The sequence below is a fragment of the Brucella pseudogrignonensis genome, from assembly GCF_032190615.1.
Lineage (GTDB): Bacteria > Pseudomonadota > Alphaproteobacteria > Rhizobiales > Rhizobiaceae > Brucella > Brucella pseudogrignonensis_B.
The window spans coordinates 115344-230686 of record NZ_JAVLAT010000003.1 but is presented as its reverse complement, the minus strand read 5'-3'; the positions used below and the strand labels follow the sequence as shown (position 1 = coordinate 230686).

Here is a 115343-nt window from a genome sequence, read left to right as displayed (position 1 = left end):
TAAAACTAAAAATGAATAGTGAAATACATTTTATCCTATCAATATATTACATGGCTGGTGGTAGCGCTGCACCATTTAATTTATTTGCTTCGTTGGGGCCAGTTGCCAACTGAAACCCGAGTAGTTTGGTTACACATATATTCTTAGATGAAAACGCAAAGTTCCATAATTTACATTATCTGATTTTAACTTGTAGCCGGGGTGGGTTCTAGTTTGAAGTGCGACTTGCAAATGATAACAATGAGTTATCCAATGCAAGGAACCTGTCATGGACCGCATTTATTCGCATATTGATTTGGATGAACGCCGCAGAATAGCGCGCTGGCGCACTGCAAAGCTTTCCGTTGACGTTATTGCTGAGAAGCTTGGAAGGCAACGCTCGACCATTTTTCGTGAACTTAAGCGCAACCGGTTTACCGATGATGAGATCAAGGATTTAGACGGCTATTACTGTACAATTGCTGATCAGAAATGCCGCGAGCGTCGCTCGAAGCACCGCAAGCTCATCCGGTATGATGAGCTACGGCAGTCCGTCATCCAGCACATCAGCGATGGATGGTCACCGCAACAGATTGCCGGGAGAATGCGGCTGGAGCGGCATCCCATCTCTGTCAGTCATGAAACAATCTATCAGTTTGTGTATTCCACCGACGGTCGAAAAGAAGAGCTTTGGAAATATCTGCCGGAACGTCGCGCCAAACGACGCCCACGTCATGCCCGGCGTCATCATGGACGCCGCTTTCCCCCAGAACTGAGCATCTTACATCGCCCGGACGTGGTTGCCCGACGTAAGCAGTTTGGCCATTGGGAATGCGATCTTATTCAGTTTCGTAAGAAGTTCGGTAAGGCCAATGTGACGTCTCTGGTTGAGCGGGTGAGCCGCTTTACGGTTTTGTAGCGCAACAATGATCGTCAGTCTCGGCCGGTGATGGATGGGGTGATTAGGGTACTCCAACCCCTGCCCCAATTGGCCCGCAGATCGATTACGTTTGATCGTGGCACTCAGTTTACACAATGGTCCTATCTGCAGAATGGGATAGGGTCGCAAACTTGGTTCTGAGACCCCCAGCCTCCCTAGCAGAAAGGCACTGTTGAGAACACCAACAGACGCACAAGACGCTGGCTTCCCCGAGACCTTGATCCGCTCACCCTCAATGATCAAGACCTCGCATTTATCTGTCATCGCCTCGACAATACACCGCGCAAATGTTTAGGGTACAAAACACCTGCAGAAGTCTTTCAGCAGAAACTCTTCGCAAACAGACATCGTTTTGCGTAAACTCAAACCGAAAAGTCGCGCTTCAGCATGACCTCACAACTACACTCGAGCAGTTTATCAAAGAAGCCGATGACTACATTCGGTTGTACAACGAAAAGCGGATCAAGATATCACTTTGCGCACGAAGCCCAATCGAATATCGAAACAGTCTTGGCATTGTTACGTAAAACCAGTCCAACTTTTTATCCGCACCCCCACTGTAGACATGCGTTAGAACATTCAAGATAACCATAGGTGAACTACGTATTTATTTTCGCAGCTTTTTACTGTCCATTAGTGCAGAGTAAAGGCCCGCGGAAACAATTATCAAGCCACCAACTATCATATGGAACGTGGGGACTTCACTGAGAAGAACATATCCAAAGAAAATCGCGAAAACCATGGACGTGTACTCAAACGGCGCGACGGTTGCTGCCTCCGCATAACGGTAAGATTCAGTCATGCAAAGTTGCGCGATACCACCGCATAGCCCGCAGCCGATTAAAAGTAAGAACTGTTGCGTGGTCAGAGCTGTCCACCCAAAAGGAATGGTTGCCATCGAAAGCCCGGTCATCATCAAAGAAAACCATATGATGATCGATGAGCTTTTTTCTGTCCGAACAAGATCACGGACCAGCAGAAGTGCGACCGCTGTGAGAGCCGCACTTGCCAGTGCAGCAGCAACACCCAGCGCTTGCTTCATTTCCAAAGCTTGACCATTGCTCAACATCGTTAGTTTTGGCCAGGAAATAATGACAATTCCCAGAAATCCCACGATTATAGATATCCATCGATAGCGCTCAACGATCTGATGAAGAAAAAGCGTTGAGAAGATGACGATCAAAAGTGGTTGCGCATATCCAAGTGTAACCGCTTCTGGCAATGGCAAAGCCATAAGAGCATAAAATGCGGTGAATGTTGCCAGAACACCGACAATGCCCCTGATGAGATGTCCCATCGGGCGTCTGGTATAAAGGCTTCCCGCAACCTGTCCTCGCCACGCGAGATAGCATACGATTAGCACGAAAGCGAAGAATGAGCGGAAGAATACCACTTGTCCCAGCGCTACCGTACCTGCCAGCTTGATAAAGCTGGACATGATGACAAGCGACATCACAGAAAAAATCTTAAAAGCGATTGCGATCAACGGTCGATCGCGCCTTAGAGGGACAGCACTTTCAAATGCAGATTTTTGTTGCTGACCGTCCATTTCAATCCGATTTCCGTTTGGTGCTAAATGCATGAAAATTTGAAACATGCTGTTGTGTATGCAAAAGAACAAATCTGCTTATCAAGCAGATTTGTTCTCAAATAATCGAATGACTGATTTCGCGCTCTTGTGGCGGGGCAAGCATGACATCAATCTTTCCGATGAAGATATGTGATGGTTGCGGGGATCAATGTCATCGTTGAGGCTCATGAACATCCGACTTGAAAGTTCGTGGTTCTCTCCTCCCGCGATGAAAATTGAAATCACTGTTTCATACAATGCACCTATGGAGGCGAACAATCCGCCGGTAATGATTGATGGCTCGATATGCAGCATTGTCACTATCATGCAAACTGTAAATCTGTTCACGCCAAACTACGTGCAACATCTTGCTGCGTCATGTCGTGTGATGGCCGATCGCTAAGATACGAGTTCCGAAGCTTAGCTTCGGGGCTGATTGTGCTCCTTTTTAATCTTTCAGACAGATTCTGCGAACAGGAAGGCGAACGCAATTAATGAAATTTACATGCAGAGTTAAGTTGCGCCTTATAGACCCTTGGTTTTGAGCACAATCCTTTGGACACGCGTTCTTCCCGATTGTTGCCTTAACCGCCCGGCGTGCTAAACATTCGCAACACTTAGCGTAAGGCCGACCTTAATGCTCACATCAGATGACCTGATCTTTTTCTGTAACATTGCGCGCGCGAACTCTCTTGCGGAGGCCGCCAGAAACATGAACGTGACAGCACCGGCGGTCACACAGCGATTGCGGGCACTGGAAACCAGACTTGGCGTCAGGTTGCTGGAAAGATCATCGAGCGGCATCAATCTCACGGATGAAGGCAGGCTGATCCTTGATGAAGGGCCAAAAATTCTCAGCTCAGTGGAAGCATTGTCTGAACAACTGTCTGATCGAATTAAAACAGTCTCTGGTCACCTTCAGGTAGCAGCGTCCTATGGTTTTGGCAGGCGCTATGTAGCACCGATCGTTGATCAGTTTTCACGGGCATTTCCATCGGTGCCTGTCACACTGCATCTCTCAGAAAAGCCAGCGAGAATGCTTGATGATAATTGGGACATTATCATCCACATTGGAGAATTGGGCGCACAGGGACGGTTAATGACAACACTGGCACCGAATAAACGGCTGCTGGTCGCCTCTCCTCAGTATCTTGCAACTGCACCTGCGTTGACCTCTCCGCGTGAACTGTCAGCTCATCGATGTTTGGCGTTGCGTGAGAATGACGAAGACGTAACTTTGTGGCGGTTCTCAAACGCATCGAATGATTATTTAACGATCCGCATAGACCCGTCTATGTGTACAAATGATGGCGAAGTACTGCGTGATTGGGCCTTATACGGACAGGGAATTGCGGTTCGTTCAGAGTGGGATGTCGCGCCGCATCTGGCTGATGGAACGTTGGTGCATGTACTCCCAGAATGGGAGCTGCCCAACACAGATATTGTTGTGTTCCTCAACTCTCGTCAATACCGCTCGCGTAGGGTTGACGAGATGCTTAAAATGCTTCGCAGGGGCCTCAAGCCAACGCCGTGGAGCAGCCGGGAATCCTCAGTGCCTTAAGACGGTGCGTTTACCGCCATGTCGCATAATGATGAGCAGCGTGACGCAGCAGATCAGCGGCTCATTTCAGATACTATTTCCATCAGGCTGATGGGTCTTCGCCTCGTCAGAAGATCCGTAGCCAAGGATAGCCTTCGTCTCAAGATATTCTTCCAGGCCAAAAATACCGTATTCGCGACCGTTTCCGGATTGCTTGTAGCCACCAAACGGAGCCATACCATCCCACTGTGGATAATTGATATGTACCTGCCCTGCCCGGATCCTTCTCGCGACGGAGCGTGCCCGCTCAAGCGACGATGACTGGACCTGAGCACCGAGACCATAGATCGTATCATTCGCAATCTCTACGGCTTCTTCTTCAGTATCATATGGAATTATACATAAGACCGGCCCAAAAATTTCCTCCTGAGCAATGGTCATAGTGTTACGGACATTCGAGAAAACAGTCGGACGGATATAAAATCCCTTACCGACGTTATCCGGCCGTCCCGGCCCACCCGTCACTAATTCGGCACCTTCGCTAATGCCAATCTCGATATAGCGCTGTACATTTTCAAACTGGTTCTTGTTGGCAACAGGTCCAAGATCTGTCTGTGGGTTTGAGGGATCGCCAACCTTGAGCTTTTCCACTGTTTGCAGAGCAAGTTGCTCGACTTCCTTTAAGCGGTTGCGGGGTACGAGCATGCGGGTAGGTGCGCTGCATGACTGTCCGACATTGCGGAAGCCTGCCAGCAATCCTGCTGGTACGGCTTTTTCAAAATCGGCGTCTTCCAGCAGCACATTGGGGGATTTCCCGCCCAGTTCCTGTGTCACACGCTTGACAGTTGTAGCAGCCGCCCTCGCCACAGCCGCACCGGCTCTGGTGGACCCTGTAATCGAGATCAGATCAATATCAGGGTGTGAGGAAAGAGCTTCGCCGACGATCTCACCTTTGCCAAATATCATATTGAACACGCCAGCCGGAACACCTGCGTCATGCAGAATATCGGCAAAGAGTTTGGCACTATACGGCGAAAACTCGCTGGGCTTCAGGATCATCGTGCAGCCTGCGGCCAGCGCCGGCCCAACCTTTGCGGTAATTTGATAGAGAGGCCAGTTCCAGGGCGTAATCAGAGCACAGACACCGATAGCTTCGCGCTGAATTGCAGTGGAATCTTTGCTGCTCAAAAAGACGTAAGCTTTCAAAGCTTCAGCCGCACAACGAATATGTGCCAGACCTGCGGGGAGCTGACGCTGATGTGCGAAGGTCCGAGCACAACCCATTTCTCGTGTAATCGCATCTGCAAGCTCACCAGATCTTTCCTCGATAAGGTCACCTATTCGGGTCAGGAGCTCAGCACGGTATTCAACGCTGGTCTGTGAAAATGATGCAAAGGCGCCTCGCGCTGCGGAAACGGCCTGATCGACATCCGTTGTATTCCCCAACGGGATCGACCCGATCGCTTGTTCATTTGCCGGGTTTATGACCGAAACCTTTTCCCGCGATGTCGCATCACACCATTCGCCGTTGATATAAAAACTCGTTAGGTTAAGATCGGTCATTACTATTGCCTACTGCCTAAATGTTAATTGCCGCTCGGGAAACACCAGTATGCTTGTGCACAGCCATGATCGCAATTAAAGCTGACTACACGTCGAATTAAGTTTCAACTTATCGAAAAAAACAACATTTCCGATCTGTAATCGGATTCAAAAGGGGCAGTTCATGCCGCCTGCCATGTTCTGTAACCTGAAAGATCCTGTCTGAACATGAGATATTAAGGTTCAAGTTAATTAACGCTGTAACATTCATTAATTGTCCTGCGATCTATCTCTGATGATGATGATACAACTCATTATCAGGATTTTAGCATGCTTACTCTGAACACCGACGCAAAGGTCTCTGACGCTCCAGCGACAACAACCCTTAACCAATTGCCGACGCCCAGCCTCGTTCTGGATGCTCTGAAGGTGGACCGCAATTTGAAGCGCCTGAAAGATCGGGCAGAGCAGCTCGGCGTTACGTTGCGTCCGCATCTCAAGACAGCCAAAAGCATCGAAATTGCGCGTAAAGCGATGCCGACACCGAGCGGCCCCGCCACCGTATCAACACTGAAAGAAGCGCGCCTTTTTGCAGAGGGTGGCGTCAAAGATATTGTTTACGCAGTTGGGATCACCCCAGCGAAACTCGAAGAAGTCGTTGCACTGTCACGTGATAACACAGTCATCACTGTCATCCTTGACAATATGGATCAGGCCCGCGCCGTGGCTGAAGCATCGCGGAAAGCTGGATTTCCTATTCCGGCACTGATTGAAATTGACTGCGACGGCCACAGAAGCGGCGTTTTGCCTGAAGATGCGGACACTCTGGTTGCCATTGGTCAGGCTCTCGTGGACGGCGGCGCGGCGTTGCGCGGCGTTATCACCCATGCCGGAGAGAGCTACAGCGCCCGCAGCGCCGAGGCACTTGAACAAGCTGCTGAAGGAGAACGGCTGGCTGTTGTTAACGCGGCCGCTATCCTTCGCTCGGAAGGTCTGCCGTGCCCGATTGTCAGTGTCGGTTCCACGCCAACAGCTCATTTTGCAAAAGACCTTACCGGCGTCACTGAACTACGCGCTGGCGTCTATATGTTCTTTGATCTCGTCATGCGCGGTATCGGCGTTTGCGAGACGGATGACATTGCCTTGTCTGTTTTGACCACCGTGATTGGCCACCAGAAAGAAAAGAACTGGCTGCTGGTTGATGCGGGATGGATGGCAATGTCACGGGATCGTGGCACCGCAAAACAACCCGTAGATTGTGGCTATGGCCTTGTATGCGACCTTGAAGGAAATCTCATCCCTGACTTTGTTCTGATGGATGCCAATCAGGAACACGGAATTATTTCCATACGACCGGGAAGCGATGCAAAACTCCCTGACCTGAAACTAGGGGACCGGCTTCGTATTCTGCCAAATCATGCCTGTGCCACGGGAGCTCAGCACGACAAGTATTACGTCGTTGAAGGTCGCAGCGAGGAGGTCACTGCCATTATTCCTCGCTTCTCAGGCTGGTGATAGACATGTCAGTTATTATTGAAACCAAGAATGCGCCTGCTCCTGCCGGTCATTACGCGCAGGCAATCAGCAATAACGGAACAGTCTGGATCTCCGGGCAATTGCCAATTCGTCCCGATGGATCGCATTGCGAAAGTGCGGACTTCGAAGTGCAGGCACATCAGGCCGTGTCCAATCTTCTCGCCATTCTGGAAGCTGCTGGCGGATCGCCATCTCATCTCGTGAAAGTCACTGCTTATATCACCGGAGTGGAGAACTGGCCTGTTTTCAATCGCGTTTACGCGGGGCTTATGGGAAGCGCATGTCCGGCGAGAGCAATTGTACCGGTGCCTGAACTGCACTATGGCTTCAAGGTGGAAGTTGAGGGATGCGCGGTTATTCCAGAAAACCAGCAGAACGCGCAATTGCCTTAGGCCGGGAATCCATCGAATGAGTGGATCCTGAACCTGATTGATAAAGCCGTTGCGGCTTTATTGAGAAAATTCGGTAAAAGAGGCTTTGAATGTCACTGTTAATTAGGATTGACCCGGATCCGAAAACCGAACCGGTCCTCAGAGATCCCCTGCCCGAGCGTCTGATTTCGAAGTCGCCAAAGCTCAAATCATGGGAACAGGACATATCCCGTGAAGACATCAGTACGGGGATATTTGAGGCAACGCCCGGCGTTACCCACTCCATCAAAGGTGAAGCGTTCGAATTCTGCCATATCATTTCGGGAGAAATTGAACTCACCCCCGATGGTGGCCAACATGTGCGCTTTAAAGCCGGCGACTCTTTCGTAATGAAGCCGGGCTTCACGGGCGTATGGAACACGATCGAAACTGTCCGTAAGATCTACGTCGCAGTAAAATGAATTGCCGATACGACCCGGGTGAATTGGTTTCCTCTGGGTTGGCAGTTTTAGGTGAGCGATCACAGCTCTCCCCAGAAAGAAAATTTTATGCCAGCTCCACTTTGGACTATTAACTCCTGCGAAACACTCCCTGAAGAAGCTGATGTCGTCGTGATTGGCGCTGGCATTGTTGGCACTTCTGCTGCTTACTTTCTCGCCAAGCGCGGTTTGAAGGTGGCTCTTGTCGAAAAAGGCCGTGTCGGTTCAGAACAGTCCAGTCGCAACTGGGGCTGGTGCCGTCAACAAAATCGCGACATGAGAGAACTTCCCTTATCAACAAAAAGCCTTGAATTATGGGAAGCAATCTCTCAGGATCTCAATGTCGATCTGGGCTTCAAGCGAAGCGGTCTCCTTTATCTCTCCAATAACGAAGAAGAAATCGCAGCCTGGGCGCGCTGGCGCGACCTTGCCAAAGAGCAGGGTGTTACCACTCAGGTTTTAAGTAGCCGAGAAGCGACGCAGCATGGTATAAAGACGGGCAGGCGCTGGAAAGGTGGGGTGTTCTCTCAGTCTGATGGGATTGCTGACCCTGCCCGCGCCGCACCGCTTATCGCCAGCGGCATAAGAAAATATGGCGGCACGATCCATCAATTCTGTGCTGCAAGAGGGCTCGAAATAGAGAGCAATCGCGTCACTGGTGTTGTAACCGAGTTGGGTACTATCAAAACCAAACGAGTTGTGCTGGCAGCGGGCGCCTGGGCTTCTGTTTTCTGCAAGCAGATCGGCATCAATTTTCCGCAGGTCGCTGTCAGATCTTCAGTGCTATCTCTGATGCCATCTCAGCAGGACATGCCTGATGCTATTCATACCTCGGAAATATCGATTACTCTGAGAGGTGATGGCGGCAGAACGCTGGCTATCTCAGGATCAGGCAATGTTGATCCCACCATGGCAATGCTCCGCTATGCGATTAACTTCGTACCGATGTTTACAAAACGCTGGCATGTCTTATCTCCGGGCAATCTCAGCGCATGGAGACTCGGTCACGAGTATCGCAGAAAATGGGCGCTTGATAAGCCTACACCGATGGAACTCACCCGCGTTCTGGATCCCAAACCATCCGCTGCGAGTATCGAAGAAACACTGATGCGTGCACGCCGGTTATTCCCGTCTCTGACAACGGTACCCGTACAGACAGCATGGGCCGGATTCATCGACAGCACACCAGACGGCATTCCGGTTATCGATTCAACAGTCGGCCCCGAGGGCTTTGTGCTCGCTGCCGGTTTCTCAGGTCACGGCTTTGGTATCGGACCAGGTGCAGGACATCTCATTGCCGAGATCGTCGGCGGCGATGAACCGAGTCTCGAGTACAAGCAATATAGATTAGCCCGACTTCAGCGCAGCGTATGGGGTAAAGTTTCTGACTTCTGAAAAAGTTTACTTCACTCGTGGCGGTTAATCACTTCATATATTGATGCTGAAACTTTCAAGCAAACAAGGAACAGACTTTAGAGCCTGTTCCAAAAAGGCACGAGCAATCTCAAGTACGTATGATTTGATTGGTTTTCTTGCGGGCGTTTTCTTATAACTATATTCAAATCCTGCCGATAGCTGCAAAATATTATTGCTGATGGTCGATATGTAGGATCGCAGGTCAAAGGCAGCTGGAAAAGGTGAGAGAGTTACCTACAAGTCGTTAAACGATCCGATCATGCTGATGGTTGCGACCTTTTGTTAGGCCTATGTGAGTTCGAGCAAAGATTTACATGGCTGAAACGCCGTACCAGACTGGCTGACGATTTCAAGGAGACCGTCGTATCTTCTGAAGACTGCAAATATCTCAAACATACACGAACTTATCCGACGTATAGCAATTACGGATATGGTTATGTTCGTTATGATTCAGGCCCTAGAATTCGGCGACTTTGCCCCATACGCTTCGGTTAAGCCGGTCTGGATTATAAGGTTTCGGATCTACAATTGGCTCGCGGCCTAAAATAACGTCGGCAATCATATGTCCAGCACCCGGCCCTATGCCGAAACCATGCCCGCTGAAGCCTGCGGCCAAAATGAATCCCGGAACTGTTTCAATCTCACCAATAGCAGGTACGCCGTCCGGCGTGCTATCGATATAACCGGCCCAGCGATTGGCAATCGGTATTCTGGCAAGCTCTGGCAGCAGATCACGCGCTCTTTTATATGTAAGACTGATCTGCCCCTCATCCGGTTTCGGGTTGAGGATGCGATTTCGTTCCATCGGCGTGATCTCATCAAGCGACCATTTGCTCAGCGTTTCGTGGCCAGAACACCAACCCTGAATACCACCCGGTGCAAGGCTTCTCCAGCGACGCGTGAACATTGGGATGAATTCACGGCTGAAACGCAATTGCTGCGGTGTCACATCCACACGCGCCTTACCGCTGATCGCAAGCGTATAACCGCCATCATGGCGTCGCGTCAGCGATACCTGCGAGGTATGCAATGCATCTGGCAACCCAACAGCACCCGGCGCGACGGATAAGATTGATGCCCGGACCGCAGCCTGGGGAAAACGAATGCCCAGTTGATTGCAGAAGGACGATGCCCAGGCACCGCCCGCCATCACGACTGTTTTGGCCTGAATAGTACCTGCTTCAGTCACAACGCCGCTGACACGTCCGCCGCTGAGTTCAATGCCGCGTGCAGCACAATTCTGATGCACAGTTCCGCCAGCGGCCATAATGCCACGCGCCACAATAGGAACGGCTCGAGATGGATCAGCGATACCGTCGGTCGGCGAGAAAACGCCGCCTTCCCATGCCCGGCCGGTGGCTTTGCCGCGCTCGGCAGCTTCTGAGGCGCTGAGCATATGTGTGGTGACACCAACAGATTTTGCAAAATCACGCCAGCGCGCCCAGCCCGCTATCTCTGCCTCGTCCTGTGACAGATAAAGCAAACCGCAGCGCCTGAAACCCGGATCTTCTCCGGTCTGTTCTGCGATCTTATCCCAGAGATCGAGGCTTTTGGTTGCCATAGGAAGTTCGCGCGCATCGCGGTTCTGCTGGCGGCACCAACCCCAGTTGCGGCTTGATTGTTCGGCAGCAATACGACCTTTTTCAACGAGCGCAACTTTCGCACCACTGCGCGCCAAATAATAGGCGGTAAATACACCGACTACGCCGCCGCCAATAACAACGACGTCAGCCTCTTTCGGCAAAGTCGGGCTGGTTTCGATGTGCAATAGCGGTGCAGACATATGCAAGACTCCAGTGTTTCGTATATCCTAATCCTGTCACCGCCAAGGCGTGCGTCGGAGTTTGCATTTACACAGAATTTCGTATGGTTTGCCCCAGCATCGGCAGGTGATTATTTCGTGTAAACGAAGTCTGCTTCGCACGATAACTGAATATGGAAAACGGCAGGCCGAACGATTGCGACAAGAAGCGAAAAGGATAATAATCCGAATTCAGAATACCGAATGAATGGTTTTACCTATGAAGCTCGACAAAATTGACATCAGAATTTTATCCGAAATGCAGAAGAACGGGCGGATAACCAATGTCGAACTTGCCGAGCTCGTCAATCTGTCACCCAGCCCGTGCTTGATGCGGGTGAAAAAACTTCAGTCCGAAGGCTATATCACCGGATATTCTGCGCAGATTAACGTCTCGAAACTCGGCCAGACGCTTACGGTTTTTACCGAAATCACGCTCAAAAATCATCGACAGATCGATTTTGCGCGTTTTCTCGCCACTGTTGAAAAGATTGATTCCGTTATTGAATGCCACCTCGTATCAGGCGGTTACGATTATTTGATGAAATTCGTTACCGCTGGAATCGTCGAGTATCAAACGATAATGGAACGTCTGATTGATATGGATGTAGGCATTGATAAATATTTCAGCTTTGTTGTGCTCAAATCACCGATTGTAAAAGCACATCTGCCACTCGACGTGATGTTCACGGAACAACAGAGCTAGAGCAGATAGCGGAAAAGTGGGAGGCAACTCCCACTTTTCGGGCTGCATTATAGAAACTCAGCTTCTGGTGAACTCGCGAACCAGTTTAGGGTCCTGTTTCAGACCATCAAGCCAGCCAGTATCGAGCTTTGGCACGGAAGAGAACAAAAGCCGCGAGTAAGGGTGGCTAGCGGCGGCGCCCATCATATCAGGACTGAGTTGCTCAACCTTCTTGCCCGCATACATAACAACAACTTCATCACAGATCGCGCGAACCGTAGAGAGATCGTGACTGATGAAGAGATACGATAGCGATAACTCGCGTTGCAGTTCTTTCAACAGGTCGATAATAGCCGCCGCGACAACTGTATCCAGTGCCGATGTGATCTCATCACAGATAATCATCTTAGGGTCAGCAGCCAAAGCCCGCGCTAAATTGATGCGCTGTTTCTGCCCGCCGGAAAGCTCGCCCGGTCTGCGGTAGCGCATGTTGCGCGGTATTCGCACCATATCGAGCAGTTGATCGACTCTCGTTTCGCGGCTCTTTTTGTCCATGCCATGATAGAATGAAAGCGGACGTGTCAGAATTTCGGCAATTGATTTGGTTGGATTGAGAGCCGTATCGGCGAATTGGAATACAATTTGCAATTCACGCAATTGATCACGACTGCGACGACGCAAATCGCTTGGCATCTCCTTGCCTTCAAACACGATCTTACCACTTGCGGCAGGTAGAATCCCGGCAATGACACGCGCAAGCGTGGACTTGCCACAGCCAGATTCTCCGATGATCCCGAGATTCTGCCCGCGCGCGAGTTCGAGGCTAACATGATCGACTGCGATCATAGTCGGCACGCCGGATTTACCGACCATACCATACCCAGCCATAACTTTATCCACGACTAGCAAGGGGGTAGGCTTTTCTGCCACTGCGGCTTCAGGTCTTGCATGAAGCAAAGGCTCGAAGGCCGCTAAAAGTTCTTTGGTGTAGGGATGTTGGGGGCTATGCAATATCTCGTGCGTAGTACTAACTTCCTGAATTTTACCGCCCTTAAGCACGACGATACGATCCGCAATCTGCGCAACAACGGCCAGATCATGCGAGACATAAACGCCTGCGATATGCTTCTTTTTCATCACGGATTTGAAAGCGCGAAGCACTTCAATCTGGGTCGTTACATCCAGAGCAGTTGTTGGCTCATCAAAGATAACAAGCTTTGGATCACCAATAAGAGCCATCGCTGCTGAAAGGCGCTGCAACTGCCCTCCAGAAACCTGATGCGGATAGCGATCGCCGATTGTCTCTGGATTAGGCAAAGCTAGTGCTTTGAACAGCTCAACCGCCTTCTTGCGGGCGTCATCTTTCGACATCAGCTTATGGATCTTGGTTACTTCAATAACCTGATCCATAATGCGATGCGCTGGATTAAAGGATGCCGCCGCACTTTGCGGCACATAAGAGACTTCTGTGCCGCGCTTCTTTGAGCGTTTACGCTCTGATAAAGTGACAATATCCTGACCGCCAACAGCAATGCTACCGTCCACAATACGGCAGCCGGGGCGCGTATAGCCCATCAAAGTCAATGCAATGGTTGTCTTGCCAGAACCGCTTTCGCCAATCAGTGCGACGATTTCGCCTTCTGCTATTTGAAAACTGACATCACGGATGATCTCGACGTTACGACCGGAGTCAGTCTTGGCATCCACGCGAAGATTTTTAATCTCAACAAGATTGCTCATTCATTCGCTCCTGTCGCGGATCTTCTGCGGTAGATTATCGATCAGCAAATTGACGCTGATGGTGAGGCTGGCAATGGCAATCGACGGAAACACAACAGCAGGCGCTGCAAAAGACAATCCACCGATGTTTTCTTTAACCAGTGCACCCCAATCAGCATAGGGCGGCTGAACGCCAAGACCGAGAAACGACATGCTCGATAACAACAACACGATAAACACAAAACGCAGACCAAAATCAGCCAATACAGGCCCGATAATACCGGGCAGAATTTCTGAGCGGATAAGGTAGCCAATTTTCTCACCGCGTGCGCGGGCAACCGTCACATAATCCATCGTATTGATATTAATCGCCAATGCGCGCGCAAAACGATAGCTGCCCGGCGTATATATAACCGCCATGGTGATAATCAGGATCGGGATAGATGAACCAACGCCTGCCACGATCACAAGCGCCAGAATTTTGCTTGGGATGGATGTTAGGGCATCAAGAAAACGGCTGAGTGCTGAGTCAAACCAACCACCAATGACAGCTGCGGTCATGCCAAGTGTCACGCCAAAAAAGCAGGCCAGAAACACGGCAGCAAGCGAAATACCGACTGTGAAACGCGCACCATAGATAATGCGTGAAAGCATATCACGACCAAGGTAATCTGTCCCCAGCGGAAACTGCGCGCTCATTGGGCCGAAGAAGTCGAAATCGACAATCTCGCCAATTGGATGCGGCGCGATCCACGGTGCAAAGATTGCAACAACTGCCCATCCAAAAATAATCAGGAAGGATACAGCGCCAACCAGATTAACCCGATAGCCGAAACGCGGGGACCTTGCTTTTCGCTGATTTGAAACGGAAGCAGTCATGATTATCGCAGCCTCGGGTTAGAAACAATAGCAATCAAATCCGCTATCGTGATGAGCAGAAGATAGCCAAAGCAGAAGATCATCGCGCAGGTCTGGATCAGGGGCAGATCGCGCGTTGCAACTGCATCAAGCATGAGCTTGGCTATGCCGGGATAATTGAAGATAGTTTCCACGATGATCACGCCACCCAGCAGATAAGACAGCGAGAGCGCAACCGCATTGACGATGGGGCCAAGTGCGTTGGGGAGCGCATGAATAACAACCATTCGGCTGCGTGAAGCACCTTTGAGCAATGCCATTTCAACATAGGGCGTGTTGAGCGTCTCAAGAACGGCTGCACGTGTCATGCGGATCATCTGTGCTGAAATCACAAAGCTCAGCGTGATAACCGGCATGGCAAAAACCTTGAGAAGCCCCCAGAATGATGTGACTTCATTGGCCATTGAAAGCGCTGGTAACCAGCCAAGATAGACCGCAAACACGATTACTGCGATGGTTGCGACCATAAACTCTGGCACAGAGATGACCGAAATCGTGATGATCGAAACAACGCGATCATAGATCGTTCCGCGCATGATTGCGGCGGTAATGCCGAGAAACAAGGCAATCGGCACTGAAATTGCAGCCGTCACACCCGCAAGCTTCAACGAATTGGCGAGACGGTTGCCGATCAAATCAGAAATCGGGACATTGTTGACGTAGGAAACGCCAAGATCACCGCGCAGCAGGTTTCCAAGCCAATATAGAAAGCGCAGGAAAGCGGGCTGATCGAGGTTCATCGCATGACGAAGACCCGCAACGGCCTCTGGCGTCGCCGCCTGCCCTAGAAGAATTTCAGCCACATCACCCGGAAGCATCGCTGTTGCAAAGAAAATAGTAAACGCAACAATCAGAAGCGTAACAGCAGCAACGACGAGGCGTTTGGCAATGAGATTCAGCAGAGGCGACTTCATGGTCATGCGCAGCCCAATAGTTGGGGGAAACGATCAGTTCGGGCAAAAGCGATGTTTTGCCCGAACCCGAAAAGCGAGGTTACCTGACGAAAGGTCAGGCTTCCAGCCATGCATGTTCGGCAAATGTATAGCCCATCATGCCGCCAAGCGGATTTGGCTCAAGGCCATTCAACTTCGGCGAAATCGCATCAACATTGGACATGAAAACCGGAATGACCGTTCCGGCCTCATTGGAAACCATGGCCTGCATATCGCCATAGATTGCCTTACGCTTCGCTTCATCAAGCGAACCACGGGCTTCGAGCAACATAGAGTCGAATTTCTCCGACTTGTACTGGCTTTCATTCCATGGAGCATCAGTCTTATAGAGCAGCGAGAACAGAATATCCGGTGTCGGACGGGCATTGATGTTGCCGTAATGGACCGGATCTTTCAGCCAATGGTTTGACCAGTAGCCATCCGACGGTACACGATCAATGGTGATCTTCTGGCCGATTGTCGAAGCTGCCTGCTGGAGAACCATAGCATAGTCAAGCGATGATGATGCGGCTTCTGCAGCTGTGATGCGGATTTCTTGATTAAGCATACCGGCTTTTTCAAGCAACGACTTTGCGCGTTCAGGATCAAACTCGCGCTGCTTAAGCTCTGCATTATAATATTTGCTGGTCGCTGGAACGGGATGATCATTCGCAATTTCAGCAAGACCGCGCAGTACGGATTTCTGAATGACTTCGCGATTGGTCAGATATTTCAGTGCTTCAGCCACGCCCGCCTTATCGCCCGGCGTCAAATCAAGACGGACGTTAAGATTGGTATAGGTGCCGAGCTTCGAGATAAAGAGTTTTGCAGCTGGATTATTTTCAAGCACGCGCAGCGAACGTGGATTGAGGTTCGCACCAAGATGAATATCGCCGGAAAGAACGGCGTTCATACGCGCGCTTTCGTCAGAGATTGCAAAAAACTCAAACGAGTCGAGATGTGGGCCGTTGTTCTTCCAGTAGTTCTCGTTACGCGCAGCCATTGAGCGCACGCCTGGCTGGAACTCCTTACAAACAAATGGACCTGTGCCATTGCCCTTGGAGAAATCCGTCGTGCCATCAGCAACGATCATGAAATGATGCAGTGCCAGAATGGTTGGCAAATCAGCATTCGCATCTTGAAGCGTGATCTCAACGGTTGTGTCATCAACCTTCTTCACACCCGTGATCTGCTTGGCAATCGCATTGACTTTGGAGCCAACAGCTGGGTCGAGGTGGCGATTAATCGAGAAGACAACGTCATCGGCAGTCAGCGACTTGCCGTCATGGAAGGTAACACCCTTGCGCAGCTTGACTGTCCAGACCTTCGCATCCGAACTATCAACGCTTTCGGCCAGTTCCATCTCAGTTTCACCCTGACCATTAAGGAATGTCAGGCGGTTATAGAATGCGCAACAGCGAACATAATCGGTCGCATTCGAAGCCTTCGCGGGATCAAGCGTATCAGCAGTGGAGGCGCTGAAACCAGCAGCCTTGATGAAACCACCCTTAACAGGGGTTGCAGCATATGCAGCGGTTGCACGACCCAAAATCGTTGAACCCGCAGCAACCGCTACACCACCCATAAGCAACATCTGCAATAATTCGCGCCGGGTTGCCCCGCGACGAATTGCATTTTCAATCATCCGGTCGTCGGAAGAAGTCCAGTTGGTTATCTTCTCGCTCATGGCAGTTCCCCTTGTTAAAGTTGCATCTGGTGCGCCGGTTTATAGTCACCGGTTTCACCTTGGGTTCATTGCGGTTTTAGAATTACAGTCGTTAACAACACCTCGTTGCAATGTGAGTTAAAAAGGCTTTGAGGAGAGCGAATTGACCCAGCATGTGGCGGGTGATTATTCGATAATCTCAACTCAATCCCGTGGCTTTGCCCTTTATCCTCACCTTTGGCAGCTCTGACAGTGTGTTACAGAGATGCGCGTAAATTGCGCTGAATTGGTGAAGAGCAGCAGCATAATATTGCGAATCTCATAAACTTACGAAATTCTTGCTCGCAATTGAGCTGCTGCCCGTCAAACTCATCCCTTCATTGCCGCGCGCACGTCTTCATCAGCAAGCGTCTGATCAAGCGTTATGCGCGTGCGTTCGATGATTGCATCAATATCTTCGTCGGTGCAGCAAAGCGGCGGCGCATAACCAAGAACGCCATTTGCAAAAGCTCGGATGACGAGGCCATTGTCCCAGGCACGATCAAAAATGCGGTGTGCCGGATCAGCAGCAGCTGGAAGTGGCGTTTTCTTTTCCTTGTCAGTCACAAGCTCTATCGCAGCCAGCATACCGCGACCGCGAACATCACCAACCAACGGATGATCTGCCAAACCATGCAAACCAGCCATCAGACGCTGACCAGCCTTGCGGCCATTTTCAAGCAAGCCACCTTCATAAAGACGCAGACATTCTAGGCCGACTGCCGCACTGACCGGGTGTGCCGAATAGGTATAACCATGGCCGACGGCCGATTTGCCAGCGCCATCTGCAATGGTGTTATAGACATGTTCGGACATGAACACGGCACCCATCGGCACATAGCCCGATGTCAGACCCTTAGCAGTCGTTATGAAATCGGGCACGACATCATCTTCCGAACAAGCGAAAAGCGGCCCTGTACGGCCAAAGCCAGTAATTACTTCGTCGGCAATGAACAGAACATCATATTCCTTGCAAAGCGCATGCATTGCCTTGAGCCAGCCGGTTGGCGGAACCAACACGCCACCCGAGCCCTGAATGGGTTCAACATAAAATGCCGCAACGCGCTCCGCACCAAGCTCTTCGATCTTAGCGCGAAGTGCTGCCACGGATGCATCAATGATTGCCTGCGGATCAGTGCCAACCGGATTACGATAGGCATAATGCGATGGAATTTTATGCTGCCAGTCATATGGCACACCAAAGCCCGCATGAAATGCCGGAAGTGCAGTCAGACCGGAACCCGCGGTCGAAGATCCATGATAGCCATATTCAACCGAGATAAACTGGTCTTTCTGCGGCGTGCCCTTCGCATGGTAATAATAGCGAATGAAGCGGATTGTGCTGTCGATCGCGTCCGAACCGCCGAGCGTGAAATAGACGTGGTTGAGATCACCCGGCGCACGATCTGCCAGTTCAGCAGCCAAACGAATGGCTGGCTCAGAACCAAGACCGAAATAGCCAGTTGCGTAGGGAAGCTCTTGCAGCTGCTTTGTCGCGGCTTCAACGATGCTATCCTGGCCATAGCCAACATTCACACACCAAAGACCGGCAAAACCGTCAAGCAGCTTATGGCCCGATGCATCGGTCACAGTCGCGCCCTTGGCCGACTTCAGAACGCGGACGCCAGCGGCTTCGTGACTGCGGAACGATGAGACCGGATGCACCAGATGGGCGCGATCAAGTTCGATCAGCGAATTGCTCAGCATAATATTCTCCAAATCAACCTAGTGCCTGATTTACAAGCGCATATGTGCGGTATTCAGTACCGCTTTGTTCTTCAACTGACCCAACGGCGCGGCGCATCGGTATTCCGCCACCAACATGAACCAGCCCGCGTTCAGTCAGCCAATCGGCAAGACCTGTCGCTATGTTCGTATCCACGCGGACGAATTCACCCGTATGTTTTGAAAGTAGAAAGTCGATCAGCGCACGCGCATCATCGCCGTTCTTCGCAACAACTGGGCCGATAACAAGACCTCTACCAAAGGGACGAATTCCTGCAAATGCCTCGACTTCATCATCCTTACGGATGACAGCGAACTGCGCGCTTTCCTTCAACAACTGCATAATGTTCGAGCGATTATGGCCAGTTGCAGTACTATCCATCTCGACCAGACGCGAAAAGTCATCGCTGTCCGCCCAGGAAACATTGCCTGGTGCATCGACCTTAGCGGCCAAACCCTGATGCTGAATGATTTCGCCATTGACCACAAAGCCAAGCTTCTCATAGAGCGGCAAACCGTCCTGCGTTGCGACAAGCAAACAAGTGCGTCCGTCAGCAGCATCAAGTGCCGCCTGCATCAGCTTGCGACCAAGCCCACGTCCGCGCATCGCCTCATCGACAATAACCATATTGACGGTTGCAACATCATCGCCCAATGGCGTGGACATTGCGGTACCAACGACGCTTCCGTCTTCAAGGGCTACGACACCATTGCTGAGTGCGAGCACAAAGGCCCAGTCTTCGCGACGATGTGGCCAGCCTGCCTGTTGAGACAAAGCAACTGCACCATCAAGATGATCTGTAGTCATCGTTTCAAGAGTGATTGGCGATGCGGTCATGACTGTTTCCGAGCATGGTTATTCATAGACTCAGATTAGAATGAGGTTCGCAGCAGTTCATCCCGACCAGCATCCATATCCTGATGGTTTTCACTGTCCTTTGATAGCGCTGCCGCATCTTATGCCGCGAGTTACGGCGAACTACTCCTCAAACCACCGGTCCAAGCCTACTCGAAGGCCACCCTGACGAAACTCTCTGCCAAAGCCTCGCTGAGATACGGAACAATCTGCTTCGCACAGATAGCAATGCAGTGATTAGTCTATTTGCGGCTCATTATGATGTATGACAACGGCACAGCAGTGCCTGCACGCCTTGGAAGGATCAAATCATGGCCCAATTCAGACCAAAATACATTACCTTCGATTGCTACGGCACACTGACCAATTTTCAGATGGCGGAAGCCGCACGCGATCTTTACGGCGAACAGCTCAATGAAGGTCAGATGCAGCAGTTCATCAAAAATTTTGCTGCTTATCGCCTTGATGAAATCCTCGGCGACTGGAAGCCTTATAATGAAGTCGTTCACAATGCGATTGAACGCACCTGCAAGAAGAACAATGTAACCTTCAAGGCAGAAGATGCGCGCACCGTCTATGAACGTGTACCAACCTGGGGGCCACATGCAGATGTGCCAGCAGGTCTTTCCAAGGTTGCAAAGGAAATCCCGCTCGTCATTCTTTCAAATGCCATGAACGAGCAGATCCACCACAATGTCGAGAAGCTCGGCGCGCCATTTCATGCCGTTTATACAGCACAGCAGGCACAGGCATACAAGCCGCGCTTCAAGGCATTTGAATATATGCTCGACCAGCTCAACGCCAATCCGGAAGATATTCTGCATGTCTCGTCGTCGTTCCGCTATGACCTGATGTCGGCACATGATCTTGGTATCAAGAACAAGGTCTGGGTCAATCGCGGTCACGAACCTGCAAATCCTTATTACGGCTATACCGAAATCAAGGATATTTCCGGTCTGGCCGGTGTCGTTGGACTGTAAATAAGGCTTAGCAAGATGCAATTTAAACCCTACTGGCACGATACCACACCGCCTTTCACTGCTGGCAAAAAGAGCTCGCCGGAAGGACATTATGATGTTGCTATTATTGGTGGTGGGTTCACCGGCCTTTCGGCTGCATTGCATCTTGCCAAAGCGGGCAGCCGCGTCGCAGTGTTTGAAACGGGGCTTGTCGGCTCCGGCGCTTCGGGACGCAATGGCGGCCATCTTAACAATGGCCTCGCGCACAGCTTTATCGCGGCAAAACAACACCTTGGCGCAGACCGCGCCAAGGCTCTCTACAAAGCCTTTGACGATTCCGTCGATACAATCGAACGCATTGTTGCCGAAGAAAATATTGATTGCTCGTTCCGTCGTGCTGGTAAGCTGAAACTGGCTTCAAAGCCCGCACATTTTGAGGGTCTTGCGCGCAATTTTGAAGCCATCCATGCAGAAGTTGATCCAGACACAGCGTTGCTGCGCGCAGATCAGCTTTCAGGAGAAGTCGGTTCCAATGATTTTCATGGTGCCATGCTTTCCAGGAAAAGCGCCATGATGCATATGGGGCGCTATGTGACTGGCTTGGCTGCGGCAGCGGCGCGTCATGGTGCTTTCATTTTTGAAAACACCACTGTTCAGCAGCGCAAAAAGCTCGGCAACCAGCACCAGATCGTTACATCACGCGGCACAGTAACTGCGGATAATGTCATTCTAGCAACTGGCGCCTACACAACTGACAGCTTTTCCTATTTCCGCAAGCGTATCATTCCGGTCGGTAGTTTCATCATTGCCACACGTCCACTGACGCAAAGCGAAATTGCCGCTACCATGCCCGGCAATCGCACCTATGTAACGTCAATGAACATCGGCAATTATTTCCGGCTGGCACCGGATAATCGCATGATTTTCGGTGGTCGCGCACGCTTCTCAACCACATCGGATCAGCGTTCGGACAGCAAAAGTGGAGCAATCTTACGCGCAAACCTCGTCAAAATGTTCCCACATCTTGCCAAAGTCGAAATCGACTATTGCTGGGGTGGTCTCGTCGATATGACTCAGGACCGCTATCCGCGCGCAGGCTTTGCCGATGGTGTCTGGTATGCGATGGGCTTTTCCGGTCATGGCGCACAAATGTCAACGCAGATGGGTATCTATCTGGCAGACGCAATCCTTGGACTCGGCGACCACAATCCGATTTCCGACCTCGAATGGCCAACAATTCCCGGCTACTCCGGCAAGCCATGGTTTCTGCCGATGGTGGGCTTTTATTATAAAATGCTCGACAAGTTTCAGTAAAGAAAAAGGGCGGTTTAACCGCCCTTTTTCATTCTCATAATCCGCCAACATGCAGCGTTTTGATTTCCAGATATTCATCAATACCGAGTTTTGAACCCTCACGGCCAAGCCCGGACTGTTTAACACCGCCAAAAGGCGCAACTTCGGTTGAAATCAGACCCGTGTTAAGCCCAACCATGCCGAATTCCAGCGCTTCAGCCACACGCCATGAGCGTTTCAGGTTCTCCGTAAAAAAATAAGCAGCAAGACCAAACGGCGTTCCATTCGCAATCGCAATCGCTTCCTCTTCCGTTTCAAAGCGGAAAAGCGGCGCAACAGGTCCAAAGGTTTCTTCCGATGCAAGCAACATATCGGTTGTGGCATCACCCAGCACAATTGGACGTGCATATTGACGGCCTTCTGGGATGCTTTCGGATTGTGCAAGAATTTTTGCACCATGTGTCAGTGCATCACTCACATGCCGTTCGATTTTTTCAATCGCCGCATGATTGATCATCGGGCCGATAGCAACGCCGTCTTCAGTACCAACGCCGACCTTCATTTTTGCAACGCGGGCCGAAAGCTTAGCTGCGAAATCATTGTAAATGCCGGACTGCACCAGAATACGGTTGGAACAAACGCAGGTTTGTCCACCATTGCGGAATTTTGATGCTATTGCGCCTTCGACCGCCTGATCCAGATCAGCATCGTCAAACACGATGAATGGTGCATTGCCGCCAAGTTCTAAACTCAGACGCTTGATGCTATCAGCAGCGCCCTTCATCAAAAGCGAACCAACACGCGTAGAGCCCGTAAAAGAAATCTTGCGCACGGTTTCATTTGCCATCAGTTCATTACCGATTTCACTCGGCATGCCGGTGACAATATTGATAACGCCAGCTGGTATCCCTGCCCGTTCTGCAAGTACGCCAAGTGCGAGTGCCGAAAATGGCGTAAACTCCGAAGGCTTAATGACGACCGTGCAGCCTGCCGCAAGCGCCGGAGCTACCTTACGCGTGATCATCGCATTCGGAAAATTCCACGGCGTGATGATAGCACAAACACCAACGGCTTCTTTGAGCACGAGAATACGACGATCTGCGGTTGGCGAGGGAATGCTGCCACCATCGATACGGCGCGCTTCTTCGGCGAACCATTTAACAAACGATGCACCGTAGCGGATTTCACTCAATGCCTCATTGAGTGGCTTGCCCTGCTCCAGTGTCAGCAGAAGAGCGAGATCCTGCTCATGCTCGACCATCAATGCAAACCAGCGTTCAAGAAGCACTGCACGCTCAGCGTGCGTTTTCTTTTTCCATGGTTTGAAAGCCTCCGCTGCGGCATCAATTGCCGCGCGGGTTTCCTTGTCACTCATATCCGGGATCGTACCCAAAGTGCTGAGGCTTGCAGGATTAGTAACATCAACCGTGGCGCCCGACGCGGCATCCTGCCAGACGCCACCAATGAGACCCTGTTGGCGGAAAAGTGACTGATCTTTTAACGTATGCATGACGACCTCTTATGCCAAAGCTGAAAGCACCGCCTGCGTGATCGCATCCGTCTTGTCTTTGCCCGCAACGGTTCCGATACCCTGAGCCGTCGCTGTTTCAATTGCCGTGATCACATCTTTTGCGGCCTGATGCTCTCCAAGATGCTCAAGCATCATCGCGCCCGACCATATCGCTGCAATTGGATTGGCAATGCCAAGATGGGCAATATCAGGCGCAGAGCCATGAACCGGCTCAAACATCGAAGGTGCTGAACGATCAGGATTGATGTTGGCAGACGCCGCATAACCTAGGCCACCCTGAATAGCAGCACCCAAGTCGGTCAGAATATCGCCAAAAAGATTTGAAGCCACGATCACGTCAAGGCTTTCCGGTGCCATAACCATACGGGCCGCCATTGCATCAATATGATAGTGTGAAACCTCGACATCGGGATATTCTTTGGCGACATCCTTCGTCACTTCGTCCCAGAAGACCATCGAATATTTCTGAGCATTGGATTTCGTCACCGAAGCCAGCTTCTTGCGGCGAGCGCGTGCTTGCTCAAAGCCAAAGCGGATAATACGCTCCACGCCCGTGCGTGTGAAAATCGCAGTTTCGACAGCAACCTCGTCCTTGGTACCAAAATGTACACGCCCACCAGCGCCAGAATATTCACCTTCCGTATTCTCACGAATACAAAGAATATCAAAGCCTTCAGAGCGAAGCGGGCCAGTTACACCCGGCAACAGGCGATGCGGGCGGATATTGGCATATTGTACAAAAGCTTTGCGGATCGGCAACAGCAGACCATGCAGCGAGACGGAATCCGGGACTTCCGCAGGCCAGCCAACGGCTCCAAGATAAATCGCATCGAACTTACGCAGCGTCTCGATACCGTCTGCTGGCATCATTGCGCCAGTCTCATGATAATATTCGCAGGACCACGGGAAGCTGGTGCCTTCCAACGCAAATCCATTGCGCTTTGCAGCTGCTTGCAAAACCTGCCATGTCGCATCGGTTACGCTTTTACCAATGCCATCACCCGGAATGAGTGCAATCGAATAGGCTGTCATTTTCGTTCCCTTATAAATCTATGAGTACGCTTTTAGTTTTGCGGTTCGCAAGATAGGCGTCACGTCCGAGATCTTTGCCAATACCAGAGCTTTTATAGCCGCCAGTCGGAAGGATATGGTCCCGCGAACGACCATAGCGATTGACCCAGATCGTGCCTGCCTGCAAAGCCTTGGTGACACGGAGCGCACGAGACAAATCTCGGGTGAAAAGACCTGCTGCCAGCCCATAGATCGGATGATCAGCAAGAGCTAATGCCTCGTCTTCGTCTTTGAATGTCTGAAGTGTCAGCACAGGCCCGAAGATTTCTTCGGTCACAGCGGGCGAGTTTTCATCGACACCGCGAAGCAAAGTTGGCTCGTAAAAATAGCCGTCACGATCCATTCGCTTGCCGCCCACAACACTTTGTGCGCCAAGGCTGACAGCCTTCTGCACAATCTCATCAATACGACAAATCTGACGTTCCGAGATAATCGGAGAATATTGGGTATTATCGTCCCATGTCACGCCCGGCTTGATATTCGCCATATGACGCGCAATCGCATCGCTCAATGCATCCGCAATTTCTTCTGAAACAATCAGGCGCGAACCCGCGACACAGGCCTGTCCGGCATTACTGAGAATACCACGCGTGATGGCAGAAGCAGCCAGTTCCAGATCGGCATCTGCAAACACCACCTGTGGGCTTTTTCCACCAAGTTCCAGCGTCATTGGCTTAATACCAGTACGGGCGATATTTTCCATAATCGCCGCACCTGCTGCCGTTGATCCCGTGAAGCTCACTTTGGAAATATCGGGATGGCCGGTAATGGCATTGCCTGTGGTTGGACCGTCACCGAGAACGATGTTAATGAGCCCTGCGGGGATGCCAGCTTTTACTGCGAGTTCAGCGATATAAAGCGTGGTAAACGGCGTTATTTCAGATGGCTTGAGGACAACAGCATTGCCCGCTGCAAGCGCCGGTCCAAGCTTCCAGCCAGCCATCGAGATCGGGAAATTCCACGGTGTAATCGCACCAATCACACCATAAGGCTCGCTCAAGGTCATGCCGAATGTGCTGGCGCTGGTTGGCACAACTTCACTGCCTTCCTTGTCGGCAAATTCTGCAAAGAAGCGGATTTGCTCGGCAGTGACCGCGATGTCGCCTTCGATAAGATGGGCGATTGGGCGCGTTGATGAAACCGCTTCCATGCGCGCCAGCGTCAGCGCTTCCTGCTCGATCAGATCGGCCCAACGATGCATGGCATTAAGCCGCTCACGCGGACGACTATCCGCCCAGCCACTGGTTTTCAAAGTGGCCTTGGCATTCGCTACGGCACGATCAACCAGAGCAATATCAGCAATTGGACAATCGCCATAGGCTTTACCGTCCGATGGCCGGTGCATTTCCATTGCGCCGGTGGCTTCCACACGCTCCCCACCAATATAATGGTAAAAGGGGAGTTTGAGTGTTTCCGGATCGAAGCTTAATGTCATGGCGCACCTCGCACTTTCTATAATGAAAGATTAGAGCCACACGCGCCGCATTATTGATTAAGAATAACCCGCCTGACGGTTTTGAATCGCGTCAGACGGGTTTAAAGCGGCGGATTATTCTGGATACGAAATGCTTATTCGTAAACGCAGAGATAAATCTTGCGGACCGTTTCAATCGTACGCCATACCCCCACGAAGCCAGGCTTCATGACAAAGCTGTCGCCTGCACGATAAGTCTTGGTTTCGCCGCCCTTCTCTTCAATTTCGACGAGGCCAGACAGGATGTGGCAAAACTCTAATGTTGTGCCCTTGATAGAATGAGTTTCGCCCGGTGTTGCTTCCCAAACGCCTGTCAGAACCTTGTCGTTCTTCGACGCATCCTGCGCCCAAGTCTTAAATGACGGCGTGCCAGAGATCAGGCGGTCTTCAGTCGGCAGCGCTTCTTTCGGCGCGAAATCTGGATTTGGATCGATAGTAATCAACAGTGACATGATAGTTCCCTTCGTTTAATAGCCAAGTTTGCGATCGATCAGGCCGATCAGTTCTTTTCCAGCTAAATGACGCTGAATGTTTTCAATGACGGATTGCGCAGCCGTATGCGGCTGTGTGACTGATGCAATATGCGGTGTGATTACCACATTCGGGTGCGACCAAAGCGGGTGCCCGGATGGAAGCGGTTCAGGATTGGTCACATCAAGCATAGCCGCGGCAAGATGGCCGCTATCGAGTGCCTCAATCAGTGCATTTTGATCAAGCTGCGGTCCGCGCCCCGTATGCAACAAGCGTGCGCCTTTCGGGAGCAAAGCAAACAAGTCAGCATTCAGAATGCCGCGCGTTTCATCGGTTAGCGGCAGCAGGCAAATCAAAATATCTGTTTGGCGTAGGAAGCTCGCAAACTGGTCTTCGCCATAAAAGCAAGCAACGCCTTCAATGTCTTTCTGGCTGCGGCTCCAACCTGAAAGCGGAAACTGAAACGGCTTGAGACGTTCGATCGCCGCCTGCGCCAGCATACCCAGCCCTAAAAAGCCAATTCGTCGTTCTGATGCCTGCGGCGTAGGAATTGCTTGCCATGTTTGCGCCTGCTGTTGTTGGCGATAGGCAATTGCTTCACGATGCAATGTCAGCACACCAAGCGCCACATATTCCTGCATCATGCGAATGATGCCGTCTTCGACCATCCGCACGAGCTTCACATGCTCAGGCACACTGCCGGGCTTGAACTGATCAACACCCGCGCCAATGGAGAAAAGAATTTCCAGATTGCGATAGCGCGCAATATCGTCTGGTGCGACCCAGCTTATCAGATAGCGGACATTATCAGGATCAATCTCATCGCCAACCTGAAAAAACTCAATGTCAGGCAGTGCTTTTGAAAATGCCTCGCGGAAAACGGCACCACGGATTGCATCAGAATTGAAAAGAAACGCCATGATTGCTTCCGATTAAGAGGTGAGGCGCGCGGCAAGATTTTCGATCATCTTCTGGCACGCATGCAGCTCATTGATTTCGATATACTCGTTGGGGCGATGGGCGCGGCTGATATCGCCCGGACCGCAGATGATTGCATCAATGCCTGCTTGCTGGAACAAACCCGCTTCCGTGCCGTAGCTTACCGCAGCAAGCGTATCCTGTCCTGTCAACTCGACCATCAACTGAGAAAGTGCGCTATCATCTGGCAAAGAAAGTGCCGGATAAGCGCTTAGTTCATGCCAAAGCACCTCAAACCCGCTATCTCGCAAAGCAAAGAGTTCTGCTTTCACTGGCTCCAGCAATTCAGTTGGCGATATGCCGGAAATGGCACGCACCTCAATATCGGCGGCGCAACGATCTGGAATGATATTAACCGCCTGTCCGCCAGCGATGACACCAAACTGCAACGACGAATAAGGCGGCTCAAAATTCTCGTCGAACGGCCCTTTCTCCAGCGACTGCCCATATGCAGCCGACTTCGCAATAACATTTGCCATCGCATGAACCGCATTCAACCCAAGATCTGGCCGCGATGAATGGCCCGGACGTCCAATGACTTCCAACCGTGCGGCAGCTTTGCCTTTATGCGCTCGCACAGCCTGCATGCGGCTTGGCTCACCGATAATGGCACCCAGCGGCTTGGCACAAAGATCAGGAAGCGCTGCAAGTAAATGCGGCACACCACGACAGCCCGCTTCTTCATCATAAGAAAAAGCCAGCTGTACAGGCTTTTCCAACGAACGAGAGGCGAGCATCGGCAGGGCAGCAAGCGCACAAGCCAGAAAACCCTTCATGTCCGTCGTGCCGCGCCCATAAAGTCTATTGCCGTCTTTATGCAGCTTAAAGGGATCAGTCGTCCATTCAGACTCACCGGCGGGAACCACATCCGTATGACCAGACAGAATATAGCCCGGCACATCACGGGGGCCGATGGTAATAAAAAGATTTGCTCTGTCACCTTCGGGTCCGGGCAAAACCGATACGTCAGCACCCGCAGACTTTGCGTAAGAACTGATCCAACCAACAATCGCATCATTGGGCGTGCCAACAACCGATGGAAAGCCGATCAAAGCTGCAAGGATTTCTTCGACGTTCATCAATACCACATTCAAAATCAGAGCTTCGGATTTCTATCAGAATATGGTGTTGGGGCAGTGTTCCGTGCCGAATATACTATCGCTTCAAACAAAGATTGCGAATAGCGGCAATCAAGCAGCTAATTATGCGGAGGCATTTATGGAATGATGTGGCAAAATACGCCTGCCTAAAGCATTGCATTGCGCGGCAGGATCAAAAACACTGTGTCTTGAGGACTGAATGTCCGCAAGTCAAGCTTGGGCAGCGGGTAGGGATCGGATTAGCTGATATGCAAAAATCAGTACGGCTGAAATCTTTTGAATTGATCGCACATGACATAGCAGATGTGGATAAGAGCCTGCTTCATGGTCTTTCGATGGGTGTTCGCTGGCCGCATCGCCCCAATGACTGGGATCTCATGTTGAAAACCGGGCAAGGTTTGGTCGCTATTGACGGAATCGGTCGGGTATTCGGTAGCGCTATGTGGTTTCCTTACGGTGACGATTTCGCAACTATTGGTATGGTCATCACCTCCCCTCGCACACAAGCACAAGGCAACGGTCGCTGGTTGATGGAACAGGTGATGGAACGATGCAAAGGTCGCAACCTCAGCCTCAATGCAACCCAAGCCGCGTATAACCTTTACCTGTCGCTTGGCTTTAGCGATGAGGCAACAGTTTATCAGCATCAGGGAGAAGTTGGGCTTGAACTTCCGGCTATACCTGCGCCCAATGGAGAACTTGTAGCCCTTTCAGCAGACGAACTCGAAAAGGTCTCCGAGATCGACTGCAAAGCCTTTGGCACAAACCGCATGCATTTGCTTCAACTCATCTCTGACACGGCTGAAATCTATGGGCTGGAGAGGGATGGACAAATCGTCGGCTATTCCTTTTGCCGCGAGTTTGGACGCGGGAAGGTGCTCGGCCCCATTGTCGCAAGCAATGACGAAGACGCCATTCAATTGGCCGCCGTTCACTTGGAAAATCTCAAAGGCAAGTTTGCTCGCGTTGATACGCGTGAGAAAACCGGCGCATTCGCCGACTTCTTAGAGCAATGTCGCCTCGGCGTGTACAGCACGGTAACAACCATGTCGAAGGGCAAACTGTTTTTGAACAGAGAGGCACACAAGCCATGGGTTTACGGGTTGTCGGCACATGGCTGGGGCTGATTTTCCTTTCAGCTAGGACTGACCAGACTGTAAGACCTCTTCAAGCCCCAGCGATGGATACATTGCTGTAATAGCACTCATATCATCCATCAACTCGGCGATGAGCCAGTCCCGAACCTGAGGCACGATAGGGCGAACAGGTTTGTCACGCAGACGAACCAGATGGCATTTGCGATGCGTTGGTAATAGCCGATTTTGGGCTGGGATTAATGCATTTGTCCGCAGCCAGTGTGCAACGACATTTAACCAACCAATCGCCACCCCCTGCCCCAGCAATGCGGCCTGCACAACAATAGCATAGTCAGAGAAAAGCATTTCATCGTGAGCTGCACGACCGCGTGCAGGCAGAAAAAAATCCGGCCAATTCGGCTGTGCTTCACTCAAATTGATAAGCGTTGTCGCAGGCTGATCAAGGACCGAAGCTGCCTCATCATGCTCTCTTTGATAGGTCGGACTACAAATCGGCACAAGAATTTCGGGCATAACGAAAGTGGCTTCATGATTATCATCGCCACCTTCTACAAATCTCATGCCAAGATCTACATCGTTCACTGGGCCAGCCAGTGGTCCCATGATGAGCTCGAACCGAAGATCAACGCCGGGAAACGTCTTCTTAAAAGCTGCCATGCGCGGCATCACCCAATGCGTTGTGAAGCCGGTAGAAAGCGAGAGCGTTACCGTCTGAACACCCTGTTTGCGGTCGCTAATTTCTCTCAATGCCTGTTCAATGCCAGCGAAGCCTCGGTCAATCGCATCGTGCAAAATCTTACCGTACTCGGTCAGCGTGACGCCACTCGTCGTACGGATGAAAAGCTGCACATCCAGATGCTCTTCAAGTCGCCCGATCATCCGACTGATAGCGGCAGGCGTCACATTCAGCTCCTGTGCCGCTTTAGAAAAATTCCCATGCCGTGCTGCTGCCTCTAATGTGAAAAGGCCATTCATAGAAGGAAGAGCGCGTCGCAAAATTGTCATTACATTTTGTAACATCGCCTCAAGCTTTTTTCAATTGCGCCTGTCGCAGTTATTTGTTCTCCTACTAATCAAGAAAGGAGAAAATCCTTCATTGTCGTCAGGGGAACAAAGCATTTGTAAGCGCTTAGTGCCGAAGCAGTTATGCGCAAAACTGATGTTTAGCTCTTCCATTGAATTCAGCAGATCGAGCCTGACCAATATTTGATCAGTCGATAAAATATTTAGTGGAATCAAATGACTGAAACCAAAAAATCGTCAAGTGTTGGAGTTTCCATCCGTTCAGCGACAAAGACCTATGGAGCTTTCTGCGCACTTGATTCAATCAGTCTTGATGTGGCGCCCGGTGAATTCGTCTCAATTCTGGGGCCATCCGGTTCTGGTAAAACAACATTTCTTGGAATTCTTGGCGGATTTGTTCAGCCCACATCCGGTTCCATTTGGTTGGGTGATCGCGATATTACATTGGATCCACCGCACAAACGCGACATCGGCATCGTCTTTCAGAACTATGCCCTGTTTCCACACATGAACGTTGCCGACAATATCACCTTTCCATTGCGTGCGCGGCGGATGCCCAAATCTGACTGGCCAGAAAAACTGCGCGATGCGCTGGCAATGGTAGAGTTGACAGGACTTGAAGGCCGCAAAATTGATGAATTGTCAGGTGGCCAACGACAGCGTGTCGCTCTTGCCCGCGCAATGATCTTTGAGCCGCGCCTCATTCTGATGGATGAGCCGCTTTCAGCGCTCGACAAGCAGCTGCGTGAAAACATGCAGATTGAGCTCAAACAACTGCATCGCAAGCTTGGTGCAACGATTGTTTATGTCACGCATGACCAGCGCGAAGCTCTCACCATGAGTGACCGCGTTGCGATCATGAACAAGGGCAAAATCGTACAGATCGACACGCCGGAAATGCTGCACGATCGGCCAATAAATTCGTTCGTTGCCAGCTTTATCGGTGAAGCTACGCTTCTGCCCATCACTAGAAATGGTGACAATAGTGTCAGCCTTGCAGGCACAATACTGCGTTCAGCTTACCCGATTCCGCAAGGCGATAAACTCTATCTCGCACTGCATTCCGAAAAGCTGACTGTCAACGATCAAACCGGAAACGATCATGTAAATCGTCTGCGCGGCACAGTCATTGATGCGCTTTATCAGGGCGAAAGCATCCGCGTTTTCATGCAGTTACCATCTGGTGAAAAACTGAGTTTCCGCCTGCCCACCAATCACGCAGGTCGCGCGCAATTGCGCGCCACCGGCGAAGAAATCGAAATTGCACTTCACCCGGAAGACACGGTGATTGTGCCGCAAGCCAACTAACGATCAAGCATTAGTATTACGAGGAAAACAGCAATGAAGATCACAGATTTTAAAGTGATGACCTTTGACGTCGTGGGCACTTTGATCGACTTTGAAAGCGGCGTTCTGAATGCAACCCGCAAAGTTGGCGGCGAAAAGGCTGCCAAGCTGACGGACGATGAAATCTTCGGCCCTTACATTCGCGGGCGCGATAAATTCTACGGTCGTTCATCATCGGCAATGAAGGATGTCTACCTTCATATGGCAACGGAACTCGGCATCAATAACGATCAGGCTTCCGCAGATTTATTCCAGTTCGCAATTCTGCATCATCCTGCGTTTGAAGACTCCATTGCAGCGCTCAAGCGTCTGCGCAAAAACTTCCGTCTCGTCGCCATGACCAATGCTGACCGCACTACGTTCTCAGCCTATTCGGAAACACTTGAAAACCCGTTCCATGACAGCGTGACCTGCGATGAAACCGGATATGCAAAGCCAAATCCAAATTTCTTTGCTTACAACAAAGGTCGTCAATCGGCGTTTGGCTTCAAACCATCAGAAATCCTGCACGTAGCTCAGAGTCAATACCACGATATCGGCATCGCCAAAGAGCTGGGCTACACAACATGCTGGATCGAGCGTCGGCAGGGACAAAACGGCTTTGGCGGTACGCCGACACCCAAGGGCGTAACAAAGCCTGACTTCCACTTTTCGACATTGAAGCAGCTTGCAGACGCAATTGACGCTGAACTCCTTTCAGCATCAGTCGCAAACGCAGCATAGATCGGAGCGTCACACCGCCATGACGACACGTCCTCCCTTCGATGACATCAAATCCATATGGCAAGCAACAGCCGTTGAACGCCCGCAATTTTCAGCGGTCGCGGGTGGAAGCCAATATGATGTCGCAATCATCGGAGGTGGCTATACCGGCCTTTCAACAGCACGATATGTGGCACGCAAAGGCCTGTCAGTAATCGTGCTGGAAGCAAGCCGTATTGGCTGGGGCGCAAGTGGGCGTAATGGTGGCGTCGTCTCTGCTAAATTCCGGCTGGCATATCGCGATATTGCCAGCCGCTTCGGCATCGATGTCGCCCGGCGTATGCATGATATCAGCATTAAAGCCGTAGCACATGTCGGCGAGCTGGTCCGCGATTACGCAATCGAGGGTGCAAATTATCATGCCACAGGCTCTCTCCGGTGCGCGCATAATCAGGTCTCGCTTGAGGCAATCAAAGCGGAATGCACCTGGTTAAATGAAGCACTCGGCGACACGGCTTGCTCGATACAATCTGCTGCGCAAGTAGCAGAAGAGACGGGGTCAAATGACTTCGTTGGCGGCATGCTCAACACCCACGGCGGCATTATTCACCCACTCAATTTTGTCCTGGGATTGGCTCGTTGTGTGCAGGCCGAAGGCATCAGAATCTGCGAAAACGCTCCAGTCGTTGGCATCAAACGGGAAACAAACGGCGTTATTATCGAAACCCACAACGCTGCAATTCATGCACAGACGGTTGTCATCGCAACCAACTCTTATTCTGATTTGACCAAAGCCACCGCACCAGTGCGAAAGGCAATCATCCCATTTCGTTCCGCAATGATTGCAACGCAACCGCTCACCGGTACAGCGGGTGAAAGTCTTCTTAAAAATGGGCGAAGCTATACCGAAACCCGACGTATGATGCGCTGGTTCCGTAAGTCTGGCGATCGGCTGATTTATGGTGGCCGCGGCGCGTTTGGAAAAACGGATTCCGAAGCAGCATTTGCCGCCTTGCAGAAAGCGATGGTGAAACAATTTCCCGAACTTAAATCCGTTCAAGTTACACATCGCTGGTCAGGCCTTGTTGCCATGACACTCGATAGTCTTCCCCATGTCGGACGTCTCGACAACAGGATTGTTTACGCGGTCGGTTATAACGGAACAGGCGTCGCTATGTCGTCATATATTGGAAAGCATGTGGCTGAACTTGTTACTGGCAACCGCGTTGATCTAGGTCTGCTCACGCAACTCCCACTCAAACAAATACCTTTTTATGGTCTGCGCGCACCTGCCGTTCGTGTCGTTGCAGGCTGGTATCAGTTTCTCGACGCTATCGGTCGTTGAGGGATATCGAAGCTGTGCGCCGGAGCAGCTGCTTAATCCAAGCCGGTAGACAAGAATGGACCCGGAAGGTCCACATAGAGGAGAACGAACATGCGCATACCAACTCTCGCATTCCTTTTGTCCTCAGTAGCTTTTGCCACTGGTATCAGTCAGGCATCTGCTGAACAGATCACCTTCGTTTCACAAGGCGGCGCTTATCAAGAAGCGCAGACCAAAGCCATTCTGGATCCAGTTGCTGAAAAGCTCGGCATCACGATCAATCAGGATAGTTCGCCAGATGCATGGCCTGTAATCAAAACGCAGACGGAAACCGGAAAGCCGGTTTGGGATGTTATTGATACGCCAGCAAAAGACTGCATTCGCGGCGGCGAGCAAGGCATGATCGAAAAGCTCGATTTCTCCAAGCTACCGAATGTCAAAGACATGCCAGCGGAGTATAAGTCGCCATATTCGGTTGCTTATGAATTCTACTCGAGTGTGCTCGCATATAACAAAGACAAGTTTGGCGATAATGCACCAAAGACATGGGTTGACTTCTGGGACGTGAAAAAATTCCCCGGAACCCGCGCCTTGCGCAATCATCCGCTGGCAACACTTGAAGCCGCTCTGATCGCAGATGGTGTTCCAATGGATAAGCTGTACCCCCTTGATGTTGATCGCGCTTTTAAAAAGCTTGAGGAAATCAAGCCGTTCGTCACCGTCTGGTGGACCTCCGGCGCTCAGTCAGCCCAGCTTCTTGCCGATGGCGAAGTGGATATGACAATGGCGTGGAATGGTCGCGTTTCCGCGGTTGTGAAAGAAGGCCTGCCGATTGGTTACACCTTCAATCAGGGCTTCCTGCAATATACGTCGCTTTGCATTCTGAAAGGCGCGCCTAATCTTGAAACTGGCGTGAAGTTCATCAACGCAGCCCTTGATCCTGAAATTCAAGCCAACTTCCCAGCCTATATCGATTATGGTCCGGCCAATCCTGCGGCTTATAAGACTGGTAAGATCTCGCCTGAATGCGCAACCGAAATGCCAAGTTCACCAGATAATGCAGCCAAACAGGTTCTCGTTTCCGATGAGTGGTGGAGTTCGCCAGCTGGTGAGGACGCTCAGAAGCGCTGGGCCGAATTTATCCAGAAATAACATCAGCAAGCGCACATGCCGTTATGGTGTGTGCGCTTTTCACAGTTGAGCGATACAGCATTTCACGGTGATATCGATGAGCAATCTGGCCTTAAATCCGAGTGAACTTTATCGACGCAAGGAAATGCGGCTGATGCTGTTTCTTCTGGCGCCCGCATTAGCTGTCGTCACAGCTCTGCTGATCGTGCCGCTTGGCTGGCTTGCATGGCAATCGATTTGGCAAGATGGCGGTTTCACAACCGTTCACTATCAGCGTTTCCTTACCGACAACGTCTATTGGATGACATTTCTGCAAACCTTCAAGATTGCATTTGCAGTCACAATAGCGGCGCTTTTGCTTGGCTATCCGATTGCTTATCTCGCTGCAACCGTGCCGCATAAATGGAGCATCGTCATTCTCGCGATGGTCATTCTGCCATTCTGGACCAGCGTGCTCGTGCGTGCATACGCATGGCTTATCCTGTTGCAACGAACAGGTCTGGTCAACTCGGCACTAAAGTCGCTTGGACTAATCGATGCACCACTACTTCTCGTGAATAACGAATTTGGAACCGTCGTGGCGACAATCCATATTCTGTTACCGTTTATGGTGCTGCCACTTTATGCAACTATGCAGAAAATACCGCGGGAACTTTCGATGGCCGGATCAAGCCTCGGCGGCACTCCATTTTACGTCTTCACGCGAGTTTTCCTGCCTTTATCCCTGCCGGGAATGATTGCGGGTATGGTACTGGTGTTTGTGCTTACCCTCGGCTTCTACATCACACCAGAACTGCTTGGCGGCGGACGCACCTATATGGTTTCCATGCTCGTTTCCCGCAATATCGAGGTCTATCACGAGTGGGGAGCTGCATCCTCTATCAGCGTCGTGCTACTGATCTGCGTGTTCCTGATCTTCCGTTTGACAAGCATGGTGATCCCGTTTGAACGCATTATGGGGACGAAGTAAGATCATGTCAGTTTCCCGCGCAATCCTCATCACTGTCGTTTCGCTCATCCTAATCTGGCTCATCATCCCGATCCTGATTATTGTACCCATGTCTTTTTCAGGAACACGATTTCTGACTTTTCCGCCGCCAAGCTGGTCGTTTCGCTGGTATGAGGCCTATCTCGCTAGCAGCGCATGGATGCAGGCAACAAAAATTAGTTTGATCGTTGCGATAGCGAGTGCAATTCTTTCCACGATCATCGGCACTGCCGCAGCCTACGCGCTCAATCTCACATCCTCCCGGCTTGTCCGCAGCATGCAAGTAGTTTTATTGCTGCCGCTTGTTGTGCCGATTGTCATCACTGCGGTCGGGGTGTTCTTTGTATTTGCAAAGGTCGGATTGCTGGCAACCCTTTCAGGTCTCATCCTCGCCAATGTGATGCTCGGCCTCCCTTATGTAGTCACGTCAGTTTTGGTGGGCTTGCGCAAATTCGACCCCACACAAGAAATGGTGGCCCGTAGCCTCGGTATGAACCGTTTTCGAGCCTTCTTTGCGGTCACGCTGCCACAAATCAAACCGAGCGTTATTTCAGGCTTATTGTTCGCATTCATTTCAGCTATCGACGAAACTGTTGTGTCGTTGTTTATTTCCGGGGGACAATATCAGACGCTGACAAAGCGTATGTTCACAGCACTTCGTGACGAGATTGATCCGACCATTGCATCGATCAGTTCTCTCCTGACCGCTGTATCCTTTATCGTTGTCATGCTCGCAGCCTTAAGTAGTGGCCGCCAGCGCAAGGAGCATGTAGCAGCATGATTGCCGATCACCTCATACTCGGCGGCGGTTCTGCGGGTTGCGTTCTGGCCGCTCGGCTGTCGGAAGATCCAAACCGGCGCGTGATACTTGTCGAGGCAGGCCGGGACATCAGCGCAGTTGATATGCCCGATGCCATTCGCAGCCGTTATCCGGGACGCGCTTATCTCGACACAAACAACATCTGGGTGAAACTTAAAGCCCGTATGGGTGGCTCTGGTCAGAACCACGATAGTCGCACTTCACGCCGTTATGAACAGGCTAAAATTCTCGGCGGTGGTTCAGCCATTAACGCGCTGATGGCCAATCGTGGCGCACCTACGGATTATGACGAATGGGAGAGGCTCGGCGCTCAGGGGTGGAATTGGGAAAACTGCCTGCCCTATTTTCGTAAAATTGAAGCGGATCGTGATTTTTCTGGACCTCTGCATGGGCATGATGGACCAATTTCAATCCGTCGCATCGACGATAAAAGCATATCGCCATTCGTTGATCGGGTGATGCACACAATAGACAAAAATGGTTGGCCGATTGGCGAGGATCAGAATGGCGAATGGCGCGATGGGACCTATCGAGGAGCTATCGCCGTCAGTGATAATGGGGAACGGCTTCCCACGTCTGTCGCTTACCTTACCGACGAGGTTCGTAAGCGAACCAATCTAAAAATTATGACTGGCTTTACAGCCGTAAAGGTCACGTTTGACGAAAAAAGAGCTACCGGCGCGATTATCAGAAGTAATAACCGAAACACTGGCGATATTAAACTCGATGCAAATGAAGTCATCATTTCGTCAGGTGCAATTCACTCACCCGCTTTGCTAATGCGTTCCGGTATTGGCCCCGGTCAGCACCTTAAGAGCCTTGAAATCCCCGTAGTTCACGCGCTAGCTGGCGTTGGTCAAAACCTCATGGAACATCCTTCCATCGCGGTGGCTGCATATTTGCCGCCAACGGCGCGCAACCGCGATGCACTGGAACACCATGAGCAGGCGATCTGGCGCTACTCGTCGAACCTCCCCGGCACGCCATCCGGTGATATGCATGCGGCAATTCTTGCACGCTCTGGATGGCATTCTGTCGGCAATCGCATTGGCAGCCTATTCTTCTGGGTCAATAAATCCTATTCACGTGGAGCCGTTTCGCTCTCAGCATCAGATGCATACGCAGAACCAGATGTCGATTTTCGTATGTTAAACGACGAGCGTGATCTAAAGCGCTTAAAGGATGCCGTTCGAAAAGGCTCCACAATTCTATCTGATCCAAATATGCGCGAGTTTGCTGGCACGGTTTTCCCCTCAAGCTACACGCCTCGCGTGGCAAACGTTGCCACGCCCGGAACATGGAATGCATTTCAGCGTGGCACTCTGTCTGCCATCCTGGATGCGGCAGGACCGTTGCGAACAGTACTCGTTCATACTGTCATTACATCGGGTATCAGTATTAAATCGCTCTTGGAAGATGACGCGGAACTCACCAGTTTCGTGCGTCAGCATGTTGGCGGTACATGGCACCCTTCAGGCACATGCCGCATGGGCGCTGCGGATGATCCACTTTCCGTCACCGACGCATGCGGCAAAGTTCACGGCATTGACGGACTTCGCGTTTGCGATGCGTCCCTAATGCCCGTAATCCCCTGCGCAAATACCAATATACCCACGATCATGATAGCCGAAAGAGTGGCCGACATGATAAAAGTCAAAATAAGTTAACGACAACCGTTAAAATACCGACTTATCTATGATTCAAATAACAATTGCGAACTGAACCTTGAACGCTTTTACCTGATAACCAGTCAAGGAAAGAACGGCAAAAGGCGCTCGGCGGCATACCCTTATCAAAGGCATGATGCACTTGCGCTAGTTTTTCGATATCAATCTAACCGCTTGTGTTGTGCGGAAATAGGGAAGCAGTTAAACAAGAGAGCGGGTTCTACCCCTCGCTCTCGCTTTGTGCAATTACCCTGTAATAAGGAGGGATTGATGTCAGTTCGACTACTTTTAGCGTTAGGCACGATCATTCTTCCACTCAAAGCATCTGCCGAGGTTTTCAATCACTATATTGCTAGTAGCAGCATGTACCCGACACTGATGCCTGGCGATCTAATTGGTGCGAGTTCATACACGGAAAACGAGACTATTGCTCTTGGTGACTTCATCACATATCACGCAAAAAGCGACGGTGACGTAGTCCCTTATATTCGGCGCGTGATTGGGCTGCCTGGAGACCGGGTAAGGGTGAATAGTGGCATCGTTTATATAAACGATGCTCCGCTTCGAATTAGAGCCACTCAATGGGCTCCCGCATATCACCTCCCCGAAAAGCTTAACTGATCAGGAAGACCCTTGCACTTTCTTCCGAGAATATTTTCCGCCAGAAACGAAAGCCACATAGTTGTCAGACTCCAAGCAAAAGCAGTCGGGGACAACACTGTAGAGTTTTTCGTTCCTCCGGACCAATATTTCCTATTAGGAGACAACCGAGATAACGCATTTGATAGCCGCTTCTCATCCGGGTTTATTCCTAAATCCAATATAGTTGCCAAAGTGAGGATGATTTGGTTCAGTCTAACACCGGGTAATCGCGATGCGCGCCTGAAGGGTTTCGCTGATCTGGAATACCCTTAATCGAACAACCCCTCGAAGGAACTAACGGGGCAAGCCGATTGCAACGTATGGATTCTGTCGCAAAATTTTCACTTCTGCTGAGCTATGTGAGCGTCAGTGCGCATAATTGAGTGAGGCGAACGCGAATGACGGTCGCTTTCAAAGGTACCCATTTTCCAAAAAGTATCATCCTGCATGCAGTCTTCTTTTACGTGCGTTACCCGGTTTCCTATCGTGACCTTCAGGAAATTCTGGCAGAACGCGGCATTGCTGTGGATCATGCGACCTTGAACCGATGGGTTGTCCGGTACTCACCGCTGATCGCTGCCCAGGCGCAATCGCGCAAGCGACCCACGGCCCGTTCCTGGCGTGTTGACGAGACCTATATCAAGGTTCGTGGTCAATGGACCTATCTGTACCGAGCCGTTGACCGAGATGGCCAAACACTGGATTTCATGCTCTCCGAACGCCGGAATCTGGCTGCAGCACGGCGTTTCTTCAAGAAAGCCATCGCAGCCAACGGTGTTCCAGACAAAATTGTCATTGATAAAAGCGGAGCCAATCTGGCCGGAGCACAAGCTGTAAACACAATCCTGAAAATCACCGGTCACAGCAAAATGATTGAAATCCTGCAGGTTAAATATCTCAACAACATCCTTGAGCAGGATCACCGGTTTATCAAGCGAATTACCAAACCGATGATGGGCTTTAAGGCGTTTCATTCAGCCGCAGCGACAATCGCGGGCATAGAAGTGGCGCATATGATCCGTAAGAAGCAGTTCGCAAATGACAACCGCTCGCCATTTAAAGTCTTTGCGGAGCTCGCAGCATAATTGCGTCTGAAGATCTGGCCGCTTCTAACATCATGATAAATTTGCGACATAACCAATCTATGGCAGCCCTCGTATGCATGTCGAACTGAGCGAAGAAGGTATTCGGGTAGGACGTCACCGCACGGCGCGACTGATGCGTGAAAACGGCCTTAAAGCCTGGCAGAAAACGCGCTTCAAACGCACGACCGACAGCAATCATGATGAGCCTGTCGCTCCCAATCTTCTGGATCAGGGCTTCACTTGCGACGAACCCAATCAGAAATGGGGTGTCGACATCAGTTACATATGGACTGCTGAAGGCTGGCTATATCTGGCAATCGTTGTCAATCTTTATTCTCGTCGCATCATCGGCTGGGAAGCGCGGGATCGGATGAAGAAGGATTTGGCTATTTGTGCTTTGAAGAAGGCTATTGCTATCCGGCAACCAAAGCCCGGGCTGATACAGCACTCGGACAAGAGGAGCCAATATGCCAGTTATGAGTATCGCAAAATCCTCAAAGCGCACAGCATGCTTCCATCCATGAACGGTAAAGGAAATTGTTATGATAATGCCATGGTCGAAACCGTCTTCAAGACGATCAAGTCGGAACTGATCTGGCGCACTGTATTCCAGACCAGAAATTACGCGATCAAGGCCATTGGCGAATACATTGACGGCTTCTATAATCCTGTGCGAAGACATTCTGCACTCGGATATAAATCCCCGATCCAGTCCGAGACCATGAACCGGAAATTAGTGACAGAAACTCTCCACTAAATCAGGGCAAGTCCACTTCGCCGGAGCGCAGCGGTTTTAATCACTAAACCCGCGGCATCCACCGTATGGACGTGAAAGTTATGCTTGACCAGATCAAGGCCGATTGTGCTGGCAATCATATCAATGGCTCCTGTTTGAGTTGGCTATTCATCATACGACGAACCGGGTTAGAGCGGGACGGTCTTCCCCATCAATGGAAATCGGAGATACAACCACACCGCCTCTGCAATAATCTCAGCGGGATAACGATGCCGATGGTAAAGCGAAGAACGAGGTTCGATCATAGCCAGTTATCGCCACTAATGTTTACACGTAGGTTAGGTAACAGTGCCTTCAACAGGCATACACTAGAATTTCAATACAGCATTTGTGGCGTATGTTGTTGAGTCTGTTTCGTTTCCGAAAACTCCCGTATATGTAAGATTCATTGAGAACCGCTCTAAATTAACCAGACCAATCTGCAATCTCATAAGCAAATATTCATCGTTGGAAGAAGTTCCAAAAACGTAGAAAGGATATTCCGGCGCAAATGAAAGTTCGCGGCGGGTATTGCGATCACCCCACTCCTTATTCCAGGCAGCATTTAGCCGTGTATTTAGACTATATCTCTGATTGATAGAATAAGAGGCGTTGGTCTGGATGCCCAGCGTTCCCGTAGTATTGTTTATAGACAATGATGATCCGGAAAGGGCTGCATCCAAAAGGCCACTTTCCCGAAAACCATCAATTTCCGTCGATGAATAACTCAAAGCCAGATACGGCTGGACATCCATAATCCCCGCGTCGAATGTATAACCAGCTTTGGTAAAATACTGAGTGGTATATGCGTTATAATCAGCACTCAATGTACCCGTCAATGCATTCAGGTTTAACAATCGTTGCGTTTGGATTGAATGATATTGATATGCTGCACCAACGCCGACATTGAAGCCGTTCTGCTGCCACTGCAAGAATAAACCCGCCCCCCATGTGTTAATATCTGCGGCACTTGCGCGGTCGGAAATCTTTAGCGAAGTATCTTGATAATCACCTACGATACCGGCGGATAAATGATCTGTAAAATCATAGGCAATACCAGCGTTGATACCGTAGCCATTTGATTTGGCGCCTGCAATCGCTTCTGAACCGTTCGTTTTGGCATTCACGCCTCTGGCAGACAGCCAAAACTGAAGCTGTTCTGAACGCGTTTCAGTTCCTCTAAAGCCATGCAAAGCGCGGTTAAATACTTCATCGCGAAAATACAAACTGCTGTCAGATAAAGCTGTTATAATGCTTGAATGCACTTCGCCTGAAAGAAAGTCAAAACTCCGACTCGCATCGGTTTCAGAACCGCTGATAATTGAGCGATATACCAAATTGTCTGGGTTAAGATATTCGATCGCGCCTGCCACCGCGGTTTGATTGGGTGTATTTGAAACGCTATCAAAACGAATATCGTTACGCGTAAGAATAACCGTATTTGAATCCACCAACGGCGTGACAAACACAAAATCGTGGCTTAACACCTCGCTGAACGCGGACCCGCTATATGTCGGAGCGTAAAAGATGCCGTATGTCTTGTTAATTTCATAAAGCAAATCATCGGCACGTTTTAAGTCGAGAGTGCCACCTTGGAGTTCCAAGTCTTCAGCGATCAATCGTCCATAACCGAGAACGAGACTAATATGCGACGTATCATTGAGTGCGATCTTTTGATCTGCTGTTAGCGTAGTTCTCCCTAAATTGACATTACCTGCACTGACGAGAGAGTCGATAGATAGTTGCTGATTATCAAGCTGGGAAACATCCAAAGCCCCATTTTGATCAATGTGAATGTCTGAGGTTCCGCCTGTGGACTGGCCAATAAAGCGCGCTGTTCCGCCTCCACTTATAAGGATCGAGGAACTCCCCGCTGATGATGTGCCCGAAAACGCAAGGTCGCCAGCATTAATGATAAAACTGCTTCCAGCGTTTGATTTGTTATCGAAACTTATGGAAGATTTCTCGTTATTAAACAGACGTGCACTACCAGCGCTGCTCTCATCGCTAAATGCGATTGTGCCACTATTGTTTATATTCGCGCTGCCGGCTGTTGCACTGCCATCTAAGCGAATAGTCCCCGTCTCATTGTTCACAATAGAGGATTGGCTTGCTGACGAATGATCGCTGAGAACAAGTGAACCACTATTGTTGAGATCGGATGAATTCGTTGTAGACGACCCATAGAAATTTATATTGCCAGACTCGTTATTGACAATAAGACCCTGACCAGCAGAGCTCTGGTCATAAAAATCAATCTGGCCATTATTTGTTATGTTGCGACGCCCCGCATCTGCGTTATCGCGAAACGCCATATCACCAGAAGAGTTATTGGTAATCAGAGAATTGTCTGCAGACGAACTGCCATTAAAACTAACTGTTCCATTGTTCGTTATTACAGAATCACCGGCTGAGGTCTCATCGGAAAACGTAACCAGCCCCGCCTCATTATTGGTTATTCGGGAATCTGCCGCGGAACTCTGTTGGTCAAACGATAATTTTGCATCCGTGTTCACAGTAATAAATGCGTTTGAAGCCGTGGACTGGTCCGAAAACCACGTTTCGCCTCCAGAATTATTGATAATAGTAGCCTCGCCGCCAGAACTTTGGTCGAGAAATGTCGTCCTATCAGCAACATTATTTGTAATTTCGAGCTGACCTGCTGTTTCCCCATTTTTAAATACGAGATCACGGCCGTTTTGAACATCGCTCGAGAGCATTTGAAACCCCTTAATCCCTGGTTCATCGACGGGAGAAAGAGGAATATTGTCGGTTTCCAGCAGCTGAAACGGCTCTGCGGAGGAAGCGGCATTAGTATGGAGTGCAATTGAATTAAAACAGAAAAAGCTAAGGATTAAGCTCTTAGCACATGCCGAATTTAATCGCTTTCGTTTTTCCGCCGCCATCAAACACAATCCAAAAAAACAACTTCAATCTCAAGTTGAGCGGACTATGAATCACCTGCCTATTCGAATAGTGCTCAACATGGTTAATAGCTAACCAATTACTGCAATATTAGCAATTCGTTTACACTTATTAACAAAGTTATAATTTGTCGAAAGAAGAAGATTCGACAAATTATCTTCCCTGAATATCTCTGATTGCAGCCATTCCTCTTATTCCCTCGCGATCACCGGTGGCAGCCAATGCCTCATAAATTACCCTCGCATCATCATAACGACGAAGTTTCAAATAGGCCGCGGCTTGAAGACCCATCAGATCCTTTCGAGGCGCTGCCAATTGAGCGCGTTGCTCGAGTATAGAAAGGACATCACGAAAGTTGCCAGCTTGATAAGCAGCAACGGCTTTATCTGATAATATTGAAACGCGCAGTTCCTTCTGACGTTGAGGGCTTAACGGTGCCTTAGTGGCTGATACGGCGGCTTTATCAACAAGACCTGCACGCAAATAAGCCAGCGCCTGGCCATAGGCCGCTTCCGAACGTTGGGAAGCAGATCCAGTCATCAGCGCAGATTCAAAGCTTCTTACAGCATCGAGTGGACGATTGAGTTCCATCAGACACCAGCCATGAGAAACTGCATTCCCGCCAGTGGGCATCGGCCCTTCCAGAGCGTGAGCACAGGATCGCGCATTTCCTGATCCCGCTGATCTCGGCTGCGCTGCACGATCCGCCGGGTTGTATGAATTACTCCTGACAGTTCGAGAAGCGGTCGCGTTACTTGGCCTTGAGCTCTGCCCCCGAGAAGAACGGCTGCTATTCTGTCTGCTATCGCCAACCTCCCGAATGCGGGCGGACTTGGAGTTCCAGTTTTGTTTTACTTGCCGCAACTGATTTTCGTCATCTATCGACAGCAGACCTAAAGCCAATCCATAGGCAGCGGGTTCATTTGACGGATCCCACGAAAGAGCAGTCTGGAACCATTGAACTGCGGTCAAATCTTGTTGCATTGCCCGCGCATACCAACCAAGTTGTTCTGCTGTCGTAATATTTTTTTCCGCAACCGTAGCATTTGCAATACGCGTCAATACTTGCGGACTAATAGTCTCAGGCATTCGATTGGGTGGATCACTTGAGAGCAAGTTCGCCGCAGAATCAAAATAAACCAGCGTTGCATCGGGCGACTTATCATGCCACGGATACATCAAATCCTCTGCTGCCGAATAATCTTTGCGCGCATTTAAGACAAGCGCCATTCCTTGGGCAGATGTAACCGTCGCTTGCTTTTTATTGGCCAAATCAAACCATTTTTCAGCCTTTGTCGGCTCATCACGGCGCATATAATACCAACCGAGCATCTCTGCATCAGAGCCCAGAGTTTCACTGTCCGGGATGTTTTCGAGTGCTGAAATATTGGAAGGATCTATTACCAGATCTTTATCGAGAGCAGCCAAACCAACGAAATGACGCGCTATATCTTTCTCGAGCCCGGCAAATTCACGCTGTCCATCTGGTGAGCGCCTTTCAACCTCCAAAAGCTTTTGCATTTCATCATAAGAGAGATTTGTCAGTGCCTTTTGTATCGTACCAGTACGAACATTGGGATCAGAGCAATTATTTATAATGTAGAGATAACCGTCGAGCGCTCGATTACCTTTGTCAACCTTGGCAAAGGCTTCGGATAATCTCCAAAGGATGTCCACCTCATTGCAAGTAAGCATTTCTGGCGAACCCGCCGCAAGATTGATGACCATCTCATACTGAGCATTGTTCGATGCATTGATAAGACGTTCTCTATTCTCACTTTGGTCGAGAGCCTTTAAAAGATCATCTGGCACAACCCAATCAGGTTCACTACTCTTTCGCGAAGCAATCGCTTTGCGCAGCGCGCTGTATTCGCCTTTGGAATACAACAACCAAAGTTCATCAAGTTTGTTGTCAGAGACTTTCGCTGGTGCTGTAGGATCCTCTGGCGGAACCCAGTCTGGATGCAATGACTTCAATCGGGTGATCTCGGCTTGCATGCGAACTTTATCACCTCGCGTTGCAAAATAACGCAGCGCGCTTTCATCGACATCGGAAGTAGTGTCAACTTGAGTAGCTGTTTGGCTTGCACGAATTGAAACTGGAGAAGGTGCTTGATTGGCAATGCCTAACTGCAAATCAGACATAGGATCATTGTTTTTAAAAAATAAATAATAACTGCCGACGGCAACCGACCCTAGCAAAACACTGATAAGAATATTTTTCATAGGCATCGCGGGTAAACTTCTTTGATATAAGCGAGTGAAAGAAGGTGTAGAGTTGACGGATAGTAATGTGTGGGCTGAAATTCTTTAAGTGCTGCCGATATTTTTTGTCCGGATTTTGCACATGAAACCAGTTCGTTCAAAATCCTATAGCCCGGTTCACTTAACGAGGTTACGGTCGCACCTGTTTGAACATTGACCAAACGGACATCACCATTTTTTTGAGTCATCGCTGCGTTTAAATCGACCGTAAGCTGGTCAGCTCCATTGCCGGCACGTGCGAGATAAAGTGGTATCCGAACATTATTGTAACTAAATTCTGGCGGAAATCCATTTGCAGGCATCGGCTTCTCCCCAAGACTAATCCAGTCAGAAGGGAGTTTAACAGAGCCGAAACGGCTTAGCGACAGCAGTTTAAGGCCACTCAATACTAGAGCATTCCATTTCGGCGAAGGCGCAACTTCGTTTAGCACCGGAAACGCTTCAAACACCCAATAAGAAAGATTGATGATCGGTCCATCTTTCCTGTCATCCTGTGAAAATCCCCGAATGGCGGGCAGAAGTATCGTTTCACCATTGTAAACAACGATTTGCTTCGCCAACAATGTATTGGCGATGGTGTGCGCATAAGTAAGATATTCAGTATTTGGCCATTTTCTGCCAGCCAAGGTGAGCGCATAGGCTATCAAGATATCTCCGTCCGATGCGTTGTTCGTATCAACAATATGCGGACGGACACCAGGATCCCATTTCCAAGCGGACAGACCGTCATTTCGTATCAACAGCTCTGTTTTAGTGAATGTCCAGATGAGTTCAAAATCATCCTGTCGCCCAGCCAGAACAGCCAGAAGCAAGCCATAACCCTGTCCTTCGCTGTGGCTTATGTTGCCATTCGCATCATCAATGATACGACCTTCAGGGCTTAGGAACTTTTCAGTGTAAAGTTTCCACTCGTTTGCGTTGATGGTCATAGGGGCTTTGGTAACATCTTGGGCGTGAGAATTCCAAACAGGAATACCGAATAACAATATTACGGCCACCGTAGCAGTAATGTACTTCCATTGACTAACAATCATCGAAAACCGGCTGCCATTACTCATCATCACGTCTCCCCGAACGTGAAACCAAAGCAGATGTTGTCAGACCGAGTGCCACAAAAATCGCTATCATTAACAGAACATAGGATAATGCGTTGCTTGATAGCCAGTTGGTGGCGATGAGGCGCCAGTTCGATATTGAAAAAGGCTGCGTGGGAATGAAAGAAAAATTCTGAACCGGCATGGTTTCAACGGCAGTATTCACCCTGTTATAGACCGTAATTCTGCCCTGACTTTCGGTCCAATTTTCCTGTTGCGTAAGCGTTTGCGCAGTTGTTCTTAGCATGGCGCTATCAGGTGCCGTAAATACGGTCCATGCTCCATTTGAAGACGGGCTTGGACCTTGTGCCATAACGCCCGAAATTTCTCTCGACGGCGTATATTGCGTTGTTTCTCCCGGGAACAAACGCAGTTCATTCGAAATATTAAACGTTGTGCGCAGACTGGAATAAATATTTTGCAGATTACTCACCCAACTAGATTGATGCAATCGCTGCCAATCATTGAGAGTCAAGTTCTTACTATCGGGTAATAGAACCTCTGAATCGTCATCGCTCCACGAGCTTTTTGCCTCAGGATTAAGCCCAACGCTTGATAATACTGTGTCAGGAAAGCTATTGATATTACCAACAAAAAGCGCGTTGTTTGATAAAAGTCGATCATCCGTGATACTTGTGGTAATATCGAATGGCCGACCTGCTGCGCTGGCAAGATTGCCCAAAATTGTGGCGGACGCCGCCATGACGTTAAAATCGTTAAAGTTTGCGACTAACGGAAGCGTCTCACGTGAGTAATTATAAGGATAAGCCATTCCAGCCATTGCAGCGAGATTTGGGGTTTGACCGATCCGGGCGAATGTCGGGACGCTAAATGTCGATGAATCAAAAAGTGCAAAGCGTGGTGAACTCTGTGATGTTGTCACACCAGGCGCGCACACTTTATCCTGATTGGTTAAGAGAGCAGCTTCTACGACGACTGTATTTACGCCAGGGCGGAAATTGCGCATCGAGATATTGATTGGCAATTGCCGCATGACGCCACCGCCAGTGGTCGTAATCGGTATCGTCGTCGCAATATTATCATTGACGTAAATATCAATCCGGCTGCCTGGCAACACTTCCGATGAATATGCTGCGTCCATGTGAATGGTCGCATTGCCGTAAGAGTTTGCATAGAAATCCGCAGGAATAGCAAAAATAAATTCGTTACTAAACCTGCGACCATCAAATTGTTGAGTAGGTATCCCAAGCTCTGAAAATGTCAGAGTTGTTTTATCTCTGACCATTGGCGCTTCAGGCAAATGCCAGTTTTGCGTGTTCAATTCAGTTCTTAACACATCAGCCGGACGATCTGTTAACTCGGCAATCCGATCTATGCTCTGCTTTACCCGTTGCCAGTTGGCACCCGCAATTAATAAAACTCTGCGCCCGGAAGGATCAGTTAAAAACTCAACACTTTCCGGGACTTTGGTATCAAACTGAATACCCAGGGTTTGCGCCGCAGTTTTGAGCTCGTCATAGGTTCCCAACAAAACTGTTAGTTCTCCAGAACGATGAAGACTTGCATCTTGAACGTCTGAAAAAAGAAACTTTTCCACGGAAAAGCTCTGATTGGGCATACCCCCCAATATAGCTAAGGCTTGTGAGAGCCGCATGAGGCTATTGCCATTTTCGCTATTATTTGAACCCGGAGCGATAATGTTGAAGTGTGTTTCACCTTTCGCGTTAACGCCTATGGTTGAAATATGATCATTAATGTCACGCAAGCTGCCAGAAATATTGTCAGACTCAGCACTCAAGTCGAACGTCAAAAATGTCCGGGTGGAATCGATATTGGTCCAAAGCTCGTATGTTGACTGAACAGAACAATCCGTCCGATGCCTCTGATGAGCGCTTAAGGTTATCGTATTATTGCCGGCTCTGAGTAATTTGGCCGGAACGGCAATAGTTGCATCGGCAACCTGATCAGATGATCGAATGGCCTGCTTCAATACTTCTGTATTGTTCAGTGTGACAGTGAAGAATGAGTTCTCTGGTGCAACCAGGATCGCATTTTGATAGCCAATGCTTAATGTCGCTGCCGAACTGGCTTCCGCCTCGGAGAGGGATATGTTCCAACTACGTGCGAACTGCTCACCCCTTAAGGATAATTGGTTCGTTGGTATGAGGTATCGTTGCCATTTACGCAAATTGGCTGCCGACGGAACTGCTGAAGGCGGCGCTACTGTTGGTTGCTGGATGACAGGAATGCTTTCCTGTGCGCCTTCCGGCGTCATACTGAAAGGCGCTTGTGCATACGAACAGGTTGAAGCAAGTGATACGACCGCCCCACTGACAATCACCGCGCCCAATCTAAACTTGCTAATAACCGGCTTTTTTTGGAGTAGAAAGACTGTCATGCCTTACCTACCTTTTTTGCCTGTGCTTTCGCTCTGCTGCTTTTAGAGTACTGGTTCAGCCCTAGGAAATAAGCAAGTCCTCTGCCCGTTTGATAAATTGAAAGGCTGAGAAACCATAGTGTCGCACGCAACACACCCGGATTGGTTCTCCGTTCTTGTTGTATTTCTTTCCAGCGCTCCGAATTTGCAAAAATCAGGTCGGCTACCAATCTGTGATGATCAGCGGTAGTGGGTTTAAAAAGGCAACCCACAGACAAAAGGTCTCCCTCCAGTTTCACATTTCTGACTTCAATTGGGAGTTCGTCGCTGTCCATAGTTGCAAGCGTCTGGAAGCGGGCCGACGTGCGTTGTCCAACGCTGAGCGCTTTTGCGTCTGTCGCATAAACAGTCAAATGCATTCCGTTTACAGAAACATCATCAATCGTGGCTGTATTCCACTCTCCATTGATCAGGAGGGAACTTCGTCGTGTCACCTTTACGCGCACGGTAGATGACCACTCACCCCGCTCTGAAACAACGCCCAATGCACATCCGGCCATGATCAGATTAAGCAGCGTCCATCCGCCCACAACAATCAAAACATCGGCTTTGTAGGGTTCTGTATATACGCGATATGCCGCGTAAAGCAACGCGATCACCAAAACGATGAATATTATAAAAAATGGCCGTGATATTTCAGACAGTCGGCTGACTGTTATGGATTCATCTTTGGCCGTCACATTAAATGTAGGCTTTTTGGGATTAAGCAGAACCGATATGATCGCCGGAAACAAATGTACGGACTGCACATATTCATAAAGCTCGGAGATCCACGGCCAGCGATAATTTCCATAAAGATAGTTTTGAAGCAACAAATTGATAAATAGATAGATCAACGTGTAGGCAAGAAATTCGCCTCCTGAGGCAACAAAAATCTGGAGATCAAAAAACAGATAAAACAGTGGGGCAACAAGAAATGTCATTCGAGCAAATGGGAAGAGCCAGAATAGCGTCGATGACATATAACAAAGCCGCTGAGGTAATGCTAATCCAGGCAGAAATGGCGGGAAGCGGTATCGAAGAATTTGCATCATTCCTTGAGCCCAACGGCTTCTCTGCCCGATAAAGCTCGCGAAGGTTGCTGGTTGCAGGCCAGCGATCAGCGGGCGATCAATATAGACACTTTCCCAGCCTTGAGCATGCAAGTTAACGGCAGTCTCACAATCCTCGGTAATACTAACACCGCTAAATCCATCTGTTGTGGAAAGTGCTTCACGGCTTAACAACGCAGCGGAGCCACAGAAAAACGCCGCATTCCACTTATCGAGGCCACGTTGAATCATGCCATAAAACATCTCATTTTCACTTGGCATCTGATTAAAAGTACGAAGATTTCGTTCAACAGGATCAGGATTGATGAAGAAATGAGGGGTCTGCACGAGAAACAATTTACGGTTTTGTACAAAGTAACCCACGGTTTGCGTCAAAAAATTCCGAGCTGGTGCATGATCCGCATCAAAAACGGCTATGAGTTCGCCTTTTGAATGCGCAAGGCCATTATTCAGGTTACCCGCTTTTGCATGTTCGTTTCGTGCGCGTGTCAAATAATTAATACCGAAGTCCGCGCATAGCGCTTTTAACGTTGCGCGACGTTCTGTTGCGCGACGGCTCTCTAACAAATCTGATGACCCGCATTTTTGATCTGTGCCACCATCATCCAGCAGCCAGATTGCGAGCTTGTCCGCTGGGTAATCCATATTAACGGCTGCGGCGATTGTGTTGGCAAGAAGGTTTGCATCTTCGTTATAAGAAGGGATGAACACATCAACCGACGGCATGTCTTCTTCAGCCAGATCGATACTATCAGGCGATGTACGGGGAAGTGAAACGACAAAGACGGAAAGGGCCAGCATCATCACGCTGTAGAGTTCCGCCATATAAAGCAAAATCCCCGGTATAAAATTCTGTAACTGGCTTACAGGAGGAATGGTTTGCGTGGTTCTCCAATAAACATATCGCAACACTACAGCACTACAAAGACCGACAACAACAAGCCGCCATGGTCCGCCAATCCTGAAATGCTTCAGAACTGCAACGAGGACCAGAACACTAATACCAAGAGAAAGCTGCGTTGCAAGATTTATAGGTATGAAGCAAAAAAACAGCACGCCGACGGCTGAAAGAATCCAACAAATTAAAATCCCCAAATTCGGCATAGTGTATTCTTTCTTTAACCTATTATTCGAATAGTGAGGGACCGCTAATTGCAGAAATTATTTGCTTCACTTTCCTTACCGTTTGATCTCGGAGACTTTATCAAAGAGCAGGGAGATGGAACTTGTATTGCTTCATTTTTTGCTCCTCCATTGCTCGACGACTGCAGTCTCAAGACGTCAGAGCTCTGACTAGAGGCGGGCGGAGGCGGCACAATAACCGTATTTGAACTGGTCGCTTTAACGGGTGCTGGCAGCACACGACGCGGCACCACACTCTCCTGGCTTGCACTATTCGATGATGGATTTGGAGGGCGGCGCTCTTGCTGGTCATTTTGCGCCGCATTTTCGAACGTTGCCTCAGCTTTATTCAAAAGACTGCTGTTAAGATCTGATGCTGGAAACGGTCCGGCAAGTTCGCTTTTCACAGTCGGCGGAAAAACCGGATTGCCGGGTCGTCCAAGATCGGGCGATGGAGAAGCAGGCTCACCATAAGGGTTCCAGGAATTAGCCTGGTTCGTTGCGTTGATGGTGAAGCCATACATCGCCGACAATAGCTTATCGACATCTGAACCCGTCTCACAAAGACGCAAGCGCAAATTGATACGCCCTCTGTTCTGGAAAAAGTTTTGATTATGCTCCGGCGATTGAATTTGTTGCCACGCATAAATGCAATTGTCGCCACCCGGCGCCTTACCTGTTGCATAGCTAAACGAGCCGTAATTATTTTGAACATAGAATGGGGAGCGAGACATTACGATACCACCCATCTCAGTGCGCAACTCTCTTGCTATCCGGCCGTCTGTAATCGCAGCATATGAAATCGTATTTTCCGTGCGCGCACCTGTCGGACCCAAAAACTGAACGTAGAAGTAGTTTTCGCCCGCCAGCTTGGAGTTCGTACTCAGTGTAATTTTTTGCGTAACGCCATTACGTGCCCGATCTTCGACAACACCAACAACGGAATAATTTGCTGGGAGAACGAACGCATCCTCCAGTGTAACCACCCGTTTGCCGTTACTGATGCTAGCAGTTCCCGTTGAAGTGCACGAAATTAGCAGCGGAGCCATTAAAAGCAGAAGGCTGATATGCCAATTATTCAAAACAACGAGCCCCATTTCTCATTCAGTACGGTGATATAATCGGCATTTCTTTATTTATTATTTAGTAATTTTTAATCTTTAAGTACAGAGGAAAAAATAGTACGTGGTGCAAATCTGGTGGGAAGTTTCTGATTTAGATTTGGAACCAAGAACCACAATTACGATTTCAGTGTTGAGATAAGGCTTCCTGCCAATTTTGGCCGCCATAAAATAAGCCAAGAACAATAACTTCTTGCGCAGTGACATTGAACGCGATCGTTATCCTACGTTCAAAGCCAACGGTTCTCAGCCCTTCTCGTATATCGTTGTGCAAAGCGCCTCGTTCAGAAGCATATTCCAAGTCACGAATATAGTTCTCGAGCCTATCAATATATCCAAGTGCGGTATCAGGCGATGCTCTTTCGGCTATCCAATCATAAAGAGCCACCAGATCTGTTTCCGCCTCCGGAGATAAGACGACGGATCTGCGGATCACTTGCGACCTTTCACGCGTTCAGCATGCCGATTACGAACTGACGCAAAGGCAGAATCGACGGTTATCGCACGGGCTGGATCTGATTTCATCGCATCGTAAGATCCAGCAACTTCATTATGTAGCCAGCGTTCAATCACTTCATCACGCTCTCTTAATGCTCGGATGCCAGCACGAACAACCTCACTGACTGAGGCGTAATCCCCATTCCTGACTTTAGACTCGATGAAAGCTGCCTGCTCACTAAGCAGGCTAATCGTGCGTTTTTCGATGTTGGCCATTCTACTTTTCTTTATGATCACATCAAGCATGGTATGAATAATTCATACCATAACCTGAACCAGATGCAAACAGCCTATCTAATAGATGCGAAAATCCAATAACTGTGATCCCGACCTTATGCCGACACAAGTATCTGCTATGAGCTCAGAATATCCACACGGCCCTCATTTTCAGAGTGCCAGTCAGAAATTTGTACCTCGTATCAGCCGTTTTACGAAAGACTGTTAGTTCATCGTTGCGACAAAGCACAATGACCGTGTATAAAAAGGTAAATCGTGTGTTCTGAATTACAAGCCCCTTTGCCGTGAGAGGGCTTTTACAACTTGGCTAAAAATGAGTTCTCACAAATTCTGTCGTGACATCTGCCTGGAGCGGGGTGAGCCTATGCTGGGAGCTGGTGGGACCGCCCGACGATACACACTCCTTCATTGGCCGCGACGCCACTGGCGTGTTCCAAGAACGAATGCGTTTGGCATGCCACATGCACTTTCTCAGGCAATGATAACGGCTAATCAGGCTGGTATACATGTGGCGCTCGTGGAGGGGGATGAAATCGCTCTCTCATGCGACAACATTATTCTACGCACAGCCACGCCTGACACTATGACACAGCAATTGCTGGCTCTGGCCTCAGGAGGTAAACTCTGCGGAGAGCGCGATAAGCGCATTACCATCCTGTGCTGTACAGATGGAAAGCAGGACCCTTGCTGCGCACGTTATGGCTTTGCTACCTGGAAAGCGCTGCGTGATCAGGCCGACCCGACGGTTTTCCGGGTTCTACAGTCAACGCATATCGGCGGATGTCGCTTTGCCGCGTCGCTGCTCGTTTTGCCACACCGCGCCAGATATGGACGTCTCGAACCAAAGGACGTTGCCGATTTCCTGTCCTGTCTTAGCAAAGGTGTTCCATTCCTGCCAGCGTACAGAGGCAATCCGGAACTCGACGCCTTAGAACAGGTCGCCGAGCACGCCGCGCTTTCATTCTGGAATGATATTGGGCCAGAGGAGAAAGTTGTTCTTGAGCGCAGAGCAGGAAACGCAAATGAAATTGAAGCTGAGATTATTGCCTCAACTCAATCTCGACAGCTACTCATCCAGTTGAGGCTGGCTCAGTTTGACGTCAACACACGCTGCAGCACGCTAGGGCCAGACGGCAATAGGGATCAGGTTGAACGCTGGAGTGCAGTTTCAATTACGCCGTTGACCTGACAACCTATTAAGGCTTCTGCCGAAGAATCTCCCGCTCGCAGATGTGCGATAGAAGCAAAGTCGCAGAACCAATCAGGCCTTCCATCGTCTCGCCGTAGCGACTGCGATTAAAATACAAAAATTGACGATTGCGAACAGCAAACAGATTGCGCCACTGGACAGTCGACCGGAAGGCGCGCATTTCCGCCTCTTCATCCAGCATTTCTTCGTAAGTGTCGATGATGATATCACTGTCAAAGTCGGAAAGGCGTTCTAAGCTATAGGGTATATCGCTTGCGCTATTCTCATAAGCGGGAACGTGACCAAGGCCAAAGTCCTTTATCACCTGTTCCATGCCACCACGCCCGATAATCCTGAAACCGTCGCGATAAATCTCCATCGGCGTAACTGTGATTGAAGCGGGATTCTCTACGCGCCTTCCGAATTCGCTGACTATATCCTGATATTCCCGATGCAATTCATCATAGCGATGACCTTTACCAACCAAATCAGCCAATTGCTCTGAATAGGTTAATATGCCTTCTTCACGTAAAGGCAGCAGCACAACGGGCGCAATTGCTGAAAGCTTATCGCGAAGCGCTGCGTGATAAGATAACCCTACGATCAAGTCTGGCTTCAATGCCGCAATTGTTTCCATATCAGGAGCCTGATGTGTTCCGATATACTGGATTTCTGACGTATCGTATCTCTGCGATGCACCCCTATAAATTGTATCCGCAAGCAAGCGCTTGCGGCCAGATGAACCACAAGGCACAACCCCTAATTCCAGCAACTGCGTTGTCAGACTAAAATCGTGCAATGACACCACACAGCGTGGGTAAACTGGCACCTCAACCGAGCCGAAACGATTGGTAAATGTTCTTGTTTCCTCTGCATGAGCACTAACCACAAAGCCGAAACTGCATATAAGAATAAACAAAGCTGACGCTATTCTGGTCATCGGGTCGTTCCTTTTCGCGACAGCAGATAAAGAAGGTACGGCGCGCCAATCACTGCAACCACAAGTCCCGCCGGAATCTGAAGTGGAGCAAAAACAGTTCGGCCTATTGTGTCACTGACAAGCACAATACTTGCGCCAATCAATGCAGACAGAGGCAAAAGCAATCTATGCCTTTCCCCTACTAGAAGCCTTGCAGCATGAGGGGCCAAAAGCCCAATAAAGCTCATTGTACCAACGTTCGCAACCGCAGAAGCGGTGAGCATCACGCTCAGCAAAAGTGCGATGATCTGGAAACGAGTAACATTCAAGCCACGACTTGCTGCAACTGCATTACCAAGCTGAAACAAGTCAAACTGGCGGGAAAACAACAATATGGGAACACCGGAAAGAAGTAGCCAAAAAAATTGCCCCCGCACATTTTCCCACCCTGCCCTGTGCAAGCTGCCTGCAAGCCAGAGCAAAGCCGATTCAACATGTTCGATCTGTCCGTAGGTGATAAGCAGGTCTGCTAATGCACTGAGTATTGCTGTTACACCAACACCCACCAGAATGAGGCGCAAGGGCGAGACCCCTTTGTTCCAGGCAAGAGCGATAACAAACAATGCAACCAGCAATCCACCAAGCAAAGCCGCAAGCGGATAAAGCTCAACAGCCAGCGCAGATGGCCAGAGAATGAGCGCAGTCAGAACAGTGATGCCAGCTCCTGCCTCAACCCCCACCAATCCGGGTGCCGCCAGTGAATTGCGTGTCAGTACCTGCAATATCACTCCGGCAAGAGCCATCGCCATACCAGAAAAAATGGCGAGCAATATGCGTGGCAGGCGCGTGTCGAACACGATACTACGCAAAATACTGTCAGTGCTTTGGGGCGCTATGACCGCCTTAGTAATTTCTGTCAGTGTAACAGGATAGCTGCCCAGCGTTATTGCCAATATCGCGGTTATGGCAAGAAACACAGTGGCAGCAATCAGAATAATCCGGCCATGAGAAAACCGATTGCGGGTGTGATTGATGACATGGTTTTGCACTGCCATTATTTCACTCTCCCCAGAACAAGAGCGATGAAAATAGGGCCGCCAACGATGGCAGTCACAATACCTGTATTGATCTCCAATGGACTTAATGCCGTGCGTGATACGATGTCACCAGTAACAATCAGCAGTACACCAATCAGAGGCGCTGCGGGGACGAGGAAACGATAGTCATTACCGAAGAAAATACGCCCAATATGCGGAGCAATAAGACCGACAAAGCCAATAGGACCAGCTATTGCAACAGATGATCCGGCCAGAAGCACGATCGCCAGAAGTGATGAAAGCCGCATCCGCAATACATTCAGGCCCATCAGCGCCGCCGACTGCGATCCCAATCGGTGGAGATTAAGTGCGGGAATGTTCGCTACTGCAATGCATCCAGCGAGAAGGATGAATGGAAAAGTCTGCCAGCGGGCCACTGAACTGTCAAAAGCAAGCGAGCCAACAAGCCAGCGCCGCAAAGTTTCAAGCCCCTGCTGGTCGAGCAAAAGAATCATAGAGGTCAGAGCACTAAACAGGGCCGCAACCATCACACCGGATAAAACGAGGCGAACCGGGTTGGGGTCCGATCCGCTGTTCAGAAGAACGATCGCTGCGGCAACAATCGCCCCCGCAAAGGCGAGAAGCGGTATCATGGCAAGCGTATTACCAGGGAGCACAAGCAAACCGAAAACGACAAAGAAGGCAGCACCACTGTTCACCCCCATCAGCCCCGGATCTGCAAGCGGGTTTTCACTGACCCCCTGCATTAAAGCGCCTGCAAGACCGAGGGTTGCACCGACGATGACAGCACTGATCAAACGAGGCATACGCATTTCCATCACGATATTATGCAATGGGTCTGACGGAACATAGGCGACAAATGCTTGCCAGACCACGCTCCAGTCAAGCTGACGCGCACCGAGCTTCAGATGAAGGATTGCCGCCACGATTAGCAGCATAAAAAGGGCGAAGAACTGAAAAGAACGCAGATAAACTGACAAAGAATGCACCCTTCACGCCCAGGAAGAAGCAATGCACATTGCAATTCCCGTTTCCGGATCATCCAGCATTCTTGATCGCACCGAAAACACATTATCGATGTTAGGCACATTGAAGACCTGCTGCGTCGCGCCTTCTGCAACCACCTGCCCGTCTTTCAGCATGACAAGTTGATCTGCATAACGTGCCGCCTGATTGAGGTCGTGAAGGATTGCAACCACGGTACGACCCGCATCGCGCAAGACCGACAGCAGGTCGAGCAGGCTTAACTGGTTTGCAACGTCCAGAAATGTCGTGGGTTCGTCGAGCAAGATAACGGGCGTATCCTGAACCAAAGTCATTGCAATCCATGCACGCTGCAACTGCCCACCTGAAAGGCTCTGCAATGGTCTGTCTACGAGCTGTTCAATGCCGCAAAGTGCAACGGCACGCGAGACAGCGTCTTCGTCTTCACTTGACCAGCCACCGAGCCAGCTTCTCCACGGAAACCGTCCCTGTGCCAGTAATTCGCGCACACTCATTCCGACCGGCGTATGCACATGTTGCGGCAAGAATGCCATTTGCCGGGCTAGTTCGCGTCTTGAATATGAAACAAGCTGCTTAGATCCAAGTTTAACATGACCGCTTTGTATCGCGACCGTGTTCGCCATACTGCCCAGAAGCGTTGACTTGCCAGAGCCGTTCGGCCCGATCAAAGCGGTAAAACACCCCGGAAGAATTTTCAGATCAATGTTATGGAGAATATGCTGAGTGCCTCGATAAACGTTCACTCGCTTCATTTCGAACATAGCCAACATCCCCTTGCGCAATTGTAAGAAGCGGCTCAGACAGGCTCTTCCAATCGCGTCATATCATCCGCGCGACAGTGAGCGCGCTGCAATAAGTGTGTTGTGACACTTTTTTAATTTCTTCAAAGTGAATCACATGATAGCCAGAGCATATCTTTGTTGACTATGGTTGTCATGTTTGTGCGATGACCTGCAAGCCTCCACTAATTCATGCATCGCTATTGGGGAATTCCATGCCGGTAAACCATCTGAAATCGAATATCGGCAGCCTGCCTTACGTGTCAGCATTGCCATATAGCATTCCACTCGCTTGCGCGATGATGGCGCTTGCGGTCAGCAATGTTTCAGCACAGGAAATGAATGCTGGAATTCAGCTACAAACAATAGTCGTTCAGGACAATGTCAGCTCAACCGAACCTGTTAAGGGATATGTGGCTAAGGTCAGCAGCAGCAGCACGAAAACGGATACACCTATCCTGCTTACGCCACAATCAGTTTCGGTAGTCTCAGCTACCGAAATCAAAGATCGCGAGGCGCAAACTCTTGCTGACGTGCTCGCTTATACTCCAAGTTTCACGGCACAGCCCGGTCCATTCTCGCGCGTCGCCGACCGGTTCAGAATTCGTGGATTCGACGTCGAATCGGGTACTGGTGGGTTGCTACGCGACGGGATGAGGCTGCAAAACAACTCTTATGATGGTACGCAGGAGCCATTTGGTCTTGAACGCGTCGATGTTGTGCGCGGTGCGGCTTCTGTTCTCTATGGCCAGCTTTCGCCGGGCGGTTTTGTGAACGGCGTAAGCAAACGCCCGACATCCGAGCCTCTGCGTGAAGTCTCAGTCCAAGGGGGGCTTCATAATCGTAAACAGGTTACTGCAGATTTCAGCGATGCCATCACCGACACATTGTCATATCGTTTGACTTTTCTTGGTCGCGACAGCGACACCAACGTCGATTACATGAACAATGACCGCATCTATATCGCCCCGGCCTTGGAATGGAAGCCTGATGAAGACACATCGCTGACCGTGCTTGGTTTCTACCAGAAGACCAGCACACGTTTCCCCGCTGCATTACCCTACGAAATTGTGGAAGGCATCGGCAATGGCCCATTCATTCTCGGCCGCGACACTTTTATTGGCGAGCCGGACTATGATCGGATGAAAACTAATATGGGTGCGCTGGGTTACGAATTTACCCATCGTTTCGACAATGATGTTCGGTTCTCGGCAAAATCACGCTATTACGAATCCGATCTGGACTGGCGTTATATGATGGCCCAGACGAGCGCCGCTGCTGTTAATCAGGTCGCTCAGACAGGCATACTGGCTCGCCAGTACAGCGACCGTCATGATCGTGCGAAGGGCTTCACACATGATATGAATGTTGCATTCGATGTAGATACAGGTCCACTCTCACATTCATTGCTCGTCGGTTATGACTTTTACGACACATCGTATGATTCAGATAATTTTCGTGCAGTTGCTCCATCAATCGACCTGAACAATCCAATCTATGGCGCGAGCTTCACAGTTAATCGTGACCCTGCTCGTAACCGTGGTGCGAAAACAACAACGGTACAACACGGTATTTATCTACAAGACAAAATCACCTTTGATGAACGCTGGAACGTACTGCTTGGCGTAAGACACGACTGGGCTGATCAGGATTTCAGCTATCATGCGAACAACCTGTCAATCAGCCGCAACTCTGAAAAGACAACATGGCGCGCGGGGGTGGTTTACGAAGCTGAGAATGGACTGGCTCCCTATGTCAGTTATGCGCAATCCTTCTTCCCGATCTCGGTGTCTGAATATGTCGAAGACATGAATTTCTCACCTATGACGGGAGAACAGATTGAGGCAGGCATTCGTTATCAGCCACCCGGCACGAATATGTTGTTCAGCGCAGCCGTCTATCAGCTTGATCAAAACAATATTGTCACCCGTACACTTGCAGATCAGCTCACACAGATCGGCCAGCGGCGTGCGCGCGGATTTGAGTTTGAGGCCAAAGCCGAGCTGACTGATTATCTGACCATGGTGGGCTCATATTCGTACACAGATGCCCGGATCACCAAGAGTGAAGAACTTTTGGAACTCGGCCAGCGCAGTGAAAACACCCCCTATCATCAGGCTGCGATCTGGATGACTTATGATGTAACTCAGTTGGGAATAGAAGGACTGACCGTTGGAGGTGGTGTACGATACACCGGATCGACGAGAGCATCAGGCATAAATAAGCCAATACCCGGCTACACACTTGTTGATGCAATGGTTCGCTATGAAGTGACCGAAAACATCACCTTGTCTTTGAATGCCACAAACCTTTTCAACAAAGAATACGCTGTTTGCGAATTTGCAAAGTGTCTTTATGGAGATGGCAGGGAGGTTATGGTATCTTCCAGTTTCAAATGGTGACACCGCTTTAAGGGCCGTTGGTAATTACAGAGTAACGTCGATTTCTAAGAATGTTCCCCTGTTTTCAACCGCGAGAGTAACGTTAGACCCGTAGTTAGGTCTTCCATACCAAGACCTCCCAGACAAAGCCGGATACCCGTCGCATTATCATTGCGATCAGCGCGCACGGCGTCCGGCTCTGTAACAACAACGCCAAGCGTTGCCGCTGCCTTTTCGAAGGCTTCGGCTTCCGTATGAGGCATTGGCAGCCATGCATGAAAAGCACAATCATCCGTCATGATTGTTCTGTTATCGAAGAATGACCGGGCCAGTTTTGCCCTTTGCCGCGCCTCGGCACGCAAAGTACCCCTCACCGTTTCCATAACACCACTTGTAAACCACTCTTCGAGAAGCGCATAGTCGACTGGCGAAGAAGACAGTGGCAGCGCACGCAAGGCTTCCTCAGCATATTCCTCCCAGCCAGAAGGCAACACCAGGACGCCCAGTCGCAATCCTGGGCTGAGTGACTTGGAGAGGCTCGTTACATGAAAGACGCGATCCGGTGCCAGGGTGACGAGTGGAGGAAGATTGGGAGAGGCACCCAGTGTATAGACACCATCTTCAACAATTGGGACGTTTCGCTTGTTGCAGACGTCCACAATTTCCTTTCGTCGGTTTGCTCCCATTGAAATTGTCGTAGGATTATGGAGCGTGGGGGTCAGATAAACAAGGCGACGGCGCCCGCTGTTCTCTTCTTCGCACAGCACCCGATCGAGATCATCCGGCACCATACCTTGGTCATCAATATTAACGCTCCGCATTGGATGGCCACGATAGCGCGCAAGTGCAATAGCGCCCGAGTAGCTGAGACGTTCTGTGACAATCAAACCATTGCCGCCGCACAGAATATCGAAAGCAAGCCATAGTGCCTGCTGCCCGCTTCCAGCTAATATGATCCTCTTTGCTTCCGCCTCAATACTCAGGCTTTCGAGCCAGCGTGCCAGCAGACGTCGATGCTCATCATGGCCTGCTGGTGGGGGATAAAGATTAACGTGGGCCGAATTTATTTTTCTGGAGATCGCAGAAAGTGTACCAGCCAACAATCTGTCACTTAACATAACGGGCAAGCGATTAACCGAGAAATCAATTGCAGGACCCTTTCGTGATTCAAAGACAGCAACGAATGTACCACTGCCCTTAATACTGCGCGCCAATCCGCGCCGTTCAAGCATCGCATACGCTTTCGTAACTGTGCCTACTCCGATGTTCAGTTTCCAGGCTAAATCTCTATGGGCAGGAAGTCTGTCACCGCCAAGCAACTGCCCCGAGAGAATGTCTTCTGCCAAAGCTTCCAGCAGTCTGTTTGCTGGGGTATTGCCATTGTCTGAAATACGAGGAGTCCATGGAGACTGAAGGCGCATGTGTAAAACCCGTCAGATTGCTGATATAACACACCTAGTACAGCCACGAGACATCATTGGAAACCGCTTTAGCCTTAGTCGAGTATCAAAGAGCATCTAATTCTGTTCATTTAACTGGTTGAAATCCGATGCAGGCATACCACAAAACAGTGCGAGTTTAAGAGCCTGTTCCAAAAAGGTTTGATCGACTTCAGTATGTTATGATTCAATCGGATTTCTGACATTCGATGGAGATCATGATGGCCTGGACTGCAACCGCTCGGCCACAATATGGACGACACAACGCGCGTTATGCAAGCGATTGATTTAACGGATGCGGAATGGACTGTCATCGAACCGATGATGCCTGCACCGGGCCGTCTCGGACGCCCTCGCAAGACGGATTTGCGAGAGGTGGTAAATGCGCTGCTTTATATTGCTTCATCAGGTGGCGCATGGCGGCTTTTGCCCACGGACTTCCCACCATTTTCCACGGTGCAAAAGTATTTCTATCGATGGCGAGATGAAGGGATGCTGCGCACGATCAACAACGCGCTCGTGATGACAGCACGCGAGTTGACCGGAAAGCAGCCCAGTCCTACCGCTGGCGTGATCGATAGCCAGTCAGTAAAAACCACGGAAAGTGGCGGAATACGGGGCTTTGACGCGGGAAAAAAGATCAACGGTCGCAAGCGTCATATTGTGGTTGATACCCTCGGCTTGATGGTTGGTCTGGTGATCCATTCTGCGGGTATTCAAGACAGAGATAGTGCACCTGATGTCTTGAAAACCATCCTCAAACGCTGGCCGTGGTTACGGCATATCTTTGCTGATGGTGGATACGCGGGACCCAAGCTCAAAGGCAGGCTGGAAAAGGTCGGAAAGTTTATACTGAAAATCGTCAAACGATCCGATCACGCTGAGGGCTTCAAACTCTTACCACGCCGATGGGTGGTCGAGCGGATGTTTGCACGGCTCGGACGTTGCCGTAGATTGGCCAAAGATTTCGAGAAAACCATCGTTTCGGCTGAAGCATGGATATACATCGCAAACATCCGCCCGCTCATCAGCCGCATCGCAAGAGCCTGATATAACTATATTCATTATGAGTCAGGCTCTCGCCAATCTGGAGAAAAAGCGCTTGGCAACCTTGATGTTGCGGCGCGTTTGAACCAGAATTTCAAGAACATCGCCGTTTGCATCAATTGCACGCTAAAGCCAGAAATTCTTTCCGCCGATCATGATGACAATATCATCAAAGTGCCACTTTTCGTTTAGCTTTGATCGGCCGCTGCGGATACAGTGGGCAAAATGGCGACCAAAGCGATTAATCCAGACGCGAACGGTTTCCAGGCTGCCAAACACGCCACGCCAGCGAGAAGATCTTCCACATCGGCAGTGCTTAACGCAAATCGGTTATACGTCCAGACCGCGTCGGCAACAATTTCTCGCGGAAAACGAAACCCCTTCAACCGGGGAAAGGGGGTGGGTAATTTTATCGCGTTTTGATACCCCAAACGAGAGGCTCAAACAACTTGCCAATACCGATCAGAAAGCTAGCAACAGAGCGAGCGTGTTCGTAGCGTGTTCGTAAGGTATCTGGCATTTCATTAAATATGAGTTCTGATCGTTGTGGTGGTAAAATTGATGATTACCTTGGAACCTATTCGGCCCATCATCGTTAATTGGTTGGAATTAAACAAAATACTACAGGGAGCTAATTCGCATGGGAAGTACCTCAGACAAGGTTTCAGGCAAGGCCAACGAATTCGCTGGAAAAGCCAAGCAAACGATTGGCAAAGCAATTGATAACAAAGAGATGCAGGCCAAGGGGCTTGCTCAGGAAGCCAAAGGCGATGCACAGCAGGCCAAAGGCAAGGCAAAGGACGCGATAAAAAATGTGGTCGATAAAGCCTGATTGGAGACACATAATTATAAAAGCTCACTGCTTGATGCAGTGAGTTTTTTTGCGTATCTGAATTGGCGTAGCCTTTGTCTCGATTTCTCGAAAGAGAGCCGCAAAATCGCCGTATGCCACACCAAAGCTAATTTCACGAATGTCTATAAATTAGTTTTGGTCTAATGCTCTTTACTATATCCATCACTGCTGTCGCGCTCATCAATTCATGACCGTTCCATGGAAAACTTTAATGACAAATCAGATGCAAACCTCTTTGGAACTCTCACAATGGCCAATCGGTGGTGGTGCTTGCGGTGCAGTTATACGCGGAATTGACTGGTCGAGCACTCCGCTTGGTGCCATCGAGAACTGGTCTGTCGAACTGCGCACGACGGTCGCAAATATCGTCAACTCGCCCGTTGCAAAGGTCCTGATGTGGGGGCCCTCCGACGTCATGATTTATAACGATGCCTATATGCTTATCGCTGCCGACAAGCATCCCGCCGCGCTGGGTCAGGATGTTTCTCTGGTCTGGCCGGAAGTGTGGGATTGGAATAAATCCATGATTGAAGCGGCTCAGAAGGGTGAATTGCAATCTTTCAAAGACCAACCGATGCGTCTTATCCGCGACGGGAAGTCCGAGAATTTTATTTTTGATCTCTATTATACGCCTGTTTACTCCTCTGAAGGGCATGTCGAAGGCGTGATGTGTACGGTTGTCGACAACAGTGAACGGGCCGCGTTGCAGAAGAAACTGCTTGAAAGTGAGACAGAACTTCGCCGCGTCAGCGATGCGATCCCAATCCTCATTTCTTATGTTGATAGGGATCATACCTATCGCTTTGCCAATGCCGCTTATCAGGATTGGTTTGGTACATCGCCTTATGAAATGATTGGCAAACCGGTTGCGGAAATCATTGGGCAACAAGCTTACCTTAAACGGCAACCCGACTTAGAAAAAGCGTTGTCAGGCCAATCGATCATCGTGGAAACCACTCTCTCACACAGAGACGGCGAAGCTAGACGTGTAGAGCTGCGCTATATGCCCGATGTCAGGAGCGACGGTACGATTCCCGGGGTGCATATTCTTGGTATCGATATCGGTGAGCGCGCGCTACGCGAAGCGCAGTTGCTCGAAAGTAATACGCGATTTCGCACGGCCATGGATGCGGTTCATGGTGTGCTTTGGACAAACACTGCAGATGGCAGGATGTCAGATGATCAGCGAGGCTGGGCAGCTTTAACGGGTCAAAGTCCGGCTGAATATCAGGGATATGGGTGGATCGATGCTATTCATCCTGACGATGCCGAAGCGTCGCTTGAAGACTGGAAACAAGCAGTCATAAACAAAACAATGTTTATCCATGAACATCGGGTCAGACGACATGATGGACAATGGCGCCGCTTCGCAATCCGCGCACTTCCAATTCTGAACGATGAGGGCGACATCAGCGAATGGGTGGGTGTTCATACCGACATCACGCATCAGCGTGCTGCAGAAGCAGCGCTTCGCCAACAGGCTGAGGCCCTAGCGAGTGAAGTTCGTCAGCGTGAAGCATTTGAAAATCAGTTGCGTGAACTCAACGAACAGCTTGAGAGCCGTGTGATTGCAGAGATCGCTGAGCGGCGTCAAGCAGAGACCCGTCTGGCGCAAGCGCAAAAGCTTGAGACCATCGGCAAGCTGACCGGCGGCGTAGCGCATGACTTTAACAATCTGCTACAGGTTGTCTCTGGCAATCTCCAGCTGCTTTCAAAAGATGTTGCAGGCAACGAACGTGCTCAAGCGAGGATAACAAATGCGCTTGCAGGTGTAGCGCGCGGTTCTAAACTTGCAAGCCAGCTGCTGGCGTTTGGCCGCCGTCAAGCTCTCGAACCGAAGGTGGTCAATATCAGTCGCTTTGTGGCGGGCATGGATGACATGATCCGACGCGCGATAGGGGAAGCTATTGAGGTTGAAACTGTTTTTGGTGGTGGTCTCTGGAATACGTTCATCGACACTAACCAGATGGAAAACGCACTTCTGAATCTTGCGATCAATGCGCGGGATGCTATGAATGGACGCGGTAAATTAACGATCGAACTGGCAAACACCCACCTCGATGATAATTATGCGCGCGCTCATGACGAGGTCGTCCCAGGCCAGTATGTCATGCTGGCTGTCAGCGATACAGGATCGGGCATGTCACTCGAGATTATCGAAAAAGTATTTGATCCCTTCTTTTCTACGAAACCAGAAGGGAAAGGCTCAGGGCTTGGCCTCTCTATGGTCTATGGCTTTGTCAAGCAATCGGGTGGCCATGTTAAAATCTATTCTGAACTCTCGCACGGTACCACAGTAAAGCTTTATCTCCCCCGAGCGCATGAAGCGGAAGATATTGAGGTCGTTACCGATAACGGACCGATCATTGGTGGCACAGAAACGGTTTTGGTGGTGGAAGACGATGATGAGGTTCGAGAAACCGTAATCGCCCTGCTGGCCGATCTGGGTTATCGCGTTCTCAAGGCTGTAGATGCAGATAGTGCGCTGACTGTTATCGATAGCGGCGTACCCATCGACATTCTGTTTACAGATGTTGTCATGCCTGGAAAACTGAAGAGCCCTGAACTCGCTCGTAAGGCTAAAGAACGTTTGCCGGACATCGCAGTTCTGTTCACGTCTGGCTACACAGAGAATTCAATTGTTCATGGTGGTAAACTTGATGCCGGTATCGAGCTTTTGTCAAAGCCTTATACGCGTGATGCTCTGGCACGAAAATTCCGCCATGTGATCGCCAATAATAGCCAGAAAAAGCAATATCAAAATATCCCTGCGGAGCCAAATACATCGCTACCTGCCAAGACGTTGGAGAAGCCTGACACGCGTGACCGTCTCACAATTCTGCTTGTGGAAGATGAACCGCTTATTCGTATGAATACAGCTGACATTTTGCAGGATGCAGAATTTATTGTGGTCGACGCAGGAAGTGCAGAAGAAGCAAAAACTGCGCTGGAAACGATGGTCATCGACGTCTTGGTCACTGATATAGATCTACCAGGCGCGTCCGGTCCCGAACTGGCAGCAGAAGCGCGCAGCCTTCTTCCAGAATTAAAGGTGATTTATACAACAGGGGACCCCAATAAAGTTTTCGATGACAAATCGGCGTTGATCCTCTCAAAACCTTACGAGGAAGGGCAGCTGTTAAGCGCACTCAAAACAGTATCTGAACAGCGATTGAAAGATTCAAACAAACCGCAACCTGCATAGCATTGTCAGCGACACGATATCCATTCTGGCCTAAACCATCTTTGGCGTGTCTGCGGGCTTGTCGCAAATTGTTGAGAAGGTCAAAGCCCCCCCGTGATCGGTCGCATTTTCATGCTTTGTTAACCTTTTGAAGTCCGAAGAGGCGCGCGAGCAGGTCATTCTGATCGTTGACGGTCCACTCGCCGGAAAAGTCGAAGCCTTTCCGCAGCCACAACGTCGCTTCGAACCCAGCGATCGTCCGACGCGCCGTCTTGAAGGACTGGAATCCGCCGATCTTGGCCATGTTCTTCTTCACGCGGAAGTGGTCACTCTCTATGCCTTGCTGGAGATGCTTGGTGACATAGTGTACCGGGTCTGGATGCAAAAGCCCGGCATCAACTGCCGCCTTGATCGTTGACGGAAACGTGTTTGCGCCATCGGTACCGACCTTGCCCGGCGACAGCAGCGGCTCATCTTTGAGCATCTTACGGAAGAAGCGCTTGGCGGCGGCGAGATCGCGCTTCGCGGTAAGCAAAAAGTCGATCGGATTTCCGTGCTTGTCGATGGCGCGGTATAGGTATCGCCACTTGCCGCGGATCTTGACGTAGGTCTCGTCAATCCTGACTGAGCCAAAGTGCGGTCGGCGAAACTGGCGTAGGCGCTTCTCGATGACAGGTGCATAGACGAGGACCCAGCGGTTGATCTTACTATGATCGACCTCGAAGCCGCGCTCGCGGAACATCTCCTCAAGATCTCTGTAGTTGAGCGGATACCGCAGATACCATGTCACTGCCTAAACGATGAGCCATGCCTCGAAATGCCGCCCCTTGAAATCGTCCTTCGACTGGCGCTTCAGCTTCTCGGTAATGGCATTCAGAAACATGTTTATTCTCCGTTACATCGGGGGCGGAATTTCCCCAGGCTTGGTGAACAGCTCGTTAATCAAGAAAAGTTACGACAGGCCAAGAAAACACTTGCCATTCAGCGGCTTTCCACAAATGGCAATACCTGAAGCGTTTCAAATCAGCGCGACATGTACAAAAATTCGCGTCTATTCACGACCCGATTTACAACATGGATTACTTTCCACGCCACAAATTGAGTTCTGCCAATTATCGTGAATTACACAAAGCCGCAACCAACATGTGGTGTGAAATCGCGTGCCTGAAATTCACCTAATAATGACGTTTATTATCTAAACGCGTCTGCACTCAGGTTAAAGTAACAGTGCCTGTAAAACATATCATCTTTGGGCATATTCATGTGCCATTGGCCGGAACGACTGCGCAAGGCATAGCCTATATTAAAGATCAGGCCTGTTCGCATCGGTTTATAACGGAAATGGATTTGTCTAATCCATGGTGGACCGGCGGCTTACCATGTTACCGCGTTATCAAACTCGATGAACATGGCTTGAGAGCCTATAACTTTGAAGTCGGGCAGGTCCCGACAAGTCAGGCTGAAATCTGCGCGGGTCTATAAGGTCTTAAGTTTCCTCGTAACTTGAAGGTTCTGTTATCTCATTGTGTCTGCTCTGAGGTTAACATGAAGAGTTATACTGCCACATAGCGGTTCATAGCGATTTCTGCTGCAGTGGCACGACTGTGAATCTCCGCCATTGTTGAATAAAACGCGGAATTTCGTTGCTCTAACTCCGCGTGTTCAGCAAGATGGGCGGGAACAAGTTCGCGGATTTCAGCCAGAATAGCGGCTTCATCAATTGTGCGCATAGTGCCCTTATCAACAACGATTTCGCCAGCAACCATGACCGTCTCGATTGACGAACCATTCTCGGAATAGACAAGGTGTTTGGCTATGTTATTGAGCGGGGTAAAGCTCAGCGTCGTGAGGTCTATGATCAGCAGATCAGCGGCCTTGCCAGTTTCGAGCGATCCGGTAACGTTTTCAAGCATCGCGCTATGCGCACCGCCAATTGTCGCCATGTTCAATATTTCATCAGCCCTGATCCATTGCGTGTGATCGGGACCGGATACGCTGTGGATCAGCCCTGCCACACGCATCACATCGAAAATGCGCGCCGTATCGTTTGAGGAAACACCATCGGTTCCCAAGCCAATCGCAACACCTGCATCCATTAATTGACGAACGGGAGCAATGCCTGCACCCAGCTTCTGGTTGGAAATAGCATTATGCGCAACAGAACAACGCGCTTCGCCCATCTTTTCAATGTCTTGTTCGCTGACCCAAACAGAATGGGCAATCGTGGTGTTGCGAGACAGTATCCCCAGATCGCGCATATAGGCGATCAGGCTTTTGCCGTAGAGTTCGGGGCCGGTTACGGCCTGTGTCTTGGTTTCCAGTACATGCGTGTGCAATGGCACACCCATTTTGACAGCCAGTTCATGGCATGCCTGCAACAGATCGGGCGTGCAGCGCTGCGGTGCGGATGGTGCAATCATGAAATTAATGCGACCCGCCGTGCCGTGCAGAGACGAGAATGCCGAGCGGCAATAATCGATATAGGCATCTGCCGACATGGCCGGACCGAAATCAAGCGCATCCTGCAATTCTTGCGGCATGACTTCGCGCGCATAGGGCAGTGCATCCAGCGTATGAATATTCATCGCAGCGCTCGATACATTCGCACGGATACCGGCATCCTTATAGGCTTTGAACACCGTTGAAAGCCGTGAAAGATCATGTGCAGGCGGGTCGAAAAAATCATCGCACAAGGTGGTGACACCATTGCGCAAAGATTCCATCGCCAGAAGCATACTGCGTAGATAAAGCAGTCGCTGGCCAATGGCCGGCCCCATCAATAGCGGATAGGCGTAAAGCAGCCAGATTTCGAGCGGCATGCCTTCATATCGGCCACGGAAGAATGTCTCGCTTGAATGGGTATGCGCATTGATAAGCCCCGGCATAACGAGCCGGTCCTTTCCGTCAATCACAATGGCATCGGGCTTTGCGGCAAGATCGTTGCCAATTGCTGAAATCCGACCATTCTCAATCAGAATATCGCCTTTAACTGGGCGACTTCCATGCTGCGCGCACATGGTCAGAATTGTAGCATTTCTGATAATCGTCTGATTTATGATCGCCATAACAGATCTTCCCACAATTACTGATCGCGCAACTCGCCAAAGCCATTGGCAGCCTTGGTGCCACCCCGCATCTGCGTACTGATCCAGATACCGATAACCGTTGCAATATAGGGCAGAGCAAGCAGCAAATCGTGCGGAACACGATCGCCAAAAGCCAGCTGCGCCCTGATACCAAGCGCCCCCACCACGGCAAAGAACACTGCAGCGAGACTTGCGCCAATAGGGTGACCTGCGCCGAAGATAACGGCAGCGAAACCCATAAAGCCGCGACCAGCAGTCATATTCTGGGTGAATATCTGAAGGCTTCCGGCTGCAAGCTCTGCACCGGCCAATGCGCACAAAACGCCGCCAACCATCAGCGCCACCAGACGCATCAAGGCGGGATTAATGCCAACGCTGCGCGCTGCAAAAGGGTGTTCGCCTGCTGCCGCCAGACGCAAGCCAAAGCGTGTGCGTCGTAAGACAACCCACATAGCAAACACGACAAACGGCATGAGAAACACGAGGATCGAAAGAGAGCCATAAGCGCCGAAGGCAGGGCCGATGCGTGGCAGACCAAAAGGTGCGCTGACTGCGGCCTGTGTGCCGAAGATCGACTGAACGGCAAGTGCTGTTCCGCCAAGGCCTAATCCCGTCAGCCCAAGACCCGCGATGATCTGGTTGGCTTTGAGTTTTTCAACGACAAACCAGAACAGGACAGATCCAACAATGCAGACGCTAATTGCAATCAGAAGCGCTGACCAGATCGATTGTGTGAGCACAATGCCGACAATGGTGGCACAAGCACCGGCAATCATCAGGCCCTCAAGACCGAGATGCCAGATACCTGTCCGCTGCGCGATCACCCCCGCAAGCGTGACATAAATCAGCGGTGTACCTGAGCGCAGAATAGCAATTACGAAGTCTTCCATATCCGTCCTCCGAGTTTTGCGATCCGGTCAACGACACTGGATTTTGCAGTGATAAAGAGAGCGATTGCCGCATTGATAATGTCGATGGCTGATGACGGAAGACCCGCCATGATCGGCAAATACAAAGCTGCTGAGGCAAGCCCGCCGAAAAACAGCGCAACAAAGGCTGTTCCGACCACGGAGAAATTGGCAACCAGTGCGATCAGAATTGCGGTAAAGCCGTGCCCAGGCAGGAAACCGCCCGTAATACGGCCATTTGGCCCCATGAACTCGATTGTGCCAGCAAGACCGGCAAGTGCGCCGCTGAGCAGAAAACTCGCCAGCCCGATGCGCCACGTACGCGCGCCCTGCCATTGCACCATTGTCGGATTGCGTCCAGCAAGCCCGGACAGGACGCCGAAAGCAGTACGGTTGACCAGAAACCACATGGAAAGGCCCACGATCACAGCAATTGCGATGATGGTTGGCGAAAGTCCAAGCGAGTCACTGATGCGGTAGGTTCCTGCAAGCGGTCGGCTTGATGCCTGTTGCCCGGTTCCCGACGGGTCCTTGAGCGGCCCGGCTGTGACGTAAAGCAGAAACAGGCCCGCGATGAAATTGCCCATCAGCGTCGTGATGACTTCATCCGCACCCGATTTGAGCCGCAACAGTCCTGGCCACAAGGCCCATAATGCGCCGCCGGTCATGCCAGCAAGAAAGCAGGCCGTTATAACAACCGGCGCAGGCGCACCGTTCAACCATTCCGCCGTGAAAGCAGCAGCAATGGCACCCATGTAGAACTGCCCTTGCGCACCAATGTTAAAATAACCAGCGCGAAAAGAAACTGCGACGCCCACAGCCGTAATGAACAGCGGCAAGCCCCAGCGCAGAGCCTGTTGCAGTGCACCGGGTCTTAAAAATGCGCCTTCAGCAATCGACTGGAACATCAGTCCCGTCGAATAGCCTGCGGCCTGAAAAATGATGCCACATAATGCGAGACCAATCAGGATGAAGATCAGCGCACGAAAAACGGAAACAAACCGGTCGATCATCGATGAACTCCTGTCATGGCGGCGCCAACCGCGGCGAGGTCATAGGGTGGCCGGAATTCAGCGACGATGCGCCCCGACAGCATGACAATCACGCGATCTGAAATGTCGAAGATTTCATCAAGGTCAGATGAGATGAACATCAGCCCGCATCCCCGCGCCCGAGCTTTGCGCATGGAATCCCAGACAAAAGAGGTGGCTCCAATATCCAGCCCACGGGTCGGCTGGGCAGCAAGAATAAGACGCGCATCCTCGTCCATTTCGCGGGACAGGATCACTTTTTGTGCGTTACCACCTGACAGTGAGCCTGCACGCTGTCACACTTCCGAATAGCGCACGTCCCATTGTTTGAGGGCAGCATCACATTCTTTACGAATTGCAGAAGGGTTGATGGTCGACAAAAGCGGCATCTGAAGAAGATTGCGCGCAGCCCAGTTTTCCCAAAGCGAACTGGTCAGGCTCAGACCTTCGACATTGCTCTCAAAAGGAATTATACGAAGTCAGGCTGCCCGTCGTGCGGCAAGCGGCGCGTCGGTCAACTCTTTGTTATCTAACGCAATCGTGCCCTCAACGACATCGGCCATTGCAGCGATTGCGCGAACAAGTGTGCGCTGTCCGTTGCCTTCCACACCCGCAACCCCGATGATTTCACCGGGACGAATTTCGAGATCAACCTGATCAAGCGCTGGCCCTTCAGGATCGGGGCGCGTCGATACCTTGTTCATACGCAGTATCGGTGCAGTTTTTCCTGCAACGACATTCTCATTTTCATGTGCATGGGTAACGATCATGCTGCCGGTCAATGCTGCCTTGTCGTCGGCATTAAGATTTTTAGCCGCATTTGCACCAATGATCAGCTCTGCAAGCTTGTCAGCATCGATCTCGTCACATGGCAGCGGACCATCAACCAGCCTGCCGCCGCGCAGCACCGTAACCGTATCGGCGATTGCCAGCACTTCCCGAATTTTATGCAGGATCAGGATGACGGTGACACCGCGCTCTTTGAGACGGCGAACCCGCTCAAAAAGCTTATCTGCACCTTCGGGCGATAAAACTGCTGTCGGCTCATCAAGGATCAGAAGCTTGGCTTCCGAAACGAGCGCTCTTGCAATTTCAACACCTTGTTGCGTCTCCACCGCCAGATCACGAATGCGCTGACTGGCTTTCACTTTGACATCAAGCGCGTCGAGATGCAGTTGCCAGCGCCTCTCCAATTTGCCTTTGGAAAACAGACCACCGCCTTGAGCGCCGAATTGCATTGCTTCCGCCACAGTGAAAGACGGCGGCAGCGCAAAACTCTGATGCACCAGTTCAACACCCATATTGCGGGCGTCTTTGACATTGCCGCCCACAATTGGGCGACCATCTATTCTGAGTTCGCCCGATGCCGGGCGAACAAGGCCAGCCAAAACTCTGGCGAAAGTGGTTTTTCCTGCGCCATTCTGGCCAACAACGGCATGGATTTTTCCACGCTCGAAGACGGCTCCGACATCGCAGAGTGCAACGATCTGACCGTATCGCACGGTCACATCGCGGCATTCAAATATGGGCTGGCTGGCCTTGGTCATTGCAGCAGATCCGGTCAGAGCGTTGTATTGAAGGGAACTTTCAGTGATCCGTCCAGAATTGCGGCGCGCGCGGCTGCAATTTCCGGTTCAACTTCCTTCGCTTTGGCAACGAGATCAGCCGGGCCTTCCTGCGCGAAAAGTGGCGACAGGATGAAATCGATAACACCGGTTCCAAGACCTGTGTGCTCATGTGTACCACCGGCAAAATCACTGCCATTGGCTTTCTTCACTTCATTGTATAGCGAAGTACCGAAATCGAGACCGACGATTGAGATGACATTTTTCGGACCTTGCGGGAACTGCGCCGGATCAAGCACACTCACCAGACGACCTTCACCTTCTTTTGCGGCTGCGATGATGCCAAAGTCGGTTGCTGCTGCATCGGTCTGGATGAAGTCAATGCCGCTTGAATACATCTGCGTGGCAATTTCCTGTCCCTTCGCCGGGTCCTGAAATGAGCCTGCAAAAGCAACGGCAACCGATGCATCAGGCCGAACAGACAATGCGCCAGCCTTGAATGCGTTATAGTCGGCATTGATCGGTGGAATAGACACGCCGCCAATAAAGCCGAGCTTGCCGGTTTTGCTCAGACGCGCTGCGAAAATGCCGGACAGATAGCAACCGAGATAATAGTCATAGGAAACCGTGACGACATTCGGAATTGCCGGTTCAAACGGATCAGCAAAAAGCTGAACCCATTTTGTATTCGGATAGGAGGGAGCAAGCGCTTTGAATGGTTCCGCCACTTCATTGAATGTTGAAACGATTACGGTAGCACCCGCGTCGCCCAAAGTGCGGAAGATGGTTTCGTAGGTAGCAGGGTCCTGCGCGTAAACGGCACGATACTGAAAGCCCTGTTCTTCGGAAAGCTGCTTGAGCTTGGCGATCATCGAGTCCACAGCACTGGCGTCACCTGCCGCTTGCGTATGTACCAGTGCGACGAGGCCACCCACCGCAAAAGATGCAGCGGTCATCAAACCACTGGTTATACTGAAGGCAGCCAATCCAGCAGATGTCTTCAGGAAGCTTCTGCGATCGATTGCTTGACGCAGAATATCGATTTCGTTTGATTTTTTGTTCGTCATGTTCCCATTTCCTTGCTCTGGAAGTTCATTATCCGAGTTATTATTGGGGCGACTGTGCGTCGCCCTTAGGCTTTTGTTTTTAAGTGCCCGGCGAAAATGAAGCCGGGTTCATAATCATCACATCCTGCGTCTGGATAGCATCGAGTGCCCAAACCCCAGCGATGAATGTCTGCCATTCAGGGTCGGCATACATCGCGGCGCGTCGTGCTTCGCGATCAGCAAGACTGTCATAGCGCCACATCAGCACCGTGCGATGCAGATGCCCGATCTCGCTGACATAAAGGCCGAGAAACGTATTGAGATGCCGCTTTTGTATTGGCAAACCTTCTGTCTCATATTTCTTGAGCCAGCCATCGACCGTACCGGGTTTGAAAGTATATGTGCGATGTTCGACGATCACAGGGATGCCTCCTCTAAAATGAATTCAGCAGCGCGCTCTCCGATCATGATAGCGGGAGCGTTTGTGTTGCCACTCGAAATGATTGGCATGATTGACGCGTCTGCCACACGCAGACCTTGCACGCCGTGAACTTTCAGCCGTGCATCAACCACGGCCATTGGGTCGTTACCCATCTTGCAAGTGCCAACGGGATGAAAGGTGGTCATCGCGTTGGCGCGCAGCCATTTGGTCAGCTCAGCATCGCTTTCAACCGCCGGACCCGGCGCTAATTCCTTACCGCGATATTTATCGAACGCTTTTTGCTTGATCACATCGCGCGTCAGGCGGATTGCATTGATCATGGTGCGAATGTCGAACTCGGTTTGCAAGTAATTGGCATTGATGCGCGGGCGATCCATCGGGTCAGCGGAACGCAGACTAATCTGGCCACGGCTTTCTGGATTGACCGGGCCAACACGCAGCGAGAAGCCATGATTGGCTTCAACGCGCTCTTTTTTGAACGGGTTTGGAAAGTGGAGATTTGCAGTTTTTTCAAGCGCAGGCATGAAATGAAGCTGAATGTCAGGTGCTGCCAGATCGGTACGTGATTTGACAAACGCGCCTGCCTCATAAGGGAACGTTGTGGTGATACCTTCCCCAAACAGCATACCCTGAATAACGGACCATGTAAGTTTATCGGCGCGCAGATCGGAATAAAGCGTAACCGGTTCGGGGCATTCATAGGCCATGACGCAATCGACATGATCCTGAAGGTTTTTGCCAACACCGGGAAGGTCTTTTACGACTTTGATGCCATGTTCTGCGAGCTCACTTGCTGCACCAATACCGGACAGCATCAGGATTTGCGGAGAATTGACCACACCCGCCGACAGGATAACCTCGCAGTCAGCATGGACCCTGGCCACTTTTCCCTTGCGGCTGTACTCAACGCCAACAGCCCGACCATTTTCAATCAGAATACGCCGCGTATGAGCGCGCGTGATAATGGTGAGGTTTGACCGCTTTTTAGCCGGGCGCAGGAAAGCATAAGCCGTCGAACAGCGCTTCCCCTTGGCGATGGTGAAGTTGTAGCGGCCAAAGCCCTCCTGCTCTTCACCATTAAAATCATCATTGAGCGGATAACCGGCCTGTTCGCCTGCTTTGTTGAAAACATTCAGCAAACTATTCCAGCCGCGCGCACGGCAAACAGTCAGTTCGCCTTTTGTGTTGTGGAAGGCATCCTTGCGCTGCACATGGGTTTCGGAACGAAGAAATGCGGGCAGCACTTCATCATAGGACCAGCCTGTCGCGCCCATCTGTGACCAGCGATCATAATCATGACGGTTACCACGCACATAAATCATGCCGTTGATGGTCGATGTGCCCCCAAGCACTTTACCGCGCGGCCAATAGAGCGAGCGATCATTGAGGTGCGGTTCGGGCTCAGTGTGATAATGCCAGTTGTAAATGCCCGAATGAAACAGCTTTCCCATCAACATAGGAAGGCGGAACAGCGGATTGAGGTCTTTTCCGCCAGCTTCCAGCAACAGGACCCTATTGGCCGAATCAGCAGAAAGCCGGTTGGCCAGCACGCAGCCCGCCGAGCCCGCACCGATGATGATGTAATCGAATGTTTTCTTTGCGGCCATGTTACCAAGCGATGGGTTGAGCACCCATCTCCTCTAGAAAATCGTTGCAGAGAATGAACGGATTAGGTCGGGAAAGCACACGCTCCGCAAATGCGGGATGATCGCGCAGAACGCAGTGCAGGTTGCCACCGATGGTTTCGTCAATGCCTGCCAGTTTAAGCGCCTCTGCAGCCGCATCACCAAAGCCCAGAAACACTACCGGTTTTCCGCGTGCAGCAAGCGCGCGTAACGTTTCTACAATCAGGGGGCGCCAGAGAACGAGATGCCCCTGAGACTGATGCGCATCCACATCGACCCGGAAGCGCGTGAGCGTAAGAGAGGCATTGAGAAGCAAGGCACCCTCACTCACCCAGCGATCAGCAATGCCGGAAGGATGCTCCAGCTCAACAGCGCCACTTTCAATCGCATGCAAAGTCTTCGGCCAGTCGGCAAAACTGCGTGCATAAGATAAATCTCCGGTGCGCGCGGCAGCGATCTGCTGCGTGTATGCGCGGATGCTTTTGGAGAACATCTTGTTGAGTTCGCTCCAACCAGCCAGATTGCCCGCTTCAAATGCTCGTCCGGTGGCAAAGCCGGGTTCAGGATAAGGGTCCTGACCGAGAACGACGCAGCGAACATCATCAGGCGAAATATCATCAAAGGCGCGCAAATAATGCGCACCGACCGGCATTCCCGGAAAGTGTTTGCCACGGCGAACCGGAAAAATCGGCTCCCAGATTTCCAACTCAAGTTCTGGCGCAATGCCATCAAAATCAAGGGCAACATTGCCGAGAAGTGCGCGCCATGACTCTGGCAGATCGGCGGGCCAATCCGACAGAAATTCCTCCATCGCAGTTTTTAACCGCATAGTCATTCGCACCCTCCCCAAGGTTGCGGTGGTCAGGCCGCTCCAAGAACCTGACCGTTTTGTCAGCTTTTTATGAAAAGAAGTTGACCATCTTGTCAACTTCTTTTTTATTGGCAACTCGATTCCTTTGGTCTCTTACTGTCGTATGAGTAGACCAGTGGATGCGCGCGTGTCTGACCGGGATGATTAATCTTGGAAAAATACTTGAAAACAATGGGATAACCAATGGCAGAACATAGCAGATCGGTGGAAATGGAGCCTGGAAATCAGGTGACTTCTGATGAGCCGATCAGAGCGCGAAACGTTCTCAGGATACTGACAGCCGCTGTTGAGATTTTTTCTCGCAAGGGGCTTGATGGTGCGCGTATTGTTGAAATTGCCAAAGCTTCGGGACTGCCAAAAGGGAATGTTTATTACTATTTCTCGTCAAAGGAAGAGATTTACAACGCAGCAATCGACCGGCTGATTCACAGCTGGGATGATGCCTTCAGGCACATTTCAGCAGACCGTGAACCGGCGGAAGCGATAGAAGCTTATGTTCGTGCCAAGCTTAATCATGCATGGGAAAATGCAGCCGAAACGCGCTTGTTTGCCAATGAAATTTTGCAAGGTGCAGAACACCTCTCCAAAGATGCGCGTGAACATATGCGAAAAGTCACCGCCGAAAAGGCACGCGTCATTAATGCATGGGCTGCATCGGGCAAAATCGTGCCTGTCGATGCGCGACATCTATTCATTCTGCTCTGGTCGGCAACCCAATTTTATGTCGAGTTTGAAGCTCTTGCCTGTGATGCACTTGATGTCAATCAACTTATTGAAGCCGACTACGCAAATGCGGCCAAAACAATTACCAACACGATCCTGCGTGGTCTTTTGATAATAGAAGCGTAATGGACAGAGCGCTAAAACCTTAACCACCGCGGCCTCCGGGCTTTGTCGCAAACTTTTCAGTAGGCTAAGAACAAGCTTATCGCTGGACGTGATTATGCAGCGTTCTCCGCGAACAACACGAATGGCGAACAATTGTCGTTTGCGAATTGGTTCTTACGGACCATATGTGCTACTTCGATCCCAGCAATGGTAGCAGAAGCTGAATGAAGGCTTTTGAAGCCTAACATATGTTTGGTGATCCGCTTGATGAAGCGATGACCCTGTTGAAGGATATTGTTCAGGTATGTAACCTTTAGGAGTTCAATCAGCTTATCCGCACCCGTAATTTTCATGATATTGTTTATAGCCAGCGCACCAGCCAAATTAGCCCCGCTTTTATCAATAACAATCTCGTTTGGAATACCATTGCTTGCGATGGCTTGCCTAAAGAACCGTCATGCAGCGTCGAGATTTCGGCGCTCAGACAGCATGAAGTCAAGGGTTTGTCCGTCTCGATCAACAGCTCGATACAGATAGGTCCATTCCCCTTTGACCTTTACATATGTCGCGTCAACCCGCCATGAACCAAGTGTTGGGCGTTTACGTCTTTGCGCCTGAGCCGCAATCTCCGGCGCGTATTTAACAACCCATCAGTTCAATGTTGCATAGTCAATCTCTACGCCATGTTCAGCCATTATTTCTTGAAGATCACGATAGGAAACCGGGTAACGAACGTAAAAGAATACGGCATACATGATCACACTTTTGGGGAATGCGTCCCCTTGAAATCGACCATGATTAATGCCTCGCTTCGATCTGAAATCGGTACAATCCCTTGCACGGATCATCAGGCATGAAAAGTTTGCGACAGAACCTCTTACCAAGTATGGGAAACGAGCGAAAGTAGAAAACGCTATAGGCAATTATAAATCAATAAACGATTCAACGCTGAGATCACGCAATGTCGCCAATCAGAAGACGGAAGTTATACTTGGATGCAGTGTCTATAACCGCATGCTGTAAACACCACGCCCGAAATCCGTCCGTCTCAAAGTTGAAACACAATAGTTGAGCATCAAAGACCGGATTCCGTTCAAAATCTATTCCATGCAACAACGCCCGCTTGGAGAACAATGTCAAATCAGAACGGAAAATTTAGCTCACGATAAGACATTGAAGCTCGTATTTTTTGGCATTTTTGTCCTTTAAGCCGCAAAAAGCGACGGCAAACCGATGGCAAGAATAAGATTCCAGTGTCAATTTTATGACTTTTGTGTGGAAATTGACGTTTTTGGATCGGGTCGGCGGCTATTATTTCAACCGCGCTCTTGGGTTTCAGCCTCTTTTTTTCGACGCGATAACATCCACAATCCGAATAAAGCGCCCAAACCACCCACCAAAGCGAGTTCTATAGATGGGGAATGCATATTTAACGCCATAATAGAAATTCCAGCGCCCAATATGCAAATAAGCATGCCAATCAGCCGAGCCCTCACAGTGCCATAAAAATGCGATTTGGCGGCGGCACGTCGCTCGGGATGTCTTTGCTGCCAGTCGTCAAGTGCCGTCTTGAATTCGCGCAACAGGCGCTCACGGCCGGGCACGTCAAGCGGGCTTACAAGCAATGTCGGATAGCCTGGACGCACCAGTTTCAGGAAATCGTCGGTACCCCAGCCACTGAGTTCAGCAAAAGCAATGGGTGCGCGACGCGAAAATTGCAAACCATCCGGCATGACTTTGATCCGATTGCGCGTCGGAAAGGCCTTGAATGCAATGAGCGGCGGCACCACCAATGCAACCAGTGCAAGAACACCCGCAAGGATAATTGGTCCACGATTTAAAGTAACAAAAAGGAAGCATGCGGCACTTGTTATGAGAGAAAAAGGCACCGCAAGTTGGTGCCATCTTGTGTAGACTGAAGCCAGAATAGTATCATCGTCATTCATAGGATTGCCTTTCCCCGTTGGAGAAAACTTCGTTATGATTGAATGCGATAATCTCTCTAAGATTCTGTTTTAACATATATTTTTTCCTAAAATATTTTCACATTTTTTGGAATGCGCTCTCACACGCGCGATATGCAACCCTGCCGGAACCTTATGCAGAGGTTAACAATCCGACCCTTTTCGAGGACTCGATCAAAACGCCGCTACCGACATACTTCTGCGGACAGAAATGTTGCTGATTCCAGGCTATTCGAGGGGACGCTTGAAACTTGTGCGAAGCGCATCGAGACGGCCTATAATAACCGCGATACCACAACAAATTGAGCCAAACCCGAAGGACAGTGTGCCCAGCATCAACCTTTGAACCGAATTCGCTTCAACGATGAAAATTAAGCCGATCACCACCTGAATAAGCCCGAGCATCAATATCAGAATCTTCATTCAACAAGCACCTCAAAGTCGAACGTCAACGAAAAATCTGAGGCTTTCCGGCTTGCAGGAACTGTCTTTCTCATTTGACCGCGGCACAATCAAACTTGATAGCATCGATCTCTCCTGAAGCAACGTTATATTCACTTACCTGAAGAAATGAACACATATAGATCTTTTCTTCCTTTTGCAGGAAAACATAATTTCCTGTTGCGGTCTTTATTTCATAACCCTGCTCGGCGAGATCAAGAATCGTAGGTCTGCGCTCCGCAAGACACGTAGATGTCAATGAAGCGAATAATACGAGAGTAGATACTAAAGTCTTCATTATAGTCCTGTATATGCTACGTTTGGAGCCCTTAAACTTGGCACAGTGAATCTTATTGAACAATTAATTATCTCTGTCAAAATTTTAACTCGACGTTGTTAATTGGCACGTAACGAAACACGTGTCTTTCATCGCCGGACGGGGTGTGGATGAACGATAAATATCGTGCCGTCATAAGCCATGGGCGCTGCGCCGAGAGCATCAGAGAAGGGGTGCTTTTTCCGGTGAGCCAGCATCGAGTGTGATTTTGGATCGCAACGAGCTATGATGCTGGCTTCCGGTATAAAGTCTGCTTTGATGGCGTTATCGTTCACTGGCGCGCGGATCGACATTCTGCGCACCTCACAACAGCATCCGTAATGACCGACACATAACGCGACAGATCTAAAAATTTTGCGACAAAGCCCCGGTTTAGGACCGATGCGGTCGCCCATTCAGCCGAAGACGATGCCGCCCAGCGGACGCACCAAGAAGCTGACCGTATAGGTCGCAAAAGACGCAATGATACCGGTAGTCGGATCGAATTGCGGAAAGAACAGATGATTGAGGATCAGCGCTGCAGCCATCGCGTAAAGAATGAAGTCATACCATTCAACGACGGTGCCGATGGTGCTGGCAAAAATCGTACTGCCAAGCGCCTGCTGCTTGCTCATAGTTTCGATTGTCAAAATCCCTCTCCCTCGATTTGACGTATATAAAGTCCCCCCGGCCTTTGTTAGCGCCGCTTGAAAACCGGCGCTCTTTTCTCCTTGAACGCCGCTCGCCCCTCCTGCGCATCAGCAGTTGCAAAGCAGATGGTTTGCAGATCGCGCTCATATTCGATGGCTTTTTCAAGCGGCATCGAGACAGAAGCTTTGAGGTTGAGCTTCGCGGTTTCGGCGGCAATCGGTGCACGCGATGCGATCACACTCGCAATTTCGCGCGCCCGCGTGAGCAGATCAGCCAGCGGCACGACTTCACTCACCAGCCCCCAGCGCTCTGCCTTCTCGGCGGGAATCGGGTCGCCTGTCATAATCATCAGTGCTGCGTTGGATGCGCCTATGGAATGCGCCAGATGGGCAGCCATCCCTCCACCACCGATCCAGCCGAGCTTGATCTCGGGTGCCGCGAATTGCGCATTATCAGAAGCAATACGGATATCGCAGGACATCGCAGTTTCGAGCCCGCCACCAAAAGCATAGCCATTGACAGCTGCAATCGACGGCTTGAGAAGCGCACGAAATGCATCGCAGTAATCCGGCCGATTGCGGAACTGCCAAGGTGTCTCATAGGTATCGAGTTCGCGAATATCCGAGCCCGCACAGAATGCACGTTCTCCAGCGCCCGTCAGAATAACGCAACGGATCGTGTCGCTATCGTTGCATTCGGTCACAGCTGCAACGATGGCATCAGCCATTTCCGGCGTCACGGCATTGAGTTTCTGCGGACGGTTCAAGGTGATGACGGCAACTGCGCCGTCGATTTCGAAGTTGATGTCTTCAGTCATGGAAAACTACCTTTCACCGTCATGTACGCGCGAAGCGGCGTAGAGAATTTGCAGCTCATTCAACACTGCCGATGCCGGGCGGCGTTCATCAAAGGCCGCCCCCAAAAGCGCCGAAGCTATGCCCTGAAAGGCGATGTAGCCATCATGGCGTGGGCGCACATAAGCCTGCTCCAAAGTGTCCGCGGTGTTACGATAAAAATTGCCCCATCGCCGGTTCACCCGCTCATCATGCCAGGCGTCGCGTCGCGATGGCTGGCCTTCATGATCGGGAATGAACCCAGATTGGGCTTCACTGCTCATTAGCCACAAGAGATGCGTTTTGAGCGCGGAGGTGATATGAGCACGGCGCGAAACACCAATGCCCGTGCCGCCCAATGTCGAGCCCGGAAGACCGCCATTGGCTGCGCGTGGCGCATTATGAAACGCGACAGGCTTTCCACTTTGCGGCGCAGCATAATTCACATAACCATAGACCAGCGGGCACAATGCAACATCGTCATACTCGGCCATATGGCCCAATATACCGATAGGGTTCCTTTGCCGAACAGATGCCGGGCTTCGTGCCGCAAGTTCTGCCATCAGATCATAGACGTGCTGCCCCACATTTTCTGAAACCAGTATGTTCGGGTCTTTTTCGGCAGGAGGCTCGCCAAAAGCTGCCGCGATAGACAGAAATGACAGGCAGGCGTGTGGGCCAGCAAGCGAAAGCGCGACTTTGCCGCTTTGCTGCGACAGGCGAAGCACCTCATCCCAAGTGACAGGCACACCGTCTGAGAGATCAGGACGAAGAGCCATAACCTGCGTTGCAGCATCAAGCGGCAACGCCCAGTGCTTACCCGCAAAGCGATAGCTCGTTAATGACGGACCGATACTGGCCTTGGCAAGCTCAGCAACCGTTTCAGCGCCAAACACGTCTTCAAGCGAAAGCAGACAATCGCCAGATATTGCCTCGCCCACATGCGGATGATCGAGAACCACGAGATCATAGCGGGCGCAGAGATCAGCAATCGGGTGGGATTCAAAACCTTCTAGCGGCTGCTTGTCCCAATGGATGTCCAGACCGGCAGCAATAACATCCGGCAATTTTGATGCCGCCGCCAATGCATTATAGCCGCGCGGATGATCCCAGGTGAGAGCTTTAATCACCTGCATTTCAGATATTCCCCGACACGATAGCGCCAGATTTCTCAAGTGCTTCAATCTTGTCTGCCGCATATCCGGCTTCGGCCAGCACATCTCGCGTATCCTGCCCGGTTACGGGTGCCCCACGGTCCACTGTCGATGGCGTCTTGGAAAAGCGGATCGGGAAGCCCGGCGTTTTTACCTTGCCCTCTGTCGGATGCTCATACTCGACAAAGGTGCCGTTATGCTTGATCTGCTCGTCGTCCACGAGATCGGCATAGCCATAGACTGGGCCGCACCAGATATCGGCTGCGCGAAGAAGCTCCAGCCATTCGGCAGAGGTTTTCGTTTTCAGCTTATCGCGTGTCTTGGCAAAGATTTCATCGCGACGCGCCCAAGTATCAACCTCATCATTCATGATGAGGAAACTATCTTCGCCAATCACTTCACCCAGCGTTTTCAGCTTCGGAAAAGCGACGATGATAAAGCCGTCAGAGGTTGCAAAAGCACCGTAAGGCGCCCGGATATAGACATGGGCATGTGGCTCTGCCGAACGGGTTTGCGGCTTGCCACCGACGGTGAAAACCGAAAGCTCCTGCATCTGAATGGTGGTGATCGCATCGAGCATATTGACCTGCACCAACTGCCCCTCACCCGTACGCTCACGATGGAGAAGTGCTGCAAGCGCGCCTTCAAACGCAGTATAAGCGGTGATGGCATCCACCAGATATTGCCCGGCGGCGGTTGGCGGCTCGCCCTCACGGCCTGCCGAAAGCATAGCGCCCGACATACCTTGTAAAACGAGATCCTGCCCCGGACGATGGACATAAGGACCATCTTCGCCATAGCCAGAGATCGAAACATAGATCAGCTTTGGATTGATCTTGGAAAGCGACTCGTAATCGACGCCAAGACGCTTTGCGACGCCCGGACGATAGTTTTGCAAAAACACATCGGCGGTTTTCACAAGGTCAAGAAGCACCTGTTTGCCGTCTGGTGATTTCAGATCGACCGCGAGCGACCGCTTGTTACGGTTAAGCGACAGGAAAGAGACATTAACGCGGTTGCCTTCGGCACCGCCCGCCGCCACATGGCGCTGCCATTCGCCCGTCGTCGGCTCAACCTTCACCACATCGGCACCAAGATCACCCAAACGCTGCGCTGCAAATGGCCCCGCCATCGCAATTGAACAATCCAGCACACGATAGCCTGATAAAACACCCATGGCAGCTCCACTCCCTGCTCAAATCCATTTGCGTCAGAACCTATCCAATATTTTTGTTTTGTCTAGAGTGAGCGCTAACATTTTTATATTCATATCTTCATGATTTATGCGATAGTGCCACAAGATGTTTTAGCGCTAACATTTTTCAATTGACGTGATGGCGCATATGTGAATAAAGTTTTTACAAGTGAACGGGAGGTTCACGCTGGAGGAGAACACATGACCAGAATTCGCTCAGGCCTAGGTTTGAAGGCACTCACACTCGCTATTTTGTCGGCGTCTGCGCTGAGCGCGAGTGCGCAAAATCAGGACCGCGCGGCACTGCTCGGCACCCTGCCAACTGAAATTCAGGCACTTTATACCGATGTGGTTGAAGTTGGCCCTTCTGCTTATGGTGATTTCAAGGCGCCCGCGAAGCCGTGGCGCTGGTGCCATTCGGAGTCCTATATGGGCAATCCGTGGCGTGTAACTTTCAATGACGAACTCAAGCGCCTTGTGGATGGGGCTATCGCTGCAGGCGATGTGTCTGAATATGTTGTTTCAGACTCCAATGGCGATGCCACACAGCAGATTTCGCAAATTCGCGCCTTCATCGAGCAGGGCTGCAATGTCATCACGACGATTGCCGGTTCTTCCACCGCACTCAATGCAGTGATTGACGATGCCTATAAGGCTGGCATTCCGGTTATAACGTCCGCTGGTTCCGTAATGACGCCGAATGCCATCAATGTCATGCACAACCAAAACCTCTGGGGCTACCAGATGGGCAAAGGCATTGCGGAAGTGCTCAAAGATGGCGGCACAGTTCTTCAGGTTGAGGGCATCTCCGGTCATCCGCTTGTACAGCAGGAAAATGCCGGACTTGAAAAAGCCGTTGAAGAGTCCGGCAATCTCAAGATTGCCCGTAAAGTGAGCGGCGAATGGACCGGCACGACAACGAAATCCGCAGTGCTTCAGGCACTTGCCACCACACCGCAGCAGATTGATGCAGTCTGGTCGACGGGCAGCGAAGCACGCTTTATTGCGGAAGCCTTCCAGCAGGCAGGTCGTCCACTTCCCTTGATTGCCGCTTCCATTTCTGGCGATGCACTTGGCTACTGGAATGCCAATCAGGACACGTTCAAGTTCTATGGCGGTGAAGTATCACCGCATGTTGCAGCGCAGAACGCTTTCCGCGTCGCATTACGGGTTCTTGAAGGCCAAAACCCGCTCGTCAATACGATCATCGCTCCGATGCCACTTGTGACGCAGGCCGACCTTCCAAATTGGTACAAGGACTGCATGAAGCCGGATTCCGCAGCCATCTTCCCGATACCGCCGCAGGATCCATTCCCGGAAGAACTGCTTAATGGCTACTTCTCGAACGGAAGCGCCACCGCACTTTATGACTTCGCGAAAGTTCCAGCTTCCTGCTCCAAGTAAGGTTTGCAGGACGACGCGCTGAATAACGTCATTGCCAAAGTCAATTGGCCCAAACCATTGGCAATGACCTTCGCTTATCGCATGCAGAAAGTCATTTCATTATGCCAGACTCTGAGCATCCCTCGCTGGGCACATCCAGCATACACAGACTGCTTGCCGAAGCGGGGCTGCCCAACATCACGCACGCTCCGGTCATGTCACTACAGGTCGAAAACCTTGAAAAGCGTTATGGCGAAACAATTGCGCTCACAAATGCCAATGTGACTTTCAGCCATGGCGTTCATACGATCCTGGGGGAGAACGGATCGGGCAAGAGCACGATGCTGAAAATACTGTCTGGCGTGGTCGCACCCACGCATGGGCGTGTCGTTCTCAACGACAAAACCGTCTCGGCCAGATCGCCTGCAGATATGAAGGCACTGGGCCTTGCTACGGTTTTTCAGGAAGTTTTGATCGCTCCGCATCGTTCGGTGGTCGAGAATATCTTTCTCGGATTTGACGGACTCATTACCCGTAAAGCCAGCAAATCAGTACGCGAAAAGGCAGCCCGCGCAGTTCTGTCAAAAATTGCACGCTTTCCGATCGACTTGTACGCAGCGGCTGGCAGCCTGTCACTAGCAGCACAGCAGCTCGTAGTGATTGCGCGCGCCTTCATCAGCCGTCCTTCGATCCTGCTTCTCGATGAAGCAACAGCAGCGCTCGACTATGCAGATCGTGATCTCGTCTTTGAAACAATCGAAGAATACGCTGCGTCGGGCAATATTGTGATCTTCATTTCGCACCGGCTGGAAGAGGTGAAACGCCTTTCCGATGAGGTCACGGTGCTACGCAGCGGCCAAGTTGTCGATACGCTCGACAGGCAGCAGATCAACAGCCAGATCCTTCTGGAACTGATGGCGCCGGAGGCTCATCTCCATGTTGAATGATCAAATCATTCTTACCTATGAAAATCTCGTGCTTGCGCCGGGGCGCAAAGCGCTGTCCGGCACCATCCGCGCCGGAGAGATAACCGGACTTGCAGGTCTTGAGGGCCATGGCCAGGAGCAATTTCTGCTGGCGCTTGCAGGCTTCAATCAGCCTCGTCATTCAAAGGTTGAAATCGTCACCCGGTCCGGCGAGCAGAATGCCTATAGTAATCATCACAATGCCGCCAGATGCGGCGTGGTTTATTTGCCGCGTGACCGACGCGCGACCGGTATTTTCCCGGTGCTTTCCGTACTCGATAATTTTGGTATGCCTTCCATGCCGCGTTTTTCATGGGGTGGCATCCTCAACCGCCGCAAACAGAAGGAAGAGCTGCAGCGCTATACCGAATTTCTGTCGATCCGCTATCCGGCAATGGACGCGCCGATCACGGCACTCAGCGGCGGCAATCAGCAAAAAGTGCTGCTCGCACGGCTTCTGGCGCTCAAACCGCTTGTAATGCTGCTCAACGATCCGACACGCGGCGTTGATCTCAACACCCGCATGAAATTCTATGAAGCCTTCCGTAAACTCGCCCGTGAAGAAGGTATCGCGCTCGTCATCCTGTCGAGCGAAATCGAAGAAATCCTGCAAATCTGCGACAGCGTTTCAGTGTTCCGCGATTTTGAATGCTCAAAAACTATCAGCAAATCCGAAATGTCGATGTCGGGCGTCCTTGCAGCCATGTTCGGGCAGGATGAGGTGGAGCTATGATCTTAACCGACAACAAAAGCGGCTTGCGGCGCATCTTCTGCGGCAGTCAGGAAACACGGCTCGCCGCAATCCTGTTCATCATTCTGCTTGTCATCAATATTGTGCTTAACCCGGTACGCTTTGCACCGTCAAACTGGGGCTCGGTGTTGGGACTTGCAGCGCCGCTGCTGCTGACTTCGCTCGCGGTTACCATACCGTTTCTTGCCGGACGCGGCTCAATTGACATTTCCGTTGGTCCGCTCGTGGGTTTGATCAATGTCATTCTCGTTCAGATGCTGATCACAAAAGGCGGCATATCCTCGCCCTGCATCATTATCCCGGCAGCAATTGCACTCGGTATTCTAGCTGGCGCATTAAATGGCCTTCTGGCGGCGATCATCCGTATTCAGCCAATTGTTGCAACGCTTGGCACCTACTTGATATTTGGCGGGCTGGCGCTCACCATCCTGCCGTCCCCATCGGGTTCCGTACCTGCATGGCTGTCATCTTTTGCGGGTCCATGGTCCATTCTGCCGGTAGGTGCTGCGGTTCTGATATGGATCGGTATCAAACGCCTGCCTTTCTATGAGACGCTTATGGCCGTCGGCAGCGAGGATCGAGCCGCCTACACCGCTGGTGTCAATGTTCCGCTCGTGCGCTTCATCGCTTATGTGCTGGCCGGATTATTCGCAGGACTGGCAGCATTGTCGCTCACAGCCCTCATTGGCTCAGGTGATCCGATCATCGGTCCCGGCTATACGCTGATTGCTATTGCTGCAGTCGCCCTTGGCGGCGTCAGCCTCGCCGGCGGCGTTGGCGGATTAACCGCAGCATTTCTGGGTGCAGCATGTATATTCCTGCTGCAAAGCATGTTGACGGCCTTCAACGTCTCGACCTTCGTGCTGCAGGCAGTCTATGGCGCAGTACTTGTTCTGGCTGTCTGCCTCAACTCCGAAAAACTCAAACTCTCTTTCCGACGCAAGGTGGCGCAGTCATGATTAAGGCACTGGCTACAAATCGCGCGCTGGTCGCCTTCATCGGGGTGGCGCTGGTATTCCTCCTGGGAGCAGCCCTCATTCCGGGCTTTGCCAGCCTTTTCTCCATTCGCGCCATGCTGGTTCTGGCAGCACTGCTTGCGATTGCAGCACTCGGGCAGACGCTGGTGATGATCCTTGGTGGCATCGACCTTTCCATTCCGTTTGTCATCGGCTTTGCCAATGTTGTCTTCGCCAGCCTCTATGGCGATGGAATGTCACCGCTTTTGGCCGGTATTATCGTGCTGGCATCGGCGGGGCTGATCGGTGCGTTTTCCGGCGCATTATCGGCAGCGCTTTCCATCCACCCACTCATCGTCACGCTTGGTGTCGGAACGATGGTTCAAGCAGGCGTACAAATCTGGACACGCGGCTTGCCAACAGGTTCAGCGCCCGCTTTCATCAATGATTTCGTGTCATTGGGTGGCAGCATCGGGCCTTTGCCATTCCCTTGGCTGATCCCGTTTACAATTTTGCTGACCGTTGGCACCGTCTTTGTGTTGCGCCGTACGATTTATGGCCGCAAGCTTTATGCGCTGGGTTCAAATATCAAAGCCGCCGAACTGGCACTGATCAGACCGGTTGCAATCTGGGCAAGCACCTTTGGCCTCAGTGCCATGTTTGCGGCGCTTGCTGGCATTCTTCTGCTCGGCTTCACCGGCTCATCAAGTGCGACAGTGGGCACGCCCTATCTTTTCCAAACGGTTTCTGCGGTCGTTATCGGCGGAACCGCACTGATCGGCGGGCGTGGCGGATTTGTCGGAACGGTGGCTGGCGCGATCATGCTGATGGAACTGCGCACGTTTCTCATCGGCATGGGATTTTCGGACGCCATGGTACAGTCGTCACTCGGTATCCTCATCCTGCTTCTGGTCGCAGCCTATGGCCGTGATCGCCATATCCGCAATCTTATCTGAAGGAGAACCCGTTGGACGAGCGGCTTGCACGGACAATTGATGCCATCAAAGCATCCGGTGCCGATTGGGGCGTTTTTACCAGCCCCGATGGCATCGCCTACGCTTCAGGTCATGTCGTTTCCATTGAAGCGGGGCCATCACCCTTTGCGGGTGGACCTGCCATCGCATTGGTTGGCAAAAACGGCGAATGCGGACTTGTCGTCACCAATCTCGAAGCAGAAACGCCAAGCTGGGCACAGATCATTCTCACATATGAAGGTTTTTCATATAAAGAGCCGACAGACATTTTTACGAACTATCTCAATGCTGCACAGGATCTCTTTACCAAATTTGGTATCGGAGGAGCAATTGCCATAGAGCAGAACAGCTTCCCATTATCCTTGCTCCCACTTATCGACACATGCCGTCGTGTGTCGATTGATGATGCTTTCAAGCGCCAGCGCATGGTGAAAACAGCAACTGAGATCGCGCTATTGCGTAAGGCAGCGCTGACCGCTTCCGCCGGGCAACGCGCGTTTATTGAGCACAGCAAGGCGGGCCGCAGCGAGCTGGAAATATTTGCCGACATCAGGCTCGGCATGGAAAGCAGAGCTGGTGAACGCCTGCCACTTACCGGCGATTTCATATCCGGCAAAACCCGCACATCAGCATTCATGGGCTGGCCAACAAACCGTATCGTTGCCACCGGTGACCCACTCATCTGCGATCTCGCACCGCGCGTCAAAGGCTATTGGGGCGACAGCTGCGCATCGGCAATGGTGGGCAAAACAACTAATGAGTTTGAGAAACAGTTCAAGGCCGTAAAATCGGCGCTTGATCTGGCAATCGAAATCATCCGCCCAGGCCTTGGCATCGGTGAACTGGATCAAAAATTGCAGGCCCATATCGCAGCACATGGCTATGGCTATGCCCATCACTCCGGACATTCTATCGGTACATCTGTCCATGAATGGCCACGGCTTGTCAGCTATGAAACAGAGCGTTTCCGCAAAGACATGGTTGTGATGGTAGAACCCACCGCCTTCGATCCGGACACTGGCGGCGTGCGGCTCGAATTCATGCTGCATGTGACAGAAAATGGCTGCAAAATGCTAACCGACTTCGAGCATCAGATGGTTATTAGCCACTAGCCCTGATCTTGAGTTCGAAACCGACATCGACAATCGTGTTTGTCGATGTTTCGCCACGCATTGCTTCCAGTAAAAGCTCACCCGCCTTCCGTCCGATTTCCGCCGAAGGTACTGCAACCGTCGTCAATGGCGGCAGCAGATGACGCGAAAGTTCAAAGTCGCCAAAGCCTGTAATCGCGAGCCGTTGTGGCACTTTGATACCAATGCGCTGTGTCTCCAGAAGCGCACCGGAAGCAAGAATATCGCTTGAAAACATGACAGCATCGGCTTCCGGATATTGAGCCAACGCCCGTCGCAGAAGATCGACACCCGAAGCCATGGCAATCGGCATTTCAGTTGCCACCGTGATGCGTGGCTTCTCGTCCGGAAACTCTTGCTCCATTGCCGCTTTGAATGCGCCACGGCGTTCGGCAGCACGGCTGTCGCCTTTCCGAACCACACCGGCAAACACAATATAGCGCCGACCCGTATTGATCAGATGACTGACCATCTCGGTGATTGCCGCCGTATTGGAAAATCCCACCAGCCGGTCAATCGGTTTATCGGTAAAATCCCAGCCCTCAACGACTGGAATTTCGGCACGTTTGAGCAATGCAACACTGCGCTTGCTATGGTGTGTGCCGATCAGAAAAACCCCATCCGGTCGCCGCCCGAGGAGGCTACGAATGATTTCTTCCTCGCGCTCCATTCGGTAATCAGTATTGCCTAAAAATATCTGATAACCGGACCGATGCAGTACATCGGAAAAATGCTGGATCGTGTCAGCAAAAACAGATGCGGACAGTGTGGGTATAATCGCCGCAACCGTATTGCTTTTATGCGATGCAAGATGGCTGGCCGCGAGATTATGAACGTAATGCGTCTTCTCGATTGCATCCTGTATAAGCTTCCGCTTTTCAGGCATCACGGAATCTGGAAAACGCAACGCACGCGAAACGGTCTGCATGGAAACCCCTGCAGCCGCAGCCACATCCGCCATGGTCACACCAGAACCTTTGCGGCGCTGCTTTCGCGGTGTTGAGGCTTCAACGCTCACAGATAGAAAGGCCTGACACAGACGGGGGTGCCTATTTCGATGCGTTTGCCCGTATCGGTCAAAATTCCCGTCTCCTTATCGATTGCGAAGATCGCAATGCAATCTCCATTCTGGTTAGCGACCAAAAGCCAGTAGCCATCCGGTGTCAGCGTAAAATTACGCGGTGTTGCGCCACCCGTAAAGCTGTGACCGATCTCAACCAGGCTGCCATTCTCCTGATCCACACGAAATGTGGTGATCGAGTCATGACCGCGATTGGAACAGTAAAGAAAGCGACCATCGGGCGAGAGGTGAATATCAGCCCCATGCGACTCAAAATTCGCTGGCACTGTCGGCAAGATCTGAACAAGGCGCATCTCATCGCCGTCGCGCTCAATGAGCGAAACCGTGGAATTCAGTTCGTTGGAGACATAGACAAACCGGCTGTCGGGATGCTGTGCGATATGGCGAGGACCAGTACCGGGTGGCGTCGCAACACTGCTCACCCGCTTGAAACTGCCATCATTATCAAGGCGATAGGCAATGACTTCATCAAGGCCGAGGTCCGCAGACAGAAACATGCCGCCTTCCGGTGTTTCAACCACGCAATGCGGGTGGCTCCGTTCCTGCCGGTCGACGACAGGCCCAAGCTTGCCCTCGTGACGAACGCTATGTGAAACCGGCCCGAGGCTGCCGTCAGACAACACTGGCAACGCAACAAGCGACTGGTCAGGCCCGCCCGAGCCCATCGCATAATTGGCGACAAGCACAAACTTTCCATCCACTGTCACGGTATTATGCGCAGTTATGCTGCCTTGGGCACTTTGCTTGTTGAGATAAACAAGTTCACCCTTTTCAGCATCAAAACGATAGGCACTGACCGTTCCCTCGTGCCAGCTAAATACTTCGGAATTTGCATAAATCACGCCGGTATCCGGCGCGACACTCAGAAATGTTGGATTGTCGACGGAAGATGTTGCGCATGTATACGATGCATCTCCTGTCGTCGTATCGAATGCGAAGATGGAAAGACCCTCGCCACGCGCACCCTGAAAATAAGGGGCTTCGCGATTAAGCGACCCAACAGCCAGATAAAGCTTCCTCACGCATTCCTCCAATGCAAACTCATTCCTTAATGCATCACCCATCCGCCATCGACATTCAAGGTCTGCCCGGAGATAAATCCTGCTTCATCAGAGGCAAGAAACATCAAAGCCGAGGCAATATCCCGCGACGATCCGCGACGCTTAACAGCCTGATGCTCAAGCACGAATTTCGTATAACCCTCCGGGTCGGGGTGGATTTTCTCGGCATCTGTTGGAAAAGCACCCGGCGAAATTGCATTGACGGTAATGCCATAGGTACCGAACTCGCGTGCCCAGGCACGTGCAAGCCCAATGAGCGCCCCTTTTGATTGCACATAAGGCGAAAGGAGCGACCAGCCGCCATAGGCAGTCACGCTGGCGATATTGATAATACGACCCCACCCCTTTTCACGCATATGCGGCAGCGCCACCTGAACGCAGACAATGCCCGCATCGACATTGATGTGCTGCACTTTCTGCATTTCCTCAAGTGTATAGTCTTCAAATGGCTTGGACGGATAAATCGCAGCATTGTTGATTACGACATCAAAACCACCGGCCTCACGACTAATCGCCTCCAATTCAGGGCGGAGTGACTGCAAATCCGACAGATCGAGCGCATGGATCGAAAGTCCGCTATGCCCCTCGACCTCCGCCTTGCTTTTCAACTCTTCAATTTTTTTCGGATCATGATCGATAGCCACAACCCGTGCGCCAGCGCGTAGAAAATTGAGCGTAGTTTCAAGACCTAGGCCACCGGCAGCACCCGTGTAGAGAATGGTTTTGCCTGTCACAGAAAACGGCGATGGTGCGGTCATGAGCGGTCTCCAATAGCAACGTGATTGCCCGATGGCACCGGATATTCCTCAATTGGCTGCTTCGCAATTGCGGCAATGCATGTTTCTGTATCCGCGATGCTCGCCGCATCACCAAGAATACGGAACGTGCTATCGTAACGGCGCTCTTCGCCGTGTTCGAGCCAGATCAGTTCGCCGCGGTCGCGGGCAGCACCATGTCCCAGAACGTGATTGGTCGCAGGTTCGATACCGAGCGCATATTGCCCGGCCTGCAGATTCTGCCACTCATACATGCAGGGGAACTGATCCTTGCGGGTAACGACTTCAAAACCGATGCCCAGCTTGTCATTGACCAGCGCAACCGGCACTTCACCATTGGCATCCGCACCCATTTCATGCTGCCAGACCTGCTCATGAAACTGCATCTGCGGCGCAGGCAGCGTACGATATCCGACGCTCTGCTTTTTGTAGTCTTCTCCGGCATGAGCCGCCCAGACCACATCCCTGACAGGTGCCAAATAACGTGAGCCTTCGGCCAAAACGGGGTGCCCGACATTAATATGATAACAATACATATGCGGCGTGCGATAAAAACCGCGATTGGTCACGCGATCTGTCAGCTTGATATCGTTCGTACCGGCTTTGATTTCGATGCGGCGTGTCAGTTCGAGATGCTCACCGAACACGGTTCCCTGTGTGACGACACCCTCGCACCAGAGAGTGCATTCGTCGCCTTCCCAGCGCTCACCATAGCCAGTCAGCTTTGCAGGAATAGTACCAACACGGCCATGAATGGCGTGCTTGATCGTCTGACGCGGCTTGTAATTATAATGGTCCGCCGCCTCGTCATACATAAAGAGGATATGGTCCAGACCGCATGTCACCATCAGGCCGGAGAAAGAACGCATCCAGCCAAGACCGCCCTCGCCCTCATATTCATGCAGTCCCGGATGGCGGAAACCGGACGGAGAATGCCAACCGATAGCCATGCCACGATAGTCGCAATCGGCAATATCAAGCGCGCGATCAACCAGAACGGTAAAGCGCAAACCGGTGCCTGAACGAAACTCCAGCATTCTTATGCCGCGTTCCAATCCGTCTTCAAGCACCATCAGGCGAACGCCTGCAAATTGCGCAAAAGAGCCACTGCTCGCGGCGATGTCGCGACGCGACCTCACCTCTCCATAAAGCTTCACCATTCTGTTACCTTAAAATGCTGCGGCGCGCAGCTAGTTCAGTCAAAGGCGGCCAGTGTTTAAACGCTTGTTTATAGCACCTTTATAACACCGGCCGCCCCACCCCGCCCAAGGTGGTATTAAAGTCCCTGCGCGCGCAGCTTTCCATCGAGGAACTTCTTCGCACGTGGCACATCGGCCTCATCGAGATGTTCGATAATCATCGGAATATTCGGATGCTTTTGTGCAAGGCGCTTGAGGTAAAGGTCATAGTTCAGCGAACCGAGACCCGGGGCCGGCAGTTCGATCTCACCAACGCCGCGGAAAGTATGGCTTTCAAGGGCATCGGCATCACCGATATCAGCATGCTTTTCCGTCTTGTCGTCGCCTGAGCGCTTGACGTCCTTGGCATGACCGATCTTGATCTTGTCGCTCAACGTATCGAAAACCTGGTTGAGAATTTCATCCATCCGGTCGATGTTGTGCGTCTCAAAATAATTGGTTGGGTCCATCAGCAGGCCAAGCCCTGGATGATCGACCTGCGCAAACATTTTCACCGTTTCCTCGACCGAACCGACGACGTTGTTCACATAGGTTTCGAGCAGGAACACCGCACCGTGGTCATAAGCAAATTGCGACAAATCAGCGATGACCTTGCGGCACTCTTCAAAACCCTCTTCGGTCTTGTTCTTCGGATGATGAACCCAGTCGGATTCAGTGTTGTAAGTACCGGTTTCCGAAATCACATAAGGCGTACCGAGATATTGCGCGTGGCGGATAATCTCTTTGAGATAACCCACGCGGCGCTCGCGCTCCGCCTTGTCCGGATGAATGATATTCGTATAACCGGAAATGCATGAAATCGGCAGATTATGATCGCGGAATGTTTCGCGAATTTTGACGCATTTGTCCTTAGTGATCTGTCCCGCACTCAGATCGATATCCTTGAAATGCATATCCAGCTGGACTGTATTGAAGTCGAGTGCGTGGATTTTTTTGGCCGTTTTCTCAAGCGAATAAGGGAAATAGCCGCTGAAAATACCCACCTGCATCATGATCGAAACCCTCCCGTTAAGATTTTTTGTTAATGCACATCTTTCCCGAAAATCGCTTCGCACTTTTCGGGAAAGATGTACTCATTTAATTGATTGATATCTCGGACAATTTGACAGTGCGGCCTTCATCGATTGACTTGTAGCCAGCCTCAATGAGTGCGACCGTCTTCACATTGTCCGCCACAGAAAGCGCTGGCGGCTCGCCAGACTGAATGGCGTATTGCAGCTGCTCCATCACACCGATAAAAGCGTGCGGGAACCACATGGTTTCCCATTTTGGGCTTACCCATTTGCCGTCTGTCGTCTTTTTGGAGGCATAAGTCAGCGTTGATGGCGAACCATCCGGCCAGCCAATCGTGCCCTGTGCCACACCATCCGTACCCTCGACCCGCCATTTGATGTAAATATCGCTGTCAAAGCTCTCCTCGCACGGCCCGGACCAGACGTCTTCCATCGAAACAGCCATCACACCGCTCGGGAACATCAGCGTTGAAACGGTGATACCGTCCTTGTGTTCAAACTGAGTGCGGGGGTCAGTGCGCGTCAGCGTGGTGATGGTGTCAGGTTCACCAAACAGGAAGCGCAGCACATCGAGATGATGCACGCTCATGTTAGACAGTGTCAGGCGGTCATAATCTTCCAGAAACCCCTGCCAATGCGGGATGGCACGCATCTCGATTGTCGCCATGACAGGCGCGCCAAGCTCACCCTTGTCGAGAATTTGCTTCAGTACGCGCATCGACTGGTCGTAGCGCATGTTCTGATTGACCGAGAGGATTTTGCCAGCCTTCGCTGCTTCATCGCGAAGCGCAATGGCCTCTTCAAGCCTCAGAGCCAGTGGCTTTTGGGCGAGAATGCCCTTGATATGTGGCTGCGCAAGCGCTTTGCGAATGAGCGCAGGCTGCTGATCCGGCGGATAAGCAATATCGATGATTTTGATAGCTTCGTCGCCAATCAGCGCTTCTGGCGTGTCGTGCACTGTAGCGATACCCCAACGCGCGGCGACCTCTTCGGCCTTTGCCTTGGTGCGTGAGGCGATTGCCGCGACCGTAAAGCCCGCTTCCTTATAGGCAGCAAGATGGCACTCGGCCATGATCATGCCTGCGCCAATACAGCCTATTTTGAAATCCCGAGCCCGCACCTGCGGATCAGGAACAAAGCCCCGTGCTTCGCTCATCGCGTCCTCCCATTAAATGTCCCCGCACAGATCCATCGATCACAGTCCGGACCGTCCAGGGACGAAGCCAACCTCCATTGGCGCGCTGAGGATTAATGAAGACTTCAATCCACAGTGTCAACATCATATTAAATCATTTTACATCATTTTACGTCGATTTCGATGAGATACTAAGTTAATCCCCGTAATTGAAGGGTTCATATATAAATTCATGATGTTTACTGATGGATACGACGGACTGACTGGCTGCTTGATAGGGAAAACGCACTTTTCATGCGTAACTGGTCTTGCATCTTTCGCAAATCGAAATACATCATTTCCCATCATTTTAATGAGGGGTCTGATTTGCGTTCCACGGTCAGCGATATTGCCAGAATAGCAGGCGTCTCAAGCGCTACGGTTGATCGCGTTCTAAACAATCGCGAAGGCGTGAAAGAGCGCACACGCGAAATCGTCCTCGAAGCTGCTCGCAATCTTGGCTATCTGCCCGGCAGCACTCCGCCGGACGCGCAGTTTGCCGACAGCATCAGACTCGATTTCGTTCTGCCGGCTGGCACGAACACCTTTATAGCCAATCTGCGTGACGAAATTGCCAGACAGGCCGCGCTACAACCTCAAGTCGAGTTGAGGCTTCACAGTGTCGAAGGCTTCAATCCAAACACGCTTGCGCGTGCGCTTGAAGGCCTCAAAGGACAGGCGCAAGGCGTTGGCGTAATTGCACTGGATCACCCGACGGTGCGCGAAGCCATGCGCTCGCTGGCCCAATCCGGCGCACATATCGTCACCATTGCGTCTGACATTCTGCATATACCGCGCGTCGGTTATATTGGCATCGATAACCGCGCCGCGGGGCGCCTCGGCGGTTATGTTCTCGGTCGTTTTCTTGGCCGCTCGGCAGAAGGCAAGATTGCGCTGTTTGCCGGTTCGCTTTCCTATCGTGGCCATGAAGAGCGTGAGATGGGCTTTCGCCGTGTTATCGCGGAGGAGTTTCCGCGTCTCAGTATCGTCGAACTAAACGAAATCGAAGACAGCCGCGAAAAGGCTTATTCAGAGACCATAGCTTTGCTTAAACGCCACCCCGGCCTTGCAGGTATCTATAATCTCGGTGCAGGCAATCAAGGTATCGGGCAGGCGTTGATGGATTCAGGCAAAACAGATTCCATTATTTTCATCGGGCATGAACTGACCGAAGGCACCAAACGACTTCTGTTGAATGGCACGATGGATGCCGTCATTGACCAGAATCCGCGCGTGGAAGCGCGCGAGTCATTGGCGATTTTGATAAGCAGTATCAAAGGTCAACCTTTCGATCATCATCCACCACGCGTCCAAGTGATATTTAAGGAAAACATTCCAGAATTTTAGAAATTTGTTATTCTTTACCTAAATATAAAAGAGAATTCACTTCAAAAATCTATACTATTTTGCTTCTATACCGAGAAATATAGCACTAAGCTCCACAATATATTATGAATATTCTTGGTTTTCAGGTGCGCAGGAAGCTGGAACAGAACGAACCCACGTTACTCAAAAAGTCTTGCACTGCACTGATTGCCAGTCAAGAACTGATCCCGATAATGATTGGCAACAACGGAAACCAGAAATTACCGTCCGTTCTCAATCAATCATATCTACAAATAAATCCCGTTTCTCCATACAGGAACAAAGACCGTGTCCAACCCAATACGGTTATTAAAAGGCTTCTCATTGATCAGCGAACGCGACGCTTTCACATTGTCATATTCCAAAACTTACTAACACGGGCAAGCGGACGTCATTCCGCCTCACGTTCTATTCAAATTTCTCAACCAATACGGATATTCCCTGAGCTGCTATATTCACGACTGAATAATATTATTCTGAAGACTGATCTGATCCACCGGCAGATTCGTAATTTGATGTGCCCCCAAATATGTGGGTGATCCGGTAAAAATCCGGGTTTAGGGAGGAGAATGAAATAATGCGTTTTTCGAAACAGGCACTCACCGTCGCAGCTATTTTTTCCGTGATCTCTACCGCGGCTTTTGCTGAAAATCCGAACGTCGGCGGAGCCGCAATGTATGACAACAAAACCATTGTCGACAATGCAATGAATTCCAAGGATCATACAACGCTCGTCGCTGCCGTTAAAGCTGCGGGTCTGGTAGATACGCTCAAAGGAAAAGGCCCCTTTACAGTTTTTGCGCCAACCAATGAAGCTTTCGCTGCCTTACCAGAAGGAACAGTCAATACTCTTTTGAAGCCCGAAAACAAAGAAAAGTTAACGAAGGTCCTCACCTGTCACGTTGTTGCCGCTGACGCCATGTCAAAGAATATCGCCAAAATGATAGCCGATGACAAAGGAACACACGACATCAAAACAGTGGGCGGCTGCCTTCTAAAGGCCAAAGAGGCGATGGGAAAGATTACGCTTACCGATGAAAACGGAACTGTTGCTCACGTAACAATAGCAGACGTAAAACAGTCAAACGGAGTAATACACGTTATTGATAAGGTGCTTTTACCCAAAATGTAACAGGTTTCAATGTGAATAAACGGCTCCGACCGGATAGCCTGTCAGGCCGGAGACACTAAAATGAGTCCGGTTACGCATGTTTTGAGGATGGCGATGAACATACAGGAGAATGCAATTTCTTTTGATGTGGGAGGTTTTCGACTAAACAGTATTCTTATCTCCTCGAAATCTTTAGCGGCGAAGAATACTGCGCTATTCATTCATGGGGCGAGTACAAGTCTTCTTGATTCTCTTTACACATTTCATAATAAGCGCTTTGACGATATTCAGATGCTTTTTGTAGATCGGCCCGGACATGGGCTATCCGAAGATGGACCCGTCGATAATGTTCGCCCCGACGCTCAGGCCGATGCGATAGCCAAACTCATGCAGTTACGCGGCATCGAAAGCGCAACGATTATCGGACACTCTTACGGTGGAGCGGTTGCCGCCGCATTGGCTGTTCGTCATCCCGAACGCGTAGCGGGTTTGATTTTCCTCTCACCAGCTGTCTATCCGTGGGTTGGCGGCATCTCATGGTATAACAATCTGGCAAAAGCTCCTATGATTGGAGCCTTGTTCAGTTTATTGGTTGCGCCAACAATTGGCCTATTAAGTCTAAGAGCAGCAATGAAATCGGTCTTCACGCCGAATAAATATCCACCCGGCTACACCTGCTGGACAAAGGCATGGCAAGCGTTGCGGCCCCGCGCTTTCCGACATAATGCGCGAGAACTCGGCGCATTATGTGACTGGGCTGAAACTACTTATGAACAATACAAACGGATCGCTGCACCAACTATCATTATCACGGGTGAAACCGATGATATTGTATCGCCTGATGTGCATGCCCGACAACTCGCCAAAGATATAGCACGATCAGAACTTTATGTGATTAAAGGCATGGGGCACAAATCTGACTATGTGGCACGCGACCTTGTGGCCTCAGCCATTAAGAAGCTTGCGGGGCGAGACATAGATTTGAGTTTTGTGGCCAGGCTAGTGGAGCGTCAGATTATCGATGAGGCAAAAAAAGAAAAAGGGCCGATTTGAAACCGGCCCCATTCCGGAAATTATGACGCTGGCAAAATAGCCACATCGCGCATATTGCTTTCCAGTTTCTCAACGGTGCCGATTTTGGTGGCAGCGCCAGTTTCAAGATTTACCGTGTAAACCGTGTTGTCTGCAACGAGATAGGCCGTGTTCTTGCCTTCCGCCATTCCATGAATATCGAACGCGTAAGTCTCCGGGCTCCCCTCGATTTCAAGATTGCCGATTGTTTTCAGCGTTCCGTCATTTGGCTTCGTTTGCTGCACAAGTGTTTTATTGCCAGCATCGATATTAAACATAGCGGTCTTTTCGGGCTTACCGATTGAGTTGGTGTAAGCAGCGGCGACAATTTTGCTTTCAGGGCCCTCACCTGCATCACCGTTTTCATATGCCAGCTTGCCGTCTACCGTGACTTCACCCGTATCCGGATGAACACGATGATTTGTCGTGCCAGTCATGAAACGCAACCGGTCTGCCATCGGGTTAAAATCAACAACGACAGCCTGCCCTTCTGATAGTGGCAACATCTTATTCATTTTCGCGATTTCTGTCGTCGCTCCACGATCGAGATTGATTGCGACGATCCGATGATCCCCGGTAACGCCGACAACAGTCTTATCGACAGGTCGAAAATCAATACCAACCAGATTTTCAACGCCATCAACTTCCATCGTCTTTGTGACTTTGCCGTCACCTGTGTCAAACATCACCAGCGTCTTGTCACCGACAAGGCCAAGCGCAGGTGCGGCTGTGCCATGAATAATCGAAACGCCAAGAATTGTGGATGTAGCCAGTGCCAGCTGAATAATACGCATCGTTTCTCTCCTTTGTTTCGTTGTTCGAAGCTGCCGTTCGTATCGTCGATTTCAGCGCCTCTGATTATCAGACACGTGGGACCACCGGTTTGGATGCAGTGGAGAAAAATAAAATTTCAACTGCATCTGTTTGCCTGTTTCCTGCGTATATGAATTAAGGCTAATCTGTCGAACGGATGAGGAGATGTGTGAAATGGGCGGGCAACCGGATGAACTGGCAAAGGCTATTGCTGCCTGCGTGCGGCGTGATCGGTCAGGACTCCGTGCTATCTATGATCAGGAATCGGGACGATTGCTGGCTGTTGCGCACCGCATTCTTCGTCGCCGCGAACTGGCGGAAGAAGTTTTGCAGGAAGCGCTCATTCGAATATGGACCCACTCACACCAATATGCGCCCGATCAAGGCTCTGCTAAGGGGTGGATTTATGCAATTGTTCGTAACCGTGCTTTGAATGCATTGCGCGACGGCAAACGTGAGCAGACAGTGGATGATGTCGACGCTTTAAGCGAAGCCGAACATTCAAAAGAAATTTTGACAGCCTGGTATCAACTTGATCAAACGAGCCAGCTCAGGGATTGTCTTAACGCTCTCGATAAAGACAAGCGAGATGGCATTCTCATGGCCTATGTGGGAGGCTATACGCATGGTGAAATCGCTGGGCGATTACAAATACCTTTGGGTACCGCAAAATCCTGGGTAAGACGAGGTCTCAACGCATTGCGGGCATGTATGACATGATCAAATCATTCGATAATATTCCCGAGCTTGCTGACGAGTATGTGCTTGGCCTGCTTAACCCGGACGAAGCACTTCAGGTCGAAACCGAAATCAGCCGCAGTGACGAACTGAAGCACGCAGTTGCTAATAGTAGGGAGCGCTTTTTGGCACTCGATACATCCGTTACGCCGATGTGCGTCGATGAACGCGTCTGGGAAACTGTTCAAAATCAGCTTTCGGATAACCCGGCCCCGGCAATAATACCTGTCAAAAATGCCAACGATAACAAGCCTGGTGTTAATGGATGGCGACTAGCAGCACTCTCGGCATCAGCCGCATCGATATTTTTTGCCCTCGGTCTCGGATGGTCGCTTACACGAACCATTGAGCCGGTTGTGATCGCTGTTTTGCTGGATGATACTGGAGGCGTTCAAGCAATAGTTGAAGATTTCGGCAATGAAAGTGCCCGCGTTCGCCTGTTAAACAATGTCGAAATTCCATCGGGCAAAACCATTCAGGTTTGGACGCTTCCGTCAAAGGAGATGGGGCCTGTCTCAATGGGGTTGCTTGAAGGCGCGCATTCAGCTCAGTTGAAGGGGCCAGATTTGCCCTTGCCGCGTGGTGAGCAGCTTTATGAACTCACACTGGAGCCGGCGGGTGGTTCACCGACAGGACGCCCGACAGGACCAATTCTCTCAAAAGGCTATGCAAAAACTCCATTGTGACCTTAGAGCCTGACTCATAATGAATGTAACGATATCAGGCTCTTGCGATGCGCCGGGTGAGCAGGCGGATGTTTGCGATGTAGACCCAGGCTTCAGCAGACGCGACGGTTTTTCGAAATCTTTGGCCAATCTACGGCAACGTCCGAGCCATGCAAACGTTCGCTCGACAACCCATCGGCGTGGTAAGAGTTTGAAGCCCTCAGCGTGATCGGATCGTTTGACGATTTCCAGCGTAAATTTTCCGACCTTTTCCAACCTGTCTTTGAGCTTGGGTCCCGCGTATCCACCATCAGCAAAGATATGCCGTAACCACGGCCAGCGTTTGAGGATGGTTTTCAAGGGTTCTGTTGCAAAAATTCAAATTGAACGGATCATGGCTTAATTCTGGACACAGTTATGCAGCGAGTGTCCGTCGTCGAATGATTTGAGACTATTTGTGTTTTTGAAGATTGGAGTTTCCGGCTCGGTTTTGGGTTTGATTTAAGCGGCTTTGGCCTGGTGGTTCAAGCGGCGTTTTCTGATGGTGTCTCGTTTGATCCTTTCGCGTTCGAGCAGGATGGTCTGTGCGCGTCCGAAGTAGACGTCGGCGGGAGTGAGATTGTCGAGGCTCTCATGGTAACGGCGATGATTGTAATGCTCGACGAAGGCTGCAATCTGGGCTTCGAGGTCCTCCTTGAAGAAGTAGTTTTCAAGCAGGATGCGGTTCTTCAGCGTCTGGTGCCAGCGTTCGATTTTCCCTTGCGTCTGCGGGTGGCCGGGAGCGCCGTGAACCTGGTCGATCTTGTATTTCTCCAGCCATTCGCCGAGATCGGAGGCGACGTAACACGAACCGTTGTCCGACAGCAGACGCGGCCGGTGCTCAACCTTGACCTTGTCACAGCCTGAGGCGGCCAATGCAAGATCGAGTGTATCGGTGACGTCATCCACCTTCATGCTGGTGCACAGCTTCCAGGCGATGATGTAACGGGAATAATCGTCGAGGATGGTCGATAGGTAAAACCATCCCCAGCCGATGACCTTCAGGTAGGTGAAGTCGGTTTGCCACATCTCGTTCGGCCTCGTGGTCTTGTCCTTGAACTCGTCATTGGCCTTGATGACAATATAGGCTGGCGACGTGACCAGGTCGTGAGCCTTGAGTAAGCGATAGACCGAAGCCTCTGATACAAAATAACTTTCCGTATCAGTGAACTTCACCGCCAGTTCACGCGGTGACAGGTCGGCATGATCGAGCGCCAGTGCGATGATGCGATCCCGGATATCGTCAGGGATACGATTCCACACCCGCGAAGCTGCGGACGTCCGCTCTTCCAGTCCTTCGACACCGTGGGCAAGGAAGCGACTATACCATCGATAGAAGGTCGGCCTTGGAATGCCCAGCTTTTCCAGCGTCTGCCTGGCTGACAAATGCGACTGCTCCACAAGCCGGATGATCTCAAGCTTTTCGGTGGCGGGATATCTCATTCGTCGTCGCCCCCATCCCCGATCATGCTTTTTTTGAGCAGGCGGTTTTCCAGGGTGACGTCGGCTAATGCCTCCTTCAGGTCACGGCTTTCACGACGCAGCGCTTTTACTTCGTCGCTGGTGGCAGAACGGGCGGTGTCGCCTGCAAGGCGCTTCTTGCCAGCTTCAAGGAATTCCTTCGACCAGCTATAATACAGGCTCTCTGCAATCCCTTCGCGGCGGCAGATCGCAGCAATGCTGTCTTCCCCGCGCAGACCTTCCAGAACAATACGGATTTTATCCTCGGCCGAATAATGTTTACGCGTGGCACGACGGATATCTTTGATCGTCTTCTCCGCAGAAGACGTTTGGGGAACGGGTTTCTGTCTCATCTTTGCGTCCTTTGATAAAGCTATGATGAGCCGAAAACCCTCTCTTCTCAATTAATACAATTTGGTCTCATGGGCGTTGATGTCGGACAGGATCATCCGCTATGGATGTCGATCTATCAGTGTTGAATTCTTGGATAGAAACTAACCTCGGCGACGGTGCGATAGCTTTGGGAAATACAGCGACTATCGCAAGCGGTGTAGGTTCCATAGCAATAGGGCAGAGTGCTGAAGCAGTAGGTGGGCGCACTATTGCTATCGGATATGATGCAGCAGCAAATGGAATGGAAAGTGTAGCTTTAGGGTCACTCGCTAATGCAAATGGTATGGGTGTAACCGCAGTGGGCCACGGTGCCGGTAATGATGCGGCGGGTGATGCCGGTGTTTATATTGGACTGACTGCCGGGAAAAATTCCAACGGTAAATCAAATTCTTATGTAGGAGATTCAACCGGCTTTTACTCGATTGGCAGTTACAATGCTTCAATTGGTGCGGGTGCAGGGGCACAAACCAGTGGCAGTCAAAACACGAATTCAGGTTTCTACGCTGGGTCGTTGAGTATAGGAGACCGCAATGTTTCATCGGGCGCGATGGCGGGTTTTGGCATCGTCGGAGATAACAATGTTTCCCTCGGCGCTGGCGCAGCAACTGGCTACACGATCGATCCAGTAACTCGGATCGTTCTTGATCGAAATGGTGATTTAATAAATGACATTTCAAGTTTACAAATCGAACTTAGCAATATCGTTGCAATCGGGACAAAAACCTATGTTACGACAAACGGGGCTGTCGCACTGGGTGAACATGCGGAAGTGACAGCTGAGAACAGCGTAGCCATCGGTTCTCACAGTCGCGCAGACGGGAGCGGATTATCTGGTTCAGCATTCAGTTCGACAGGGAATATTGACGATATTAAAGGAGTCACTCCCGTAGGAGAAGTATCCATTGGTTCAACCGGTAAGGGACGTCGTCTGACCAACGTAGCAGCTGGATCAGCAGATACTGATGCTGTTAATATTTCACAACTCAAAGCACTTGATGATCGAACGGTGAAATACGACGGCGGTGTTGGCGCGGTAAGGACCGGGTCACGCTTGCCGGTGCAACTTCTACAAATGGCGGTCTGACTGATGGTACTATAATTGCGAATTTGGCACGGGGATCAATAAGCTCTCTCTCTACAGATGCTGTTAACGGAGCACAATTGTGGGGTATCGCCTCCAATATCGCACTTCATCTCGGTGGCTCCGCGTACGGGATAACAGTTAATAGTGATGGGACCTTAACGGCCCCATCTTATGTTATCTCAACTATCGGAGGATCCGGCGATGTTAGCAGTATTACGCATAATAACGTTGGCGATGCACTAAACGGGTTGAGCCAGAGTCTTATTAATGTGAACTCGAGATTTGATAGCGTGGGAAGTAATGGAAGCATTAAGTATTTTCACACGAATTCCTCAGCATCGGATAGCCAGGCGCTTGGTAATCAGAGTGTGGCGGTTGGCCCGCAAGCTATATCAGCAGCCGACAAAAGCATTGCAATTGGAGATGGTGCGGAAACGTCACTTGGTGCTAATAGCGCCATCGCTTTGGGTGAAAGCGCTAAAGCAAATCATGCAAATAGCGTGGCATTGGGCTCTCATTCAAAGACACAGGAAGTCGCTGCAACAGCGGGGGTTACGATCAAGGGAAAGGACTATGCATTTGCTGGTGAAAGCCCTGTCGGCACCGTCAGCATTGGCGACAAAGATGCTGAACGAACAATTACAAATGTAGCAGCGGGTCGTATTTCGTCATCTTCAACTGATGCTATAAACGGATCGCAACTCAACGCAACCAATATGGCTATCGAGAATTTAAACAGTGAAATTTCTCAAGTTTCCGATGGGGCAGTGAAGTATGTTAAAAAGCAAGATGGCAGTCTTGGTAACTCTGTAACTCTAATTGGAGGCGATCCGAATGCGCCTGTACTTATTTCGAATGTGGCAACTGGAGTTTCCAAGAATGATGCAGTCAACGTGGGGCAGTTGCAGGCAAGTGTGCGAAACACGCTAAGCGAGTCAAAGTCTTATACCGACAATCAAGTTATTTACGCGATAGATACGTCCAAGAGAAGTGGCTCGGGAAATCTGTACAGCTAGGATAGGTGGAATTTCTGCCTGAGTTCGGCTTAGATGCCAGGAACAGGAGATAGCATGACGAGACGACCACGCCGAAACCATAGCCCAGCCTTCAAGGCAAAAGTTGCGCTCGCTGCGATCAGAGGCGAGCAGACGCTAGTGGAATTATCCCAGCAGTTTGACGTGCATGCGAACCAGATAAAGCAATGGAAAGATCAGCTTCTTGAGGGTGCTATAGGTGTTTTTGGCGACGAGACCAAGGCGGAACCAGCAGAGCCAACCGTTGACGTTAAAACGCTGCATGCCAAGATTGGGGAGCTTACGCTAGAAAATGATTTTTTAGCAGGAGCGCTCGGCAAGGCGGGATTGCTGGGCGGAAAGAAATGATCGACCGCGCTCACAAGCTCTCGGTCGCACGACAGGCAAAGCTCCTCGGGTTCAGCCGTAGCAGTGTCTACTATTCACCGCGCCCTGTATCGGATGGCGATCTGGCACTGATGCGTCGGATCGATGAATTGCATTTGGAATATCCATTCGCGGGAAGTCGGATGTTGCAGGGGCTTTTGAAAGGAGAAGGGCTTGAGGTTGGGCGGCTGCATGTCTCAACACTGATGAAGAAGATGAGCATCGAGGCGATTTACCGTCGCCCAAACACCTCGAAGCCAACGCCTGGGCATAAAATCTATCCCTATCTCCTGCGCAAGCTAGCGGTCACCAGACCCAATCAGGTGTGGGCAATGGATCTGACGTATATTCCGATGGCGCGAGGCTTTGTCTATCTCTGCGCCGTCGTCGACTGGTTCAGCCGCAAGGTTCTGTCGTGGCGACTGTCGATCACGATGGAGGCGGACTTCTGCATCGAAGCGGTTGAGGAAGCTCTGGTCCGCTATGGAAAGCCTGACATCTTCAATACGGACCAGGGATCACAGTTCACGTCCATCGACTTCACTAATGTGCTGAAAAAGGCAGAGATTGCCATCTCAATGGATGGAAAGGGCGCATGGCGGGACAATGTCTTCGTCGAAAGGCTCTGGCGGTCAATCAAATACGAAGAGGTTTATCTTCACGCCTACAAGACCGTGTCCGAGGCCCGCAATGCCATCGGCAGATATCTAAATTTCTACAATAGCCGACGCCCACATTCATCGCTTGACCGGCAGACACCGGATCAGGTCTACTTCAACGCGCTGACACCAATGATGGTGGCGGCATAAGCGAGGCGGAAATCCACTTAACAAAACGCCCGAAACTGTTTAGACAAACCGAGCCACTTCTAAGAATTATACAGATCAGAGATCTGTTACTACTCTAAACGAAGCTAATAACTATACAGACTTCAAGTTCGGTCAACTCAACCAGGATATTGGTGACGTTCGGTCTGAAGCGAGACAAGCAGCAGCAATTGGGTTGGCGGCAGCATCCTTGCGGTATGATGATCGTCCAGGAAAGGCAAGCGTTGCCTTCGGTGGTGGCCTTTGGCGGAATGAGGGAGCAATTTCAATGGGTGCTGGATACACAAGTGAAGATAGTCGAGTTAGAAGTAATGTGTCTGCAACTACTTCGGGTGGAAATTGGGGTGTTGAGGCTGGGATCAGCTTTACAATAAACTGATCAAATGTTGAAATTGCTAAAATCGCATAAGCTGATTGTAGGAGTTATTTATTTCTTATCCGTCAATCAGCTCTTTGGGGCGCAAACAGTTGGAATTTCGTCGCACGGCAAATACAGAATAAAACCTTCCGAGGTGATCGTTCCCAATGATGTGCCGTTGGGAAAATACCGGCGCGTAATCCAGCCTTTCTCAAATTGGACATTAGTATGCGATGAAAACATAAATGCCAAGCAGAAGATATGCAATGTGACGCAGGTTATCGTTGATCAGAACGATGAGCTTGTCTTGAATATTTCACTCGCAGCCACAAAGGAGGGCGCACCGTTTTTCTTTGTGAGAACACCTTCAAGTATTGATAAAAATAAGGGTTTTTCAGTATTATTACCTAGTATCAATAAAATATATCGATTTGAAATTGATGGATGTAATGATATTGTTTGTGTTGGTAAATTTCCAGTTTTGAGTGTTATTAATAGACATATATTAAATAAATCTATTATAGATATTTCTTATTACATGGGAGAAAAGAATGAATTATCCGTTAGGGTAATGCTTGATGGTTTATCTTCTGCTCTAAATTCTCTAGGTCGTATACTCATAAATAGCCTAGCTATTTGAATGGATTAGTGATTCAAACACCTCGTAACATGAGGTATTGGAAGTCACGTCGTCGCTATGAACTGACAGAACGGGAATGGTCGATTATTGCACCGCTGTTGCCATGCAAACCGCGTGGCGTGCCCCGCGTTGACGATCGCATGGTGCTCAATGGTATTCTATGGCGGTTTCGCACCGGGTCATCATGGTCCGAAATCCCTGAGCGCTATGGTGTTGCAACGACTTGCTACAACCGGTTCGTTCGTTGGCGACGTGCTGGTATCTGGGATCGATTGCTGGAGGCGGTCTCTCAGGCCTATGACGGTGATATCGTTATGATCGACAGCACCTGTGTTCGTGTCCACCAGCACGGAGCAACAGGAAAAAAGGGGATGCCGACGATGGTTGCATGGGACGTTCCCGCGGCGGCCTCACAAGCAAAATCCACGCAATTGTTGATGCAGAAGGCCGTCCGATCAATCTTTGCCTGACGGGTGGTCAGGTTGCTGACTGCTCACAGGCTGAAGGTCTCATGGTGTGCGTTAAAGAAGGCGGCACGCTGCTTGCGGACAAGGCTTACGATACCGACGCCATCCGCAAGACAGCAGCAGACCTCAAAATCTGGGCCAATATCCCTCCCAAATCCAGCCGTAAAGACGTCTTCGCGTTCTCACCATGGGTCTATCGCCAGAGAAACCTGGTCGAACGCTTCTTTAACCGCATCAAGCACTATCGTGGTATTGCCACACGTTATGACAAGAACCCGGCCAATTTCCTGGCTGCTGTCAAACTCATCGCTATCCGCATCTGGTGCATCACTTTATGAGTCTACGTCGTAGATTAGTTATGTTTATAATAAATTGATCAGGCTGTGATTGTAAGCGCTGGGCTTGGAGCTTCCGTAATGACCCGATTGTTACTGAGGGAAATTTATGGGTTCTGTTGCAAACTTTTCGTCAATTGATGAGGTGATAGTATCTCAGCTTTTAATCAGCTGAGTATTTTAGATTTTCAAGGGTCGCCATTTCGATAAGTCAGTCATTCTACTCTGTGTTCGATGGTATCTGGCTTACAATTTGAGCCTGCGTGACTTGAAGGAAATGATGGCTGAGCGTGGCATCGATCTGGATCATTCCACGGTGCATCGCTGGGTCATCTGTTTCAGTCCAAAACTGCTTGAACGGTTCAATCGAAAGAAGCGTCAGGTCACACGTAAATGGAACCTTGATGAGACATATATCAAGGTCAAAGGCGCGTGGCTGTATCTGTATCGCGCCATCGACAGCAACGGGGATACGGTTGAGTTCTACTTCAGCAAAGATCGTGATTTAACTGCTGCCAAGCGCTTTCTGCGTAAGGCTCTGGCCCGCCACGGCAGGCCGGAGCGAATTACCATCGATGGAAGCGAGACCAACAGAATAGCTATATTGCAATCTGATACAGAGAACCGGCTCAGACAAAATGGCAAACCCATTGCCATTCGCTCCAGCAAATATATGAACAATAACATTGAGCAAGATCACCGTCGTATCAAACGACGCACACGCTCAATGCTCGGTTTCAAATCTGAAACCGCAGCCAGCATCACGCTCTATAGCATTGAACTCATCCACATGATGCGCAAACAACAAGGCATCTTTTCAGCTGCAGATGCACTCTCAATCAAACAACAGTTCGAAGCACTCGCTGCATAACTGTGTCCAGAATTAAGCCATGATCCGTTCAATTTGAATTTTTGCAACAGAACCTGTTTATCCGACTAATTATAGAAATGTTATCGAAGAAGCGTTTGGTACATTCAACGTACAATATTCGCCATTACGTCGTCTCGCGAAAACCCACGTATTGGGCAGATTGCGAAGAATGACTTCGATTTCTGGCCTTTCCATGAGGTTAAACGCTGTGGCCCAGGCATCGGCTCGGGCTGCATCGTCGCTTACCACTGTTAAATACTGATATAGTGAGGCTGAATACCCGGTTTTTGGATTGAGCAGATGGTTGAACTTTCCACTATTTTCAAACTGGAAGCCAGAAAAGCTCGATGTCGCAAGCCCCTGGTCTGCAATACTAATCGAGGCTTCAGCCTTGGATCCTACCTCCAGTTGAGATATAGTAATCTGCCATGGCTTCCCGTCAGGTTGATGACCGATCACGCGATATTCACCCATATCGATCAACGCATGTTTAACACCACCGGCTTTGAGCAAAGCTGTAATCCTATCGGTGATATAACCCTGCGCAATTCCGTTTAATGTCAAAGCCATGGTTGGTTTTGTAAAGGCAATCCGGTTGTTGTCGAACCGGACATGGTCAAAACCAACTTTTGTCAACGCTTCATCCCAATCATCATGTGTTGGCCCGGCAGGATTGGGTTTTGGTTGCGAAAAATGTTTTCTCAAGCAATCCCAAAGCGGTTGGACTGTTGGATCAAAAAGACCTCCACTTTGTTGCCAGCATTCACGGCAAATCCCAAGTAACTCCACGAACTCCTGCGAGGGAGAAGCCAAAGCACCAGCGCGATTCAGGCGTGAGAGCTCACTGTCTTGTCGGTAGAGGCTGAAAATATCCTCAAGGCGTGCAGCCTCATTTACACTGCTGCGGATCAATCGTTCCGCCTTGTTGCGGTCCGAGTGATAGAGAATGATGTTGGCTGGTGCACCCAATGCCTGTCCTTGCCACGTCACAGGCTCCAAAGACATAGACCCTAGAGCTAAACGCGGCACAGCGTTAAGCGCTGTAACTGCGATCCCGCCAACAAGAACGAGGCGACGTGTCATAGTCACAGTTCGCTCCCTTCAGTGCATATGAGCTGTGTCAGTTGCTTCATTCTGGGCCGTCTGATCACCCAGCACATAAGCTTCCGGCATTTCAGCGAAGCTTACGATCCGTCCGCCTTTTTCTGCAACGAATTTGTCCGCAGCCTCCTGTGTGGAAAACGGAACCGCTTCCTGCGCACCCATTCCACCGACAGCCGTACTTTCAATGACGAAAAATGCCTTATGCGCATCGACCCAGTTTTCCGCGCCGGGTTCTTGCCAGTTGGGAGCTTTCGCCATGTCGGAAACGTAAATTGCACCAATGCCCTTGGGCTCCTCCGGTAACATGGTAAAGGCGATCGTATCGCGCGCGGACGAGAACCAGATCGGTTCATTTGCAGGAGAAAGAATGATCTGGCCCTTGGGACCGGGATGCTCAAGGACATTCATGTCACAATAGCGGCCCATCGCGGAATCTGTCAGCGCGAAAGGGGGAATAGTTTCCGTTGTTTTCTGTTCTGAACAACCAGCAAGAAACATGAAACAAGCAGCGGGAATGAGAAACAAAGACTTTTTCATAGTTCTTTCCTGGAGAAAATCAGCATGGAAAACGCGAGCGGCAGCACAGTCCAGAGACCCAGTGTCACAGTCATAATGACCGGTCCAAGCGTTGCATTTCCTGCCATGCCGCCCATGCCTGTCAGCGCACCGGCTTGTCCTGTTCCAAAGTTTAGCAGACGATAAGAGTCAGCCGGATTGATCAGAAGCAGCGTGTTTAGAATACCGGTCCCGATCATTTGCTCCTGATCGAACACCAGAAGTGCAAGCAAAGCGGCGTCATAAATGAGTATAAAGAAAAGCCAGACACCAATGGCAATACCGGCTGCGGTGCTGCGCTCGCGTACGAGTGCGCTAGCAAGAAAGCCAATGGCGATGAAAACGGCACCCAGCAGTATCGATGATGCTATCAGTGTTGCGAAGGCAAGCCAGCTTTCAGCACTCGCTGCCTGTCCACTGGCCAGTAACGCCAGAGCGGCAATGCCATAACCAAAGAATGTCGCGAAAGCGAGAATAGCAAGCTGCCCAAAGAACTTGCCCAGAACTACCTGCGCACGGCTCAAGGGATAGCTTAGTAAAAGGAGCATCGTTCCACGCTCCATCTCACCCACGATCGCATCATGTGAAATCAGCAATGCAATAAGCGGGATGAGAAAAATCGTCAGGCTGGACAGGCTGACAATCACAATGTCCATTTGGCTTGCGCCAACAGAACTGCCGGTGGGGGCGCTGCCAAGAAACGTCATGCTCAGTGCAAGAGCTGCAAGCAAAAGCGTGGTCGCCAATACCCAGCGATTGCGTAAGCCTTCCTGAATTTCCTTGAATGCGATGATGGCGATATTACTCATTCTGCCGCCTCCTTTGTTAATGCATCACCCACATTCAGAAAATGCGCATAAAGCTCATCAAGTGTGGGCGGCACCACATCAAGTTCAGTCAGATTGTCATTGTTTGCGATGATATGCCGGATAAGCTCCATCTTGCCATCACCGGGTGCTTCAGTTTCAAAAGCGCCGGTATCAAGCTGCTGCCATTGCAGATCGATTTGTTGGGATGTTTCCGGTAGTTTCAGTGCGTCTTCAGACTGCACCCGAATACGAAGAGGAAGTTGAGAGATCCGACGCAATGCTTCGATTGATCCATCGGCGATGATCTTTCCTTTATTGGCAATGATCACACGCCCAACCTTGCTTTCGAGTTCCGTCAGCGCATGTGATGACATCAGGATTGTGGTGCCTTCCTGTCGCAAATGTTCGAGAATATCGTAAAAACTCTGGCGTAATGCGGGGTCAAGTCCCGTGGTTGGTTCATCAAGCAGCAGCACGGATGGCTGGCCTAAAAGCGCCTGAGCCAGTCCCAACCGTTGACGCATTCCTTTGGAATAAGTGCCAACCCGCCGATGGGATGCATCGGCTAAACCCACGCGATCAAGTAATCCGGCAATCTGGCTTTTGGATACGTTTTTAAGCCGGGCATAAAATTTGAGGGTCTCTGCACCCGTCAGCGCCATATTGAAAGAAACATGTTCAGGGAGATAACCAAGCTTGAGCCTGGCAGCAAAAGCTCCTGCTGCCGGGTCTTCACCCAAAACGCGAATACTGCCTTTTGTTGGACGAATAAGACCAAGCATCAGTTTGATCATTGTCGTTTTGCCAGCGCCATTATGACCAACCAGCGCGATATTTTCTCCGGCATTAAGCTGAAAGCTGGCATCGCTTATCGCATTGAAAGCACCATAAGACTTGGTAACCTGATCGAGAACAACAGTCTCAGTCATTGTGATTTCCTTCCGCCGAGCCATTGGCTTCGATAAAGGGAGGTTTCATAAGAGGATGACTGTCCACGACACCACCCGGCAGAAGTGCTGGAAACTGGGTCTGTGCCCAGCGGATTGTCTGCACGGCAGGG

Annotated in this window: 97 protein-coding genes and 12 pseudogenes (1 of these 109 only partly in view); 47 read left to right on the top strand and 62 right to left on the bottom strand. The window is 50.6% G+C overall.

The window, feature by feature from the left end; genetic code table 11:
* Nucleotides 1-268 precede the first annotated feature (268 nt).
* Together RI570_RS18920 and RI570_RS21725 are read left to right on the top strand one after the other, a co-directional pair.
* Nucleotides 269-1279, top strand: a pseudogene (locus RI570_RS18920) (IS30 family transposase).
* A gap of 41 nt (nucleotides 1280-1320) precedes the next feature.
* A pseudogene (locus RI570_RS21725) lies at nucleotides 1321-1446 on the top strand (IS3 family transposase); the annotation flags it as partial.
* An 80-nt stretch (nucleotides 1447-1526) separates the two neighbouring features.
* On the opposite strand, the gene RI570_RS18915 reads toward RI570_RS21725, so the two are convergent.
* On the bottom strand, nucleotides 1527-2468 hold the full coding sequence (locus RI570_RS18915) for a DMT family transporter (RefSeq protein WP_313830289.1): 942 nt from the start codon (nucleotides 2466-2468) through the stop codon (nucleotides 1527-1529).
* 658 nt (nucleotides 2469-3126) lie between these two features.
* Between RI570_RS18915 and RI570_RS18910 the strand changes: the two genes are divergently transcribed.
* On the top strand, nucleotides 3127-4050 hold the full coding sequence (locus RI570_RS18910) for a LysR family transcriptional regulator (protein ID WP_313830288.1): 924 nt from the start codon (nucleotides 3127-3129) through the stop codon (nucleotides 4048-4050).
* Between the two features lie 66 nt (nucleotides 4051-4116).
* On the opposite strand, the gene RI570_RS18905 is transcribed toward RI570_RS18910, so the two are convergent.
* Nucleotides 4117-5592: an aldehyde dehydrogenase family protein gene (locus tag RI570_RS18905; RefSeq protein ID WP_313830287.1), complete on the bottom strand. Its 1476-nt coding sequence runs from the start codon at nucleotides 5590-5592 to the stop codon at nucleotides 4117-4119.
* Between the two features lie 309 nt (nucleotides 5593-5901).
* Here RI570_RS18905 and RI570_RS18900 point away from each other — a divergent pair, with 309 nt between their 5' ends.
* The 4 genes from RI570_RS18900 to RI570_RS18885 all read left to right on the top strand — a co-directional run bounded on the left by RI570_RS18900 (nucleotide 5902) and on the right by RI570_RS18885 (nucleotide 9352).
* Complete coding sequence (locus RI570_RS18900) at nucleotides 5902-7086, top strand: DSD1 family PLP-dependent enzyme (RefSeq protein ID WP_313830286.1); 1185 nt, start codon at nucleotides 5902-5904, stop codon at nucleotides 7084-7086.
* Between the two features lie 5 nt (nucleotides 7087-7091).
* Complete coding sequence (locus tag RI570_RS18895; RefSeq protein WP_313830283.1) at nucleotides 7092-7499, top strand: RidA family protein; 408 nt, start codon at nucleotides 7092-7094, stop codon at nucleotides 7497-7499.
* Between the two features lie 89 nt (nucleotides 7500-7588).
* The gene (locus RI570_RS18890) at nucleotides 7589-7939 is read left to right on the top strand and encodes a cupin domain-containing protein (protein WP_313830281.1); all 351 of its coding nucleotides are present in this window, start codon (nucleotides 7589-7591) and stop codon (nucleotides 7937-7939) included.
* A gap of 87 nt (nucleotides 7940-8026) precedes the next feature.
* The gene (locus RI570_RS18885; RefSeq protein ID WP_313830280.1) at nucleotides 8027-9352 is read left to right on the top strand and encodes an FAD-binding oxidoreductase; all 1326 of its coding nucleotides are present in this window, start codon (nucleotides 8027-8029) and stop codon (nucleotides 9350-9352) included.
* A gap of 478 nt (nucleotides 9353-9830) precedes the next feature.
* On the opposite strand, the gene RI570_RS18880 is transcribed toward RI570_RS18885, so the two are convergent.
* On the bottom strand, nucleotides 9831-11156 hold the full coding sequence (locus RI570_RS18880; protein ID WP_313830279.1) for an FAD-binding oxidoreductase: 1326 nt from the start codon (nucleotides 11154-11156) through the stop codon (nucleotides 9831-9833).
* Between the two features lie 238 nt (nucleotides 11157-11394).
* Between RI570_RS18880 and RI570_RS18875 the strand changes: the two genes are divergently transcribed.
* Nucleotides 11395-11880 (top strand): Lrp/AsnC family transcriptional regulator, encoded by a 486-nt coding sequence (locus tag RI570_RS18875; protein WP_313830278.1) that lies wholly within the window; start codon nucleotides 11395-11397, stop codon nucleotides 11878-11880.
* A gap of 57 nt (nucleotides 11881-11937) precedes the next feature.
* On the opposite strand, the gene RI570_RS18870 is transcribed toward RI570_RS18875, so the two are convergent.
* The 6 genes from RI570_RS18870 to RI570_RS18845 all read right to left on the bottom strand — a co-directional run bounded on the left by RI570_RS18870 (nucleotide 11938) and on the right by RI570_RS18845 (nucleotide 19696).
* Entirely contained in the window at nucleotides 11938-13599 is a 1662-nt protein-coding gene (locus tag RI570_RS18870) for an ABC transporter ATP-binding protein (RefSeq protein ID WP_313830276.1), read from the bottom strand.
* Nucleotides 13600-14457 (bottom strand): ABC transporter permease, encoded by an 858-nt coding sequence (locus RI570_RS18865; RefSeq protein ID WP_313830274.1) that lies wholly within the window; start codon nucleotides 14455-14457, stop codon nucleotides 13600-13602. It lies immediately after the preceding gene.
* Between the two features lie 2 nt (nucleotides 14458-14459).
* On the bottom strand, nucleotides 14460-15410 hold the full coding sequence (locus tag RI570_RS18860) for an ABC transporter permease (protein WP_313830674.1): 951 nt from the start codon (nucleotides 15408-15410) through the stop codon (nucleotides 14460-14462).
* 94 nt (nucleotides 15411-15504) lie between these two features.
* Nucleotides 15505-17115: an ABC transporter substrate-binding protein gene (locus tag RI570_RS18855; protein ID WP_313830273.1), complete on the bottom strand. Its 1611-nt coding sequence runs from the start codon at nucleotides 17113-17115 to the stop codon at nucleotides 15505-15507.
* Between the two features lie 348 nt (nucleotides 17116-17463).
* Nucleotides 17464-18840 carry an aspartate aminotransferase family protein gene (locus tag RI570_RS18850; RefSeq protein ID WP_313830272.1) on the bottom strand — a complete coding sequence of 459 codons (1377 nt, stop codon included), beginning with the start codon at nucleotides 18838-18840 and terminating at the stop codon, nucleotides 17464-17466.
* A gap of 13 nt (nucleotides 18841-18853) precedes the next feature.
* Nucleotides 18854-19696: a GNAT family N-acetyltransferase gene (locus RI570_RS18845; RefSeq protein WP_313830270.1), complete on the bottom strand. Its 843-nt coding sequence runs from the start codon at nucleotides 19694-19696 to the stop codon at nucleotides 18854-18856.
* Between the two features lie 329 nt (nucleotides 19697-20025).
* Here RI570_RS18845 and RI570_RS18840 point away from each other — a divergent pair, with 329 nt between their 5' ends.
* Entirely contained in the window at nucleotides 20026-20694 is a 669-nt protein-coding gene (locus RI570_RS18840; RefSeq protein ID WP_313830269.1) for a haloacid dehalogenase type II, read from the top strand.
* A gap of 15 nt (nucleotides 20695-20709) precedes the next feature.
* Nucleotides 20710-21987, top strand: a complete 1278-nt coding sequence (locus RI570_RS18835) for an FAD-binding oxidoreductase (protein ID WP_313830268.1) — start codon at nucleotides 20710-20712, stop codon at nucleotides 21985-21987.
* 34 nt (nucleotides 21988-22021) lie between these two features.
* On the opposite strand, the gene RI570_RS18830 is transcribed toward RI570_RS18835, so the two are convergent.
* The 6 genes from RI570_RS18830 to argE all read right to left on the bottom strand — a co-directional run bounded on the left by RI570_RS18830 (nucleotide 22022) and on the right by argE (nucleotide 28570).
* Nucleotides 22022-23476, bottom strand: a complete 1455-nt coding sequence (locus RI570_RS18830; RefSeq protein ID WP_313830267.1) for an NAD-dependent succinate-semialdehyde dehydrogenase — start codon at nucleotides 23474-23476, stop codon at nucleotides 22022-22024.
* 9 nt (nucleotides 23477-23485) lie between these two features.
* Complete coding sequence (locus RI570_RS18825) at nucleotides 23486-24529, bottom strand: tartrate dehydrogenase (RefSeq protein WP_313830266.1); 1044 nt, start codon at nucleotides 24527-24529, stop codon at nucleotides 23486-23488.
* Nucleotides 24530-24539: 10 nt separating this feature from the next.
* Nucleotides 24540-26003, bottom strand: a complete 1464-nt coding sequence (locus RI570_RS18820) for an aldehyde dehydrogenase family protein (RefSeq protein WP_313830265.1) — start codon at nucleotides 26001-26003, stop codon at nucleotides 24540-24542.
* A gap of 134 nt (nucleotides 26004-26137) precedes the next feature.
* On the bottom strand, nucleotides 26138-26494 hold the full coding sequence (locus RI570_RS18815) for a cupin domain-containing protein (RefSeq protein ID WP_250042603.1): 357 nt from the start codon (nucleotides 26492-26494) through the stop codon (nucleotides 26138-26140).
* A 15-nt stretch (nucleotides 26495-26509) separates the two neighbouring features.
* Nucleotides 26510-27433, bottom strand: coding sequence for a glyoxylate/hydroxypyruvate reductase A (locus RI570_RS18810; protein WP_313830262.1), 924 nt, complete (start codon nucleotides 27431-27433; stop codon nucleotides 26510-26512).
* Nucleotides 27434-27445: 12 nt separating this feature from the next.
* Nucleotides 27446-28570: an acetylornithine deacetylase gene (gene argE, locus RI570_RS18805; RefSeq protein WP_313830261.1), complete on the bottom strand. Its 1125-nt coding sequence runs from the start codon at nucleotides 28568-28570 to the stop codon at nucleotides 27446-27448.
* 269 nt (nucleotides 28571-28839) lie between these two features.
* On the opposite strand from argE, the gene RI570_RS18800 reads away from it, so the two are divergent.
* Entirely contained in the window at nucleotides 28840-29718 is an 879-nt protein-coding gene (locus RI570_RS18800; protein ID WP_313830260.1) for a GNAT family N-acetyltransferase, read from the top strand.
* 12 nt (nucleotides 29719-29730) lie between these two features.
* Here the strand turns inward: RI570_RS18800 and RI570_RS18795 are convergent, their stop codons facing one another.
* The gene (locus RI570_RS18795; protein ID WP_313830259.1) at nucleotides 29731-30693 is read right to left on the bottom strand and encodes a LysR family transcriptional regulator; all 963 of its coding nucleotides are present in this window, start codon (nucleotides 30691-30693) and stop codon (nucleotides 29731-29733) included.
* A 234-nt stretch (nucleotides 30694-30927) separates the two neighbouring features.
* Here RI570_RS18795 and RI570_RS18790 point away from each other — a divergent pair, with 234 nt between their 5' ends.
* The 10 genes and pseudogenes from RI570_RS18790 to RI570_RS18750 form a co-directional block, all read left to right on the top strand.
* Nucleotides 30928-32019, top strand: a complete 1092-nt coding sequence (locus RI570_RS18790; protein ID WP_313830257.1) for an ABC transporter ATP-binding protein — start codon at nucleotides 30928-30930, stop codon at nucleotides 32017-32019.
* Nucleotides 32020-32052: 33 nt separating this feature from the next.
* Entirely contained in the window at nucleotides 32053-32781 is a 729-nt protein-coding gene (locus RI570_RS18785; protein ID WP_313830256.1) for an HAD-IA family hydrolase, read from the top strand.
* Between the two features lie 19 nt (nucleotides 32782-32800).
* Complete coding sequence (locus RI570_RS18780) at nucleotides 32801-34105, top strand: FAD-binding oxidoreductase (protein WP_313830255.1); 1305 nt, start codon at nucleotides 32801-32803, stop codon at nucleotides 34103-34105.
* A 90-nt stretch (nucleotides 34106-34195) separates the two neighbouring features.
* Nucleotides 34196-35236, top strand: a complete 1041-nt coding sequence (locus RI570_RS18775) for an ABC transporter substrate-binding protein (RefSeq protein WP_313830254.1) — start codon at nucleotides 34196-34198, stop codon at nucleotides 35234-35236.
* Nucleotides 35237-35312: 76 nt separating this feature from the next.
* Nucleotides 35313-36185: an ABC transporter permease gene (locus RI570_RS18770; RefSeq protein WP_313830253.1), complete on the top strand. Its 873-nt coding sequence runs from the start codon at nucleotides 35313-35315 to the stop codon at nucleotides 36183-36185.
* Nucleotides 36186-36189: 4 nt separating this feature from the next.
* Nucleotides 36190-36984, top strand: coding sequence for an ABC transporter permease (locus RI570_RS18765; protein ID WP_313830252.1), 795 nt, complete (start codon nucleotides 36190-36192; stop codon nucleotides 36982-36984).
* The gene (locus RI570_RS18760) at nucleotides 36981-38690 is read left to right on the top strand and encodes a GMC family oxidoreductase N-terminal domain-containing protein (RefSeq protein ID WP_313830251.1); all 1710 of its coding nucleotides are present in this window, start codon (nucleotides 36981-36983) and stop codon (nucleotides 38688-38690) included. Before RI570_RS18765 ends, RI570_RS18760 begins: the two co-directional genes overlap by 4 nt.
* 270 nt (nucleotides 38691-38960) lie before the next feature.
* Nucleotides 38961-39605 (top strand): annotated as a pseudogene (lepB, locus tag RI570_RS21720) (signal peptidase I).
* A gap of 125 nt (nucleotides 39606-39730) precedes the next feature.
* Nucleotides 39731-40417: an IS6 family transposase gene (locus RI570_RS18755; protein WP_138787150.1), complete on the top strand. Its 687-nt coding sequence runs from the start codon at nucleotides 39731-39733 to the stop codon at nucleotides 40415-40417.
* A gap of 58 nt (nucleotides 40418-40475) precedes the next feature.
* Nucleotides 40476-41174, top strand: a pseudogene (locus RI570_RS18750) (IS3 family transposase); the annotation flags it as partial.
* A gap of 191 nt (nucleotides 41175-41365) precedes the next feature.
* On the opposite strand, the pseudogene RI570_RS18745 reads toward RI570_RS18750, so the two are convergent.
* The 9 genes and pseudogenes from RI570_RS18745 to RI570_RS18705 all read right to left on the bottom strand — a co-directional run.
* Nucleotides 41366-41458, bottom strand: a pseudogene (locus tag RI570_RS18745) (IS6 family transposase); the annotation flags it as partial.
* 63 nt (nucleotides 41459-41521) lie between these two features.
* Nucleotides 41522-44098, bottom strand: a complete 2577-nt coding sequence (locus tag RI570_RS18740; RefSeq protein WP_313830249.1) for an autotransporter domain-containing protein — start codon at nucleotides 44096-44098, stop codon at nucleotides 41522-41524.
* A 172-nt stretch (nucleotides 44099-44270) separates the two neighbouring features.
* Nucleotides 44271-46343, bottom strand: coding sequence for a cellulose synthase (locus RI570_RS18735; protein WP_313830248.1), 2073 nt, complete (start codon nucleotides 46341-46343; stop codon nucleotides 44271-44273).
* Nucleotides 46340-47443 carry a glycosyl hydrolase family 8 gene (locus RI570_RS18730; RefSeq protein WP_313830246.1) on the bottom strand — a complete coding sequence of 368 codons (1104 nt, stop codon included), beginning with the start codon at nucleotides 47441-47443 and terminating at the stop codon, nucleotides 46340-46342. The genes RI570_RS18735 and RI570_RS18730 overlap by 4 nt, the downstream gene beginning before the upstream one ends.
* On the bottom strand, nucleotides 47433-49835 hold the full coding sequence (locus RI570_RS18725) for a cellulose biosynthesis cyclic di-GMP-binding regulatory protein BcsB (protein WP_313830245.1): 2403 nt from the start codon (nucleotides 49833-49835) through the stop codon (nucleotides 47433-47435). Before RI570_RS18725 ends, RI570_RS18730 begins: the two co-directional genes overlap by 11 nt.
* On the bottom strand, nucleotides 49832-52030 hold the full coding sequence (gene bcsA / locus RI570_RS18720) for a UDP-forming cellulose synthase catalytic subunit (RefSeq protein ID WP_313830244.1): 2199 nt from the start codon (nucleotides 52028-52030) through the stop codon (nucleotides 49832-49834). The genes RI570_RS18725 and bcsA overlap by 4 nt, the downstream gene beginning before the upstream one ends.
* A gap of 44 nt (nucleotides 52031-52074) precedes the next feature.
* Nucleotides 52075-53145 (bottom strand): cellulose biosynthesis protein BcsN, encoded by a 1071-nt coding sequence (gene bcsN, locus RI570_RS18715; protein ID WP_313830243.1) that lies wholly within the window; start codon nucleotides 53143-53145, stop codon nucleotides 52075-52077.
* Nucleotides 53146-53296: 151 nt separating this feature from the next.
* Nucleotides 53297-53605 (bottom strand): type II toxin-antitoxin system RelE/ParE family toxin, encoded by a 309-nt coding sequence (locus RI570_RS18710; protein ID WP_313830242.1) that lies wholly within the window; start codon nucleotides 53603-53605, stop codon nucleotides 53297-53299.
* Nucleotides 53602-53883 carry a type II toxin-antitoxin system ParD family antitoxin gene (locus RI570_RS18705; RefSeq protein ID WP_313830240.1) on the bottom strand — a complete coding sequence of 94 codons (282 nt, stop codon included), beginning with the start codon at nucleotides 53881-53883 and terminating at the stop codon, nucleotides 53602-53604. Before RI570_RS18705 ends, RI570_RS18710 begins: the two co-directional genes overlap by 4 nt.
* A 475-nt stretch (nucleotides 53884-54358) precedes the next feature.
* Here RI570_RS18705 and RI570_RS18700 point away from each other — a divergent pair, with 475 nt between their 5' ends.
* The gene (locus tag RI570_RS18700) at nucleotides 54359-55093 is read left to right on the top strand and encodes a sucrase ferredoxin (protein WP_313830239.1); all 735 of its coding nucleotides are present in this window, start codon (nucleotides 54359-54361) and stop codon (nucleotides 55091-55093) included.
* Between the two features lie 7 nt (nucleotides 55094-55100).
* On the opposite strand, the gene RI570_RS18695 is transcribed toward RI570_RS18700, so the two are convergent.
* Genes RI570_RS18695 through RI570_RS18680 form a run of 4 tightly spaced genes read right to left on the bottom strand, consistent with a single transcriptional unit; the run spans nucleotide 55101 to nucleotide 58836 of the window.
* Nucleotides 55101-56033, bottom strand: coding sequence for an ABC transporter substrate-binding protein (locus RI570_RS18695; RefSeq protein WP_313830238.1), 933 nt, complete (start codon nucleotides 56031-56033; stop codon nucleotides 55101-55103).
* On the bottom strand, nucleotides 56030-57067 hold the full coding sequence (locus RI570_RS18690; protein WP_313830237.1) for an iron ABC transporter permease: 1038 nt from the start codon (nucleotides 57065-57067) through the stop codon (nucleotides 56030-56032). The genes RI570_RS18695 and RI570_RS18690 overlap by 4 nt, the downstream gene beginning before the upstream one ends.
* Nucleotides 57067-58059 carry an iron ABC transporter permease gene (locus tag RI570_RS18685; RefSeq protein WP_313830236.1) on the bottom strand — a complete coding sequence of 331 codons (993 nt, stop codon included), beginning with the start codon at nucleotides 58057-58059 and terminating at the stop codon, nucleotides 57067-57069. The genes RI570_RS18690 and RI570_RS18685 overlap by 1 nt, the downstream gene beginning before the upstream one ends.
* 3 nt (nucleotides 58060-58062) lie before the next feature.
* The gene (locus RI570_RS18680) at nucleotides 58063-58836 is read right to left on the bottom strand and encodes an ABC transporter ATP-binding protein (RefSeq protein WP_313830235.1); all 774 of its coding nucleotides are present in this window, start codon (nucleotides 58834-58836) and stop codon (nucleotides 58063-58065) included.
* Nucleotides 58837-59069: 233 nt separating this feature from the next.
* Between RI570_RS18680 and RI570_RS18675 the strand changes: the two genes are divergently transcribed.
* On the top strand, nucleotides 59070-61256 hold the full coding sequence (locus RI570_RS18675) for a TonB-dependent siderophore receptor (RefSeq protein ID WP_313830234.1): 2187 nt from the start codon (nucleotides 59070-59072) through the stop codon (nucleotides 61254-61256).
* Nucleotides 61257-61300: 44 nt separating this feature from the next.
* Here the strand turns inward: RI570_RS18675 and RI570_RS18670 are convergent, their stop codons facing one another.
* Nucleotides 61301-62656, bottom strand: a complete 1356-nt coding sequence (locus tag RI570_RS18670; RefSeq protein ID WP_313830233.1) for a PLP-dependent aminotransferase family protein — start codon at nucleotides 62654-62656, stop codon at nucleotides 61301-61303.
* 239 nt (nucleotides 62657-62895) lie between these two features.
* Here RI570_RS18670 and RI570_RS18665 point away from each other — a divergent pair.
* Nucleotides 62896-63724, top strand: a pseudogene (locus RI570_RS18665) (IS5 family transposase).
* A gap of 33 nt (nucleotides 63725-63757) precedes the next feature.
* Here RI570_RS18665 and RI570_RS18660 read toward each other — a convergent pair.
* Nucleotides 63758-64134 (bottom strand): annotated as a pseudogene (locus tag RI570_RS18660) (IS6 family transposase); the annotation flags it as partial.
* A gap of 227 nt (nucleotides 64135-64361) precedes the next feature.
* Between RI570_RS18660 and RI570_RS18655 the strand changes: the two are divergent.
* Nucleotides 64362-64553, top strand: coding sequence for a CsbD family protein (locus RI570_RS18655; protein ID WP_313830232.1), 192 nt, complete (start codon nucleotides 64362-64364; stop codon nucleotides 64551-64553).
* A gap of 232 nt (nucleotides 64554-64785) precedes the next feature.
* Complete coding sequence (locus RI570_RS18650; protein WP_313830231.1) at nucleotides 64786-67779, top strand: PAS domain-containing protein; 2994 nt, start codon at nucleotides 64786-64788, stop codon at nucleotides 67777-67779.
* 109 nt (nucleotides 67780-67888) lie between these two features.
* On the opposite strand, the pseudogene RI570_RS18645 reads toward RI570_RS18650, so the two are convergent.
* Nucleotides 67889-68641: pseudogene (locus tag RI570_RS18645) on the bottom strand (IS6 family transposase).
* A 344-nt stretch (nucleotides 68642-68985) separates the two neighbouring features.
* Between RI570_RS18645 and RI570_RS18640 the strand changes: the two are divergent.
* Nucleotides 68986-69240, top strand: coding sequence for a hypothetical protein (locus RI570_RS18640; RefSeq protein WP_313830230.1), 255 nt, complete (start codon nucleotides 68986-68988; stop codon nucleotides 69238-69240).
* A 71-nt stretch (nucleotides 69241-69311) separates the two neighbouring features.
* Here the strand turns inward: RI570_RS18640 and RI570_RS18635 are convergent, their stop codons facing one another.
* The 9 genes from RI570_RS18635 to RI570_RS18595 all read right to left on the bottom strand — a co-directional run bounded on the left by RI570_RS18635 (nucleotide 69312) and on the right by RI570_RS18595 (nucleotide 78296).
* Complete coding sequence (locus RI570_RS18635; RefSeq protein ID WP_313830673.1) at nucleotides 69312-70814, bottom strand: amidohydrolase; 1503 nt, start codon at nucleotides 70812-70814, stop codon at nucleotides 69312-69314.
* Nucleotides 70815-70840: 26 nt separating this feature from the next.
* Nucleotides 70841-71734, bottom strand: a complete 894-nt coding sequence (locus RI570_RS18630) for an ABC transporter permease (RefSeq protein ID WP_313830229.1) — start codon at nucleotides 71732-71734, stop codon at nucleotides 70841-70843.
* The gene (locus tag RI570_RS18625) at nucleotides 71719-72765 is read right to left on the bottom strand and encodes an ABC transporter permease (RefSeq protein WP_313830228.1); all 1047 of its coding nucleotides are present in this window, start codon (nucleotides 72763-72765) and stop codon (nucleotides 71719-71721) included. Before RI570_RS18625 ends, RI570_RS18630 begins: the two co-directional genes overlap by 16 nt.
* On the bottom strand, nucleotides 72762-73040 hold the full coding sequence (locus tag RI570_RS18620; protein ID WP_313830227.1) for a hypothetical protein: 279 nt from the start codon (nucleotides 73038-73040) through the stop codon (nucleotides 72762-72764). Before RI570_RS18620 ends, RI570_RS18625 begins: the two co-directional genes overlap by 4 nt.
* A gap of 222 nt (nucleotides 73041-73262) precedes the next feature.
* Nucleotides 73263-74330, bottom strand: a complete 1068-nt coding sequence (locus RI570_RS18615; RefSeq protein WP_313830226.1) for an ATP-binding cassette domain-containing protein — start codon at nucleotides 74328-74330, stop codon at nucleotides 73263-73265.
* 14 nt (nucleotides 74331-74344) lie between these two features.
* Entirely contained in the window at nucleotides 74345-75370 is a 1026-nt protein-coding gene (locus RI570_RS18610) for a BMP family ABC transporter substrate-binding protein (RefSeq protein ID WP_409558714.1), read from the bottom strand.
* Between the two features lie 124 nt (nucleotides 75371-75494).
* Nucleotides 75495-75815 carry an NIPSNAP family protein gene (locus tag RI570_RS18605; protein ID WP_313830224.1) on the bottom strand — a complete coding sequence of 107 codons (321 nt, stop codon included), beginning with the start codon at nucleotides 75813-75815 and terminating at the stop codon, nucleotides 75495-75497.
* Nucleotides 75812-77443 (bottom strand): choline dehydrogenase, encoded by a 1632-nt coding sequence (locus RI570_RS18600; protein WP_313830672.1) that lies wholly within the window; start codon nucleotides 77441-77443, stop codon nucleotides 75812-75814. Before RI570_RS18600 ends, RI570_RS18605 begins: the two co-directional genes overlap by 4 nt.
* 1 nt (nucleotide 77444) lies before the next feature.
* Nucleotides 77445-78296, bottom strand: a complete 852-nt coding sequence (locus RI570_RS18595; protein ID WP_313830223.1) for a uracil-DNA glycosylase — start codon at nucleotides 78294-78296, stop codon at nucleotides 77445-77447.
* A 219-nt stretch (nucleotides 78297-78515) separates the two neighbouring features.
* Here RI570_RS18595 and RI570_RS18590 point away from each other — a divergent pair, with 219 nt between their 5' ends.
* On the top strand, nucleotides 78516-79181 hold the full coding sequence (locus RI570_RS18590) for a TetR/AcrR family transcriptional regulator (RefSeq protein WP_313830222.1): 666 nt from the start codon (nucleotides 78516-78518) through the stop codon (nucleotides 79179-79181).
* A 92-nt stretch (nucleotides 79182-79273) separates the two neighbouring features.
* Here RI570_RS18590 and RI570_RS18585 read toward each other — a convergent pair.
* Nucleotides 79274-79956: pseudogene (locus RI570_RS18585) on the bottom strand (IS6 family transposase).
* Between the two features lie 80 nt (nucleotides 79957-80036).
* Here RI570_RS18585 and RI570_RS18580 point away from each other — a divergent pair.
* Nucleotides 80037-80183: pseudogene (locus RI570_RS18580) on the top strand (IS5/IS1182 family transposase); the annotation flags it as partial.
* Nucleotides 80184-80476: 293 nt separating this feature from the next.
* On the opposite strand, the gene RI570_RS18575 reads toward RI570_RS18580, so the two are convergent.
* The 6 genes from RI570_RS18575 to RI570_RS18550 all read right to left on the bottom strand — a co-directional run bounded on the left by RI570_RS18575 (nucleotide 80477) and on the right by RI570_RS18550 (nucleotide 85696).
* On the bottom strand, nucleotides 80477-81106 hold the full coding sequence (locus RI570_RS18575) for a hypothetical protein (RefSeq protein WP_313830221.1): 630 nt from the start codon (nucleotides 81104-81106) through the stop codon (nucleotides 80477-80479).
* A 246-nt stretch (nucleotides 81107-81352) separates the two neighbouring features.
* Nucleotides 81353-81547, bottom strand: coding sequence for a hypothetical protein (locus tag RI570_RS18570; protein WP_313830220.1), 195 nt, complete (start codon nucleotides 81545-81547; stop codon nucleotides 81353-81355).
* A gap of 750 nt (nucleotides 81548-82297) precedes the next feature.
* On the bottom strand, nucleotides 82298-82531 hold the full coding sequence (locus tag RI570_RS18565; protein WP_313830219.1) for a hypothetical protein: 234 nt from the start codon (nucleotides 82529-82531) through the stop codon (nucleotides 82298-82300).
* Between the two features lie 47 nt (nucleotides 82532-82578).
* Complete coding sequence (locus tag RI570_RS18560; RefSeq protein ID WP_313830218.1) at nucleotides 82579-83349, bottom strand: enoyl-CoA hydratase/isomerase family protein; 771 nt, start codon at nucleotides 83347-83349, stop codon at nucleotides 82579-82581.
* 6 nt (nucleotides 83350-83355) lie between these two features.
* Nucleotides 83356-84501: a carbohydrate ABC transporter substrate-binding protein gene (locus tag RI570_RS18555; protein WP_313830216.1), complete on the bottom strand. Its 1146-nt coding sequence runs from the start codon at nucleotides 84499-84501 to the stop codon at nucleotides 83356-83358.
* A 1-nt stretch (nucleotide 84502) separates the two neighbouring features.
* Nucleotides 84503-85696 (bottom strand): CaiB/BaiF CoA-transferase family protein, encoded by a 1194-nt coding sequence (locus RI570_RS18550; RefSeq protein WP_313830215.1) that lies wholly within the window; start codon nucleotides 85694-85696, stop codon nucleotides 84503-84505.
* A gap of 219 nt (nucleotides 85697-85915) precedes the next feature.
* On the opposite strand from RI570_RS18550, the gene RI570_RS18545 reads away from it, so the two are divergent.
* The 6 genes from RI570_RS18545 to RI570_RS18520 all read left to right on the top strand — a co-directional run bounded on the left by RI570_RS18545 (nucleotide 85916) and on the right by RI570_RS18520 (nucleotide 91855).
* Nucleotides 85916-87118, top strand: coding sequence for a substrate-binding domain-containing protein (locus RI570_RS18545; RefSeq protein WP_313830214.1), 1203 nt, complete (start codon nucleotides 85916-85918; stop codon nucleotides 87116-87118).
* Between the two features lie 101 nt (nucleotides 87119-87219).
* Nucleotides 87220-88044, top strand: coding sequence for an ATP-binding cassette domain-containing protein (locus RI570_RS18540; protein WP_313830212.1), 825 nt, complete (start codon nucleotides 87220-87222; stop codon nucleotides 88042-88044).
* Nucleotides 88034-88795, top strand: a complete 762-nt coding sequence (locus tag RI570_RS18535) for an ATP-binding cassette domain-containing protein (protein WP_313830211.1) — start codon at nucleotides 88034-88036, stop codon at nucleotides 88793-88795. The genes RI570_RS18540 and RI570_RS18535 overlap by 11 nt, the downstream gene beginning before the upstream one ends.
* Nucleotides 88792-89772: an ABC transporter permease gene (locus RI570_RS18530; protein ID WP_313830209.1), complete on the top strand. Its 981-nt coding sequence runs from the start codon at nucleotides 88792-88794 to the stop codon at nucleotides 89770-89772. Before RI570_RS18535 ends, RI570_RS18530 begins: the two co-directional genes overlap by 4 nt.
* On the top strand, nucleotides 89769-90725 hold the full coding sequence (locus tag RI570_RS18525) for an ABC transporter permease (protein WP_313830208.1): 957 nt from the start codon (nucleotides 89769-89771) through the stop codon (nucleotides 90723-90725). The genes RI570_RS18530 and RI570_RS18525 overlap by 4 nt, the downstream gene beginning before the upstream one ends.
* Before the next feature lie 11 nt (nucleotides 90726-90736).
* On the top strand, nucleotides 90737-91855 hold the full coding sequence (locus RI570_RS18520; RefSeq protein WP_313830207.1) for a Xaa-Pro peptidase family protein: 1119 nt from the start codon (nucleotides 90737-90739) through the stop codon (nucleotides 91853-91855).
* Here RI570_RS18520 and RI570_RS18515 read toward each other — a convergent pair.
* The 6 genes from RI570_RS18515 to RI570_RS18490 form a co-directional block, all read right to left on the bottom strand.
* Nucleotides 91845-92891 (bottom strand): LacI family DNA-binding transcriptional regulator, encoded by a 1047-nt coding sequence (locus RI570_RS18515; RefSeq protein WP_313830205.1) that lies wholly within the window; start codon nucleotides 92889-92891, stop codon nucleotides 91845-91847. The two genes, RI570_RS18520 and RI570_RS18515, sit on opposite strands and share 11 nt — an antisense overlap.
* Nucleotides 92888-93976, bottom strand: a complete 1089-nt coding sequence (locus RI570_RS18510) for a lactonase family protein (RefSeq protein WP_313830203.1) — start codon at nucleotides 93974-93976, stop codon at nucleotides 92888-92890. The genes RI570_RS18515 and RI570_RS18510 overlap by 4 nt, the downstream gene beginning before the upstream one ends.
* Before the next feature lie 26 nt (nucleotides 93977-94002).
* On the bottom strand, nucleotides 94003-94773 hold the full coding sequence (locus RI570_RS18505) for an SDR family NAD(P)-dependent oxidoreductase (RefSeq protein ID WP_313830202.1): 771 nt from the start codon (nucleotides 94771-94773) through the stop codon (nucleotides 94003-94005).
* Nucleotides 94770-95951, bottom strand: coding sequence for an aldose 1-epimerase family protein (locus RI570_RS18500; RefSeq protein WP_313830201.1), 1182 nt, complete (start codon nucleotides 95949-95951; stop codon nucleotides 94770-94772). Before RI570_RS18500 ends, RI570_RS18505 begins: the two co-directional genes overlap by 4 nt.
* Nucleotides 95952-96067: 116 nt before the next feature.
* Nucleotides 96068-96982, bottom strand: coding sequence for a sugar phosphate isomerase/epimerase (locus tag RI570_RS18495; RefSeq protein ID WP_313830200.1), 915 nt, complete (start codon nucleotides 96980-96982; stop codon nucleotides 96068-96070).
* An 85-nt stretch (nucleotides 96983-97067) separates the two neighbouring features.
* Nucleotides 97068-98159, bottom strand: a complete 1092-nt coding sequence (locus tag RI570_RS18490) for a Gfo/Idh/MocA family oxidoreductase (RefSeq protein WP_313830198.1) — start codon at nucleotides 98157-98159, stop codon at nucleotides 97068-97070.
* A 345-nt stretch (nucleotides 98160-98504) separates the two neighbouring features.
* Here RI570_RS18490 and RI570_RS18485 point away from each other — a divergent pair, with 345 nt between their 5' ends.
* The 3 genes from RI570_RS18485 to RI570_RS18475 all read left to right on the top strand — a co-directional run bounded on the left by RI570_RS18485 (nucleotide 98505) and on the right by RI570_RS18475 (nucleotide 101706).
* Entirely contained in the window at nucleotides 98505-99524 is a 1020-nt protein-coding gene (locus tag RI570_RS18485; RefSeq protein WP_313830197.1) for a LacI family DNA-binding transcriptional regulator, read from the top strand.
* 595 nt (nucleotides 99525-100119) lie between these two features.
* Nucleotides 100120-100674, top strand: coding sequence for a fasciclin domain-containing protein (locus tag RI570_RS18480; RefSeq protein WP_409558707.1), 555 nt, complete (start codon nucleotides 100120-100122; stop codon nucleotides 100672-100674).
* A gap of 60 nt (nucleotides 100675-100734) precedes the next feature.
* Nucleotides 100735-101706 carry an alpha/beta hydrolase gene (locus RI570_RS18475; protein ID WP_313830196.1) on the top strand — a complete coding sequence of 324 codons (972 nt, stop codon included), beginning with the start codon at nucleotides 100735-100737 and terminating at the stop codon, nucleotides 101704-101706.
* A 20-nt stretch (nucleotides 101707-101726) separates the two neighbouring features.
* Here the strand turns inward: RI570_RS18475 and RI570_RS18470 are convergent, their stop codons facing one another.
* Entirely contained in the window at nucleotides 101727-102518 is a 792-nt protein-coding gene (locus RI570_RS18470; RefSeq protein ID WP_313830195.1) for a DUF4394 domain-containing protein, read from the bottom strand.
* Between the two features lie 193 nt (nucleotides 102519-102711).
* Here RI570_RS18470 and RI570_RS18465 point away from each other — a divergent pair, with 193 nt between their 5' ends.
* Both RI570_RS18465 and RI570_RS18460 read left to right on the top strand, forming a co-directional pair.
* Nucleotides 102712-103257 carry a sigma-70 family RNA polymerase sigma factor gene (locus tag RI570_RS18465; protein ID WP_313830194.1) on the top strand — a complete coding sequence of 182 codons (546 nt, stop codon included), beginning with the start codon at nucleotides 102712-102714 and terminating at the stop codon, nucleotides 103255-103257.
* Nucleotides 103245-103961, top strand: coding sequence for an anti-sigma factor domain-containing protein (locus RI570_RS18460; protein ID WP_313830193.1), 717 nt, complete (start codon nucleotides 103245-103247; stop codon nucleotides 103959-103961). Before RI570_RS18465 ends, RI570_RS18460 begins: the two co-directional genes overlap by 13 nt.
* A 34-nt stretch (nucleotides 103962-103995) precedes the next feature.
* Here RI570_RS18460 and RI570_RS18455 read toward each other — a convergent pair.
* Both RI570_RS18455 and RI570_RS18450 read right to left on the bottom strand, forming a co-directional pair.
* Nucleotides 103996-104312 (bottom strand): annotated as a pseudogene (locus RI570_RS18455) (transposase); the annotation flags it as partial.
* A 129-nt stretch (nucleotides 104313-104441) separates the two neighbouring features.
* Nucleotides 104442-105793, bottom strand: a protein-coding gene (locus RI570_RS18450; protein ID WP_313828854.1) for an IS3 family transposase whose coding sequence is annotated in 2 segments (ribosomal slippage) — nucleotides 104442-105457 and nucleotides 105457-105793 — 1353 coding nt in all. Because the reading frame shifts where the segments join, the coding sequence is not laid out codon by codon here.
* Nucleotides 105794-105894: 101 nt separating this feature from the next.
* Here RI570_RS18450 and RI570_RS18445 point away from each other — a divergent pair.
* From RI570_RS18445 to RI570_RS18415, 7 genes and pseudogenes are all read left to right on the top strand, one after another.
* Entirely contained in the window at nucleotides 105895-106917 is a 1023-nt protein-coding gene (locus tag RI570_RS18445; protein WP_313830192.1) for a hypothetical protein, read from the top strand.
* Nucleotides 106918-106940: 23 nt separating this feature from the next.
* The gene (locus tag RI570_RS18440) at nucleotides 106941-107933 is read left to right on the top strand and encodes a hypothetical protein (protein ID WP_313830191.1); all 993 of its coding nucleotides are present in this window, start codon (nucleotides 106941-106943) and stop codon (nucleotides 107931-107933) included.
* 54 nt (nucleotides 107934-107987) lie between these two features.
* A protein-coding gene (locus RI570_RS18435; protein WP_313828919.1) for an IS3 family transposase occupies nucleotides 107988-109126 on the top strand; the annotation gives its coding sequence in 2 pieces (ribosomal slippage) (nucleotides 107988-108255 and nucleotides 108255-109126; 1140 coding nt in all).
* 61 nt (nucleotides 109127-109187) lie between these two features.
* Nucleotides 109188-109523 (top strand): annotated as a pseudogene (locus RI570_RS18430) (YadA-like family protein); the annotation flags it as partial.
* A 4-nt stretch (nucleotides 109524-109527) separates the two neighbouring features.
* Nucleotides 109528-110142 (top strand): invasion associated locus B family protein, encoded by a 615-nt coding sequence (locus RI570_RS18425; RefSeq protein WP_313830189.1) that lies wholly within the window; start codon nucleotides 109528-109530, stop codon nucleotides 110140-110142.
* Nucleotides 110143-110171: 29 nt separating this feature from the next.
* Nucleotides 110172-110947, top strand: a protein-coding gene (locus tag RI570_RS18420; RefSeq protein WP_313830670.1) for an IS5 family transposase whose coding sequence is annotated in 2 segments (ribosomal slippage) — nucleotides 110172-110505 and nucleotides 110505-110947 — 777 coding nt in all. Because the reading frame shifts where the segments join, the coding sequence is not laid out codon by codon here.
* Between the two features lie 181 nt (nucleotides 110948-111128).
* Nucleotides 111129-111815 (top strand): IS6 family transposase, encoded by a 687-nt coding sequence (locus tag RI570_RS18415; RefSeq protein ID WP_313830669.1) that lies wholly within the window; start codon nucleotides 111129-111131, stop codon nucleotides 111813-111815.
* Nucleotides 111816-111884: 69 nt separating this feature from the next.
* On the opposite strand, the gene RI570_RS18410 is transcribed toward RI570_RS18415, so the two are convergent.
* The 5 genes in view from RI570_RS18410 to RI570_RS18390 are tightly spaced (at most 12 nt apart) and all read right to left on the bottom strand, a layout consistent with a single transcriptional unit that may run on beyond the window.
* A complete protein-coding gene (locus RI570_RS18410) occupies nucleotides 111885-112904 on the bottom strand; it encodes an FAD:protein FMN transferase (RefSeq protein ID WP_313830187.1) in 1020 nt (339 codons plus the stop codon).
* Between the two features lie 12 nt (nucleotides 112905-112916).
* Nucleotides 112917-113456: a nitrous oxide reductase accessory protein NosL gene (locus RI570_RS18405; protein WP_313830186.1), complete on the bottom strand. Its 540-nt coding sequence runs from the start codon at nucleotides 113454-113456 to the stop codon at nucleotides 112917-112919.
* Nucleotides 113453-114283, bottom strand: a complete 831-nt coding sequence (locus tag RI570_RS18400) for an ABC transporter permease subunit (protein WP_313830185.1) — start codon at nucleotides 114281-114283, stop codon at nucleotides 113453-113455. Before RI570_RS18400 ends, RI570_RS18405 begins: the two co-directional genes overlap by 4 nt.
* The gene (locus RI570_RS18395) at nucleotides 114280-115236 is read right to left on the bottom strand and encodes an ABC transporter ATP-binding protein (RefSeq protein ID WP_409558706.1); all 957 of its coding nucleotides are present in this window, start codon (nucleotides 115234-115236) and stop codon (nucleotides 114280-114282) included. The genes RI570_RS18400 and RI570_RS18395 overlap by 4 nt, the downstream gene beginning before the upstream one ends.
* Nucleotides 115205-115343 carry the final stretch of a nitrous oxide reductase family maturation protein NosD gene (locus RI570_RS18390; RefSeq protein WP_313830182.1) on the bottom strand. It continues 1256 nt past the right edge of the window, so the window shows 139 of its 1395 coding nt (coding positions 1257-1395); the start codon falls outside the window, past its right edge — the gene reads right to left on this strand; it ends in the stop codon at nucleotides 115205-115207. Before RI570_RS18390 ends, RI570_RS18395 begins: the two co-directional genes overlap by 32 nt.

Bases quoted from the DNA above. Each gene is read 5' to 3' on its own strand.
- RI570_RS18915 (WP_313830289.1), bottom strand. From the start codon at position 2,468: ATGGACGGTCAGCAACAAAAATCTGCATTTGAAAGTGCTGTCCCTCTA.
- RI570_RS18910 (WP_313830288.1), top strand. From the start codon at position 3,127: ATGCTCACATCAGATGACCTGATCTTTTTCTGTAACATTGCGCGCGCG.
- RI570_RS18905 (WP_313830287.1), bottom strand. From the start codon at position 5,592: ATGACCGATCTTAACCTAACGAGTTTTTATATCAACGGCGAATGGTGT.
- RI570_RS18900 (WP_313830286.1), top strand. From the start codon at position 5,902: ATGCTTACTCTGAACACCGACGCAAAGGTCTCTGACGCTCCAGCGACA.
- RI570_RS18895 (WP_313830283.1), top strand. From the start codon at position 7,092: ATGTCAGTTATTATTGAAACCAAGAATGCGCCTGCTCCTGCCGGTCAT.
- RI570_RS18890 (WP_313830281.1), top strand. From the start codon at position 7,589: ATGTCACTGTTAATTAGGATTGACCCGGATCCGAAAACCGAACCGGTC.
- RI570_RS18885 (WP_313830280.1), top strand. From the start codon at position 8,027: ATGCCAGCTCCACTTTGGACTATTAACTCCTGCGAAACACTCCCTGAA.
- RI570_RS18880 (WP_313830279.1), bottom strand. From the start codon at position 11,156: ATGTCTGCACCGCTATTGCACATCGAAACCAGCCCGACTTTGCCGAAA.
- RI570_RS18875 (WP_313830278.1), top strand. From the start codon at position 11,395: ATGAAGCTCGACAAAATTGACATCAGAATTTTATCCGAAATGCAGAAG.
- RI570_RS18870 (WP_313830276.1), bottom strand. From the start codon at position 13,599: ATGAGCAATCTTGTTGAGATTAAAAATCTTCGCGTGGATGCCAAGACT.
- RI570_RS18865 (WP_313830274.1), bottom strand. From the start codon at position 14,457: ATGACTGCTTCCGTTTCAAATCAGCGAAAAGCAAGGTCCCCGCGTTTC.
- RI570_RS18860 (WP_313830674.1), bottom strand. From the start codon at position 15,410: ATGAAGTCGCCTCTGCTGAATCTCATTGCCAAACGCCTCGTCGTTGCT.
- RI570_RS18855 (WP_313830273.1), bottom strand. From the start codon at position 17,115: ATGAGCGAGAAGATAACCAACTGGACTTCTTCCGACGACCGGATGATT.
- RI570_RS18850 (WP_313830272.1), bottom strand. From the start codon at position 18,840: ATGCTGAGCAATTCGCTGATCGAACTTGATCGCGCCCATCTGGTGCAT.
- RI570_RS18845 (WP_313830270.1), bottom strand. From the start codon at position 19,696: ATGACCGCATCGCCAATCACTCTTGAAACGATGACTACAGATCATCTT.
- RI570_RS18840 (WP_313830269.1), top strand. From the start codon at position 20,026: ATGGCCCAATTCAGACCAAAATACATTACCTTCGATTGCTACGGCACA.
- RI570_RS18835 (WP_313830268.1), top strand. From the start codon at position 20,710: ATGCAATTTAAACCCTACTGGCACGATACCACACCGCCTTTCACTGCT.
- RI570_RS18830 (WP_313830267.1), bottom strand. From the start codon at position 23,476: ATGCATACGTTAAAAGATCAGTCACTTTTCCGCCAACAGGGTCTCATT.
- RI570_RS18825 (WP_313830266.1), bottom strand. From the start codon at position 24,529: ATGACAGCCTATTCGATTGCACTCATTCCGGGTGATGGCATTGGTAAA.
- RI570_RS18820 (WP_313830265.1), bottom strand. From the start codon at position 26,003: ATGACATTAAGCTTCGATCCGGAAACACTCAAACTCCCCTTTTACCAT.
- RI570_RS18815 (WP_250042603.1), bottom strand. From the start codon at position 26,494: ATGTCACTGTTGATTACTATCGATCCAAATCCAGATTTCGCGCCGAAA.
- RI570_RS18810 (WP_313830262.1), bottom strand. From the start codon at position 27,433: ATGGCGTTTCTTTTCAATTCTGATGCAATCCGTGGTGCCGTTTTCCGC.
- argE (WP_313830261.1), bottom strand. From the start codon at position 28,570: ATGAACGTCGAAGAAATCCTTGCAGCTTTGATCGGCTTTCCATCGGTT.
- RI570_RS18800 (WP_313830260.1), top strand. From the start codon at position 28,840: ATGCAAAAATCAGTACGGCTGAAATCTTTTGAATTGATCGCACATGAC.
- RI570_RS18795 (WP_313830259.1), bottom strand. From the start codon at position 30,693: ATGACAATTTTGCGACGCGCTCTTCCTTCTATGAATGGCCTTTTCACA.
- RI570_RS18790 (WP_313830257.1), top strand. From the start codon at position 30,928: ATGACTGAAACCAAAAAATCGTCAAGTGTTGGAGTTTCCATCCGTTCA.
- RI570_RS18785 (WP_313830256.1), top strand. From the start codon at position 32,053: ATGAAGATCACAGATTTTAAAGTGATGACCTTTGACGTCGTGGGCACT.
- RI570_RS18780 (WP_313830255.1), top strand. From the start codon at position 32,801: ATGACGACACGTCCTCCCTTCGATGACATCAAATCCATATGGCAAGCA.
- RI570_RS18775 (WP_313830254.1), top strand. From the start codon at position 34,196: ATGCGCATACCAACTCTCGCATTCCTTTTGTCCTCAGTAGCTTTTGCC.
- RI570_RS18770 (WP_313830253.1), top strand. From the start codon at position 35,313: ATGAGCAATCTGGCCTTAAATCCGAGTGAACTTTATCGACGCAAGGAA.
- RI570_RS18765 (WP_313830252.1), top strand. From the start codon at position 36,190: ATGTCAGTTTCCCGCGCAATCCTCATCACTGTCGTTTCGCTCATCCTA.
- RI570_RS18760 (WP_313830251.1), top strand. From the start codon at position 36,981: ATGATTGCCGATCACCTCATACTCGGCGGCGGTTCTGCGGGTTGCGTT.
- RI570_RS18755 (WP_138787150.1), top strand. From the start codon at position 39,731: ATGACGGTCGCTTTCAAAGGTACCCATTTTCCAAAAAGTATCATCCTG.
- RI570_RS18740 (WP_313830249.1), bottom strand. From the start codon at position 44,098: ATGGCGGCGGAAAAACGAAAGCGATTAAATTCGGCATGTGCTAAGAGC.
- RI570_RS18735 (WP_313830248.1), bottom strand. From the start codon at position 46,343: ATGAAAAATATTCTTATCAGTGTTTTGCTAGGGTCGGTTGCCGTCGGC.
- RI570_RS18730 (WP_313830246.1), bottom strand. From the start codon at position 47,443: ATGATGAGTAATGGCAGCCGGTTTTCGATGATTGTTAGTCAATGGAAG.
- RI570_RS18725 (WP_313830245.1), bottom strand. From the start codon at position 49,835: ATGACAGTCTTTCTACTCCAAAAAAAGCCGGTTATTAGCAAGTTTAGA.
- bcsA (WP_313830244.1), bottom strand. From the start codon at position 52,030: ATGCCGAATTTGGGGATTTTAATTTGTTGGATTCTTTCAGCCGTCGGC.
- bcsN (WP_313830243.1), bottom strand. From the start codon at position 53,145: ATGGGGCTCGTTGTTTTGAATAATTGGCATATCAGCCTTCTGCTTTTA.
- RI570_RS18705 (WP_313830240.1), bottom strand. From the start codon at position 53,883: ATGGCCAACATCGAAAAACGCACGATTAGCCTGCTTAGTGAGCAGGCA.
- RI570_RS18700 (WP_313830239.1), top strand. From the start codon at position 54,359: ATGCCACATGCACTTTCTCAGGCAATGATAACGGCTAATCAGGCTGGT.
- RI570_RS18695 (WP_313830238.1), bottom strand. From the start codon at position 56,033: ATGACCAGAATAGCGTCAGCTTTGTTTATTCTTATATGCAGTTTCGGC.
- RI570_RS18690 (WP_313830237.1), bottom strand. From the start codon at position 57,067: ATGGCAGTGCAAAACCATGTCATCAATCACACCCGCAATCGGTTTTCT.
- RI570_RS18680 (WP_313830235.1), bottom strand. From the start codon at position 58,836: ATGTTCGAAATGAAGCGAGTGAACGTTTATCGAGGCACTCAGCATATT.
- RI570_RS18675 (WP_313830234.1), top strand. From the start codon at position 59,070: ATGCCGGTAAACCATCTGAAATCGAATATCGGCAGCCTGCCTTACGTG.
- RI570_RS18670 (WP_313830233.1), bottom strand. From the start codon at position 62,656: ATGCGCCTTCAGTCTCCATGGACTCCTCGTATTTCAGACAATGGCAAT.
- RI570_RS18655 (WP_313830232.1), top strand. From the start codon at position 64,362: ATGGGAAGTACCTCAGACAAGGTTTCAGGCAAGGCCAACGAATTCGCT.
- RI570_RS18650 (WP_313830231.1), top strand. From the start codon at position 64,786: ATGACAAATCAGATGCAAACCTCTTTGGAACTCTCACAATGGCCAATC.
- RI570_RS18630 (WP_313830229.1), bottom strand. From the start codon at position 71,734: ATGGAAGACTTCGTAATTGCTATTCTGCGCTCAGGTACACCGCTGATT.
- RI570_RS18625 (WP_313830228.1), bottom strand. From the start codon at position 72,765: ATGATCGACCGGTTTGTTTCCGTTTTTCGTGCGCTGATCTTCATCCTG.
- RI570_RS18615 (WP_313830226.1), bottom strand. From the start codon at position 74,330: ATGACCAAGGCCAGCCAGCCCATATTTGAATGCCGCGATGTGACCGTG.
- RI570_RS18600 (WP_313830672.1), bottom strand. From the start codon at position 77,443: ATGGCCGCAAAGAAAACATTCGATTACATCATCATCGGTGCGGGCTCG.
- RI570_RS18595 (WP_313830223.1), bottom strand. From the start codon at position 78,296: ATGACTATGCGGTTAAAAACTGCGATGGAGGAATTTCTGTCGGATTGG.
- RI570_RS18590 (WP_313830222.1), top strand. From the start codon at position 78,516: ATGGCAGAACATAGCAGATCGGTGGAAATGGAGCCTGGAAATCAGGTG.
- RI570_RS18575 (WP_313830221.1), bottom strand. From the start codon at position 81,106: ATGAATGACGATGATACTATTCTGGCTTCAGTCTACACAAGATGGCAC.
- RI570_RS18570 (WP_313830220.1), bottom strand. From the start codon at position 81,547: ATGAAGATTCTGATATTGATGCTCGGGCTTATTCAGGTGGTGATCGGC.
- RI570_RS18560 (WP_313830218.1), bottom strand. From the start codon at position 83,349: ATGACTGAAGACATCAACTTCGAAATCGACGGCGCAGTTGCCGTCATC.
- RI570_RS18555 (WP_313830216.1), bottom strand. From the start codon at position 84,501: ATGCAGGTGATTAAAGCTCTCACCTGGGATCATCCGCGCGGCTATAAT.
- RI570_RS18550 (WP_313830215.1), bottom strand. From the start codon at position 85,696: ATGGGTGTTTTATCAGGCTATCGTGTGCTGGATTGTTCAATTGCGATG.
- RI570_RS18545 (WP_313830214.1), top strand. From the start codon at position 85,916: ATGACCAGAATTCGCTCAGGCCTAGGTTTGAAGGCACTCACACTCGCT.
- RI570_RS18540 (WP_313830212.1), top strand. From the start codon at position 87,220: ATGCCAGACTCTGAGCATCCCTCGCTGGGCACATCCAGCATACACAGA.
- RI570_RS18535 (WP_313830211.1), top strand. From the start codon at position 88,034: ATGTTGAATGATCAAATCATTCTTACCTATGAAAATCTCGTGCTTGCG.
- RI570_RS18530 (WP_313830209.1), top strand. From the start codon at position 88,792: ATGATCTTAACCGACAACAAAAGCGGCTTGCGGCGCATCTTCTGCGGC.
- RI570_RS18525 (WP_313830208.1), top strand. From the start codon at position 89,769: ATGATTAAGGCACTGGCTACAAATCGCGCGCTGGTCGCCTTCATCGGG.
- RI570_RS18505 (WP_313830202.1), bottom strand. From the start codon at position 94,773: ATGACCGCACCATCGCCGTTTTCTGTGACAGGCAAAACCATTCTCTAC.
- RI570_RS18500 (WP_313830201.1), bottom strand. From the start codon at position 95,951: ATGGTGAAGCTTTATGGAGAGGTGAGGTCGCGTCGCGACATCGCCGCG.
- RI570_RS18495 (WP_313830200.1), bottom strand. From the start codon at position 96,982: ATGATGCAGGTGGGTATTTTCAGCGGCTATTTCCCTTATTCGCTTGAG.
- RI570_RS18490 (WP_313830198.1), bottom strand. From the start codon at position 98,159: ATGAGCGAAGCACGGGGCTTTGTTCCTGATCCGCAGGTGCGGGCTCGG.
- RI570_RS18480 (WP_409558707.1), top strand. From the start codon at position 100,120: ATGCGTTTTTCGAAACAGGCACTCACCGTCGCAGCTATTTTTTCCGTG.
- RI570_RS18475 (WP_313830196.1), top strand. From the start codon at position 100,735: ATGAGTCCGGTTACGCATGTTTTGAGGATGGCGATGAACATACAGGAG.
- RI570_RS18470 (WP_313830195.1), bottom strand. From the start codon at position 102,518: ATGCGTATTATTCAGCTGGCACTGGCTACATCCACAATTCTTGGCGTT.
- RI570_RS18465 (WP_313830194.1), top strand. From the start codon at position 102,712: ATGGGCGGGCAACCGGATGAACTGGCAAAGGCTATTGCTGCCTGCGTG.
- RI570_RS18460 (WP_313830193.1), top strand. From the start codon at position 103,245: ATGTATGACATGATCAAATCATTCGATAATATTCCCGAGCTTGCTGAC.
- RI570_RS18445 (WP_313830192.1), top strand. From the start codon at position 105,895: ATGGATGTCGATCTATCAGTGTTGAATTCTTGGATAGAAACTAACCTC.
- RI570_RS18425 (WP_313830189.1), top strand. From the start codon at position 109,528: ATGTTGAAATTGCTAAAATCGCATAAGCTGATTGTAGGAGTTATTTAT.
- RI570_RS18405 (WP_313830186.1), bottom strand. From the start codon at position 113,456: ATGAAAAAGTCTTTGTTTCTCATTCCCGCTGCTTGTTTCATGTTTCTT.
- RI570_RS18400 (WP_313830185.1), bottom strand. From the start codon at position 114,283: ATGAGTAATATCGCCATCATCGCATTCAAGGAAATTCAGGAAGGCTTA.
- RI570_RS18395 (WP_409558706.1), bottom strand. From the start codon at position 115,236: ATGGCTCGGCGGAAGGAAATCACAATGACTGAGACTGTTGTTCTCGAT.